Origin of the sequence: Plantactinospora sp. CA-294935 (genome assembly GCF_050936445.1) — a bacterium.
In the GTDB taxonomy this organism is placed as follows: Bacteria; Actinomycetota; Actinomycetes; order Mycobacteriales; family Micromonosporaceae; genus Plantactinospora.
Genome location: NZ_JBNJMU010000001.1, coordinates 5,215,001 through 5,330,343 on the forward strand (window position 1 = coordinate 5,215,001; position 115,343 = coordinate 5,330,343).

94 protein-coding genes, 1 tRNA gene, 2 rRNA genes and 8 pseudogenes (1 of these 105 cut by a window edge) are annotated in these 115,343 nt (G+C 69.5%); 66 read left to right on the forward strand and 39 right to left on the reverse strand.

Annotation, left to right across the window (positions count from 1 at the left end; translation table 11 throughout):
• The first annotated feature begins 141 nt into the window (after positions 1–141).
• A 23S ribosomal RNA gene (locus tag ACQEVC_RS23350) occupies positions 142–3,251 on the forward strand.
• 100 nt (positions 3,252–3,351) lie between these two features.
• Positions 3,352–3,468 (forward strand): 5S ribosomal RNA (gene rrf, locus ACQEVC_RS23355).
• An 88-nt stretch (positions 3,469–3,556) separates the two neighbouring features.
• Here rrf and ACQEVC_RS23360 read toward each other — a convergent pair.
• Positions 3,557–5,395 (reverse strand): hypothetical protein, encoded by a 1,839-nt coding sequence (locus tag ACQEVC_RS23360; RefSeq protein WP_432881079.1) that lies wholly within the window; start codon positions 5,393–5,395, stop codon positions 3,557–3,559.
• Here ACQEVC_RS23360 and ACQEVC_RS23365 point away from each other — a divergent pair.
• Together ACQEVC_RS23365 and ACQEVC_RS23370 are read left to right on the forward strand one after the other, a co-directional pair.
• Positions 5,384–6,268, forward strand: a pseudogene (locus tag ACQEVC_RS23365) (tetratricopeptide repeat protein); the annotation flags it as partial. The gene ACQEVC_RS23360 and the pseudogene ACQEVC_RS23365 sit on opposite strands and share 12 nt — an antisense overlap.
• Before the next feature lie 314 nt (positions 6,269–6,582).
• Entirely contained in the window at positions 6,583–7,611 is a 1,029-nt protein-coding gene (locus tag ACQEVC_RS23370) for an HAD-IIA family hydrolase (RefSeq protein WP_432881081.1), read from the forward strand.
• 140 nt (positions 7,612–7,751) lie between these two features.
• On the opposite strand, the gene ACQEVC_RS23375 is transcribed toward ACQEVC_RS23370, so the two are convergent.
• On the reverse strand, positions 7,752–8,090 hold the full coding sequence (locus ACQEVC_RS23375) for an alkyl sulfatase C-terminal domain-containing protein (RefSeq protein WP_318402883.1): 339 nt from the start codon (positions 8,088–8,090) through the stop codon (positions 7,752–7,754).
• 119 nt (positions 8,091–8,209) lie between these two features.
• On the opposite strand from ACQEVC_RS23375, the gene ACQEVC_RS23380 reads away from it, so the two are divergent.
• The 24 genes and pseudogenes from ACQEVC_RS23380 to ACQEVC_RS23495 all read left to right on the forward strand — a co-directional run bounded on the left by ACQEVC_RS23380 (position 8,210) and on the right by ACQEVC_RS23495 (position 35,157).
• Positions 8,210–8,893 (forward strand): phasin family protein, encoded by a 684-nt coding sequence (locus ACQEVC_RS23380; RefSeq protein ID WP_432881084.1) that lies wholly within the window; start codon positions 8,210–8,212, stop codon positions 8,891–8,893.
• A 52-nt stretch (positions 8,894–8,945) separates the two neighbouring features.
• On the forward strand, positions 8,946–9,209 hold the full coding sequence (locus ACQEVC_RS23385) for a hypothetical protein (protein ID WP_432881086.1): 264 nt from the start codon (positions 8,946–8,948) through the stop codon (positions 9,207–9,209).
• A 25-nt stretch (positions 9,210–9,234) separates the two neighbouring features.
• Complete coding sequence (locus ACQEVC_RS23390) at positions 9,235–10,071, forward strand: TlyA family RNA methyltransferase (RefSeq protein ID WP_432881089.1); 837 nt, start codon at positions 9,235–9,237, stop codon at positions 10,069–10,071.
• Entirely contained in the window at positions 10,068–10,952 is an 885-nt protein-coding gene (locus ACQEVC_RS23395; RefSeq protein WP_432881091.1) for an NAD kinase, read from the forward strand. Before ACQEVC_RS23390 ends, ACQEVC_RS23395 begins: the two co-directional genes overlap by 4 nt.
• Before the next feature lie 110 nt (positions 10,953–11,062).
• Entirely contained in the window at positions 11,063–12,820 is a 1,758-nt protein-coding gene (gene recN, locus ACQEVC_RS23400) for a DNA repair protein RecN (RefSeq protein WP_432891650.1), read from the forward strand.
• Between the two features lie 179 nt (positions 12,821–12,999).
• Entirely contained in the window at positions 13,000–14,178 is a 1,179-nt protein-coding gene (steA, locus tag ACQEVC_RS23405; protein ID WP_432881094.1) for a putative cytokinetic ring protein SteA, read from the forward strand.
• 51 nt (positions 14,179–14,229) lie between these two features.
• Entirely contained in the window at positions 14,230–15,165 is a 936-nt protein-coding gene (locus ACQEVC_RS23410) for a copper transporter (RefSeq protein WP_432881096.1), read from the forward strand.
• Positions 15,166–15,209: 44 nt separating this feature from the next.
• A complete protein-coding gene (locus tag ACQEVC_RS23415) occupies positions 15,210–16,037 on the forward strand; it encodes a hypothetical protein (protein ID WP_432891653.1) in 828 nt (275 codons plus the stop codon).
• 1 nt (position 16,038) lies between these two features.
• A complete protein-coding gene (gene murJ / locus ACQEVC_RS23420; RefSeq protein ID WP_432881099.1) occupies positions 16,039–17,778 on the forward strand; it encodes a murein biosynthesis integral membrane protein MurJ in 1,740 nt (579 codons plus the stop codon).
• Between the two features lie 44 nt (positions 17,779–17,822).
• A pseudogene (locus ACQEVC_RS23425) lies at positions 17,823–18,983 on the forward strand (glycosyltransferase family 4 protein); the annotation flags it as partial.
• A 104-nt stretch (positions 18,984–19,087) separates the two neighbouring features.
• Positions 19,088–21,607, forward strand: a complete 2,520-nt coding sequence (locus ACQEVC_RS23430; RefSeq protein WP_432881102.1) for a hypothetical protein — start codon at positions 19,088–19,090, stop codon at positions 21,605–21,607.
• Between the two features lie 146 nt (positions 21,608–21,753).
• A pseudogene (locus ACQEVC_RS23435) lies at positions 21,754–23,490 on the forward strand (CTP synthase); the annotation flags it as partial.
• 311 nt (positions 23,491–23,801) lie between these two features.
• Positions 23,802–24,410 carry an NUDIX domain-containing protein gene (locus tag ACQEVC_RS23440; RefSeq protein WP_432881104.1) on the forward strand — a complete coding sequence of 203 codons (609 nt, stop codon included), beginning with the start codon at positions 23,802–23,804 and terminating at the stop codon, positions 24,408–24,410.
• A 219-nt stretch (positions 24,411–24,629) separates the two neighbouring features.
• A complete protein-coding gene (gene ald, locus ACQEVC_RS23445) occupies positions 24,630–25,745 on the forward strand; it encodes an alanine dehydrogenase (RefSeq protein ID WP_432881107.1) in 1,116 nt (371 codons plus the stop codon).
• Between the two features lie 27 nt (positions 25,746–25,772).
• The gene (locus ACQEVC_RS23450; protein ID WP_432881109.1) at positions 25,773–25,952 is read left to right on the forward strand and encodes a hypothetical protein; all 180 of its coding nucleotides are present in this window, start codon (positions 25,773–25,775) and stop codon (positions 25,950–25,952) included.
• Positions 25,924–26,916 (forward strand): site-specific tyrosine recombinase XerD, encoded by a 993-nt coding sequence (locus ACQEVC_RS23455; protein WP_432891656.1) that lies wholly within the window; start codon positions 25,924–25,926, stop codon positions 26,914–26,916. The genes ACQEVC_RS23450 and ACQEVC_RS23455 overlap by 29 nt, the downstream gene beginning before the upstream one ends.
• 246 nt (positions 26,917–27,162) lie before the next feature.
• Positions 27,163–28,092: a ParA family protein gene (locus ACQEVC_RS23460; RefSeq protein ID WP_278062609.1), complete on the forward strand. Its 930-nt coding sequence runs from the start codon at positions 27,163–27,165 to the stop codon at positions 28,090–28,092.
• Positions 28,093–28,184: 92 nt separating this feature from the next.
• Positions 28,185–29,417: a segregation/condensation protein A gene (locus ACQEVC_RS23465; protein WP_432881113.1), complete on the forward strand. Its 1,233-nt coding sequence runs from the start codon at positions 28,185–28,187 to the stop codon at positions 29,415–29,417.
• Positions 29,418–29,665: 248 nt separating this feature from the next.
• A complete protein-coding gene (gene scpB / locus ACQEVC_RS23470) occupies positions 29,666–30,589 on the forward strand; it encodes an SMC-Scp complex subunit ScpB (RefSeq protein WP_432881116.1) in 924 nt (307 codons plus the stop codon).
• Positions 30,576–31,325 (forward strand): pseudouridine synthase, encoded by a 750-nt coding sequence (locus ACQEVC_RS23475; RefSeq protein ID WP_432881118.1) that lies wholly within the window; start codon positions 30,576–30,578, stop codon positions 31,323–31,325. Before scpB ends, ACQEVC_RS23475 begins: the two co-directional genes overlap by 14 nt.
• A gap of 250 nt (positions 31,326–31,575) precedes the next feature.
• Positions 31,576–32,259, forward strand: coding sequence for a (d)CMP kinase (gene cmk / locus ACQEVC_RS23480; protein ID WP_432881120.1), 684 nt, complete (start codon positions 31,576–31,578; stop codon positions 32,257–32,259).
• Positions 32,260–32,362: 103 nt separating this feature from the next.
• Positions 32,363–33,769 (forward strand): ribosome biogenesis GTPase Der, encoded by a 1,407-nt coding sequence (gene der / locus ACQEVC_RS23485; RefSeq protein WP_432881122.1) that lies wholly within the window; start codon positions 32,363–32,365, stop codon positions 33,767–33,769.
• Positions 33,770–34,010: 241 nt separating this feature from the next.
• Positions 34,011–34,084 (forward strand) — tRNA-Pro (locus ACQEVC_RS23490).
• Positions 34,085–34,197: 113 nt separating this feature from the next.
• Positions 34,198–35,157, forward strand: coding sequence for a tyrosine-type recombinase/integrase (locus ACQEVC_RS23495; protein ID WP_432881125.1), 960 nt, complete (start codon positions 34,198–34,200; stop codon positions 35,155–35,157).
• Positions 35,158–35,799: 642 nt separating this feature from the next.
• Here the strand turns inward: ACQEVC_RS23495 and ACQEVC_RS23500 are convergent.
• From ACQEVC_RS23500 to ACQEVC_RS23510, 3 genes are all read right to left on the reverse strand, one after another.
• Positions 35,800–36,120 carry a hypothetical protein gene (locus tag ACQEVC_RS23500; RefSeq protein WP_432881127.1) on the reverse strand — a complete coding sequence of 107 codons (321 nt, stop codon included), beginning with the start codon at positions 36,118–36,120 and terminating at the stop codon, positions 35,800–35,802.
• Positions 36,107–37,060, reverse strand: a complete 954-nt coding sequence (locus tag ACQEVC_RS23505) for a tyrosine-type recombinase/integrase (protein ID WP_432881129.1) — start codon at positions 37,058–37,060, stop codon at positions 36,107–36,109. The genes ACQEVC_RS23500 and ACQEVC_RS23505 overlap by 14 nt, the downstream gene beginning before the upstream one ends.
• 651 nt (positions 37,061–37,711) lie before the next feature.
• The gene (locus ACQEVC_RS23510; RefSeq protein ID WP_432881132.1) at positions 37,712–38,410 is read right to left on the reverse strand and encodes a hypothetical protein; all 699 of its coding nucleotides are present in this window, start codon (positions 38,408–38,410) and stop codon (positions 37,712–37,714) included.
• A 40-nt stretch (positions 38,411–38,450) separates the two neighbouring features.
• Here ACQEVC_RS23510 and ACQEVC_RS23515 point away from each other — a divergent pair, with 40 nt between their 5' ends.
• Together ACQEVC_RS23515 and ACQEVC_RS23520 are read left to right on the forward strand one after the other, a co-directional pair.
• Positions 38,451–38,639: a hypothetical protein gene (locus tag ACQEVC_RS23515; RefSeq protein ID WP_432881135.1), complete on the forward strand. Its 189-nt coding sequence runs from the start codon at positions 38,451–38,453 to the stop codon at positions 38,637–38,639.
• 49 nt (positions 38,640–38,688) lie between these two features.
• Positions 38,689–38,811, forward strand: coding sequence for a hypothetical protein (locus ACQEVC_RS23520; RefSeq protein WP_432881138.1), 123 nt, complete (start codon positions 38,689–38,691; stop codon positions 38,809–38,811).
• A gap of 411 nt (positions 38,812–39,222) precedes the next feature.
• Here the strand turns inward: ACQEVC_RS23520 and ACQEVC_RS23525 are convergent, their stop codons facing one another.
• The 3 genes and pseudogenes from ACQEVC_RS23525 to ACQEVC_RS23535 all read right to left on the reverse strand — a co-directional run.
• Positions 39,223–39,717: an NUDIX hydrolase gene (locus tag ACQEVC_RS23525; RefSeq protein ID WP_432881141.1), complete on the reverse strand. Its 495-nt coding sequence runs from the start codon at positions 39,715–39,717 to the stop codon at positions 39,223–39,225.
• A gap of 82 nt (positions 39,718–39,799) precedes the next feature.
• Positions 39,800–40,174, reverse strand: coding sequence for a cyclic-phosphate processing receiver domain-containing protein (locus tag ACQEVC_RS23530; RefSeq protein WP_432881144.1), 375 nt, complete (start codon positions 40,172–40,174; stop codon positions 39,800–39,802).
• 23 nt (positions 40,175–40,197) lie between these two features.
• Positions 40,198–41,413, reverse strand: a pseudogene (locus ACQEVC_RS23535) (ISL3 family transposase); the annotation flags it as partial.
• On the opposite strand from ACQEVC_RS23535, the gene ACQEVC_RS23540 reads away from it, so the two are divergent.
• Both ACQEVC_RS23540 and ACQEVC_RS23545 read left to right on the forward strand, forming a co-directional pair.
• On the forward strand, positions 41,296–41,706 hold the full coding sequence (locus ACQEVC_RS23540; protein WP_432881147.1) for a fascin domain-containing protein: 411 nt from the start codon (positions 41,296–41,298) through the stop codon (positions 41,704–41,706). The pseudogene ACQEVC_RS23535 and the gene ACQEVC_RS23540 overlap by 118 nt on opposite strands.
• Before the next feature lie 18 nt (positions 41,707–41,724).
• Positions 41,725–42,129, forward strand: coding sequence for a fascin domain-containing protein (locus ACQEVC_RS23545; RefSeq protein WP_432881150.1), 405 nt, complete (start codon positions 41,725–41,727; stop codon positions 42,127–42,129).
• 49 nt (positions 42,130–42,178) lie between these two features.
• On the opposite strand, the gene ACQEVC_RS23550 is transcribed toward ACQEVC_RS23545, so the two are convergent.
• The gene (locus ACQEVC_RS23550) at positions 42,179–42,415 is read right to left on the reverse strand and encodes a hypothetical protein (protein WP_432881152.1); all 237 of its coding nucleotides are present in this window, start codon (positions 42,413–42,415) and stop codon (positions 42,179–42,181) included.
• A 142-nt stretch (positions 42,416–42,557) separates the two neighbouring features.
• Between ACQEVC_RS23550 and ACQEVC_RS23555 the strand changes: the two genes are divergently transcribed.
• The 7 genes and pseudogenes from ACQEVC_RS23555 to ltrA all read left to right on the forward strand — a co-directional run bounded on the left by ACQEVC_RS23555 (position 42,558) and on the right by ltrA (position 53,012).
• Complete coding sequence (locus ACQEVC_RS23555; RefSeq protein WP_432881155.1) at positions 42,558–43,604, forward strand: LacI family DNA-binding transcriptional regulator; 1,047 nt, start codon at positions 42,558–42,560, stop codon at positions 43,602–43,604.
• Positions 43,605–44,409: 805 nt separating this feature from the next.
• Positions 44,410–45,804: a DegT/DnrJ/EryC1/StrS family aminotransferase gene (locus ACQEVC_RS23560; protein ID WP_432881158.1), complete on the forward strand. Its 1,395-nt coding sequence runs from the start codon at positions 44,410–44,412 to the stop codon at positions 45,802–45,804.
• A complete protein-coding gene (locus ACQEVC_RS23565) occupies positions 45,801–46,925 on the forward strand; it encodes a Gfo/Idh/MocA family protein (RefSeq protein ID WP_432881161.1) in 1,125 nt (374 codons plus the stop codon). Before ACQEVC_RS23560 ends, ACQEVC_RS23565 begins: the two co-directional genes overlap by 4 nt.
• Positions 46,922–48,262, forward strand: coding sequence for a DegT/DnrJ/EryC1/StrS family aminotransferase (locus tag ACQEVC_RS23570; protein ID WP_432881164.1), 1,341 nt, complete (start codon positions 46,922–46,924; stop codon positions 48,260–48,262). The genes ACQEVC_RS23565 and ACQEVC_RS23570 overlap by 4 nt, the downstream gene beginning before the upstream one ends.
• Before the next feature lie 5 nt (positions 48,263–48,267).
• Positions 48,268–49,428: an MFS transporter gene (locus ACQEVC_RS23575; protein ID WP_432881166.1), complete on the forward strand. Its 1,161-nt coding sequence runs from the start codon at positions 48,268–48,270 to the stop codon at positions 49,426–49,428.
• Between the two features lie 980 nt (positions 49,429–50,408).
• Positions 50,409–50,978, forward strand: a pseudogene (locus tag ACQEVC_RS23580) (transposase family protein); the annotation flags it as partial.
• 618 nt (positions 50,979–51,596) lie between these two features.
• Positions 51,597–53,012 carry a group II intron reverse transcriptase/maturase gene (gene ltrA, locus ACQEVC_RS23585; RefSeq protein WP_432881168.1) on the forward strand — a complete coding sequence of 472 codons (1,416 nt, stop codon included), beginning with the start codon at positions 51,597–51,599 and terminating at the stop codon, positions 53,010–53,012.
• A 503-nt stretch (positions 53,013–53,515) separates the two neighbouring features.
• On the opposite strand, the gene ACQEVC_RS23590 is transcribed toward ltrA, so the two are convergent.
• The gene (locus ACQEVC_RS23590) at positions 53,516–53,890 is read right to left on the reverse strand and encodes a hypothetical protein (RefSeq protein WP_432881171.1); all 375 of its coding nucleotides are present in this window, start codon (positions 53,888–53,890) and stop codon (positions 53,516–53,518) included.
• Positions 53,891–53,933: 43 nt separating this feature from the next.
• Between ACQEVC_RS23590 and ACQEVC_RS23595 the strand changes: the two are divergent.
• Together ACQEVC_RS23595 and ACQEVC_RS23600 are read left to right on the forward strand one after the other, a co-directional pair.
• Positions 53,934–54,185 (forward strand): annotated as a pseudogene (locus ACQEVC_RS23595) (IS110 family transposase); the annotation flags it as partial.
• A 398-nt stretch (positions 54,186–54,583) separates the two neighbouring features.
• Positions 54,584–54,844, forward strand: coding sequence for a hypothetical protein (locus ACQEVC_RS23600; RefSeq protein WP_432881173.1), 261 nt, complete (start codon positions 54,584–54,586; stop codon positions 54,842–54,844).
• A gap of 477 nt (positions 54,845–55,321) precedes the next feature.
• Here ACQEVC_RS23600 and ACQEVC_RS23605 read toward each other — a convergent pair whose 3' ends face one another.
• Positions 55,322–55,480 carry a hypothetical protein gene (locus ACQEVC_RS23605; RefSeq protein WP_432881176.1) on the reverse strand — a complete coding sequence of 53 codons (159 nt, stop codon included), beginning with the start codon at positions 55,478–55,480 and terminating at the stop codon, positions 55,322–55,324.
• A 746-nt stretch (positions 55,481–56,226) separates the two neighbouring features.
• Between ACQEVC_RS23605 and ACQEVC_RS23610 the strand changes: the two genes are divergently transcribed.
• The 3 genes and pseudogenes from ACQEVC_RS23610 to ACQEVC_RS23620 all read left to right on the forward strand — a co-directional run bounded on the left by ACQEVC_RS23610 (position 56,227) and on the right by ACQEVC_RS23620 (position 59,976).
• The gene (locus ACQEVC_RS23610; RefSeq protein WP_432881178.1) at positions 56,227–57,411 is read left to right on the forward strand and encodes a tyrosine-type recombinase/integrase; all 1,185 of its coding nucleotides are present in this window, start codon (positions 56,227–56,229) and stop codon (positions 57,409–57,411) included.
• 1,803 nt (positions 57,412–59,214) lie between these two features.
• Positions 59,215–59,394: pseudogene (locus tag ACQEVC_RS23615) on the forward strand (tyrosine-type recombinase/integrase); the annotation flags it as partial.
• 33 nt (positions 59,395–59,427) lie between these two features.
• Positions 59,428–59,976, forward strand: coding sequence for a hypothetical protein (locus ACQEVC_RS23620; RefSeq protein ID WP_432892113.1), 549 nt, complete (start codon positions 59,428–59,430; stop codon positions 59,974–59,976).
• A 210-nt stretch (positions 59,977–60,186) separates the two neighbouring features.
• On the opposite strand, the gene ACQEVC_RS23625 is transcribed toward ACQEVC_RS23620, so the two are convergent.
• Positions 60,187–61,476, reverse strand: coding sequence for an IS701 family transposase (locus ACQEVC_RS23625; RefSeq protein WP_432881180.1), 1,290 nt, complete (start codon positions 61,474–61,476; stop codon positions 60,187–60,189).
• A gap of 24 nt (positions 61,477–61,500) precedes the next feature.
• Between ACQEVC_RS23625 and ACQEVC_RS23630 the strand changes: the two genes are divergently transcribed.
• On the forward strand, positions 61,501–62,127 hold the full coding sequence (locus ACQEVC_RS23630) for a DUF6262 family protein (RefSeq protein WP_432891659.1): 627 nt from the start codon (positions 61,501–61,503) through the stop codon (positions 62,125–62,127).
• 20 nt (positions 62,128–62,147) lie between these two features.
• Here the strand turns inward: ACQEVC_RS23630 and ACQEVC_RS23635 are convergent, their stop codons facing one another.
• Entirely contained in the window at positions 62,148–62,933 is a 786-nt protein-coding gene (locus ACQEVC_RS23635; RefSeq protein ID WP_432881182.1) for a DUF6928 family protein, read from the reverse strand.
• A gap of 202 nt (positions 62,934–63,135) precedes the next feature.
• Between ACQEVC_RS23635 and ACQEVC_RS23640 the strand changes: the two genes are divergently transcribed.
• From ACQEVC_RS23640 to ACQEVC_RS23650, 3 genes are all read left to right on the forward strand, one after another.
• Positions 63,136–64,983, forward strand: coding sequence for a hypothetical protein (locus tag ACQEVC_RS23640; protein WP_432881185.1), 1,848 nt, complete (start codon positions 63,136–63,138; stop codon positions 64,981–64,983).
• A gap of 64 nt (positions 64,984–65,047) precedes the next feature.
• Positions 65,048–65,986, forward strand: a complete 939-nt coding sequence (locus tag ACQEVC_RS23645; protein WP_432881188.1) for a hypothetical protein — start codon at positions 65,048–65,050, stop codon at positions 65,984–65,986.
• A 120-nt stretch (positions 65,987–66,106) separates the two neighbouring features.
• Positions 66,107–66,583, forward strand: coding sequence for a kinase (locus ACQEVC_RS23650; RefSeq protein WP_432881191.1), 477 nt, complete (start codon positions 66,107–66,109; stop codon positions 66,581–66,583).
• A 120-nt stretch (positions 66,584–66,703) separates the two neighbouring features.
• Here the strand turns inward: ACQEVC_RS23650 and ACQEVC_RS23655 are convergent, their stop codons facing one another.
• Positions 66,704–68,467 carry a hypothetical protein gene (locus ACQEVC_RS23655; protein ID WP_432881194.1) on the reverse strand — a complete coding sequence of 588 codons (1,764 nt, stop codon included), beginning with the start codon at positions 68,465–68,467 and terminating at the stop codon, positions 66,704–66,706.
• A 491-nt stretch (positions 68,468–68,958) separates the two neighbouring features.
• On the opposite strand from ACQEVC_RS23655, the gene ACQEVC_RS23660 reads away from it, so the two are divergent.
• From ACQEVC_RS23660 to ACQEVC_RS23675, 4 genes are all read left to right on the forward strand, one after another.
• A complete protein-coding gene (locus tag ACQEVC_RS23660) occupies positions 68,959–69,618 on the forward strand; it encodes a hypothetical protein (protein WP_432881196.1) in 660 nt (219 codons plus the stop codon).
• A 138-nt stretch (positions 69,619–69,756) separates the two neighbouring features.
• Positions 69,757–70,869: a tyrosine-type recombinase/integrase gene (locus tag ACQEVC_RS23665; protein ID WP_432881199.1), complete on the forward strand. Its 1,113-nt coding sequence runs from the start codon at positions 69,757–69,759 to the stop codon at positions 70,867–70,869.
• A gap of 38 nt (positions 70,870–70,907) precedes the next feature.
• A complete protein-coding gene (locus ACQEVC_RS23670; protein ID WP_432881202.1) occupies positions 70,908–71,195 on the forward strand; it encodes a helix-turn-helix domain-containing protein in 288 nt (95 codons plus the stop codon).
• A gap of 1,132 nt (positions 71,196–72,327) precedes the next feature.
• Positions 72,328–73,506, forward strand: a complete 1,179-nt coding sequence (locus ACQEVC_RS23675; protein ID WP_432881205.1) for a hypothetical protein — start codon at positions 72,328–72,330, stop codon at positions 73,504–73,506.
• Between the two features lie 27 nt (positions 73,507–73,533).
• On the opposite strand, the gene ACQEVC_RS23680 is transcribed toward ACQEVC_RS23675, so the two are convergent.
• The 3 genes from ACQEVC_RS23680 to ACQEVC_RS23690 form a co-directional block, all read right to left on the reverse strand.
• Positions 73,534–74,577: an ATP-dependent DNA ligase gene (locus ACQEVC_RS23680; RefSeq protein WP_432881207.1), complete on the reverse strand. Its 1,044-nt coding sequence runs from the start codon at positions 74,575–74,577 to the stop codon at positions 73,534–73,536.
• Positions 74,578–75,122: 545 nt separating this feature from the next.
• Positions 75,123–75,698 (reverse strand): TetR family transcriptional regulator, encoded by a 576-nt coding sequence (locus ACQEVC_RS23685; protein WP_432881209.1) that lies wholly within the window; start codon positions 75,696–75,698, stop codon positions 75,123–75,125.
• A gap of 25 nt (positions 75,699–75,723) precedes the next feature.
• Complete coding sequence (locus tag ACQEVC_RS23690; RefSeq protein ID WP_432881211.1) at positions 75,724–77,223, reverse strand: FAD-dependent monooxygenase; 1,500 nt, start codon at positions 77,221–77,223, stop codon at positions 75,724–75,726.
• A 257-nt stretch (positions 77,224–77,480) separates the two neighbouring features.
• On the opposite strand from ACQEVC_RS23690, the gene ACQEVC_RS23695 reads away from it, so the two are divergent.
• The 5 genes from ACQEVC_RS23695 to ACQEVC_RS23715 all read left to right on the forward strand — a co-directional run bounded on the left by ACQEVC_RS23695 (position 77,481) and on the right by ACQEVC_RS23715 (position 83,955).
• Positions 77,481–78,284 carry an endonuclease/exonuclease/phosphatase family protein gene (locus ACQEVC_RS23695; protein ID WP_432881213.1) on the forward strand — a complete coding sequence of 268 codons (804 nt, stop codon included), beginning with the start codon at positions 77,481–77,483 and terminating at the stop codon, positions 78,282–78,284.
• Between the two features lie 659 nt (positions 78,285–78,943).
• The gene (locus ACQEVC_RS23700; RefSeq protein WP_432891662.1) at positions 78,944–80,212 is read left to right on the forward strand and encodes an alpha/beta hydrolase family protein; all 1,269 of its coding nucleotides are present in this window, start codon (positions 78,944–78,946) and stop codon (positions 80,210–80,212) included.
• A 162-nt stretch (positions 80,213–80,374) separates the two neighbouring features.
• Entirely contained in the window at positions 80,375–81,448 is a 1,074-nt protein-coding gene (locus tag ACQEVC_RS23705; protein WP_432876570.1) for a tyrosine-type recombinase/integrase, read from the forward strand.
• Positions 81,445–82,689 carry a tyrosine-type recombinase/integrase gene (locus tag ACQEVC_RS23710; protein WP_432876572.1) on the forward strand — a complete coding sequence of 415 codons (1,245 nt, stop codon included), beginning with the start codon at positions 81,445–81,447 and terminating at the stop codon, positions 82,687–82,689. The genes ACQEVC_RS23705 and ACQEVC_RS23710 overlap by 4 nt, the downstream gene beginning before the upstream one ends.
• Positions 82,690–83,466: 777 nt before the next feature.
• On the forward strand, positions 83,467–83,955 hold the full coding sequence (locus ACQEVC_RS23715; RefSeq protein WP_432881216.1) for a hypothetical protein: 489 nt from the start codon (positions 83,467–83,469) through the stop codon (positions 83,953–83,955).
• Here ACQEVC_RS23715 and ACQEVC_RS23720 read toward each other — a convergent pair.
• A complete protein-coding gene (locus ACQEVC_RS23720; RefSeq protein WP_432891665.1) occupies positions 83,952–84,779 on the reverse strand; it encodes an IS5 family transposase in 828 nt (275 codons plus the stop codon). The two genes, ACQEVC_RS23715 and ACQEVC_RS23720, sit on opposite strands and share 4 nt — an antisense overlap.
• Before the next feature lie 127 nt (positions 84,780–84,906).
• Between ACQEVC_RS23720 and ACQEVC_RS23725 the strand changes: the two genes are divergently transcribed.
• From ACQEVC_RS23725 to ACQEVC_RS23735, 3 genes and pseudogenes are all read left to right on the forward strand, one after another.
• On the forward strand, positions 84,907–85,383 hold the full coding sequence (locus ACQEVC_RS23725; protein ID WP_432881218.1) for a hypothetical protein: 477 nt from the start codon (positions 84,907–84,909) through the stop codon (positions 85,381–85,383).
• A 444-nt stretch (positions 85,384–85,827) separates the two neighbouring features.
• Positions 85,828–86,274, forward strand: a pseudogene (locus ACQEVC_RS23730) (helix-turn-helix domain-containing protein); the annotation flags it as partial.
• 43 nt (positions 86,275–86,317) lie between these two features.
• On the forward strand, positions 86,318–87,001 hold the full coding sequence (locus tag ACQEVC_RS23735; RefSeq protein WP_432881220.1) for a transposase: 684 nt from the start codon (positions 86,318–86,320) through the stop codon (positions 86,999–87,001).
• A 275-nt stretch (positions 87,002–87,276) separates the two neighbouring features.
• Here the strand turns inward: ACQEVC_RS23735 and ACQEVC_RS23740 are convergent, their stop codons facing one another.
• From ACQEVC_RS23740 to ACQEVC_RS23785, 10 genes are all read right to left on the reverse strand, one after another.
• Positions 87,277–88,134 (reverse strand): cytochrome c biogenesis CcdA family protein, encoded by an 858-nt coding sequence (locus ACQEVC_RS23740; protein ID WP_432881223.1) that lies wholly within the window; start codon positions 88,132–88,134, stop codon positions 87,277–87,279.
• Positions 88,135–88,145: 11 nt separating this feature from the next.
• Positions 88,146–88,721, reverse strand: a complete 576-nt coding sequence (locus ACQEVC_RS23745) for a redoxin domain-containing protein (RefSeq protein WP_432881226.1) — start codon at positions 88,719–88,721, stop codon at positions 88,146–88,148.
• A 1,016-nt stretch (positions 88,722–89,737) separates the two neighbouring features.
• Positions 89,738–90,136 (reverse strand): MerR family transcriptional regulator, encoded by a 399-nt coding sequence (locus tag ACQEVC_RS23750; RefSeq protein WP_432881229.1) that lies wholly within the window; start codon positions 90,134–90,136, stop codon positions 89,738–89,740.
• 23 nt (positions 90,137–90,159) lie between these two features.
• Complete coding sequence (locus ACQEVC_RS23755) at positions 90,160–91,656, reverse strand: SulP family inorganic anion transporter (protein WP_432881232.1); 1,497 nt, start codon at positions 91,654–91,656, stop codon at positions 90,160–90,162.
• A 404-nt stretch (positions 91,657–92,060) separates the two neighbouring features.
• A complete protein-coding gene (locus tag ACQEVC_RS23760; RefSeq protein WP_432881235.1) occupies positions 92,061–93,446 on the reverse strand; it encodes a dihydrolipoyl dehydrogenase family protein in 1,386 nt (461 codons plus the stop codon).
• Complete coding sequence (locus ACQEVC_RS23765) at positions 93,443–94,249, reverse strand: class I SAM-dependent methyltransferase (protein WP_432881237.1); 807 nt, start codon at positions 94,247–94,249, stop codon at positions 93,443–93,445. The genes ACQEVC_RS23760 and ACQEVC_RS23765 overlap by 4 nt, the downstream gene beginning before the upstream one ends.
• Complete coding sequence (locus tag ACQEVC_RS23770) at positions 94,246–95,886, reverse strand: radical SAM protein (protein WP_432881240.1); 1,641 nt, start codon at positions 95,884–95,886, stop codon at positions 94,246–94,248. Before ACQEVC_RS23770 ends, ACQEVC_RS23765 begins: the two co-directional genes overlap by 4 nt.
• Positions 95,887–96,014: 128 nt before the next feature.
• Positions 96,015–96,455: a MauE/DoxX family redox-associated membrane protein gene (locus tag ACQEVC_RS23775; RefSeq protein WP_432881242.1), complete on the reverse strand. Its 441-nt coding sequence runs from the start codon at positions 96,453–96,455 to the stop codon at positions 96,015–96,017.
• A gap of 416 nt (positions 96,456–96,871) precedes the next feature.
• Positions 96,872–97,456, reverse strand: a complete 585-nt coding sequence (locus tag ACQEVC_RS23780) for a histidine phosphatase family protein (protein WP_432881245.1) — start codon at positions 97,454–97,456, stop codon at positions 96,872–96,874.
• A 62-nt stretch (positions 97,457–97,518) separates the two neighbouring features.
• Positions 97,519–98,370, reverse strand: a complete 852-nt coding sequence (locus ACQEVC_RS23785) for a PHP domain-containing protein (RefSeq protein WP_432881248.1) — start codon at positions 98,368–98,370, stop codon at positions 97,519–97,521.
• A 237-nt stretch (positions 98,371–98,607) separates the two neighbouring features.
• On the opposite strand from ACQEVC_RS23785, the gene ACQEVC_RS23790 reads away from it, so the two are divergent.
• Positions 98,608–99,309 (forward strand): DUF4396 domain-containing protein, encoded by a 702-nt coding sequence (locus tag ACQEVC_RS23790; protein ID WP_432881250.1) that lies wholly within the window; start codon positions 98,608–98,610, stop codon positions 99,307–99,309.
• A 933-nt stretch (positions 99,310–100,242) separates the two neighbouring features.
• The gene (locus tag ACQEVC_RS23795; RefSeq protein WP_432881252.1) at positions 100,243–100,638 is read left to right on the forward strand and encodes an STAS domain-containing protein; all 396 of its coding nucleotides are present in this window, start codon (positions 100,243–100,245) and stop codon (positions 100,636–100,638) included.
• A 343-nt stretch (positions 100,639–100,981) separates the two neighbouring features.
• Here the strand turns inward: ACQEVC_RS23795 and ACQEVC_RS23800 are convergent, their stop codons facing one another.
• Both ACQEVC_RS23800 and ACQEVC_RS23805 read right to left on the reverse strand, forming a co-directional pair.
• A complete protein-coding gene (locus tag ACQEVC_RS23800) occupies positions 100,982–102,736 on the reverse strand; it encodes a glycoside hydrolase family 15 protein (protein ID WP_432881254.1) in 1,755 nt (584 codons plus the stop codon).
• Entirely contained in the window at positions 102,729–103,181 is a 453-nt protein-coding gene (locus ACQEVC_RS23805) for a hypothetical protein (protein ID WP_432881257.1), read from the reverse strand. Before ACQEVC_RS23805 ends, ACQEVC_RS23800 begins: the two co-directional genes overlap by 8 nt.
• A 238-nt stretch (positions 103,182–103,419) precedes the next feature.
• On the opposite strand from ACQEVC_RS23805, the gene ACQEVC_RS23810 reads away from it, so the two are divergent.
• Positions 103,420–103,659, forward strand: a complete 240-nt coding sequence (locus ACQEVC_RS23810; protein ID WP_432881259.1) for a hypothetical protein — start codon at positions 103,420–103,422, stop codon at positions 103,657–103,659.
• Between the two features lie 243 nt (positions 103,660–103,902).
• Here ACQEVC_RS23810 and qcrB read toward each other — a convergent pair whose 3' ends face one another.
• The 9 genes from qcrB to coxB all read right to left on the reverse strand — a co-directional run bounded on the left by qcrB (position 103,903) and on the right by coxB (position 112,807).
• On the reverse strand, positions 103,903–105,684 hold the full coding sequence (gene qcrB / locus ACQEVC_RS23815) for a cytochrome bc1 complex cytochrome b subunit (protein WP_432881261.1): 1,782 nt from the start codon (positions 105,682–105,684) through the stop codon (positions 103,903–103,905).
• Positions 105,681–106,538, reverse strand: a complete 858-nt coding sequence (locus ACQEVC_RS23820) for a ubiquinol-cytochrome c reductase iron-sulfur subunit (protein ID WP_432881264.1) — start codon at positions 106,536–106,538, stop codon at positions 105,681–105,683. The genes qcrB and ACQEVC_RS23820 overlap by 4 nt, the downstream gene beginning before the upstream one ends.
• Positions 106,539–106,569: 31 nt before the next feature.
• Entirely contained in the window at positions 106,570–107,358 is a 789-nt protein-coding gene (gene qcrC, locus ACQEVC_RS23825; RefSeq protein ID WP_432881266.1) for a cytochrome bc1 complex diheme cytochrome c subunit, read from the reverse strand.
• Positions 107,359–107,489: 131 nt separating this feature from the next.
• Positions 107,490–107,885: a c-type cytochrome gene (locus ACQEVC_RS23830; RefSeq protein ID WP_432881268.1), complete on the reverse strand. Its 396-nt coding sequence runs from the start codon at positions 107,883–107,885 to the stop codon at positions 107,490–107,492.
• Positions 107,882–108,853, reverse strand: coding sequence for a cytochrome c oxidase assembly protein (locus tag ACQEVC_RS23835; protein ID WP_432881270.1), 972 nt, complete (start codon positions 108,851–108,853; stop codon positions 107,882–107,884). The genes ACQEVC_RS23830 and ACQEVC_RS23835 overlap by 4 nt, the downstream gene beginning before the upstream one ends.
• Positions 108,841–109,239: a hypothetical protein gene (locus tag ACQEVC_RS23840; RefSeq protein WP_432881273.1), complete on the reverse strand. Its 399-nt coding sequence runs from the start codon at positions 109,237–109,239 to the stop codon at positions 108,841–108,843. The genes ACQEVC_RS23835 and ACQEVC_RS23840 overlap by 13 nt, the downstream gene beginning before the upstream one ends.
• Positions 109,239–109,859 carry a cytochrome c oxidase subunit 3 gene (locus ACQEVC_RS23845; RefSeq protein ID WP_432881276.1) on the reverse strand — a complete coding sequence of 207 codons (621 nt, stop codon included), beginning with the start codon at positions 109,857–109,859 and terminating at the stop codon, positions 109,239–109,241. The genes ACQEVC_RS23840 and ACQEVC_RS23845 overlap by 1 nt, the downstream gene beginning before the upstream one ends.
• Positions 109,856–111,781, reverse strand: a complete 1,926-nt coding sequence (gene ctaD / locus ACQEVC_RS23850; protein WP_432881278.1) for a cytochrome c oxidase subunit I — start codon at positions 111,779–111,781, stop codon at positions 109,856–109,858. Before ctaD ends, ACQEVC_RS23845 begins: the two co-directional genes overlap by 4 nt.
• A 12-nt stretch (positions 111,782–111,793) precedes the next feature.
• Entirely contained in the window at positions 111,794–112,807 is a 1,014-nt protein-coding gene (coxB, locus tag ACQEVC_RS23855) for a cytochrome c oxidase subunit II (protein ID WP_432881281.1), read from the reverse strand.
• Positions 112,808–112,929: 122 nt separating this feature from the next.
• Between coxB and ccsA the strand changes: the two genes are divergently transcribed.
• From ccsA to ACQEVC_RS23870, 3 genes are all read left to right on the forward strand, one after another.
• Complete coding sequence (gene ccsA / locus ACQEVC_RS23860) at positions 112,930–113,721, forward strand: cytochrome c biogenesis protein CcsA (protein WP_432881284.1); 792 nt, start codon at positions 112,930–112,932, stop codon at positions 113,719–113,721.
• Between the two features lie 157 nt (positions 113,722–113,878).
• A complete protein-coding gene (locus ACQEVC_RS23865; protein ID WP_432881286.1) occupies positions 113,879–114,286 on the forward strand; it encodes a cytochrome c maturation protein CcmE in 408 nt (135 codons plus the stop codon).
• Positions 114,283–115,343, forward strand: the 5' portion of a protein-coding gene (locus ACQEVC_RS23870) for a heme lyase CcmF/NrfE family subunit (protein ID WP_432881289.1). Its footprint extends 961 nt past the window's final position; only the first 1,061 of its 2,022 coding nucleotides appear in the window; it begins with the start codon at positions 114,283–114,285; its stop codon lies beyond the right edge, outside the window. Before ACQEVC_RS23865 ends, ACQEVC_RS23870 begins: the two co-directional genes overlap by 4 nt.

The window sequence follows — 115,343 nt, forward strand, 5'->3', positions numbered from 1 at the left end:
CGTTTGTTCGTCGGGGCTGCCAGGCATGGCCTGGCCTCGCATACCGGGTCCTTCCTTTTGGGGTGGGGTTGCTGGTGTGGGGTGGTGGGTTGTGGGTTGGTCGTTTGTTGAGAATTACACAGTGGACGCGAGCATCTTTGTGGTCAAGTTGTCAAGGGCGAACGGTGGATGCCTTGGCACCAGGAGCCGATGAAGGACGTGGGAGGCCGCGATAGGCCTGGGGGAGCTGTCAACCGAGCTGTGATCCCAGGGTGTCCGAATGGGGTAACCTGGCACCAGTCATGTGGTGTCACCTGCACCTGAATTCATAGGGTGTGTGGAGGGAACGCGGGGAAGTGAAACATCTCAGTACCCGTAGGAAGAGAAAACAATAGTGATTCCGTGAGTAGTGGCGAGCGAAAGCGGATTGAGGCTAAACCGGTTGCGTGTGATACCTGTCAGGGGTTGCGTGGTCGGGGTTGTGGGACCTCATGGGGAGAGCTGACACTCTTCCGGAGAGTTATAAAGCCAGTTGTTAGCTGAATGGTGTGGAAAAGCCAACCGTAGGCGGTGATAGTCCGGTAGGTGAAAGCAGCTGGTCTCTTTTGTGGGTGTTCCCGAGTAGCGGCGGACTCCTGTAATCTGCCGTGAATCTGCCAGGACCACCTGGTAAGCCTAAATACTTCCTGGTGACCGATAGCGGACGAGTACCGTGAGGGAATGGTGAAAAGTACCCCGGGAGGGGAGTGAAATAGTACCTGAAACCGTTCGCCTACAATCCGTCGGAGCCTTTAGGGGTGACGGCGTGCCTTTTGAAGAATGAGCCTGCGAGTTAGTGGCATGTGGCGAGGTTAACCCGTGTGGGGTAGCCGTAGCGAAAGCGAGTCTTAATAGGGCGTGTAGTCGCGTGTTCTAGACCCGAAGCGGGGTGATCTAGCCATGGGCAGGCTGAAGCGTGGGTAAGACCGCGTGGAGGGCCGAACCCACCAACGTTGAAAAGTTGGGGGATGACCTGTGGTTAGGGGTGAAAGGCCAATCAAACTCCGTGATAGCTGGTTCTCCCCGAAATGCATTTAGGTGCAGCGTCGCGTGTTTCTTGCCGGAGGTAGAGCACTGGATGGTCTAGGGGCCCTACAAGGTTACTGAAATCAGCCAAACTCCGAATGCCGGTAAGTGAGAGCGCGGCAGTGAGACTGCGGGGGATAAGCTTCGTAGTCGAGAGGGAAACAGCCCAGATCGCCAGCTAAGGCCCCTAAGCGTGTGCTAAGTGGAAAAGGATGTGGGGTCGCATAGACAACCAGGAGGTTGGCTTAGAAGCAGCCATCCTTTAAAGAGTGCGTAATAGCTCACTGGTCAAGTGGTTCCGCGCCGACAATGTAGCGGGGCTCAAGTACACCGCCGAAGCTGTGGCATTCACATTTTGACTTCGCATCGCTCTTCGGGGTGGTGTGCAGGTGTGTGGATGGGTAGGGGAGCGTCGTGCCGGGGGTGAAGCAGCAGGGTGACCTAGTTGTGGACGCGGCACGAGTGAGAATGCAGGCATGAGTAGCGAAAGAAGGGTGAGAAACCCTTCCGCCGGATGACCAAGGGTTCCAGGGCCAGGTTAATCCGCCCTGGGTGAGTCGGGGCCTAAGGCGAGGCCGAGAGGCGTAGTCGATGGATAACGGGTTGATATTCCCGTACCCGTGTAGGAGCGCCCGTGATGAACCTCGTTGTGCTAACCACCCGAACCTGCTGATGTCTTCGGACTGATGTGGGGGAGCGTGGGAACCTGGCGGGTAGTAGTCAAGCGATGGGGTGACGCAGGAAGGTAGCTGAGCCCGGCCGGTGGTTGTGCCGGGGTAAGCGTGTAGGCCGCACCATAGGCAAATCCGTGGTGCATGTGGCTGAGACGTGATGCCGAGCCGATTCAGGTGAAGTCAGTGATCCTATGCTGCCGAGAAAAGCCTCTAGCGAGTTCCGAGCGGCCCGTACCCTAAACCGACACAGGTGGTCAGGTAGAGAATACCGAGGCGATCGGGTGAACTGTGGTTAAGGAACTCGGCAAATTGCCCCCGTAACTTAGGGAGAAGGGGGGCCGGAGACGTGAAGGGACTTGCTCCTGGAGCGTTGTATGGCCGCAGAGAGCAGGGGGAAGCGACTGTTTACTAAAAACACAGGTCCATGCGAAGAAGTAATTCGATGTATATGGACTGACGCCTGCCCGGTGCTGGAACGTTAAGGGGACCGGTTAGTCTTTCGGGGCGAAGCTGAGAACTTAAGCGCCAGTAAACGGCGGTGGTAACTATAACCATCCTAAGGTAGCGAAATTCCTTGTCGGGTAAGTTCCGACCTGCACGAATGGCGTAACGACTTCCCCACTGTCTCAACCACAGGCCCGGCGAAATTGCAGTACGAGTAAAGATGCTCGTTACGCGCGGCAGGACGGAAAGACCCCGGGACCTTTACTATAGCTTGACATTGGTATCTGAATTAGCTTGTGTAGGATAGGTGGGAGCCGGTGAAGTCCATACGCCAGTATGGGTGGAGGCAATCTTGAAATACCACTCTGGTTGGTTTGGGTATCTAACTTCGGGCCCTTATCGGGTTCAGGGACAGTGTCTGGTGGGTAGTTTAACTGGGGCGGTTGCCTCCTAAAATGTAACGGAGGCGCCCAAAGGTTCCCTCAGCCTGGTTGGCAATCAGGTGTTGAGTGTAAGTGTATAAGGGAGCTTGACTGTGAGACTGACGGGTCGAGCAGGGACGAAAGTCGGGACTAGTGATCCGGCACTTGCGTGTGGAAGCGGTGTCGCTCAACGGATAAAAGGTACCCCGGGGATAACAGGCTGATCTTCCCCAAGAGTCCATATCGACGGGATGGTTTGGCACCTCGATGTCGGCTCGTCGCATCCTGGGGCTGTAGCAGGTCCCAAGGGTTGGGCTGTTCGCCCATTAAAGCGGTACGCGAGCTGGGTTTAGAACGTCGTGAGACAGTTCGGTCCCTATCCGCCGTGCGCGTAGGATACTTGAGAAGGGCTGTCCCTAGTACGAGAGGACCGGGACGGACGAACCTCTGGTGTGCCAGTTGTCCCGCCAGGGGCACGGCTGGTTGGCTACGTTCGGGAGGGATAACCGCTGAAAGCATCTAAGCGGGAAGCCTGCTTCAAGATGAGGTATCCCACCCCAGTGATGGGGGTAAGGCTCCCAGTGAGACGACTGGGTTGATAGGCCGGAGATGTAAGCCAGGTAACTGGTTCAGTTGACCGGTACTAATAAGCCGAGGACTTGACTACAAAGCTGCTACGCGTCCACTGTGTGATTCACAGCAAACGAACAACGAGTGGTTCCCTTGCGTGTGGGTGAGGGAGTTGTTGTTTGTGTTGTTGATAGGGTTACGGCGGTTATGGCGGAGGGGAAACGCCCGGTTACATTCCGAACCCGGAAGCTAAGCCTTCCAGCGCTGATGGTACTGCACTCGGGAGGGTGTGGGAGAGTAAGACGCCGCCGGACATCTTAGTTCGCAGGGCCACCCCGGTCGGGGTGGCCCTGCGCTGCGTGTTTCGGCGATCTCGCCATGAGGAAGGATGTACCCGTGAGTTCAGGAGCGCATGGCGGAGACCGCCCGCGCCGTCGAGACGACCGTCCGGACCGCCGAGGCGGCCAGGACGCTTCCACGCGTCGTGACGGCCGTCCGCCCTATCGCGGGGACCGCGATTCGTCCGGCACCACCGGTGACCGGGGCGGCTATCCGAGTGGGAGTCGTCGAACCGACGGCCGCGAAGGCGACCGTCGTGACCGTCCGGCTCCTCGCGAGGGCGACCGTCGCGACCGTCCGGCCCCTCGTGACGGCGCCGGCTACCGGGACGGCCGTGCTGGTGGTGGCTACCGGTCCGGTGGTGACGACCGACGCGGCGGCGGTTTCCGCGACGGCCAGCGCGGCGGCTTCCGGGACTCCCGGGGTGATCGCGACTTCCGGGGCGACCGTCCGAGCGGTGCCGGGCGGTTCGGAGACGACGCACGGCGGTCCGGCGGATACCGGCCGTCCCGCGGCGACGACTCCGGAGGCGGCGGATACCGCGACTCCGGGCGGCGGGACGGCGACGGGGGCTTCCGGCCCGGTGGCGGGTACCGGCGCGGCGGCGACGACCGGCAGGGTGGCGGCTACCGCGCTGGTGGACGCCGGGACAACGATTTCGGCCCGGGCCGCTCGGAGGGGCGCCAGGGTTACCGTCCGTCCGGCACGGGCCCGCGTGACGGAAATCGGGACGGTGGCTACCGTGAGGGCGGCCACCAGTCCGGACGACGGGACGGCTTCGACCGCGGCGACCGCGGCGACCGTACCGACTACCCGCGGGGCGGTGACTTCCGGGACGGCCGGCGGGACGACCGTGACTCGCGTGGTGGCGGTTACCGCGACGACGCCCGGCGCAGCGACGACCGACGTACCGGCGGCTACCGGGGCGACTCCGGTGGTGACGATCGGCGCGGTGGTGGCTACCAGGGCCGCGGGGGCTCCGGTGGTGACGATCGGCGCGGTGGTGGCTACCAGGGCCGCGGGAGCTCCGGTGGTGACGATCGGCGCGGTGGTGGCTACCAGGGCCGCGGGGGTTCCGGTGGTGATGACCGGCGCGGTGGCGGTTACCAGGGCCGGAGCGGGGGCTCCGGTGGTGACGATCGGCGCGGCGGTGGCTACCAGAGCCGCGGAGGCTCCGGTGGTGATGACCGGCGCGGCGGTTTCAGGGGCGAGAGCGGTGGTTTCCGGGGCGGCTCCCGGCCGGGCTTCGGTGACGACCGACGCGGTGGTCGCGACTCGCGAGGTGGCGGCTTCCGCGACGACGCGCAGCGGGGCGATGACCGGCGGGACGGCGGTTACCGGGGGCGATCGGGCGCGGGTTCCGGCGGTGATGCGGGGCGCGGCGCCGGCTACCGTGGCGGACCGTCGGGCGGCGGTGACCAGCGTGGCGCTGGGCGGGACAGCGGACGGCGCTTCGGCGACGACGCGGGTCGTCGCGGATTCGACGGCCGCAGCCGGGAAGGCTTCCGGGGCTCGGACCGGGACGGTGCGCGTGACGGCGACCGTGGCGGTTTCCGCAGGCCGGACCGGGAAGGCCGGAGCGGCGCCCGGGAGGGCGTCCGGTCGGGTGGTGACCGCGCCGATCGTGGCCGTGCCGACGAGGGCCGGCGGGACTGGAAGCCCCGACAGGGGACCGGCCAGCCGGGCCGGGACGGTACCGGCGCGGGATCGGGTGGCTACACCCGCACCGAGGGTACGGATCGACGCGACCGCGGCGACCGGTCGGGCAGGCCGAGCGACGCCGCCCGGGAACCCGTCGCCCCGGCCCTGCCGGAGGAGATCGTCGCCACGGATCTCGACAGTGCGGTCCGGGCCGAACTGCTCTCCCTGGCCAAGCCGGTGGCGGAGACGGTGGCGCGGCATCTCGTCGCGACCGGAACGCTGATCGACGACGACCCGAACCTGGCTCTGGAGCACGCGCTCGCCGCCCGGCGCCTGGCGGCGCGGATCTCGTCCGTACGGGAGGCGGTGGGGCTGGCGGCGTACCGGGCGGGAGAGTGGCAGACCGCGATCGCCGAGTTGCGCACCTATCACCGGATGAGCGGACGGCAGACCCACCTGGCGGTGCTTGCCGACTGTGAGCGGGCGCTCGGGCGTCCGGAGCGGGCGATCGATCTCTACCGGGGCGCCGACCGCGAGTCGCTGGACCAGGCCGGCGCGGTGGAGTTGTTGATCGTGGCGGCCGGAGCCCGTGCTGACATGGGCCAGGGCGACGCGGCGGTGGCGATGCTCCAGACACGCGAGCTGACCGCCGTGCCGGCCGAGCCGTGGGCGGCCCGGCTGCGTTACGCGTACGCCGACGCGCTGCTCGGGGTTGACCGGAGGGAAGAGGCACGGGAGTGGTTCGTCCGGGCCGCCGAGGTCGACGAGTTCGGTGAGACCGACGCCGCCGAGCGGCTGTTGGAACTCGACGGTGTCGTCCTGGAGGGCGACGAGGACGAGGACGACGACGCAGCCGACGGTGAGTCCGACCGGGTGGCGGACGCCGACGCCGCGGCCCCGGACGACGGCTCCGCCGAGCGGGATGGCGATCCGGAGGACGACGACGAGGACGCCCGCGCGGACAGTGACGAAGACGAGGACGAGTACGACGACGAGGACGAGGACGCTCAGCCGGTCGGCGAGGCGGGGCTGGCGGACGAGGACGCGCCGACGGTAGCCGCCGAGACGACCCCGGCAGCCGCCGACACGGCGGCGAGGCCGGACGCGGACGGGGAGGCGATGGTGGACGCCGACGCCGACGCCGACGCCGACGCTGACGCTGACGTGAACGCTGACGCTGACGCTGACGTGAACGCTGACGCTGACGCTGACGCTGACGCTGACGCCGACGCCGACGCCGATGTGAACGCTGACGCCGATGTGGACGCCGAGGCCGACGCGAAGGCCGACGTGAACGCGAAGGCTGGCGAGGACGAGGACGCGAAGGCCGGGCCGGGCGACCTGGACGGTCCTGACGGGGAGCCGGTCGCGGCGGCGGAGGGTCCTGCGGCGGAGGCTCCTGCGGCCGACGCCGACCCGGGGGCTCGTCCGGTGCGTGGCGCCGAATCGTGAGCGACGCCTCGCCGGGCGGCCGGCTGGTCGACGGGTACGACCTGGTGATCTTCGATCTGGACGGCGTGGTGTATCTCGTCGACCGGCCGATCGAGACGGCGGTCGCGGCGGTCGGCCGGCTGCACGCCGAGGGCAAGCCGCTGGCGTACGCGACCAACAACGCCTCCCGGCGTGCCGACGAGGTTGCCGCGCTGCTCACCGGGATGGGGCTCGCCGTGCGGCCGCAGGAGGTGCTCACCTCCGCGGCCGCCGCGGCGGAACTGCTGGCCCACCGGTTCCCGCCGGACTCCCCGGTACTGGTGGTGGGTGCGGAGGCGCTGCGGACCGAGGTACGTGACGTCGGGCTGCGCCCCGTCTCCCGGCTGGAGGACGCGCCGGTGGCGGTGGTGCAGGGCTACGGGCCGGAGGTCGGCTGGGCGGACCTCGCCGAGGCGGCCCTCGCGGTACGGGCCGGTGCCGACTGGTTCGTCACCAACACCGACCGGACGCTGCCGACCGCCCGAGGTCCGGTGCCCGGGAACGGCTCACTGGTCGCGGCGGTGCGTACCGCGCTGGCCCGCGACCCCGACGTGGTGGTCGGCAAGCCGGAGCCGGCTCTGTTCACCGCCGCTGCCCGGCGGTTCGGTGCGGCCCGTCCGCTCGCGGTCGGCGACCGGCTGGACACCGACATCGAGGGCGCGCTCCGGGCGGGGATGGCAAGTCTGCTGGTACTCACCGGGGTGTCGGCGCCGATCGACCTGCTGCATGCGGCGCCGTCGGCCCGGCCGGACTTCGTGGCGAGCGATCTGGGCGGGCTCTTCGACCCGGCCCGGGTCGCCCGGTTGACCGCCGATCCCGCCGATGCCGTCGGCGCCGGCTGGCAGGTGGTCGACGGCGGGCCGGCGGTGCTCGACGGGGAGGGGTCGAGCCTGGCCGCGCTGGCCGCGCTCTGCGCGGCCAGTTGGTCGGGAGTGCCGGTCGACGACGTCGAGCCGGGATCCGAGGCGGCCCGGAAGGCCCTCGGGGAACTCGGTCTGCTGCGCTGAGGCAACCGCCCGGACCACTGCCGAGCCGGGGTGCGTACCGGGGCGGTTGGCTCGGTGCAGCGCCGGCACGCTGTAGGGCCGGTACCCGGGACGGGCAGCCGGGACGCGTCGCGGGCGAGGGGGGCGACCGCCCGGCGGGGTCAGAGCATCTTGCGGAGTTTGAGCAGGTCGAACGGGTTGGCGTTGATCGACATCTGCCGGGAGGCGAGCGCCTTCGGCACGTCCAGTTCGCCCCGGACGAGACGGATCAGGTCGTCGCTGGTGGTGCTCAGCGCGATCTTCGCCTTCGGGTCGTCACCGTCGGCCAGGTCGATCAGGCGTCCGCCGGTCAGCCGGCCGTGGAACGCCGTGCCCAGGTCGGTGATCCGGCACGCCAGGGTGCGATCGAGATCAACCTGCTTGCGTACCTTGTCGGCGTTGGCGTCCATCCGGGCCGCCAAATCGTGCAGCGCCTGCCGACACTCGTCCACGGTCGCCATCGTCGTGCCCCCTCGCATCACGCCACGCCCGTCCCCCGGGCACCGTACCGCACTGGGCGGGTCAGGGCGCCCGGTAGCGTGACAACCTGAACTGTCGGCACCCGCGAAAGGACCGGGGTATGCAGGATGCGTGGCGGGCCTACCTTGAGCTGGCCCTCGGGCTGACGGAGGCGTCGAAGAAGCGCGCCCAGGCCGCCGCCAGGAAACTGGTCGGCTCCGGCGGTGCCACGGCCGCCCAACTGCAGACCATGGCCGAGGAACTGCTCTCCACCGGGATGGCCAACCGGGAGGCGCTGATCCGGATCATCCGGGTCGAGATCGACCGTACCCTCGCCGCCGTCGGGCTGGCCACGGCGGACGAGGTCACGGCGCTGACCGACCGGGTCGCCCGGTTGGAGCGGGAACTGTCCGCCGCTCGGTCGGCGGCGCCGGGTGGCGCCGTCGGTGCGGCGGCGACCGCGACGGCGGCGGGCGGCGTTCGACCGCCGGCACCGGGTGTGCCGGCCGGGACCGGCGCGCCGGCCAAGAACGCGGTGGCGAAGAAGGCCGTGGCGAAGAAGACCATCGCGAAGAAGACGATCGCGAAGAAGGTCGTGGCGAAGAAGACCATCGGCAAGAAGGCCGTGGCCAAGAAGGTTGCCGTGCAGAAGGCCGCCGCGCCCGAGGCGGTGGCCAAGCAGGCGGTGGTGAAGAAGGCGGTGGCGAAGAAGGCCGCCGCCGGCCAGGCGGTGGCCACGAAGAAGTCGACCCCGGGCAAGGCCGTGGCCAAGCGGTCGCCGGCACCGGGCGGCGGTGTGGCATGACCCGCGTCGCACACCGGGCCCGGCTGGCGACCGGACGGAGCGGAGGGTCGGCATGAGTCAGGTACCCGTACCGGGGCCGTTCCGGCCGGCTCCGCCCCCCTCAGCGGCGGCACGGCCCGTTCCCGGCCCGGCACCGGCCGCCGGATGGAGCGAACGGACCGGCCCGGACGGCGGCGGCGCCGGCCATCCCGCCGTGGACGCGGTGCTGCAGGCGATGGCGAACGCCGCGAACCTGCCGCCGGCTGACCAGATCGCCCAGTACGAGGCGGCGCACCAGACCCTGCGGGAAACCCTCGCCACCATCGACCAGGCGTGAGCCCAGTCCCCCTCGGAGAACTTCGATGGCACGTCGTACCCGGCTCGACGCCGAACTCGTCCGCCGTGGGATGGCCCGGTCCCGGGAACAGGCCGCGGCGCTGGTCGAGTCCGGGCGGGTGCAGGTCCGCGGGGTACGGGCACACAAGGTGGCCGCGATGGTGGACCCGGCGGATCCGGTCCGGGTGCTCGGCGAGGACCCGAGCACCGAGTACGTCTCCCGGGGCGGACACAAGCTGGCCGGCGCGCTGGCGGCGTTCGCCCCCGATGGGCTGGACGTCGCCGGCCGGCGCTGCCTGGACGCCGGGGCGTCGACCGGCGGTTTCACCGACGTGCTGCTCCGGGCCGGTGCCGCCGAGGTGGTGGCGGTGGACGTCGGCTACGGCCAGTTGGCCTGGGGCATCCGGTCCGACGAGCGGGTCCGGGTATTCGAGCGCACGAATGTGCGTACCCTGACGCCCGACACCATCGGCGGCACCGTGACCCTCACCGTCGCGGACCTGTCGTTCATCTCGCTCCGCCTGGTGCTGCCGGCGCTGGCCGGCTGCACCGCCCCGGACGGCGACCTGGTGTTGATGGTCAAGCCGCAGTTCGAGGTCGGAAAGGAGCGGGTGGGCAGCGGTGGGGTGGTACGCGATCCGCAGCTACGCGCCGAGGCGGTGCTCGCGGTGACCGACGCGGCCGGCGGGCTCGGCCTCGGCCTGGCCGGCGTGGTGGCGAGCCCGCTGCCGGGGCCGAGCGGCAATGTGGAGTTCTTCGTCTGGCTGCGCGCCGACGCGCCCCCGCCGGACGAGGAACTGGTGCGAGCGGTGGTGACGACCGGGCCGGCCGGCCCGGCCGTGGCGCGGGAGGGAGCCCGATGAGCCGGACGGCACTGCTGGTCACGCACACCGGACGGCGGCGGAGCACCGAGCACGCCCGTACGGTCGCCGCCGACCTGATCCAGGCCGGCTTCGAGGTGCGGGTGGTGGCCGAGGAGGCCGACGACCTGGATCTGCCCGGGGTGACCCCGGTGAGCCTGCTCGGCGCGGCCGAGGGCGCCGAGATCGTCTTCGCGCTCGGCGGTGACGGCACCTTCCTGCGCGCCGCCGACCTGGCCCGGCCGGCGAAGGCGCCGCTGCTCGGGATCAACCTCGGCAAGGTCGGCTTCCTCGCCGAGGCCGAGATCGACGACCTGGACCAGGCGGTCCGGGACGTCGTGGACCGGAACTACACAGTGGACGAGCGGCTCACCCTCGACGTCCGTGCCGAGTTCGAGGGCGGCCCGGTGATCGAGTCGTGGGCGCTCAACGAGGCGAGCGTGGAGAAGGGCGAGCGGGCCCAGATGCTCGAGCTGCTCGTCGACGTCGACGGCCGGCCACTGTCCCGGTACGGCTGCGACGGTGTGGTGTGCGCGACCCCGACCGGCTCCACCGCGTACGCCTTCTCGGCCGGTGGGCCGGTGGTCTGGCCGGAGGTGGAGGCGTTGCTGCTGGTGCCGATCAGCGCGCACGCGCTGTTCAGCCGGACGATCGTCACCGCACCGACGGCGACCTTCACCATCACGGTGGACCCGTTCACCACCCTGGCGGTGCTCTGCTGCGACGGCCGCCGGGTCTACGACCTGCCGCCCGGGGCCAAAGTCACCGTGCAGCGGGGTGCGCTCCCGGTGCGGGTCGTCCGGCTGCGTGCCCGGCACTTCACCGACCGGCTGGTGGCGAAGTTCGGCCTGCCGGTGCAGGGCTGGCGGGGCAACCGCCGCTGACGACGACGGCGGCTCCGCCGACGGCGACGGGCGGGGTGAGGGGCCGGGGCGCCAATCGGAACGCGCGCCGGGTGGTCAAGTGTCGGGGCCCGCTACTACTGTCGGTGGCTGTGCTGGAAGAGCTGCGCATCACCGGACTGGGCGTCATCGAGGACACCACACTGCCGCTGACCCGCGGCATGAACGTCATCACGGGCGAGACCGGCGCCGGAAAGACAATGGTGGTGACCGGTCTCGGCCTGCTCTTCGGCGGGCGGGCCGACGCCGGCCGGGTGCGGGCCGATCCGGGTCGGGCCGTGGTGGAGGGGCGGCTGCGGCTGACCGGCACCGCCGCGACGGCGGTGCACGCCCGGGTGGTGGACGCGGGCGGTGAGCCGGACGACGACGGGTCGGTGCTGCTCAGCCGTACGGTCACCGTGGAGGGGCGGTCGCGGGCGCACGTGGCCGGCCGCAGCATGCCGGTGTCGATGCTGGCCGAGGTGGGCGAGCAGGTGTTGGCCGTACACGGCCAGTCGGACCAGCTCCGGCTGCTCCGGCCGGCCGAGCAGCGGGCCGCGCTGGACCGGTTCGGCGGGCCGGAGCACGAGAAGCTGCTGGAGAGCCTGCGCGAGTCGTACACCCGGTGGCGGCGGGTCACCGACGACCTGGCCGACCGGCGCCGCAACGCGCGGGAGCGCAACCAGGAGGCGGATCTGCTGCGGCTGGGCCTGGACGAGATCACCCGGGTCGACCCGCAGCCGGGCGAGGACGAGGAGCTCAAGGCCGAGGCGCAGCGGCTGGAGCACGCGGAGGGGCTGCGTACGGCCGCGCAGACGGCCCAGCACTGTGTGGCGGGTGCCGCCGAGCCGGCCGACGAGGCGGCCGACGTGACCACCCTGCTCGGGCACGCCCGCCGGACGCTGGAGGCGCAGGCCGGGGTGGACCGGACCCTCGGTGACCTGTCGGTGCGGCTGGAGGAGGTCGCCACGCTGGTCGGCGACATCGCGGCCGAGCTGTCCGGCTACCTCGCCGCGCTGGACGCCGATCCGGCCCGGTTGGAGGTCATCTACGAGCGCCGGGCCGCGCTGCGCGGCCTGACCCGCAAGTACGCCGACGACGTCGACGGCGTGATCGCCTGGGCGGACCGGGCCCGGACCCGGCTGTCCGAGCTGGACACCTCCGACGAGCTTCTCGACGAGCTGGACCGGGAGCGGCAGCGGCTGGCCGGCGAGGTGGCCGAGTTGGCGGGCCGGCTCTCGGCCGCCCGCCGCGAGGCGGCCACCCGGTTCGCCGAGCAGGTGACCGTCGAGCTGGCCGGGCTGGCGATGCCGCACGCCCGGATCGAGGTGGCGGTGCTGCCTCGGCCGGCCGGCAAGGCGGAGCCGACGCTCACCGTCGACGGGGCCGAGGTCGGGGTCGGTCCGGACGGGGCGGACGAAATCGAGCTGCGGCTGATGGCCCATCCGGGCGCCCCGTCGCTGCCGCTGCAACGCGGCGCCTCCGGCGGTGAGCTGTCCCGGGTGATGCTAGCCATCGAGGTGGTCTTCGCCGGCTCCGGCGGGCCGCCCACGCTGGTCTTCGACGAGGTCGACGCCGGGGTGGGCGGGCAGGCGGCGGTGGAGATCGGCCGCCGGTTGGCCCGGTTGGCCCGTAGCCACCAGGTGCTGGTGGTGACCCACCTGCCCCAGGTGGCCGCGTTCGCCGACCGGCACCTGGTGGTGGCCAAGGACACCGGCGGTGCGGTGACGACCAGCGGGGTACGGGTGGTGGAGGACACCGACCGGGCCCGGGAGTTGGCTCGGATGCTCGCCGGTTTGCCCGACTCCGATCTGGGTATCGCCCATGCCGAGGAACTTCTGGCCGTGGCTGCCCGGGAACGACGCTCCTGAGGCCGCGGCACCGCGTGCGCGGCGGAACGTGCCCTTCGCGGTCACGATCCGTGGTACCGAATCGAACGGTGTGACGCCGACCACACCCGGCCGGGTATGAATGTGGTTCCCTTGGGGTGGCGGCCCTGCTCAGGCATGTCGCGACAGAAAGCTCTGCCTCACATGCCAGGATGGTTGGGATGCGTTTACCCACGTTGCGCCGGGCCCGGAGCGCGGAACCGGGCAAAGTCGTCGGCACCGCGCGCCTCGACCGCCGGACGAAGCGCCTGGTCAGCCGGCTGCGTCCGGGTGACATCGCGGTGATCGACCACGTCGATCTGGACCGGGTGGCAGCCGACTCGCTGGTCGCGGTCGGCGTCGCCGCGGTACTCAACGCCAAGCCGTCGGTCTCCGGCCGTTATCCGAACCTCGGCCCGGAAGTGCTGATCAAGGCGGGCATCCCCCTCCTCGACGACCTCGGCGAGAGCATCTTCCAGCAGATCCGGGAGGGCGACACCGTCCGGATCGACGGCAACACGGTGCTGATCGACGACGAGCCGGTCGGGCACGGCAGCCGGCAGGACGCCGAATCGGTGGCAAAGGCGATGTCCGACGCCCGGGAAGGGCTGTCGGTGCAGTTGGAGGCGTTCGCCGCCAACACGATGGAATACCTCAAGCAGGAGCGGGAGCTGCTGCTCGACGGGGTCGGTGTGCCGGACGTCGAGACGCCGATCCGGGGCCGGCACTGCCTGATCGTGGTCCGGGGCTACGACTACAAGGCCGACCTCGACGTGCTGCGCCCGTACATCCGGGAGTTCAAGCCGGTGCTGATCGGCGTGGACGGCGGCGCGGACGCGCTGGTGGAGGCGGGCTACACCCCCGATCTGATCATCGGCGACATGGATTCGGTCACCGACGACGTGCTGCGGTGCGGCGCCGAGGTGATCGTGCACGCCTACCCGGACGGGCGGGCGCCGGGACTGGCCCGGGTGAACGGGCTCGGCGTGACCGCGCAGACCTTCCCGGCCGCGGCCACCAGCGAGGACCTGGCGATGCTGCTCGCCGACGGCAAGGGCGCCTCGCTGATCGTCGCGGTCGGCACCCACGCCACCCTGGTCGAGTTCCTGGACAAGGGGCGCGGCGGCATGGCCTCCACCTTCCTGACCCGGCTCAAGGTCGGCGGCAAGCTGGTCGACGCCAAGGGGGTGAGCCGGCTCTACCGGCAGAGCATCTCCGGGTCGTCGCTGTTGCTGCTGGTGCTCTCGGCGCTGGCCGCGATGGCGTCCGCGGTCGCCGTCTCCACCGTCGGAAAGGCTTACCTCGGGGTCGCCTCCGAGTGGTGGGACAATGTCGTATTCCAGCTTGGACAACTCTTCTAGCCCCGTGCTGGTGTCCTCCCGGCCCCGAATGATGATCAAGAGGCTCTTGTCGTGATCAATTTCCGGTACCACGTGGTCTCGCTGACCGCGGTGTTCCTCGCCCTGGCGATCGGTCTGGTGGTGGGTACCGCGGCGCTGAACGGTCCGGTCGCCGATTCGCTCAAGGATCGGGTCAACGCGCTGGGCAAGCACAACGAGCAGCTCCGCGAGTCGGTGAACAACCTGGAGACCGAGGTCCAGCGCGAGGAGGACTTCGTCAGGGAGGCGGCGCCGCACATGCTCAAGGGCACCCTCGCCGGCCGGCGCGTCCTGGTCATCGTGCTGCCGAGCGGGCAGGACCAGGTCGACGGGGTCGTCGAGATGCTCCGGCTGGGCGGTGCCTCGGTCACCGGGCGGATCGACGTACAGGAGAAGTTCCTCGATCCGGACAGCAGCGTCCTGCTGCTGGGCGTCGCGGCCAAGGCGGCCAGACCCACCGTCCCGGACGTCGGGCTGCCCAGCAGCGAGGGGGTGGAGAAGTCCAGCGCCCTGCTGGCCAGCGCTCTGCTGGACCGTCCGGAGGGCGGCTCGCCGGTGACCGACGCCGACCGGCGCTCGGTGCTGGACGACTACAGCGAAGAGGGCTATCTCAACGTGCCTGACAAGATCAGCGGTCCCGCCGAGGCGGTCGTGGTGGTCAGCGGGCAGCCGTACGTCGACCGGGACGCGACCCGCAAGGACCGGTCGGTGGTGCAGCTCGCCGAGCAGTTCGACAAGGCCGGGGCGATCGTGGTCGCCGGCAACGGCAGCAGCGGCGGCAACCTGGTCGCCGAGGTACGCCGGGATCCCGCGCTGTCCAAGACGATCTCCACCGTCGACAACACCAACACCGTGCAGGGGCAGCTCGTCACCGCGCTGGCGCTGGTCCGGCAGATCACCCAGAAGCAGGCCGGTGCGTACGGCGTCGGCGCGGGTGCCGAGTCGCTGCTGCCGGAAATGCCCGAGTGACCGCCCGGTCCAGGGGCGCCCGGGCCCGGGCGCTCGGCGTCGGCATGCTCGTCGCCGGTGCCGCCCTGCGGGGTGTGCTCGCCGGCCCGTGGGCCGCCGGGCTGCGCCGTACCAACTTCCGGGGGCGCACCGTCACCCTCGCCGCCGGCCCGGCGCTCGCCGCCGGGGCGGCCGCCGGTGCCGCCGCAGGCGCGCCGAGCCGCCCGGCCGGCGCCGCCGCCCTGGTCGCCGGCCTCTCCTGCGGAGCCGTCGGGCTCTACGACGACGTGGTCGGCGCCCGGCCGGAGCAGAAGACCGCCAAGGGCTTCGCCGGACACCTCGCCGCGCTCCGCGAGGGTCGGGTGACCAGCGGCGTCGTCAAGATCGCCGGGGTCGGCGCGGCCGGCCTGGCCGCCGCCGCCCTGCTCGCCGCCGACCCGACCGTGCGGTCCCATCCCGGTCGCCGCCGCGCCGGACGCGCCGCCGGCATGGTCGACCTGCTGCTCGGCGCGGGCGTCATCGCCGGCACCGCGAACCTGGTCAACCTGCTCGACCTGCGGCCGGGACGGGCCCTCAAGTCCGGCGTGCTGCTCGGCGCGCCGCTGCTGCCCGGCCCGACCGGTGGGCTTGCCGCCGGCCCGGTCGGCGCCGCCGCCGCGCTGCTCCCGGCCGACCTGGACGAACGCGTCATGCTCGGCGACAGCGGGGCGAACGCCCTCGGCGCGCTGCTCGGCGTCGCGCTGGCCGCCCGTACCGGGCCGGTGGGGCGGGCCGGGGCACTCGCCGTGATCGCCGCGCTCACCGCCGCCAGCGAGAAGGTCAGCTTCACCCAGGTGATCCAGAACACCCCGGGGTTGCGCGAGCTGGACGCCCTGGGCCGGCGACACTCCTGAGGTGGGCAGGCCGGCACCCCTGGTCGGCGCCGGGCGGGTGGCCGGCGCCGCCGCGCTGATCGCCGTACTCACCGTGGCCAGTCGACTGGCCGGGTTCGGGCGTACCGGGGTCTTCACCTGGATAATGGGCGACCGCAGCGACCTCGGCGGCATGTACGTGGTGGCGAACAGCGTCCCGAACATCGTCTTCGAGATCGTCGCCGGTGGGGCACTGGCGAGTCTCGTCGTACCGCTGCTGGCCGGTGCGGTCGCGGCCGGTGACCGGGCGGCGGTGTCGGCGACCACCGGAGCGCTGCTCACCTGGACGGTGAGCCTGCTGGTGCCGCTGGCGGTGGCGGTGGCGCTGCTCGCCGAACCGATCGTCGGGCTGATCTCGGACCACCGCAGCACCGCCGAGATCGAGGCCGGCGCGCGGATGCTCCGGGTCTTCGCCCCGCAACTGCCGCTGTACGGGATCGGCATCGTGCTGACCGGGGTGCTCCAGTCGTACCGGCGGTTCGCCTGGCCGGTGATCGCGCCGCTGCTCTCCAGCGTGACCGTGATCGGGGTCTACCTGGCGTTCGCGGCGGTCGAGGGAGTCCGGCCCACCATCGCCGGAGTCGGGCGGGACGGCGAGCTGATCCTCTCCGCCGGCACCACCCTCGGCGTGGTGGTGCTCTCGCTGTCGCTGCTCGTCCCGGTGCGCCGGCTGCACCTGCGACCCCGGTTCGGGTACGGGTTCTCCGCCGACGCCCGGGCCAGGCTCGGCGGGCTCGCCCTGGCCGGGGCGGTGACGGTGATCGGCCAGCAGGTCGCCCTGCTGGTCAGCCTGCGCCAGCTCAGCGGCGGACCGACCGGTGCGGAGGTGGTGTTCAACCTCGCCCAGACGGTGTACCTGCTGCCCTGGGCGGTGCTCGCCGTCCCGCTCGCGGTCGCGGCGTACCCGAACCTGGCCGCCGCGCACGCCGCCGGGGACGAGCCGGGGTACCGCGCCACGCTGGCCCCGACCGCCCGCCGCGTGCTGCTGTTCAGCTGCCTCGGCACGGCGGCGCTGATCGGCACCGCCGAACCGGTGGCCCGGTTCTTCTGGCCGGGCAGCGGGCCGACCCAGGTGGCCGCCGTCGCCGGGTTCGCACCGGGTCTGCTCGGCTACGGGCTTTTCGCGCTGCTCACCCGGGCCCTGTACGCGCGCGGCGCCGCCCGGCCGGCGGCCACCGCCACCCTGGCCGGCTGGCTCGTCGTGCCGTTCGCCGCCGTGGGGCTCTCCGCCGCCTTCCCGGCTGACTATCGGGTGTTCGCGGTCGCGGTGGCGAACTCGGTCGGCATGCTGGTGCTGGGGGTGCTGCTGGTGGTTGCGGTCCGGCGCAGCGCCGGTCCGGCCGCGTTGACCGGATTCACCAGGTCAGCGCTGGTCGGACTGCTCGCCGGAGCGGTCGCGGCGGTGGTCGGCGCGCTCTGTGCGCACCGGTTGCCCGGCTTCGGGGGTGGTACCCCGGCGCGAGTCGACGCACTCGTGCAGGGCATGCTGTCCGGAGTCGCCGTAGGCGCGGCATTCGTCGCGGTCGCCTATCCGCTGGACCGGCACGACGTCCGGCCGCTGCTGGCGACCCTGCGCAGACGGCTGCGCGGCGTGCTGGCGCTGGCCCACCGGGGCGGACCGGCAGCCTCGCGCCGGCGGGACGGGGCGGAGACGGATCGCGGGGACCGGCCGGACGTGGCCGACCCGGGCGAGGACGACGGGAAGGAGCGGGTGTCGCGGTGAGCGAGCTTGGGCCGGCTCGACCGGGGGACCGCGCCGAACCGGACGTGCCGGGACCGACGGCCACCGTCGGGCGTACCGGCGCGGTGGCCCTGGTGCTCGCCTCCAGCACCGGCGGCGTCGGTCAACACGTCGCCTCGCTCGCCCGAGGGCTGGTCGGGGCCGGAATGGCGGTCACCGTCTGTGGTCCGGCCGCGACCCAGGAGCAGTTCGACTTCACCGCCGCCGGTGCCCGGTTCGTACCGGTGGAGATCCCGGCCAGCCCCACCCCGGCCGACGCGCGGGCGGTCACGGCGCTGCGCCGGGCGCTGGCCGGACCGGTCGACGTGGTGCACGCGCACGGTCTGCGCGCCGGACTGGTGGCGGTGCTCGCCCGCCCGGCCGCCCCGGTCGTGGTGACCTGGCACAACGCGGTACTCGCCAGCGGGCTGCGCGGGCGGCTCTCCCGGCTGGCCGAGCAGATCGTCGCCCGGCGGGCCCGGGTCAGCCTCGGCGCCTCCGCCGACCTGGTCGAGCGGGCCGCCGCGCTCGGCGCCCGGGACGCCCGGCTCGCTCCGGTCGCCGCTCCCGCCCTGCCGGCGCCCCGCCGCAGCCGCTCGGCGGTCCGGGCCGAGTTCGGCGTCGCCGCGGAGCAGCCGCTGATCCTCTCGGTCGGCCGGCTGCACCCGCAGAAGCGGTACGACGTGCTGGTCGACGCCGCCGCCCGGTGGCGTGACCTGGATCCGCCGCCGGTGGTGGTGATCGCCGGCAGCGGCCCGAGCTATCTGTCGCTGGCCGCGCGGATCTCGACCGCCCGGGCCCCGGTGACGCTGCTCGGGCACCGGACCGACGTGGCCGACCTGCTGGCCGGAGCCGACCTGGCCGTGGTCACCAGCGACTGGGAGGCGCGGCAGCTCTTCGCGCAGGAGGCGTTGCGGGCCGGCGTACCGCTGGTGGCGACCGCCGTCGGCGGCGTGCCCGAACTGGTCGGCGAGGCGGGCGTACTGATCCCGCCCGGTGACGTGGACGCGGTGGACGAGGCGGTCCGGGCGCTGCTCGGCGATCCCGCCCGCCGGGCCGCACTGGGCGACCTGACCACCGTACGGGCGGCCCAGTGGCCGACCGAGGCGGATACCGTCGCCGCCGTCGCCGCGCTCTACGCCGAACTCGGCGCGTTCCGGTCCACCCCCGCCGGGCCGGAGAGCCCGGCGGCAGACCCCGCGGATCAGGGGCCGGCCGGGCCCGGCGCGGCACCGGAGGCCCCCGGCCGGACCGGTGGCGGCCGGCCACCCTCCGCCGGGCGGGAGACCGGCTCGTCGGCGGGGCGCGGCTGATGCTGCGCCGGCTGGTGCCCGTGCTGTTGACCGCGGCCGTGGTGGCTCTCGGAGTCGCCGCGCTCGTCGTCCGGCCGGCCACCCGGACACCGGAACAGACCGTCGACTACGTGCTGCTGGCCGGGGTACCGGGGCTGCGCTGGGACGACGTCGATCCGCAGAACACCCCGACGCTGTGGCGGATGGCCGAGCACGGTGCCATCGGCTCGCTGTCGGTGCGGTCGGCCCGGCAGCCGACCTGCCCGGTGGACGGCTGGCAGACCCTCGGCGCGGGCAACTTCGCCGCCTGGGACGGGACGGTCGTCGCCGAACAGTGCCCGGAGCTGGATCCCACCGTCGAGCGGCCGGACGCGATCAGCGCCAACCTCCCCGACCAGCGGGCGACGGTCACCTACAACCAGGACAGGCTGCGCTGGGGCACCATGCCCGGGGCGCTGGCCGAATCGGTCCGCTGCACCGTCGCGGTCGGCCCGGGCGCCGCGGTCGCCGCGGCCCGGCCGTTCGGGCGGGTCGACCGGTACGCGGCGGAACTGCCGCCCGATCCGGCGGAGCTGCTCTCCCGCTGCGTACTCAGCATCGTCGACCTCGGCACCGTCAGCGGCGACGACCCCGCCGTGCGGGCCGCCGCCGCCCGCCGCGCCGATGCCATCCTGGCCCGGGTGCTGGCGGCCCGGCCCGAACGGTCCCTGGTGATGGTTGCCGGGGTCGCCGACACCGACCGGTCGTCCCGGTTGCACGTCGCGGTGGCGGACGGCCCGGGCTGGGGACGCGGCTGGCTGACCTCGCGCAGCACCGGCCGGGACGGCTACCTGCAACTGGTCGACCTGGCGCCCACGGCGCTGGCGGCGCTGGGCCGTCCCGCACCCGAGCGGCTCTTCATCGGCCAGCCTGCGGTGGTGGTCGACGGCCGTCCGGCCGACCTGCCCACGGCGATCGCGGCGCCCGCCGACGCGGACCGGGAGGCCCGGGCCCAGCAGCAGGTGGCCGAGTGGTTCTTCCTGCTGCTGGCCGGGCTCCAGTGCCTGCTGGCGGTCGCCGTACTGCCGCTGTTGCGCCGGGCGCGACGCGACGCCGGCCCGTCCGGACCCGCCCCGGTGCCCCGGCAGGTGGTCGCGACGGTCGAGGTACTGCTCATCGCCGCCGCCCTGGCGATCCCGGCCGCGCTCATCGCGGACGCCGTTCCCTGGTGGCGGGGCGAGCACGCCGGCGTCTACTTCGGGCTGGTCACCGCGGTGGTGCTCGGTTTGGCCACCGCCGCGGTGCGGCTCGCCCGGGCGTACCAGCGCACCCTCTGGCCGTTGGGCAGCGTGGCGGCGCTGGCCGCGCTGGTCGTCGGTGCGGACGTGGTCACCGGGGCGCGACTGCAGCTCAACGGGGTGACCGGATACTCGGCCCTGGAGGGCGGTCGGTACGCCGGCCTCGGCGTCGTCGGGCTCGGGGTCTTCATCGCGGGCAGCCTGCTCTCGGCGGCCTGGCTGGCCCAGCGGGTACGCCGTAGCTGGCGGCCGGCCGTGATGGTGCTGGTCGGCGTGCTCGGGGTGATCGTGGTGGGCAGCCCCTACCTCGGCGCCGACGCGGTGGGCGCGGTCGCGCTGACCGCCGGGGTGAGCATCGCCGCCGCGATCAGTACCGGCGGTTGGCTCACCCTGGGCCGACTCGCCTGGGCCGCCATCGCCGGTCTGGCCGTGACCATCGGGTTCGTCGTGATGGACCTGCGGCAGCCGCTCGACCAGCGGGGCAGCCTCGGCCGCTTCCTCACCGCCGTCGGCGACGGCACCAGCGGGCTGACCGTGCACCGCTCCGGCGCGGCGAACCTGGCCGCCCTGGCCGGAAGCCCGCTCACCGTCCTCGCGCTGGTCGGTGCGGTGCTGGTGTGGTTCGCCCTGCTCCGTCCGTGGGGCGGGCTCAAGCGGCTGTTCGGGATCTATCCCGCGATGCGGGGCGGAATGGCCGGTATTCCGGTGGCGACGCTGATCGCCGGCCTGCTCGGCGGGTCCGCCCTCAACGTCGCGGGCGCGGCGGCGGCGCTGGCGGTGCCGATGGCCGCCCTGGCCGCGTTGCGGGTGCTCGACCACGCCACCGACCGGACCATGCCGGCCACCGGCTCCTGCCCGGACGACAAGCCCGGCTCGACTCCGCCGACCGCCGGCACGGATCCGGCACCCGACCGCGAGGTCGGCGCCCCCCAGGTGTCCGTCACGGTGTGCGGCGGGGTCGACCCGGCCGGAGGGGCGGCGACCGACTCCCGGGCGAGCGGTGCCACCGCGTCGGCCTCGGACGGTGCCACCACGTCGGCCTCGGACGGTGCCACCGCGGCGGCGTCAGGCGGTCCGCGCGCGAAGGGGTCAGGCGGTCCCCGCGGGCAGGCGTCGGGCGGTGTCACCGCGACGGAGACGGGCGGCGCCGGCACGGAGGCGTCGGACGGTGCGACCGCGAGCGGGAGCAGCGCCGCCGAACGGCCGGCCGGTGCGGTGGAATCCGGGCCGGCACAGCCGTCGGCCGAGGTGCCGGCCGGCTGACCGGCACCGGGCCTGCGGCGGAACCGGGTGCCCCCGGCGGACCGGGCGAGGTTGGTGTTACCGTGGAATCCCGTGGATCGCGTGGATCACTTCGTTGATCCGACACCGGTTCGCACGACCGCGACAGACGACCACGGGAGCAGGCCTTGGCCCCTTCAGTACGGACGACCAGGCATATTTTCGTCACCGGTGGGGTTGCCTCCTCACTCGGTAAGGGCCTGACCGCCTCCAGCCTCGGAAACCTCCTCACGGCGCGGGGCCTTCGGGTCGTGATGCAGAAGCTCGACCCCTACCTGAACGTCGACCCCGGCACCATGAACCCGTTCCAGCACGGTGAGGTCTTCGTCACCGACGACGGCGCCGAGACCGACCTCGACGTCGGGCACTACGAGCGGTTCCTCGACCGGGCGCTTTCCGGCAAGGCGAACGTCACCACCGGGCAGATCTACTCCGAGGTGATCGCGAAGGAGCGCCGGGGCGAGTACCTCGGGGACACCGTGCAGGTGATTCCGCACATCACCAACGAGATCAAGGCCCGGATTCTGGCCATGGCCGATCCGGACGAGGACGGCCGTACCCCGGACGTGGTGATCACCGAGGTCGGCGGCACGGTCGGCGACATCGAGTCGCTGCCGTTCCTGGAGGCGATCCGGCAGGTCCGGCACGACCTGGGCCGGGACAACTGCTTCTACCTGCACGTGTCGCTGGTGCCGTACCTGGCGCCGTCGGGGGAGCTGAAAACCAAGCCCACCCAGCACTCGGTCGCCCAACTGCGCAACATCGGTATCCAGCCGGACGCCATCGTCTGCCGCTCGGACCGGGAGATCCCGGACAAGCTCAAGCACAAGCTGTCGCTCTACTGCGACGTCGACCGGGAGGCGGTGATCGCCGCCCCGGACGCGCCGAGCATCTACGACATCCCGAAGGTGCTGCACCGGGAGGGCCTGGACGCGTACGTGGTGCGCCGGCTCGGGCTGTCGTTCCGGGACGTCGACTGGCAGAGCTGGGACGACCTGCTGGAGCGGGTGCACCACCCGCACCACACCGTCCGGGTCGCGCTGGTCGGCAAGTACGTCGACCTGCCCGACGCGTACCTGTCGGTGAGCGAGGCGATCCGGGCCGCCGGGTTCGGCCACCGGGCCCGGGTGGAGTTGCACTGGGTGCCGAGCGACGACTGTGTCACCACCTCCGGCGCGGCGGCCGCGCTGGCCGGTGTCGACGGCATCGTCATCCCCGGCGGGTTCGGGGTACGCGGCATCGAGGGCAAGATCGGCGCCGCCCGGTACGCCCGGGAGAACGGCATCCCCATCCTCGGCCTCTGTCTCGGCCTCCAGTGCATGACCATCGAGGTGGCCCGGCACCTGGCCGGGCTGGACGGCGCCAACTCGCTGGAGTTCGACTCCAAGGCCCGGCACCCGGTGATCGCCACCATGGCCGACCAGGAGGACATCGTCGCCGGCCGGGGCGACCTGGGCGGCACCATGCGGCTGGGCGCGTACCCGGCGCGGCTGACCGAGGGCTCGCTGGTCGCGCAGGCGTACGGGGACACCGAGGTCAGCGAGCGGCACCGGCACCGGTACGAGGTGAACAACGCCTACCGGGACGCGCTGACCAAGGCGGGTCTGCACATCTCCGGTACCTCCCCGGACGGCCGGCTGGTCGAGTTCGTCGAACTGGACCGGTCGCTGCACCCGTTCTTCGTGGCGACCCAGGCGCATCCGGAGCTGAAGAGCCGGCCGACCCGGCCGCACCCGCTGTTCGCCGGGTTCGTCGGTGCGGTCGTCGCGTACTCGTCGGCGGACCAGCTCCCGGTGGAGCTGGCACCGGCGGCCGGCGCCGCGTCGACCGGCACCGGGGTTTCCGGAGCGGGGGCCGCCGCTGCCACGCTGGCCGCGGAGCGGTCCGAGCTGGCGGACCTCACCGAGCCGGAGGGGGCCGCCGGACAGAACGGGCAGGTCCGGTCGGCGAAGGCGGGTTCGTCGTCGTGACCGGCGCTCCGGCCGGCACGGCGGTGCCGGCGTGAACCCGTCGGGGTGTGGCGGTGCCGGCGTGAACCCGTCGGGAGTGGCGGTGCCGGCGTGAACCCGTCGGGATGTGGCGGTGCCGACGTGAACCCCTCGGGATGTGGCGGTGCCGGGGTGGATCCGTCGAGGTGTGGTGCTGGCGTGCGGGGTCGAGGGGTGGCGGTGCGGGCGTGAACGGTCGGGCCGACGGGCACGGCTACGAGGTGCGCGAGCGACGGGAACAGTTCCGGGGCAAGGTCTTCTCGGTGGTCACCGACCAGGTGGCGATGCCGGGCGGCCGGGTGGTGGCCCGGGACTACGTGCGGCACGTCGGGGCGGTCGGGGTGCTCGCCCTGGACGAGCGGGGGCGGGCGGTACTGATCCGGCAGTACCGCCACCCGCTGCGCCGGGTGATCTGGGAGCTGCCCGCCGGGCTGACCGACGTCGCGGGTGAGGCGCTGTCGGCGGGCGCGCTGCGGGAGCTGGCCGAGGAGGCGGATCTCGTCGCCGGCCGGCTGGACCTGCTGGTGGACGTGCACACCTCACCGGGGTACTCGGACGAGCTGATCCGGATCTTCCTGGCCCGGGAACTCTCCGAGGTGCCGCCCGAGCAACGGCACGAGCGGCGCGACGAGGAGGCCGGGCTGGAGGTGATCCGGGTCGACCTGGACGAGGCGGTCTCGATGGTCCTGGCGGGCGAGATCACCAACGTGGCCTGTGTCGCCGGGGTGCTGGCGGCGGCCCGCTCCCGGGACCGGGGCTGGGCCGGACTCCGCCACGCCGACTCGCCGCCGCCCTGACCACCGCCACCGTCACCGGCCGACGGTCCCGGCCGGGTCGCCGGATCACCGTGGCTGACATACCGTCAAGGTTGCCGGTTACCCGCTGTCACAATGCTGGCTGCCGGAACACCGCCCCGGTCCTAGACTTCCGCGGGCGGGACGGTGGACGCGGTGGCAACGGAGCCGCCGCGCGTCGCGCGGCCGGGGCCGGTAGCCCCGGAGAGAGGTGTCGGAATCGTGAAGGTCGGAATTCCGCGCGAGGTCAAGAACCGCGAGTACCGGGTGGCCATCACCCCGGCCGGGGTGCACGAGTTCGTCCGTGCCGGCCACCAGGTGTACGTGGAGAGCGGCGCTGGAGCCGGGTCGTCCATCACCGACGCCGAGTTCGCGGCCGCCGGGGCCACGATCCTGGACGACGCCGACGAGGTGTGGGGCGTCGCCGACCTGGTGCTGAAGGTCAAGGAGCCGGTCGCCGAGGAGTACCACCGGATGCGCGAGGGGCAGGTGCTCTTCACCTACCTGCACCTGGCCGCCTCGAAGGCGTGCACCGACGCGCTGCTGGACCGGAGGGTGACCGGGATCGCGTACGAGACCGTCGAGCTGCCCGACCGGTCGCTGCCGCTGCTTGCCCCGATGTCCGAGGTCGCCGGCCGGCTCGCCCCGCAGGTGGGGGCGTACCACCTGATGCGCTCCGGCGGCGGGCGCGGCGTGCTGATGGGCGGCGTCTCCGGGGTGTACGCCGCGAAGACCGTGGTGATCGGCGCCGGGGTCTCCGGCCGGAACGCCGCCGCGATCGCGCTCGGCCTGCAGGCCGAGGTGCTGCTGCTGGACCGGGCGGTCAACCAGCTTCGCCAGGCCGACGCCATCTACCGGGGCCACCTGCAGACGGTGGCGTCGAACACCTACGAGATCGAGCGGGCCGTCCTCGACGCCGACCTGGTGATCGGCGCGGTGCTGGTGCCGGGTGCCAAGGCGCCGACGCTGATCAGCAACGAGCTGGTCTCCCGGATGAAGTCCGGCAGCGTACTGGTGGACATCTCGATCGACCAGGGCGGCTGCTTCGAGGACTCCCGGCCGACCACCCACGACGACCCGGTCTACCCGGTGCACCGGTCGCTGTTCTACTGCGTGGCGAACATGCCCGGTGCCGTGCCGCACACCAGCACGTACGCGCTGACCAACGTCACCCTGCCGTACGCCCTCGAACTGGCCAACCACGGCTGGCGGGAAGCGCTGCGCCGCGACCCGGCGCTCGCGCTCGGGCTGAACACCCACGCCGGGCAGGTCACCTACGGCCCGGTCGCCGAGGCGCACGGGATGGCCACCCTGCCGCTGGCGGACGTCCTCGGATGAGCCGCCCGGGACCGGCACCGAGGCCCGGTGGTGCTGCGGCGCTGGGGTTCGGTGGTGCTGCGGCGCTGGGGCCCGGTGCCGCTGCGGCGCTGGGGCCCGGTGGTGCTGCGGCGCTGGGGTTCGGTGCCGCTGCGGCACCGGGGGTGGGTGCCGCCGCGCGGGACGGCCGGGGGCCGGCCTGACCGCGCCGCCGCAGCCGGCCGGTGACGGGCCCGAACCGTCGCCGGCACTGCGCCGTGCCGTGCGCGGCTACCTCGACCACCTCACCGTCGAGCGGGGGCTGTCGGCGAACACGCTCAGCTCGTACCGCCGGGATCTGGAACGGTATCTGGCGACGCTGGCCGCCGGCGGCGTCGAGGACCTGGCCGCGGTCGGGCCGGCCGAGATCGCCGCGCACGTGGCCCGGCTGCGGGCCGGGGCGGACGGCCACCCGCCGCTGGCGGCGGCGTCCGCGGCCCGGGCCGCCAGCGCGGTCCGCGGCCTGCACCGGTTCGCGGTCCGGGAGGGCCTGGTCGGCCAGGACGCGAGTCGGGACGTACGCCCGCCGGTCCCGCCCCGGCGGCTGCCCCGGGCACTGGACGTCACCGAGGTGGTCACGTTGCTGGAGACCGCCGGAGCGGTCGACGCGACCGGGCCCCGCGCCGCGCTGTCGCTGCGGGACCGGGCCCTGTTGGAATTCCTGTACGGCACCGGCGCGCGGATCTCCGAGGCGGTCGGCGCGGCGATCGACGACCTCGACCTGACCGACGGCTCGGTGCTGTTGCACGGCAAGGGCGGCCGGAGCCGGCTGGTACCGGTCGGCGGTTACGCCGCCGAGGCGGTGCGGGCCTATCTGGTCCGGGCCCGGCCGACGCTGGCCGCCGCCGGACGGGGCGTGCCGACGGTCTTCCTCAACGCCCGGGGTGGCCCGCTGTCGCGGCAGAGCGCCTGGACCATCCTGCGCCGCGCCGCCGCCCGGGCCGGACTGCCGGTGGACGGGCCGCGCGCGGTCTCCCCGCACACGCTGCGGCACTCGTACGCCACCCACCTGCTCGACGGCGGCGCCGACGTCCGGGTGGTGCAGGAACTGCTCGGGCACGCCTCGGTGACCACCACCCAGGTGTACACGTTGGTCACCGTGGACCGGCTCCGCGAGGTGTACGCCACCGCGCATCCCCGGGCACGCGGCTGACCCGGGCGATCCCGGCCGCCCCGCCGGCGGGGTACTGTCGGGCGGCGGGTGCGATCCCGGTCGGGTCGTGGCAGTCGGCGGCCGGTTCGACACGCCGAGACGGTGCCCACTACGGTGCTGCGACGTGGCGTAGAGTCGGGATCTGGCGCGGCCTCGTGAGGCGGCAATCGAGGTTCGCGGCGGCGCCGCACAGGACACCGTTCGGCTCCGACGCCGGGCAGTCGTCGGGAGGGGGCGTACGAGGACATGGCTGGAAACGCTGACCGTGCCGAGGCGTGGACCTCAAGCCTGCGCGAGCAGCAGTCCGCCCTGGATCTCGGTGCCGAGTTGGGTCCGGCCGACCCGGCCGCGTACACGATCCGCAAGCCGATCCCCGAGCCGATGCCGACCGACCAGCACGGGCCGGCCCGGATCATCGCGATGGCCAACCAGAAGGGCGGGGTGGGCAAGACCACCACGACCATCAACCTCGGTGCCGCACTGGCCGAATACGGCCGCCGCGTGCTGCTGGTCGACTTCGACCCGCAGGGGGCGCTCTCGGTCGGCCTGGGCGTCAACCCGCACAACCTCGACCTGTCGGTCTACAACCTGCTCATGCAGGACGACGTCACCGCCGAGGACGTGCTGATCAAGACGGACGTCGCCGGGCTGCACCTGTTGCCGGCCAACATCGACCTCTCGGCCGCCGAGATCCAGCTCGTCAACGAGGTCGCCCGGGAGATGGCACTGGCCCGGGTGCTGAAGTCGATCCGCAAGGAATACGACTACGTCCTGATCGACTGCCAGCCGTCGCTGGGCCTGCTCGCCATCAACGCCCTCACCGTGGCCGACGGCGTGCTCATCCCGCTGGAGTGCGAGTTCTTCAGCCTCCGTGGCGTGGCCCTGCTGCTGGACACCATCGACAAGGTCCGCGAACGGCTCAACTTCGACCTGGAGCTGGAGGGCATCCTCGCCACCATGTACGACAGCCGCACCACGCACTGTCGTCAGGTGCTCCAGCGGGTGGTGGAGGCGTTCGGCGACAAGGTCTACCAGACCGTGATCACCAAGACGGTCAAGTTCCCCGAGTCCACGGTCGCGGGTGCGCCGATCACCACGCTGGATCCGGCCTCCTCCGGAGCCCGCAACTACCGCCAGCTCGCCCGAGAGGTGATCGCCGCGCAGGCCGAGCGGTAGTCAGGTGGGCGGTTCCGGCCGACGTCGGCCGGCGGTCTCGCGTTTTGTCTGTCCGGGCCCGGGTCGGTGCCCGCCGTGTCGAGGATCATCGGGTGAGTGACGGTACCGGAGCGACGCTGATGGCTGACGGTCCGGAACCGGTGGACTACGGTCGTCGGGTGAGTTCCCCGCCCACCTCCCCGGCCGCGCCGGACCCGCGGCCGCCCGCGTCGGATCCACCGTTGCCCTCGCCCGACTCGCTGCCGGCCGGGACGGTCGGTGCCGACGAGCCGCCGATCGCCGCCGACCGGGACGCGCTCACGGCCACCGGTCAGGACGCGGTCCCGGTAGACCCGACCGTCGATCCGGCGCACGCCGAGGCCGAGGCCGCGGCGGCGGGAGGCTTCACCGTACGGCTGGCGAACTTCACCGGTCCCTTCGACCTGCTGCTCCAGCTCATCGGCAAGCACAAGCTCGATGTGACCGAGGTCGCGCTGCACCGGGTCACCGACGAGTTCATCGCGTACATCCGGGCGATGGGGGACGACTGGGACCTGGACGAGGCGAGCGAGTTCCTCGTCGTCGCCGCGACCCTGCTCGACCTCAAGGCCGCCCGGCTGCTGCCAGCCGCCCAGGTGGAGGACGAGGAGGACCTGGCCCTGCTGGAGGCCCGGGACCTGCTCTTCGCCCGGCTGCTGCAGTACAAGGCGTTCAAGGAGGCATCCGGGCACATCGCCGAGCTGGAGGCGGTCGGCTCCCGGCGCTACCCCCGGGCCGTCGCCCTGGAACCGCGGTACGCCGAGGCGCTGCCGGACCTGGTGCTCGGGATCGGGGCGGACCGGCTCGCCGCGCTGGCGGTCAGGGCGATGACTCCGAAGAAGGCGCCGGTGGTCTCCATCGACCACGTGCACATGGTCCGGGTGAGTGTCCGGGAACACGCCGCGCTGTTGCGCGACCGGCTCCGTCGGGCCGGCATAGCCACCTTCCGGGTACTCTGCGCGGATTGCGAATCCACCCTTGAGGTGGTCGCCCGGTTCCTGGCCCTGCTGGAGCTCTACCGGGAAGGGCTGGTCGGGTTCGCCCAGGTGGAGGCGCTCGGTGAGCTGACCGTACGGTGGACCGGTCCCGAGGACGGCGGCGCTGAACTCGACATCGACGAGTACGCGGGCGCGCCGGCACCACCGGAGCCCTCGGCCGGCGGCGCCGAACCGGCGGTACCGGCGGAGAGTGGCACCGGACCGGGCGGGACTGAGCCGGACGGGGCCGAGTCGGACCGGACTGAGTCGGACGGGACCGAGTCGGATGGGACGGCGACCGGGGACGAGACGCAGGAGGAAACACGGTGACCAGCGAAAGACGGCCCGACTCGCTGGCCGAGCAGGCGGCGGCCTGGGTGCCACCGTGGGAACGGCCGGCCGGAACCGCGTCGCCGCAGCCCCCCGCCGAGACCTCCGACTCTCCGGTTGAGGGTGAGGCTGAAAATTCCTCCAGCGAATCGCAGGATCGTTCGGTCGAGGCCACCGGCTCCCGGATCGAGGCCACCGGCTCCCCTGTCGAAGGCCCGGGCTCGCGCGGCGAGGCGCCGGCTGCGTCGGTGGCAGAGCAGGATACGCCGGTCGAGGGCTCGGACGCGGTTGCGGAGCGTCAGCAGTTCCCGCTCCGGGAGGTCGTCGACGAGCCGACCGGCGTCACGGGTCTTGCCGATGGGCTGACCGGCGTCACGGGTCTTGCCGACGAGCCGACCGGCGTCACGGGTCTTGCCGACGAGCCGACCGGTGTGGCGCACCCTGCCGACGAGGACGTGACGGTCGTGGAGCAGGCCGGGCAGAGGCCCGGCGGCGAGAAACGCGATGCCGAGCCGGACGAGGCGGTGGGCGTACCCGAGGATGCCGGTCCGGACGCGGCCGGCGAGCCGGCGGCGGCGCCGGTGCCGGGCGGGGCCGGCCGGCGGGCCACGGCGCTGGCGCTGATCGACGACGACGAGCTGCGCGGCGCCCTGGAGGCCATCCTGCTGGTGGTGGACGAGCCGGTCACGGAGATCCTGCTGGCGCAGGTGCTGGAGCAGCCGACCGAGCGGATCTCGGCCATGCTGGAGCGGCTCTCCGCCGGTTACACCACGGCCGGGCACGGCTTCGAGCTGCGCCGGGCCGCTGGTGGCTGGCGGCTCTACACCCGGCCGGAATACGCGACCTACGTCGAGCGGTTCGTGCTGGACGGGCAGTCCGTCCGGTTGACCCAGGCGGCCCTGGAGACCCTCGCCGTGGTCGCCTACAAGCAGCCGGTGACCCGGTCGCGGATCTCGGCCATCCGGGGTGTCAACTGTGACGGGGTGATCCGTACGCTGGTCACTCGCGGTCTGGTGGAGGAGTGCGGCACCGAGCCGGAGAGCGGCGCGTTCCTGTACCGGACCACGACGCTGTTCCTGGAGAAACTCGGGCTGGACACCGTCGCCCAGTTGCCCCCGCTGGCCCCGTTCCTGCCCGACGACGTGGAAGAGATAGCCGATGCCCCGCGATGACAATTCCGATGCCCCCGGCGTGGAACGCCTGCAGAAGGTGCTCGCCGCGGCCGGCGTCGGCTCCCGGCGTGCCTGCGAGGACCTGATCTTCCGGCGCCGGGTCACCGTCGACGGGCGGGTCGCGCAGCTCGGCGACAAGGTCGACCCCGCCACCGCCGTCATCTACGTCGACGGTGAGCGGCTCGTCACCGACACCCGGCTGGTCTATCTGGCTATGAACAAGCCGCGCGGAGTGGTGTCGACGATGGCGGACGAGAAGGGTCGCACCGCGCTGGCGGACTTCCTCGGCCGGGTGGAGGAGCGGGTCTACCACGTCGGTCGACTCGACGCCGACAGCGAGGGACTGCTGCTGCTGACCAACGACGGCACGCTGGCGCACCGGCTGATGCACCCGTCGTACGGGGTGCCGAAGACCTATCTGTGCGAGGTGGCGGGGCCGCTGTCCCGCGGTGCCGGCCGGCGGTTGAAGGCCGGGGTCGGGCTGTCCGACGGGGTGGCCCGGGTGGACGAGTTCCGCTTGGTGGACACGTTGGGGCGTACCGCCCAGGTGGAGCTGACCCTGCACGAAGGCCGCAAGCACATCGTCCGGCGGCTGCTCGAGGAGGTCGGGCATCCGGTGTCCCGGCTGGTGCGTACCGCCATCGGTCCGATCCGGCTCGGGGATCTGCGGCCCGGGCGTACCCGCCGACTGACCAACGCCGAGATCGCCGCGCTCTTCAAGGCGGTCGGTGACTGACCCCGGCCGGTCCTGACCCCGGCCGGACGCGGTTGGCCGGCGGCCGGCGGCGACGGGTGTTCGGGGCCGGTCGCCGCCCGGACCCGCCGGGGTGACCGTGCGCTGGGCCGCTGCCTCCGGTGTCGGGCGCGGGCCGGTCCGGCGGACGGGGCATGATGGACAGCGAACGCGGCGGCGCCGCCACGGCCGGCTGCCCGCGGAACTCGGCAGTGCCGGGCGTATCGCCCAGGGGATCGGTGGAGGAGGAACGGTGGCGGAAAAGGTACGGACCGGGCGATGTGTGGTTGCCGTGGACGGCCCGTCCGGTTCGGGGAAGTCCACCGTCTCCCGCCGGCTGGCCGGCGCGCTCGGCGCCCGCTACCTCGACACCGGGGCGATGTACCGGGCCGTCACCTGGGCGGTGTTGCGCTCCGGGGTCGACCCGCAGGACGCCGAGGCGGTGGCCAAGGTGGCGGGGGAGACCGACCTGAAGATCGGGGTGGACCCGGACGCGCCGAGCGTGACCGCCGACGGCATCGCCGTCGACCGGGAGATCCGGGGCCCGGAGGTGACGGCCGCGGTCTCCGCGGTGTCGGCTGTGCCCGCGGTACGGGAACTGCTCGTGGGGCAGCAGCGTGAAATGATCGACGCGGCCGGCCGGATCGTGGTCGAGGGCCGGGACATCGGCTCGGTGGTGGCGCCCGGCGCCGACCTCAAGGTCTACCTCACCGCCTCGGCCGAGGCGCGGGCGCTGCGGCGCAGCGCGGAGAACGCCGCCGACCCGACCGCCACCGCCGCCGACCTGGCCCGGCGGGACCGGCTCGACTCCACCCGGGCCGCGGACCCACTGCGGCAGGCCCCGGACGCGGTGGTGCTGGACACCACCGCACTGGGCATCGACGAGGTGGTCGCGCGGCTGCGTGACCTGCTCACCGAGCGGCGGCCGGGCCAGTGAGCCAGTGGATCGGCAGGATCGGTGCGGTAGTGGACGACCGGGGTAGCACCCGGTGCGGCGATGCCGTCGGGGTCTTCCCCGGTGGTGCAGTTGAGGAGGCGGCGTGAACGCGGGGGACGGTTGGGTCGAGCTGCGGGAGCCGGACGTCGTCGACGAGGCCGAGCCGACCGGTCCGGTACCGGTGGTGGCGGTGGTCGGGCGACCCAACGTCGGCAAGTCGACGCTGGTGAACCGAATTATCGGCCGCCGGCAGGCGGTGGTGGAGGACACCCCAGGGGTGACCCGGGACCGGGTCCCGTACGACGCGCAGTGGTCGGGACGGCAGTTCACGGTGGTCGACACCGGCGGCTGGGAGCCGGACGCGAGGGACCGGGCCGCCGCCATCGCCGCGCAGGCGGAGAACGCCGTCGCTACCGCCGACGTGGTGCTGTTCGTGGTCGACGCCACGGTCGGAGCCACCGACGTCGACGAGGCCGCCGTACGCATGCTCCGGCGTAGCGCCAAGCCCGTGCTGCTGGTCGCCAACAAGGCCGACAACGCGGCCGTGGAGATCGAGGCGACCTCGCTGTGGTCGCTCGGGCTGGGCGAGCCACGGCCGGTCTCCGCGCTGCACGGTCGGGGCTCCGGCGATCTGCTCGACGCGATCCTCGAGGCGCTGCCCGACGCGCCGCCGGTCACCGAGGCGGGCCCGCGCGGGCCACGCCGGGTGGCCCTGGTCGGCCGACCCAACGTCGGCAAGTCCAGCCTGCTCAACCGGCTCGCCAAGGAGGAGCGGGCGGTGGTCGACTCGGTCGCCGGCACCACCGTCGACCCGGTCGACAGCCTGGTCGAGATCGGCGGGGAGGTCTGGCAGCTGGTGGACACCGCCGGGCTGCGTAAGCGGGTCGGCAAGGCCAGCGGCACGGAGTACTACGCGAGCCTGCGTACCGCGGCGGCGATCGAGGCGGCCGAGGTGGCGGTGGTGCTGCTCGACGCCAGCGAGCCGATCAGCGAGCAGGACCAGCGGATCCTCACCACGGTCACCGAGACGGGCCGGGCCCTGGTGATCGCCTTCAACAAATGGGACCTGGTCGACGCGGACCGCCGCTACTACCTGGACAAGGAGATCGAGCGCGAGCTGCGTCGAATTCCCTGGGCGATCCGGATCAACGTCTCGGCGAAGACCGGACGGGCGGTGGACAAGCTCGCCCCGGCGTTGCGTACCGCGCTGGCCAGTTGGGAGACCCGGGTCCCGACCGGGCAGCTCAACCAGTGGCTGACCGCGCTGGTGCAGGCGACGCCGCACCCGGTACGGGGCGGCCGGGCGCCGCGGGTGCTCTTTGCCACCCAGGCCGGTACCTGCCCTCCCCGGTTCGTGCTCTTCACCACCGGTCCGCTGGACGCCGGCTACCAGCGGTTCGTCGAACGCAAGCTCCGCGAGGAGTTCGGCTTCGAGGGCAGCCCGGTGGAGGTGTCGGTACGCCCCCGCAAGAAGATCGGTGCCGGCGGGCGGGGCAAGCCGCACGGCTGAGCCTCGCCGCAGGTTCGTCGTCTCGCGAGGTCCATCCCCGTCGCGCCGCTTCCCCAGCGGACCGTCCGCGACAGCCCCGCTCTGCGGCTCCAGGTAATGACCTATCTTCCTAGGACGCGGTAGGGGTTGTGGTGGAGGCGTAACGGGACGGGCTCGGCATCGGAGGGCGGTAGGCCGTTGCGCGTACGAAACGGTGCTGCGCTACGCTGTACCGGCTGTCGCACGGTGCGCCGGGCGGGAGCGGGACGTGGCGCAGTTTGGTAGCGCACTTGACTGGGGGTCAAGGGGTCGTCGGTTCGAATCCGGCCGTCCCGACAGCGAGAGGGTTTCCGCAGGTCAGAGACTTGCGGGAGCCCTCTTTTCATAGCTCGACATGAATGCCCGGTCTAGCACGCCGCTGTTGGACTCCTTGACTCGGGCAGGTTGCCATGCCACTACTAGATCTTCAAAAGCTCACCGACGGCCTCTCCCGGACCTGGGCCGGGTTCCTGCGGGACTGGGACCGGTCGCTGCGGGCCGGGAACTATCCGGAGACCACCCGCTACAACTACCTGTTGGCCGCCGCGCAGTTGGGTCGGTATCTGAGGGAGCACTCGCCGGATCCCGACGCGGACGACGCGGCCGATGATCCGTGCGCGGTGACGCGGGCACATGTGGAGGCGTTCCAAGGCTGGATGATCGAGACCAGGTCGGCGTCGACCGCGCTGAACAAGCACAAGGGACTGCAGCAGTTCTTCAAGTGGCTGGTGGTCGACGAGGAGGCGATCGACCGGTCACCGATGGAGCGGGTACGCCAGCCCAAGACACCGACCAAGCTGATCCCGGTCATGCGGGACGAGGACACCGGCAAACTGCTGGCGGCGTGCAAGGGCAAGGGCTTCGTAAACCTGCGGGACGAGGCGTTGATCCGGTTGTACTGCAACACCGGCGCCCGACTGTCCGAGGTCGGCAACCTGCTGGTCATTGACGTGGACCTGAACACCGAGTCGGTGCACTTCCACGGCAAGGGCGCCAAGGATCGGCGAGTGCGGTTCGGCCCCAAGACCGCACGGGCGCTCAGCCGGTACCTGCGGGCGCGGAACAAGCACAAGGGTGCCGTGCTGCCGAACCTGTGGCTGGCGGGGCGCGGCGTGGCCCCGTTGACTCCGAACGGCATCAAGATCCTCCTCAAACGGCTGGGTGAAGCGGCCGGGGTTCCGGACGTGCACGCGCACCGCTGGCGGCACAGCTTCGCCCACGAGTGGAAACGCGCCGGGGGAGACACGGGGGATCTGATGCTCTTGCTGGGCTGGACATCGGAGGACATGCCCCGTCACTACGGCGCTAGCGCCGCCGCCGAACGGGCACAGGAAACCCAAGCCCGACTGGGAATCGGCGAACGCGTCTAGAGGTCAGGGCTGCCGCACCTGGCTGGCGTCGATGACGGGCCCGATGAGCGGGTGCGGTAGCCCGCATTCCGCCCTCGCTCCGGCCAATCTTTCGGCCGGAGCGGGCAGCCGGCTACGTGGGGCCCTCCCCTCGCCCCAGCCGGGGCGCGGGGGAGTACCCGGGGGCGGGTAGCAGGTTCGAATCCCCGGGTATCGGTGAGGAGATGGTGGTGGGCTGCCCGTCGGGCGGTGGCCGGGCTGAGTCTGGTCCGGGCCGGCGGCCGGCCCGGCCGGCTCGGATACGTCCAGTGCCGCTCTACCAGACGGGGGTGCCGGGCCCGCAGCGTGGTCGGGGTGACGATCCGGTGCGCACACAGTGTGCGGGGCAGCGACCGCGTCAGCGCGGACAGCACGGCGCGATCCGGCCAGGACGGCCTCGCCCACCGACCTGGCGCCGTCAACACGGTGACCTCATGCCGTAGCACCAGCAACTCCCGCCGTGTTGACGGCGTCGCTCCGCGCGAGGAGCGCGAGCCAGCCGAACATCCGAACCATGATCAGATACGGCAATGGGCCATCACGAACCGATCGTGCCGCAGCCGGGCGAAACCCCAGCTCATAGCCCATGCGTCTAATTTCGGCAGTGATACGACCTCCGCGCAATCAAGGGTCCTGCGATCGGGCTCGGTGGCGGCGTGCCGCCGCCGAGCGTTCAGCCAGTTGCAGCATGTACGCGGTGCGTGCGTGTTTGGCCATGGCGGCGCGGACTTCGTCGGGCAGCGCACCGTCGGGGTCGACCTGGCGCTCGAACCGCTCGAGGAACGCTTTGGTGCCGGAGGAGGTGCGGGCCGTACGGTCGCTGGTGTTGGCCCAGGAGGCATGTGCGGCGATGCGGGCGCGGCGGCGGCGCTGCTGCGGGGTGATGCCCGTCTCTCCTCCACACCCGCCTGTCTGCGGTTTCTTCTCGCGGTCAGACACGTTCACCGATTCCCATCCGGGCTTGTACCTGCTGGGCCCGCTCGGCGGCAGCGCTGGCGCCGTAGTGACGCGGCATGTCCTCGGACGTCCAGCCGAGGACCAGCATCAAATCGCCGGTGTCCCCTCCGGCCAGCTTCCATTCGTGTGCGTAGGTGTGCCGCCAGCGGTGGGCGTGCACGCCATCGACCCCGGCGCGCAGACCCCGCCGTTTGAGCATGAGCTTGATGCCGTTGGCAGTCAGCGGCTGCGCGCCACGTACCGCCAGCCACAGGCCGGGTAGCCCGAATCCCTTGTGGCCGCCGCGGGCGCGCAGGTAGCGGCTGACCGCCCGCGCGGTCTTGGGCCCGAGCCGAACCCGTCGGTCCTTGGCACCCTTGCCGTGGTAGCGCACTGTATCCAGCGACAGGTCGACATCGTCGATGTCCACGTTCGCCACCTCGGACAGCCGCGCTCCGGTGTTGGCCAGCAGCCGGATGATCGCCTCGTCGCGGACGTGTACGAAGTCCTTGCCTTTGCACGTGTCGAGCAGCTTCCTGGTGTCCTCGTCCCGGATGATCGGGATGAGGCGCTTCGGTGTCTTGGGTTGCCGCACCCGCAGCATGGGTGACTGGTCAATTTCCTCTTCGTCGACCGTGAGCCACTTGAAGAACTGCTGCAGGGCCTTGTGCTTGTTCAGCGCCGTGGCCGGCGACCGGGTTGTGATCATCCACGCTTGGAAGTCCTCGACGTGCCGCCGAGTCACGGCCGTCGGCGTGCCTGCTGCGTCCCCCGCCTCCCGGTGCCTGTCGTCGGCGAGGTACCGGCCCAGTTGCGCAACGGCGAGGAGGTAGTTGTAGCGCGTCGTCAATGGGTAGTTCCCCGACCGCAGCGACCGGTCCCAGTCGGTGAGGAACGTCGCCCACGCTGGCGACAGACCCGTCGCCAGCGTGGTGGGATCCCGGTTCATGGCCACGTACCCTGCGGCGTCGGCACCGGGCGCCGATGCTGGTGCGTGGAGCGGGGCGGAGCCATCGGAGCAAACCGCCCACTAGGCGAGTTGATCGGGGGATCATGACGGCCGTGGTCGTCGCCGATATCACCGGCGAGGCTCACCGACCGTCTGGCCAGTGTGATCAATGCCGCCGCGCTTTGCAGCGCGACCAGTTTGCGGTACGGCGTGGTGCGTGTGCGCCGGTCTGGCACTACCGAGTTCGTCTTCACGACCACAAAAGGCTCGCGAACCAGCGCCGCTGCCACGGTCAGAAGGAGTTGGGCACCCAACAACCACCCAACAGCCAGGCGGATTACACAGTCGGTTACCCAACAACTTCGCAGGGTCTACCTAGCCCATCCCGCAGGGCTACCCAACGCGGCCACGACTGTGACCGACACGGCCGAGGTTTGCTGCCCGAACGAACAGTCTCCGCACCTATATACCTTGTCGCCCAGCAGGCGTCACCCTGGTCACCATTGACGGCAACCTGCCCACCGGCCCGTCGGACACCACGGATGGCCTCGGGAGAACCCGACAGGGCGGTGCCGGCTAATGACTCCGGGCCCTCCCCATTCTGTGGGAGAGGCCCGGATTGCGCTGTTGGGTACTCGGGATTGCACCACGTCAGCCCGTGATCAGCGTCGGATCGCCGGAAGGTTCCTCCACCAGGCCGAGGTAGCTGGCCGGTAGCAGGCGTCGTCGCACCGGTGGCAGACCGCAGTCCTGAGGAGGTAGCGCGGACAGGCCCGCCTTTAAGCAGTAGGCAGCAGCGGTTGCGGTTAGCTGGTCCGGTCCAGCCAGGAGGAGCTGACGCAGGTTTGTGCCGGTCAGCCCGTCGGGAGGATCTCCTATTCTGCGGCGATTGTTAATCTCCCAGGGATTTCGCCACAGTGTCGGGTCATCGATCCGACGGACGAAGGTCTCGACCAACCGCGGCCACCCAGTCGACAGCCACCAGCGCCAGTTGAAGGCCGCGCCACGGCAGGCGAGAAGCAGGAGGATCTTACCCAAACCTCTGACGGCTGCGCTGTCGGCCCACGCCGAACAGCACAGCTCGACGTGCGTCCGGAGTCTGGTGAGTTCCACTGCGTCCGGGGCAAGATCGATCAACCGTCGCCCGTCCGGAAGCATTCGGTCCGGATCCGCCAGCGTCTGGAAGACCTTTCTGAACGGATCGCTGCCTGCGTACAGGTACGACTGCTGATCGCGGAGGACGCTGCGGACCAGCCGAGTGGCAGCCGCGCTGGCGCGCGTCGGGGCCGGTACGATCCGACGGATCGTGGCCCGCCGACCTGTCGGCCCGCCGCTCCGCCAGTAGGACACCAGCTGGCGAACGTTCCTACGCAATCAGGCAGCTGGCCTATTGGCCGTCGACTTCTTCCACATCGACACGATCCTGCTGCGACGCCTGTACGCGCTGGTGGTCATGGAGGTAGCCACACGACGGGTGCACCTACTCGGCATCACCGCAAACCTCACCGGTCAGTGGGTGCAGGTTCATCGCCGCGCTGTGTTGCAGGGTGTGCGGGGTGACGTGCTTGACCTGCAGTGAGGGGCAGGTGCGGGCTGCGGTAGCAGCGTGGTGAAACCAACTGGCCAGGATGCTGACTCATCGGCTGCTCCCTGGCCCGATCTGCGGCCTACTCGCCGCCACCGTCCTCGCCCGCGACACCGTCGACCACGCCGCCGCCATCACCCGCGACCTACAGCGACGCATCCACTAGGCCAGAGCTCTGACCAGGCACTACGGACAACACGGAGATCCACTACTTCAAGAAACTCAGAATGTAGTACCGGCTTTCCTCGCTGATGCCGCCGCCATCGCCCCGGGCGCTACGCGGGGAGCGCTCGCGCGAGCTGATGGTGGCCACCGACGGTCGGTGGGTTCCGAGTAGCTGCCGTGCCTCCGCTGCGATGACGTACCACACCAGGGTCAAGGTCTACGAGAGCGCCTGGTGCCGTGTATCACGATCCGATCGGCCGACCAATCCGCAAGGTCAGCTGCCATATCGGACGGACAACATGGACAGTTGCCGCAAGTATCGGAACCATGCGCAGGTTCCCGAACTGCGAGCGACCATCAAAATCGGTGATGGACCCGTGACTCGACCGCTCGGAAGATTGGACTATCGGCGTTAGGGTGATCGCCTTGAAGCGACGCAACTTTGAGAAGCAGGGGCCCTGAAATGATGATCGAGCTGCCGACGAAGGGACGGCAGGTGCGCGTCGACGGTGCCCTGGTAACAGTCCGGGACGCCGACTGGGCAGGCGACGGAGTGGTCGAACTCTTCGTTCTGGACGCTGCTGGCAGGCCAGACCGGATCCTGCTGTCCGAACAGCAGTTGATGGCCGGGCTGGTGCCGGTCAACGACCGCGGTGGTGACCCGCAGCGTGCTCTTACCGGCCTGTGGGGACGCTGGATGCAGCACGCGGTACCCCGTATCAGGTCGGCACTGCACGCCCAGTTCCTCATGCATCTCCCTGGCGAGCGCAGCCAGCTCTGTCTCGCCTGCATCGATGTGTCCGCCGGGCAGATCCCACACGTCCGGGTAGACATGGCGATTCGGACTTCGGTGGACGAGCAGGACTTGACCTTCGCGAACCAGCGCTGCGGTGACGATCTCGGGCATGGGCGGGATTTTGGCACGACCCTCCGACAAGAACGTCCGCAACTGCCGCGGAGCGGCCATCGGATCGGTGGGTTACGTCAGGTCATCCAGCGGAGCCGATTCCGTCGAGGTAACCCACCGATGGGTCACCTGCGGCGACGCGGACCGGATAGTTCCAGCGCCGGAGGGCCTGCGCCATCTTCGCGGCGCCCGCGGGATTGGCCGAGTGGATGATGACGACACCGACACCGAAGGACTGGCCCTCGAAGGCAGCCCGTTCCAGGACTTCCACGACCGGCCAGATGGTGTCGTCGTTGCCCAGATCATGGTCGAGCCAGAGTTCGTCGAGTCGGTGGCTACGGTGACGGTCGAGAAGGTCCACTCCACCGGAGCTTGTCCGGGCCACCTCTGCTGGCCGGCCGTCGACGAACGAGCGGAGATCGTCGATGAGGACGATCGCCGGCTTGCGGGCAGTCATCGCACGATGCTGGCTCTTCGAAGTTAAGCGGGGTTGAGGTGTCCGCGGTGGCGGCGAGTGGTGGCGGTGCGGGTACGTAGCCGCTGGTTCTCGGGATTCCGGAATCCATAGGCGTCGCGGGCGACGGTCTTGATGACGCGGTTGGTGCCTTCCGACCCGGCGTTGGCGATTCCGGTGGTCAGAAACGCGTCGATCTGTGGCCACCAGGTCTCGATCGTGGTGGCGAGCCGGTGCAGTTCGGGCAGGTCGGAGGCGGCGCAGCGGGTGTAGAAGCGGCGCGGGAGCCGGTGGACGTGTTCCCGGTTCGGCTGGGTGCGGGTGGTCGCGAGCAGATCGAGCAGGTCTTTCGCGTTCCACGCGGCCAGGATCGGGGCGCCGAGCTTGGTGGGCAGGGCTCGGAGGGTGTCAACGAGGCGGTCAACGTGCTTGCCGGGCATGCGGGCGGCGGAGCGAGTCAACCGGTTACGCATCTGCCACTCGGGGTCGCTGCCACGGCCGCGGCGCCCGCGTTGGGTCAGCGTCATCCGGCGGCGGACCTCGGTGACGGCCCGGTTGGCCAGTTGCACGACGTGGAAGTGATCGACGATCAGCACCGCGTGCGGTAACGCCTGCCGGATCGCGGACTTGAACACGGTGCACATGTCGATCGCCACCGCCTGAAGCTGATCATGCCAGGCCTGCGGGCGCCCGATCAGCCAGCCCGTGACCGCCGCCGTCGTACGGCCTTCGACCTGGGCGAGCAGCCCTTGTCCACCGGACAGATCACAGAATCCCACGTGCCACCGGTCCGCGGTCGTGGTCCAGGATCCGGCCTGTTCGTCCCATGTCCAGTGCGGCTTGCCACGGCGAACCTCGTCGATGCCCAGCACCGCGACCGGCCCGGGTTCGGCCGGCAGCACCGCGTTCGCGTGGACAGTGAACGCCTCGGCGACGGTCGGCCACGAGACGCCGTGATCCCGGGCCGACCGCACGATCGTGCGCCCGCCGTCGGCGACCGCCGCACCTGCCGCCTGCCGCAATCGGGTGGTCAGCCGGGCACGAGCCGGGACCTGAGCGACCTGCTGACCTGGGTGCCCCCGGATCGGTTCGACGTGGTCGACGCGGGCAACGGCTTCGTGGCGATGCGGTCGAAGGCCACCGGCCTCTACGTCTCCGCCGATGACGGTGGTTCGCGGCCGCTGGTGACCAACGGTCCGAGGATCGACCTGTGGGAGAGGTTCCAGGTCTTCCACAACACCGACGGCACGGTCAGCTTCAAGGCAGTGAACGGTAAGTTCGTGTCGGGGGGCGGCGGCCCGCTGCCGTTGATCGCCGAGGGTCCCGCGATCGGCCTCTGGGAGAAGTTCGAGTACGTCGCCCCGGCCCCGGTGGTGGTGCTCAAGGCCCAGGTCAACAACAAGTACGTGTCGGCCACCAACGGCGGTCATTCGCCCCTGGTCACCGCGGGTCCCGCGCCGAACGCGTGGGAGAAGCTCGAGCTGGTCGACGCCGGTGCCGGGACCATCGCCCTGAAGGCGCTGGTCAACAACTAGTGGGTGTCGGCTCCGAACGTGGGTGCGTCGCCCCTGGTGGCGCAGGCCAGTACGGTCGGGACCTCGGAGCGGTTCTGGGTCTACGACTACCTGTCCGACGGCACCATCTTCCTGGTCGCCGACAACAACGGGTACGCGGTGACCGCGCCCAACGGCGGTGCTTCGCCGCTGATCGCCAACGCGGACCACTGCTGGGATTTGCCTGACTACGGTCTGAGCAGCTCGGAGCGGTTCACCTTCGAGGCCGTTCAGCCGTACCCTCCGCGACAATCGGCGCCCGTCGCGTCCACCCAGGTGGATCCGGCGGGCGCCGCCCTGTCTCCGCCGTCAACCCGCTTCGTGTCTGCCCCGTTGGTCGTGTCGCGCCGGCCACCGCAGGCGGTGCGGCTACTCATGATGCGGATGGTTCGACGGCGGACGTGACGCGGAGGCCCGATCTCGGTGAGAGGGCCGGCGGGCGGCTGCACTTCGCTCAACCGACACGGCCGGAAGTCGGGACGCCGTTTTGCGACTCGCCGGCCACTGGGGCGGCAGGCGGTGCGGGCTCGACATGGTCCGCCACCCATCGCAGCAACGAAGCCGTCCCGGCGCGCAGGCTCACCAGGGATGACGTCGAGCGGGGTTTGTCCGGCACGACGGGAGCCCAGGGACGCGCGCTCAGGACGTGCAGGTTGGTCTCTTCGATGGCGCGGATGCCGAACGGGTCCATCAGTCCCCTCCTCCGGGTGCTTTCCGCGTCCTGAACTAGTTAAGACTGAACTAGTTCAGCAGGATACCATCATCGGGTGGTCGATGGAGAGCGAAAGCGAGTCGGCGGGGGACGCCCTGGTCGAGGTCTCACGCTGGCCGACGTGGCCAACGCGCTGCAGGTGTCGAAGGCGACGGTGTCGAACGCGTACAACCGGCCCGATCAGCTCAGTGCGCAGCTACGGGAGCGGATCCTGGCCGAGGCCGACCGGCTCGGCTACCCGGGCCCCGATCCGATTGCGGCCACCTTCAGTCGGCGGCGGGTCGGCGCGATCGGGCTGGTCTTCGACGACCCGCTCACGTTCGCGCTCACGGACCCGGCGGAGGTGCTCTTCGCCACCGGCATCGGCGAGGTCTGCGAACGGATCGGTGTCGGCGTGCTCCTCATCCCGCAGGGCACCGGCACCGAACTGGTGCAACGGGCCCTGGTCGACGGTTTCGTGTGTCACTGCGACCTGGACGGGGACGCCCGCGTCGACACGGTGATGGGACGCGGCCTGCCCGTCGTCGTGGTCGACGGCCCGGTGCGGCCCGGTGCCGGCCACGTCGGCATCGACGACCGGCAGGGCGCGGCGACCGCCGCCCGCCACCTGATCGACCTCGGCCACCGGCGCATCGCCGTGCTGGCGTCACCGCTGCGGCCCGACGGCCGTGCCGGTCGGGCCGACCTGACTCGTCAACAGACCACCCAGCACCACGTGATGCGTGAGCGCCTGGCGGGATACCGCGAAGGGCTGGCGGCCGGCGGTGTCGCCTGGGCCGACGTACCCGTCATCGAGTGCGCACCCTACGGCCGGGAATCCGCCTACCGGGCCGCCGCCGACCTGCTCGACAGCGCCGAGCGGCCGACGGCGCTGCTCGCGGCGAGCGACGAACTCGCGCTCGGCGCCCTGCGGTCCGCCGCCGTACGCGGCATCAGCGTGCCCGAACAACTCTCGATCGTCGGGTTCGACGACGCCCCGCCCGCAGCGTGGTCCGACCCGGGGCTCACCACCGTGCGGCAGCCGCACCTCGACAAGGGGCGTGCAGCCGTGGAACAGATGCTCGCACCAACGGCACAGACCGTGACAACCTTCCCCACCACGCTGGTCGTACGCGGATCGAGCGCACGCCCTGGAATTTCTTCACCCGATCCGACGAACGGACGCTGAGGCGGGAGCGGTCGCCGGCTGGCAGAGACACCGAGGTTGGCGGAGTCCGGCCGCACCCGCCCCAGCAGGTGTGGCTCGTGTTCAGCCCGCTGGTCGGCCGGAATGGTCGGCCCGAGTGGTCGGCCTGGGTGGTCGGCCTGGGCGGTCGGTGTCAGTAGTTACCCGTGCGCGGATAGCACGGTATTTGCATCGATGCAACAAAATGCGGCTTTATATTAGTGGATGTGGCGAGGTCAAGTGACTCAGGTCACAATCCGACCATCGAGGGCGCGGGACGAACGCCTGAGCAGGATGAACCACGACTTCAATTCGTCGAGCGCGTCATGGTTGTCGAGCGTTCATTTGTCGGTAGGTTGCCGGTCAGTGGTGCGGTTGTTACGGTGGGTATCGACCGGGGAACACATGGCGGCGCGCATGTTCATTACTTGTCGAGCGGTACCGACCAAATCGGCTTCCGCGAAGATCTATTTAGAAAACCAATTACTACAGCCTTGCCCTGTGGCGTATCCGTGATCCAGTTACCTTCCGGACCAGGGATTTGCCTGACACCGCAGTTCGCGGGTGACCTCGAACAGGTAAGTCGTACGCGGCGGCACTTTTGGGTCACGTCGGTCGGAGCGCCATCCGACGATGCTTGCTTCGGTGCGCGCTGTCGTCGATTAATTCGTTCTAGTAGATGGGTTCGGGTGCTTCGTCCTGCGGCACCGCCGCCCGTTCGTAACGAAAATCGTCATGGTCCGCATCGGAGGAGGCGATGCGGGCCACCGTACCGCGCCACGAAAGCGAACAATTCGGAGGAGGGTTGATGGAAGAATCCGATGTTCTTCCGGCCACGCTCGGGGGAACTCCCACCCGGAACACGAGGTCCGGACCGCGCACACCGGTCATCACCGACAAGGACCGTGCACGAGTCGACCTCTATCTGCGGCTGGCTGATTTTCAGCCGTCGTCCGGTGCACTCAGTGCGCCCTGTGAGGCCCCGCAGATCGACTGGCACGGAGATGCGCTCGGCACCGAGCAGGCGGCACTCTCACACGAGTTCACCCACGTTCACGGCAGGGGTGAAGGTGGGTTCTACAGCGTGCCGGTCAGTAACGGCACAAGAGCCATCTCGTTGACGTTGACCGCGATTGCCGCGCACGCGGAGCGGCTCGGGCTACGCAGACCCCGACCCGGTGACAATGTCATCGTCCCAGCGCTGACCTGGGCTGCGACCGCAACGGCGCCGCTCGACCAGGGATTCCTGCCGCGACTCGCCGACGTGGACAAACGTACTCTCTGCCTGGACCCGGCGTCGGTCCGCGATCTCGTCGACGATCGCACATTTGCCATCATCGCAGTTCACCTTTACAACCGGATGGCCGATCTGAACGCGCTGGCGTCCATCGCGGAGGAACATCAGATCGCCCTGATCGAGGACTGCGCACACGCGCACGGAGCCCTTTACGAGGGTAAACCGGCCGGCACCATCGGGCACGCCGGTACGTTCAGCCTGCAGGCCAGTAAAACCTTGACCTGCGGTGAGGGTGGAATGGTGACCACACGTCATCGGCTACTCGCCGAGCAGATCGCCTCGCTGGCGAATTGCGGCAGACCGTGCGGCGGGGCGATCGAGATTCCCTCGGGCAACGACCGGCTACCCGGCTTGTCCGCGGCTTTCGCCCGCGCTCAGCTCAGCGAGTTCGACACCCAGCAGGCGGCACGAACCGCAGAATGGGCCCGGCTGGACGAGGTGACGGCCCGTCTGCGTGGTGTCCAGCCATTCCCGACCCAGTCGAACACGGTGTCGCCCACGTATAAATGGGCAGCTCGTTACGTGCTCGAGGAATGGGGTGGCATGTCGCTGGACGAGGTCGCCGCCGCCCTTTCGGCAGAGTTGGACGTCCAGATTGTGCGAATGTACGAGCCGCTGACCGACTCGTCCCTCTACCAGCCCATGAACCACCCACTGGCCGTGAACGCCCGCTCGATCAACGAACTCGAACCGACTCGGTACGTCTGCCCGATTGCATCGGAACTGTACGACACTGTCCTCGCCATCGAGCACGCGGCAGCCCTGCGACCCGATTTCGCCGACGCCTACGCCGACGCCGTCGAAAAGGTACGCAAGCGCGGAACGAACACCACGTCAACCAAGCCCGATTCTTCTGCGCGACCGGCGGCCGTCCACCTCTTTCAGAGGGAGCATCAAGAGGCGTGAGCAATCTTAAGGCAGGAATTATCGGTTGTGGTCAAATGGGCCGCAACCACGCGGTGGCGTACCAGACCCTGACTGGTGTCGATCTCGTCGCGGCCCACGACCATGACGATCGCAGCGCCGACCGGTTCTGCGCGGACTTCGACATCAAGCCGGCCACGTTGCCCGAACTTCTGGAACTGGTCGACATCGTCAGCATCTGCACCTGGCCGTCCTCGCACTCCGTGCTCACCCTGGAAGCACTGAGCGCCGGCACGCACGTGCTCTGCGAGAAGCCGCCAGCGGCGAATGCCGAAGAGGCGACCAAGATGCTCGAAATGGCCGAAGAGCAGGGGTTGGTACTTACCTACGGGCTGCTGTACCGCCATGCCTTCCGGGGCATCCTGGACGTCGTCGCCGACGTCGGGCGGCCGTACAAGATCACCGCGAAGTGGTTACGTCGCTTCGGCTTCCCGAAGTGGAGCCCGACCGGATACCGGGAGAGTTCGGGCGGAGCCCTGACCGACCTCGGCGTACACATGATCGACCTCGCGTTGTACCTGGTGGGCTGCCCCGAGCCCGAACTCGTCCACGCGGCGGCGTGGAACCACCGGGCACAGGAGTTCTCCGGCGAGTTGGGGCTGGCGGACCGTATCGCGGACCCGTCGTACCCCGACCACGCGAACGACAGCGCTTTCGTGCTCATGCAACTGGACAACGGGTGCACCGCCATGGTGGAGGTGGCGTACTCGACCGACATGACCGAAGACGAGCACGTCTCGGTCGAGATCCAGGGCTCGCACGGCACACTCGTCCTTCCCGTGCCGACGACGCAGGCGGTTTTCTCCCCGGGCCTGCTTCCGAAATTCCACCGATCCGACGAGAGAGCGTCGAGCTCGGCTGTCATCCAATGCAGACCGAGACTGGTGCGCGAGGCGGTCCACGACCAGCTTGCCAACTTCCGTGACGTCGTACTGGGAGTCCAGTCTCCCGTCATCACCGCGAGCGAAGCCGTCACCGTGCAGCGAATCCTCGATCTCGCCGCCTGTTCGGCGCGAACCGGCGACCCGGTGACCTTGAAGGGGAACGACGAAGCGGGCGACCTTCCGTGCCCGAAAAGCCCGACGACAGGAGTCAGAGCATGAACGACATGCCCGCCGTGCTGGGAGGCGATCCCATCGTCAACCCGGACAACGAACCGGGTTGGCCGTTGTCCGGGGCGATCGAGAGTGCCGCCCTCACCGAGGTCACCGAGAGCGGACAGTGGGTGGGATTCGGACACATCCCAGCCAAGTGGCGCGCGATCCTGGAGCAGGTGGTCGCCGACACCACCGGCTACCGGTACGGCATCGGCCAGCCCAACGGCACCCTGGCCATCGCGAGCGGCATCCGATCCCAGCTCAGGGCGCGTGGCCATGACTGGGCCCAAGGCCGTGACCAGGTGCTGGTCGCCGACCTGACCCATGCCTCGGCCCACCACGGGGTCCGGCTGGGCGTCGCCTCCGAACTCGGGCGCGCACCCGAACTGGTGCCGATCGATGCGCGCAGCGACGCCACCATGGACAACGACGTGGTGGCCGACTACCTGAGCAGGCACGCCGACCGCGTGCTGGCGGTCGTGCCGGCCACGATGTACGGCAACTTCGGCCCCATCGAGCAGATCGTGGAACTCGGTGAGCGACACGATGTGCTCGTCCACCATGACAACGCGCTGGGCGGCGCGGCCCGCTACGACGGCCGACGCGCCCTGACAGCCTCGATCTCCGCGCACGGCGAGGGCAAGGCGACGCCTTCGTGCGAGGGCGGACTGGTCGTGTCGTCGGACCCGCACGTGGCCGCGCTCGTCCGCGCGGACACCGACTGCGGCAACGGGCCCGGACGGTTCGACCCGATCCCCTACGCGGACTTCGGCCCAATCCCGGCCGGCAACCAGCGAATGGGGGAGCAGCCGGCCGTACTGATGCTGGTCCAGTGGCTTCGGGCCATGCACAGCAGACTGCAGGTCCGGGAGAGCCGGCGGCTCGTCACCAACCTGGTACAGGACCCGGGGCTGTTCTCCACGCCGGTGTTGCGGGTGCCGCCCACCGACGCCGAGTACCCCCCGTTCTTCAGCCTGCACATGGAATGCACCGACGCGCTGGAGAGCGAACTCGGCCTGACGCCGGACGATCTCCGGATCGCGCTGACGGCGGAGGGGATCTGGGCTGAGGCCGGCTTCGTCCCGACCCACCGAGACCCGGCCTGGCAGGACAGCGTCGCCGGCAGCGGCCTCACCTACTCGGGTTCGACGCGGGTGTACGAGCGGGCAATTTTCATCCACAACAAGTTCATGCGCCACCCGGACTTCGCGAACTGGATGGCCGAGATCCTCCAACAGGTCAGGGACCACGCGGGCGAACTCGCCGGGATCAGCAAGCGTGTTCCCGGCGCGGGGGAGAAGCGGGTAAAGAATCCGTTCGTCAGGAGGCCCCACCAACGGTGAAAACCATGACACGGCGTCCCGCACTGTTACCGATGGTCGCTCTGTCCGGGCTCTACTTCGTTAACACGTTCCTCTCGGCCGCACTCGCCCCGCGGTACGCGGAGATCGTGTCCTCGCTCGGACTGTCCGCCGACGGCCTCGGCCTGGTCCTCCTCGGTCAGGCGATCGGTCTCACGGCCATCATCCTCACGGCGGCGCCCCGACTCGCCGACCGGTACGGTGCACGTGCGGTCGCTCGGCTCGGGGCCCTGTCGTTCTGCATTCTGACTCCCCTGATCGGTCTCGCGGGTTCGTGGACCATGCTGTTCGCCGCGTTCCTGGCGACCGGGGCGGTCAATTCGTTCCTGGACCTGGGGATGGCCCGGTCGGCGACCGACGTCGAGAAGAAGACAGGGCGCACGCTGATCACCTTCCTGGACATCCCGGCCGCGTTGGGCTCGTTGCTCGGTGCCGGCGCGGGCGCGGCGACGGCCGGACGAACCGGGATCGCCCAGTACGCCATCGCGGTCGGGGTAGCCGGGTGTTTCATCGTCCTCGCCGTGTGGCGGTTCCTGCCCGCTCCGGAGCCACGTTCCGCCGACCTGCCCGAGCGAAGCCAGAAGATCCCGGTCGTCGCCCTGTGCCTCCTGGCGGCAGCCGGTCTCGGAATGCAGCTCGCGGTGCTGGACTGGGCGAGTCTGTTGTACCGGGAACTGGGCGCGGCGCCGACGATGTACGGAATCGGCAACTTCGCGTTCGTCGCGGGAGCGACCGCCATCCTGATTGTCTGTGGTCCACTGGCCGACCGGTTCGGTCCGACCGTTGTCCTTCGTGTCACGGCCACTATGGGGATTCTCGGGATGGCCGCCGCAACCCTGTCGAGTTCGATAGTGGTCGTGACGGTGGGTCTCGCCCTCGCCGGAGCAGGACTACAGCCCGCCCACCCGCTCGCGTTGAGTGCGGCGGGGCGCGGATCCGTCAAGAACCAGGCACGCGTGATCGGCGCCAGCTACATCGGGATGGCGCTGATGCGGCCGGCTGTGGGCGGGTTGGCCGCCGTCACCAGCGTGCAGGTGGCGCTGGGACTGGTGACCATTCTCCTGGGCGTCGTGGTGCTGGTCCTGGCGCCGAAAGCGCGGAAGGAACCGGCTCCCGTCGCTGAGCCCAGCGTCATCGGGCAACGGTGAGAACGATGCTGATCCACCGTCTCGCCCGTACCGGCCACTAACCCTCGATCAGCGGGTGTGGTGGAACAGCACTTCGTTCCACCACACCCGCTGATCAGGAGACACCGGAGCCGGATCCCCGCGCGGTTCCACCTGCACTTCACGCCGACGTACTCATCCTGGCTCAACCTCGTCGTGCGACACGATGCCGCTTGAGAGCAGTGGCGCTCACTGAAGGAGGGTCGACTTCAATGTCGATGGTGTAGTGCCCGGTCCAGTGCGCAAGGACCGTCTCCACCTCGGCGTGCGTCGCGGGTAACTGCGGGTGCGGAGCCCGAGGGCGTGCCCAAGGGTCCTCGTTCCATCCGGGGGTCACAGGCTGGAGAAGACCGGACGGGTGAACGCAAGTGAATCCTCGATGACGCCTCGTCATTAGCGCTTCCGCTCGATGGGACGTTTCAGCGGGAGATAGGGGCCGGCCGTTGCAAGGCGGCGGGTGCCGCCCGGAGGGATTTGGCCGAGCGGGAGCGCACCACCGTCCCCGGGGTTCAGAGGGCACCCACCCCGGTCGTATCTGTTACATGCGGAACGTGACAACCCCGATGGGATCCAGGCGGAGAGCTGTTCCGGCTGGTAGGTCACCTGTGACGGTGGGCGATGTCCCAGCGGGCGCAGGACGACCCGAGAAGCGAACGCCGGTGGCCAAAAGGCGATGGGAAACCGGGAACAGGCAGGCTGGCTCCTCCGCCAGCGGTTGCCGGATAACCGGCCGGATAGGGGTTGATGCCCCGGCCTGAAAGGGCGCTGACGCGGGTCGGGTGAACCTGTGACGATCGTGCTGGTCACAGCACCGGAGCCGAAGGGCAAGTTAGATACGATGACGGCTCTTCGAAGTTGAGCGGGGTTTGTGACGGGTGATGGCCCGGATGTGAAGGGCTCGCAGCTCATCAGTGATCATCGGAGTGTCTAAGTCGGATGGTCACAAGTGAAGAGCTGCGAGCATGGTCAACGATACGACCCGGCTGTTGGGCCTTGACGGCCTGGCCGTCGATCGGGTCGAGGTGGATCCTGACGGTCTTCCGGTGGTCGATCTACGCACCGCCGATGAACAGGCACGATGCTGCCCGGACTGCGGTGTGCGGGCACAGCGAGTCAAGGAATGGGCGACGACCAGGCCGCGGGACCTGCCCGTGGCCGGGCGTGCCACCCGGCTGCGGTGGCGCAAACGCCGCTGGCACTGCGACCAGGACGGATGCCCACGCCGGTCGTTCACCGAGCAGGTGCCACAGGTCCCGGCCCGGGCCCGGCTGACGAGGCGGTTACGGCAGGCAGCCGGGGCGGCGGTCGGCGACGCCGGTTGCACCATCGTGCAGGCCGCCCGCGACCACGGCCTGTCGTGGCCGGTCGTCGCGGCCGCGTTCACCAGCCATGCCCGGCAGGTGTTACCGACCGAACCCGACCCGGTCACCGTGCTGGGCATCGATGAGGTCCGTCGCGGCAAGCCCCGCTGGACGGTCGACGAGATCACCGGCTCGTGGACCACGACCGCCGACCGGTGGCACGTCGGATTCGTGCGCCGTGAGGCGCTTGTGCGCCGTGAGGCGCGGATAACCGAGGGAGGTGTGAGACCTCTTCGCGTGGTCGTCGCAGCGGCCGGGTGGGAGTTGGGCGCAGCCTGATCCGGGAGACGCCGGGGAGGTCGGGAGCAGCGCTGACAAAGTTGGGACGGTCCGGGACTGCCAGACGGGTCGGGTCCGGCGAACGAGATCAGACGGCATACGAGAGGAACCAGCGGTGTAAAGCTCCGTAAGCGCGGCACCGACTCAAATCTGGTGGATATGGGTCGGGGTGCAGTGCACGGCCGTCCGGTATGGATGGTCGACTCCGAAGCCGGCTAAGCGCGTCGGTGGGGAGGCCATGGTGAATGTCTGCGGCGTAACCATGGCGATGCTGCCGGGGCAAAGTTGGGTGCCAAGCTGATCGATCGGTTGTTCGTGAACACGGGAACCGTTGCGCGCCGTCCCTGGCGTCCGGACGCCATCCGGGTGCGTGGGATAAGCCCGTCGTCGGCCGATGGAGCGCAACGGGGCGGAGGCCTCGTAGTAGTCCGAGCGTGTTAATGGCACGCACATGCCGAAGGGGGCCAGCAAGTCAGCAGTGTACGTACGGGAATGTCAGGAGATTCGCTGGTGAATACCGACGAGCTGGAGTCGACCCTGATGCGGGCCGAGTTTCGGGTACTGAAGATCCAGACGAAACTGCATCGTTGGGCTCGTGGTGATCCTCACCGACGGTTCGACGATCTGTTCAATCTTGTCGTCGATCCCGGGTTTCTGCTGGTGGCCTGGGATCGGGTGCGGCATAACAAAGGGGCGCGTACCGCCGGAGTGGACGGGGAGACAGCCCGGTACATCGAGGTGGTGCGTGGAGTAGAGGGGTTCCTCACCGAGCTACGCGAGGACCTGAAAGCTCGTGCCTTTCGACCACTGCCGGTGCGGCGGCGGGCGATACCCAAAGCGGGCGGCAAGGTCCGCTACCTGGGTATCGCAACGGTTCGTGACCGGGTTGTCCAGGCATCCCTGAAACTGGTGTTGGAGCCTGTGTTCGAAGCGGACTTCCTCCCGTGCAGCTACGGGTTCCGCCCGAACCGCCGAGCACACGACGCGGTGGCAGAGGTGCATCACTTCACGTCCCGCTCGTATGAGTGGATCGTGGAGGGAGACATCGAAGCCTGCTTCGACGAGATCGCGCATCCAGCCCTGATGGAGCGAGTGCGTAAACGAGTCGGAGACAAACGTGTCCTGGCTCTGGTAAAGGCGTTCCTGAAGGCGGGCATCCTCCTGGAGGACGGCACGTTGTCAGATACCAACGCCGGTACGCCACAAGGATCGATCCTGTCACCGTTGCTCAGCAACGTGGCCCTCTCTGTCCTGGACGAGCACATCGCCCAGGGCCCGGGAGGACCCGCAGCCACCCCATATCAACGGGCCAAGCGTCGCCGTCAAGGTCTACCCAACTACCGCCTTGTGCGGTACGCGGACGACTGGTGCCTGACCGTGTCCGGCACCAAGGAGCACGCCGAAGCGCTGCGGGAGGAGATCGCCGGGGTCTTGTCCACGATGGGCTTGCGCCTGTCACCGGAGAAGACCCTGGTCACTCACATCGACGAGGGCCTCGCTTTCCTCGGCTGGCGCATCCAGCGTCACCGTAAACGAGGCACCGGCAAGAGTTACGTCTACGTCTACCCCGCCAAGAAGTCGGTGGCCGCGGTGATGGCGAAGGTACAGACGATCTGCCGGGTGAACACGAATCTGACGCTCGATGCCCTGCTGCACCCGCTCAACCGGATGTTGCGGGGCTGGGCCGGGTACTTCAAGTACGGATGCTCGAACGCGACCTTCAGCTATCTGCGTTCGTACCTGTGGAAACAGGTCGTCAGGTGGCAGGAGCGCAAGCATCGACGCACCCCCTGGAAGGAACTGCGTCGACGCTACGGCATCTGGCCCGCCGATGGCGACGTGGTGCTGTTCGACCCGGCCAGAGTACGCGCGACGCGCTACTACTACCGGGGAACCCGCATCCCAACACCATGGCCGAGCACATGAGGTAACCCCAGGTCCACCGGGGCTTGTGGAGAGCCCGGTGCGCTTAACGGCGCACGCCGGGTTCGGGAGACGGCATGAGGAAACGGGCCAGCGGCAACGCCGGCACCGCGCCTCATGCCGACCTCACCGTTGTATCCCCCGTGCAGCGGGGAGGAACTGGAGGGAGGTTCCTGGGTCTGCCGGCTTACCTGCAGCGCGAAAGCGCGAGGGGACAAGAGCATGCCGGAAACGCGGCGGTCGTCTGGAGGCGTCCAGGGCGATGCGTCACGGGACCCGCCTGATATGGCCAAGGCTGGATTGCTTGAAGCCCAATCCCCAGCGATGAATGTGCGCATCCATCGGAACGACGCTTGAAACCGATGCCGCGTCGTGCGTCGGCATGAACCCGGAGGTCGATGCAACCTCCTCGGCGCGGGGCACCGTCCAACGAGGGCGGGTGAGGGGATGAGTGGGCGGCCTACGTCGGGCTCGACACGTATGACGAAGACGTACCACGGGATCGCCTACGGGACGCGAGTCCTACGGCGACGGAGTTTGCCGGCCAACGGGCGACGACCGCTGCGACTGGGATCCGGTCGTTGACCAGCAGCCCTAATTAGTAGTTCGTCCAGCAGCACCCCGAGATCGTCTCGGCTACCAAGCTCGTAGTGCTTGTTGACACACCTGTCATCCGCCAAACGCAGCGTTGCCAGCTCTGCCTCCCCGCTGCTCCAGATCATGATCTCGGCGAGCCACTTCGATGATTCGAACTGAGCGCTGACGACCGGCTTGCCATGGTTCGGTTGAATCGGCTGGAAATGCCAGTGCATCTCGAGCCGTTCCCAGGCCTCGGCGCGGGCGTTGACGGCTGCGGACAGCAGCTCCAGCGGAAAGCTCACGCCGGCGACTATGGCACCTGGCTGACGGCCGGCGCCAGGGCATAAGGTGGTACTGGCCCGCTACGCCCGCAACCGCCGCCTCGGCGACGCGGTCCACCAGTGGGCATTCTGCGCAATGCGCGGTAGTCCAGGCGCTCGCGCTTACTACCGGGCACTGCGCCAGCGGGGCATCGGTCACCAGGCCGCTCTACGGCAACTCGGCAACCGCCTGGTCGGCATCCTCCACGGCTGCCTCAAGACCGGCACCAGCTACAACGAGATCACCGCCTGGAGCCATCTACAACGCACAGCTTGACATCAAAGAACCTGGGATGTCTGCCGTGATCCGGGCGCCAACACGCCTCCTCGGCAATGGGTTCTGAGTTGTCACCGGCGTTCAGGCGACAATGAAGCATGGCACCTCGCTTGGAACGTCCATCGGACTGGGCGGACGCCTGCTGCGAAGTCTGTCCAGCCCAACGGCTCGGCCCGGGTGAGTTCGACGTTGCCGAACCACCCTTCCCTGGCCAGGCGTTCGTCGACGGCCTGCGGGTCATCGCCGCTCTCGGCACGCCAATCTGCATACATCCCTGGAGAGTCAACCTGCCGCCCGGGCGCTACGCCTCCCGCGGAGAGCCTCTCCCTTCGCGGCTAGAACGGCGAGCTGATAACTGTCTCATGAGACAGCCGGATTCTGGAGAACACCCGTTCCGGGTGCAACTTCCACCTGGCCGGTACGCGTCGGCCGGTGAGCCGCTGCCGGCAGCACCGGCGTCACCGCCACCACCACCCGAGGCGCTGCGGTTGCCCGACGACGAGGTCGACCTGGAGGGCTGGCTGGTCGCCACCCTACGCACCACTCCGGCCGACCGGACGGCGAGCGCAATCGCCCACGCCGAGCAGGTGGCCTCACGACGCTTTCCGTCGGCAGTCGTGGTCGCGGCGCTGCGCCGGGCGCTGACCGCCGAGAGATAGAGCCTCTGCCTGCCTGTCTAAGCTTGAGTCTCCCCGGTGAACGGCGGCCGTGCCGGAGGGCAGGACGACCTCTGCCCAGCGCACGTATCCAGCAGGTGCCTGCCAGTACACCGCTACCTACGAGGGGTGCCGAGTGAACGTGGGCGGCGGACCGATGTTTGCGGACGGGATCGGGCCGCCGCCAACGGCTGACCGTACAGCACCCCCCGGCGGCAACGGGTCGGGCCTTCGGGCTGCGTACCGAATACGCCGTCAACCATCGGCGGACACCTACTCAGATTCGCGTACCGCCGAAGGGCCTGGGCCAACTCGCGCTGGCCACTGCCCGCCGCTATCGGTGGCTGGCCGCCGAGCCGGACTGGAGCCTGCTGCCCGTCGCTGCACGCCCGCCGGGAGTGCCAGCGGGCGGGGTGGCGCAACCCGCAGGGGCTGGTTGGGCACAGCCTGTGTGGCTGGCCCAACCTCCCGCTCGGCGGGCTACTCCTGCTCTTGCTCCGGCCGTTCCTCGTTGCGGTTTGCGGCCTGCTGCGCTCGGTGCGGGAAACCGGATCGAGCCGTCGCCGAGTTCGGGTTGCGTTGGGCTGCGGCGCGGATCCGGTTGGCCGCCTCGCGGCTCATCGGCGTCTTCTTGGGCATGGTGGTGCGCCTCCTCGGGGCACGGCGCGCGCACGACAGCGAGAGCGGGCTCCGGGCGTGGGCGCAGTTCAAGGGCACGAGCGGGCGGCGTGTCTCGGCGCGGTGACGACGTCGTACGTTCACCGCAAGGCCCTTGAACTTCCCGTCTGGGGAAGTGGCCGCGCCTCGCCCTTCGGGAGGGCTGAGGCGAATCGTCTCCTTGATAGGTCCGCTTCGAGGTGGGCCGGCCGCCGTCGGATTCCACCTTGCCGCCGGGAGTTGCTGGCCAGCGCGCGGACCACCACCCGCGCTGGCTCCCGACACGGCCCGGTTCGTGGACCGCAACCTCGATGCTCACCGGGAACCTCGGGTGCCGTCAAGGCCCCGACCTGGCAAATATCCTGCGGCACCGAGTCAGCGGAGGAGTGGCTCGGGATCCGGCGAGGCGACGCCGACATCGCCCGCGCAGCAAGCGGCGCGTCAGCGGCCCAGCCCAGGTCACGGTGACAGGATGGTCGCGTGACCGACGACGCTGCGGTGGGATCGCCGGAGACAAAGCTGCTGGTCATCCGAGGCAACTCCGGGTCCGGGAAGAGTTCGGTCGCGCGGGAGGTCCGGTACCGGTACGGGCGGGGGATGGCGCTGGTCGAGCTTTCCGACCGCCCTCTTCGTGTACGTGACGTCCAGCCCGAGCCCAGGTATTGATCTCGCCGCGTTCGTAACCTTCCATGATCTCCAGGTACGGGACGTAGGGGATGTGAGAAGGTTTGGACCGCAGACGTGTGGTGGGGCAGATACGGGTCCAGGAGATCCATCTCAGCGGCGGCCGGCGAGCGTGGACCATCTTGTGGCCGGAGGGCGCGGTCCACGACGAGGCCGACCGCTACCTGCGACGCTACGAGGGCGAGCCGGGAACGCAGCGTACGTACGCGTACCTGCTGGTCGATCATCTCCGGTGGCTCGAGCGTGAAGCGCTGCAGCTGAGCACCGTTCGGTTGCGAGATCTCGAGCGGTACATGGGCATCGTTGGTGCCGAGGTCCGGATGCCGCTCGGTGAACCGTGGCGTGTCGGCAAGCGGGCGTACGGCAGAACGACACTCGGGACTGCCGCATCGGTGCTCAAGGGCTTCTACCTCGGCCTGGGCGCGGAGAGCCGCAACGCTGATCTCCAACGCGATCTGAGCCAGGTCCGGCTGCCGTCGAAGGTGGACCGCGATCGAGCGCTGCTGGGCCACGTCACGTCGACGTTGCCGGCTAACCCGCTTGCCCCGCGAAGCAGTGGCCGACGGCATCCGAAGCTGCTCCCTGACGACGGCCGCGGCCGGCTGCTCGGCAAGCTCAGTACCGCCCGAGATCGCATGATCGTCACGTGGCTGTATGACGGCGGATTCCGTATCGGGGAGCTGTGCGGACTCCATCTCGCCGACCTGCACCTGCGGGAGAACGCCGAGTGCGCCCAGGCCCGCACCGCGCACGTCCACATCTGCCACCGGGAGACGAACGCCAACGAGGCCAGGGCGAAGACGAAACACCCCTGGGACCTGGTCAACGGCGTCGTGCATGGCGGTTTGATACGGCGGGTCAGCCCCGCGATGATTCACACCTACTTCGCCTACATGACCAGCGAATATCCCCGCACGGCGGCGACCGGCCACGGGATGCTGCTGGTGCAACTCGGCGGTGACCATTACGGGCAGCCGCTGTCCGCGGCGGGCGCCCGCAGCATGTTCCGGCGCGCGGGTCTGCGCGCCGGGCTCGGTCGCGTTCATCCGCATCAGGCGAGGCACAATTTCGCCACCGCGGTCCTGGACGCATCGGGTGGCAACCTCGTGATCGCCCGCGACGCCGGCGGCTGGGCGTCCAGCGCCACCGTCGACGAGATCTACGGTCACACCGACATCCACGATCCTCAGTTTCAGGCGGCCCTGCGCAAGGTCTGGAGCCAGACGTGACGGCGACCGTTTCCCGCCTCGCGCTGGTTCAAGTCAACGACAGAGAGTTCCGGGACCGGTTGGAGGTCCTGACCGCGCTGATCGAGGGACCGGGATTCGACCCCCTGTTTCGCAGCGACGTCATCCACATCCCGAAGGACCATCCGGCCCTGCACTGGAACTGCCTGATCGACGGTTGTGACGGCTACATCAAGGCCCGGGAGCTCTGCGGCAATCATCTGAAGCAGTGGTACGAACGGGAAGCGTCCGGCATGGATCGGTTGGAGTTCCTGCGCACCGCGCCGCGGGGCGACCCCAGCAGGCGGCTTGCCCCGCCACCGGGTTGTCGTGTCCGGGAGTGCGGTCGGCCGGCCCAGCGCGGCATGTCGGCTGAGCTGTGCACCTTCCACGTGCATCGTTGGCTGGAAGTCAGCGGATCTACACAGGTTTCGGACGCTGCCGTGTTCGACGAGTGGGTAGCAGGGCTGGAACCCTGCGCGTCCTACGGCGACTGTGCTGCGGTTTCGTGCTCGGAGCTGGCTCGTTCGCCGCTATTACTTTGCGAGGACCACGAGAAGCTCTACCGGCGAGCTGGCCGGCCGGGTGGGGCCCGGCTGCCGTCCAACTGGGGTCGCTGGCTCGATCGACGCGGCGAAGTCGTCCCGGTCACCTATGGCGACGAGACGGCATTCTGGCGCTGGTGTCGTCAGGTTCAGCCGGCTCCACGGCCCGGGCAGATCAGCCTCTACGGCATGAAACCCCTGGTCAAGGCTGAGTTGAAGTGGGGCCTGCACGCCTACACCCAGCGCACTGACCACACCCGCTGGTGGATGCACGCGATCCTGCGGGTGGTGGAGGTTTGCCGGGACCTTGGATCACTGGACGAGTTCGACCGGGAGAGCCGGGGAGAGCAAGAGCGGGTGATCGTGACCGAGATGCTCCACGACTTGGAGACCGTCTACGTCACGCCAACGGAGAGCAAGGAAGCCGGCTACATCGACTTTGAGCACTTCGGGCGCCGGGTCACCAAGCTCAACAACCGGTTCGACCTCACCCAGATCCCGCAACGATGGCTTCGTGACCTGCTCTGGGAGCACCTAGCAGACCTCCTGCGCTCCGCGAACTGTCCCCGCGGCCGCGGCGCCTACTTCGCCATCCGCGTCGCGGCGCAGGAGCTGGGATCTTTCCTCGAAGCCCGGGCACCGGCAAGCGGACACGATCCGTCCCTGCTGTCGGTCGAGCATGTCGACCAGTTCGTCGCCGACCAACGCCGTCGAGCACGAGACCGGCTGCCGTCCTTGCGGCCGAGCAACAACGCCAAGACGCCCACCGTCACCGACATAACCTGCAAGAGCACCTTTGATGCTCTGCGGCGAATGATGCGGGCAGCACTGGAAGCGGGCCGCACCGATCAGATCGGCCTGGACCGCAAAGTTGTCTGGGCGTTCCCATTGGCCGGCAAGCGGCCCTTTCGCCCGCGAAGCCCCTACAACGACGACACCGCCCGCGCCCTGGTGGACCAGGCCAACTTGGAACAGCTGGAACAGGCCGACGTCATGGACCGGGGGATACGCGACATCTGGGAGACGATCGTCGCGACCGGCCGGCGAGCCGGCGAAGTGATCGGACTCCGCCTGGACTGCATCGGAATTCACAACGGCGCCCCGCTGCTCTGGCACGACCAGACAAAGGTCGGAAAAATACAACGAGGCCATCCGCATCCCCGACTACACCTTTCAACGGCTGCGGGAGCGGCAACGCAAGACCATCACCCGATTCGAAGACCGGTACGGGCGAACGCCCGCCCTGGAGGAACGCGGCACGATGGCGCTGTTTCCCCGCGGCTACCGGAACCCTCACGGCACCTACGCCGTCAGCAGTGCCTGGTTCAACGTCCGGTTCCGGCGGTGGATCGCCAGCCTCAGCCTCAATCCGGCCGTTCCCCACCAAGCCCGTCACACGCTCGCGACCCGACTACTGGCGGCGGGCGCCAGCCTGCAGCACATCAAGCGCTACCTCGGCCATGTCTCCGAACGGATGAGTGAGCACTACGCCAAGGTCGCGCTCAGCGAGATCGACGACGTCCTGCAGACCGTCTGGGTCGCCGGGCCGGCGGCACCACAACCCGGCGCCCTTGTCTCCGGTGGTGTGACACCGCTGGCCCCCGAGCAGGCCCGAGCCTTGATGATCGATCTTGGGCGGCGCAGCACTCCCACGGACGGGGGTATCTGCACCTACCAGGTCGTCGTTGACGGCGGCGCCTGCCCATGGAAGCTGAACTGCGAGGGCTGCGACAAGTTCGTGATGACCGGCGCTGACCTGCTCTATTGGCGCCGAAAACGAGAACAGTGGTACTCGCTCGCCGAGCGCGCTCCTACCGATGAGATGGCTGACTGGCTGCACCAACAGTTCGAGCCGACCGCCCAGGCCATCGACGGCTTGGAACGAGCACTGGCCGGCCTCAACCTCCTGGAAGACGCGCTCGCGCTCGACCTGCGCCGCCCGCAGGACTACTTCCACCGGCTCTGGGCCGTCGGATTCCGAACCTCTGACCTCGTCGCGGCCGGCTCGAAGGAAGATCTATGACCACGACCACCGCCGGAACTACCGGTAGTTTGTCACCTTTATGGTGGTAGATAGAGGTTGAGGGCGTGGCCGTTTCCGACGGCGTTGAGGAGTTGCTGGAGTTCGCGGGGCGGCGGTTTGCTGGTCCAGGCTGTCCAGCAGCGTTGTAGTAGCAGCCATGGGGTGAGCCAGGCACGGACGGCGCGGAGGGCTTTTGGCCAGCTGGGCTGCTCAGCGGTGGGGCTCGGTTCGGTGCCCCCTCTCTCCGGAGTCGTCGGGGACGGATTCCGGGACAGTGGCGGTGTTGTCGCTTGCGGATGGTTGGTCGAACCAGGTGTCCCAGCAGAACGAGAACGCGCAGTGCACGAGCGTTTGGTGGCGGCGGATCGCGATGGCGGAGCGGACTTGGAAGTCGGCCCAGCCGAGTTCGTCCTTGACGTGCTTGTAGCTTTGCTCGATCCAGTGCCGGATTCCGTAGAGCCGCACGATTTCGGTCAGGTCCGCCGCCTCGTGGGCGGCGTCAGTAGTGTCGTGCGGGCCGCCGGGCCGGGGCAGGTTGGTGGCCAGGTACCAGGTGGCCTTGTCCGGCAAGGTGTTCGGGTCGGTGGTGGCGACCACGAGGCGGGTGTGCCCGTCGGGTTCCCACCAGCCCAGTCGGGCGTCGGTGGCCCACCAGGTCTCGGTGTGCCCGTCACGGAAGGTGCGCGTGACCGGGTGCCAGCCGCCGGGATCGTCCGGGCCGCCCCAGGGCACGGCGCGGGCGGCGTCTTTCGGCGTGTATGCCTCGGCACCGTACTGCCAGGTGCCCCTCGACGGCTTGAGGGCCATGACGAAACCCAGCCCGCTCTGGCGGAGCGCACCACGCAGGTCGTCGTGCTCGCCGTAGAAGCTGTCCGCCACTACTGCCCGGCAGGTCACGCCGGCGGCGAGTGCTTTGGCGATCAGGTCGGCGGCGATGTGCAACTTGGTCCGGAACTCGGGGTCGGCCTGCTTGCGAGGGAAATGGGAGGCCGGGGTGTACGGCTGCGCGTGCAACGGATAGTAGACACGCTCGTCGGCCCACACCGTGGTCACGGTGACGATCCCGTTGTCGGTCTTGCCGTAACGGCCCAGCCACTGCCGCCCGACGTGTGCCGTCGCGGTGCCATCCTTACGGTCGCCGGAATCGTCGATCGCGATCACACCATGGGCGTGCGGCGCGGTGGCCGAAGCATTCACCAGCAACTCCAGCCGCCGCCGGTTGACCTCGTCCGCGTCCCATGTGGACTGCGACAGGAAGTACTGCAACCGTTGCACCGCAGCATGCTGCGCGCCGGCGACCGGCTCTGCCCCGGCAAGACCGGTCAAGGTCTTGTTCCGATCACGGGGTGCGAGCAGCCCGGTCAGATACTCACGAAACCCGCGCCGCTGGGCCAGCCGGGAGAACAATCCATCGAAACAGGCCGCGTAATCCTCCAACGGACCCGCAGCCGGCGGACACACCGCACGAACCACCCAGCACCCCAACGCTCGACAGAACACCTACCGAACGCAACGCCACACACCATAGAAAGGTTACGAAGGCGACAAACTACCGCTACCCGGACGCAGGCGGCCAACCGCGCCCGCCAGCAGAACACCCGCGGAAAGCTGGAAAGGATCGACATGACGCTGCGCACCATGCGCCGCGAGCGGATCCCCATCACCTATCCTGCGGTCGCGGCCCGAGCTGGCGTGTCGCGCACCTTCCTCTACCAGAACGCCGACGCCAAGAACCTCGTGGCCACCGCCATCGAAGCCGCTGGCGATCGGAGACGGCGAGAGCAGGCAACGCACGACGCGAACGTCGAGGCATCCTGGCAACAGCGCGCTCTCAATGCCGAGCACGCTCTCAAGGCTGTCTACGCCGAGATCGACATACAGCGCGAGCGGATCGGCCTTCTGCTGGGTCAGCTCCGCGATCTCCAAGCCGAATACACCGAGGGCACGGCCCAACGCCTGGCCGAGGAGAACACCGAGCTCAAACAGCGTGTCCGCCGGCTCGCCGAGGACAACCGCGTCGTCGAGCAGAAGCTGCAAGCCGCCCGTTCCAACAACCGCTTCCTCGACAAGCGCCTTGCCGACCTCGAAGCCGAGATCCTCGACGCCCAGATGCCCAAGCAGGCAAGGAAGTCAGATCGTCCTACACGGTGACCAACTTTGGCTCAAAGGAGTCAGAGCGCATCCGGCGCATGGGACTTCTCGATCTCGTCCCAGCTGACCTCGTGCATGGTCCCGTCCGGGCCCACCCGGAACATCCGCGGCGGCCCCATATCGCGCGTCGCCTGCTCGTAGGCTGCCTCACGTGCTGCCTGTTCCTGACCTGATGGGTCTCCGACGCGGAAAACGTGCATGTGGACGCTGTCGGCGTCGATGTCGTCCGGCCTAGGTAGCCCTTCGATGATGAAGCCGAACAAGGCGCGCAGGGCCTCCCCGCCCAACTCCAACGGATGGAACGGCAGCGGGTAAGGATCTTCGTCTTCCCACCCCGGATCCGGTTCAACCGGATGTAGGCCGTCCCAATACGGGCGCTCGAAGTCGTACGGCTCGCCGATGTTCTCCTCAATGCCGCCGTCCGGCGACAGACTCAAGGAGCGAACCAGCTTCCCGTCCTCCCAGACCGCGAAGCAGAGCCAGTCCACGACCGAGTGCATGCCGTGCATGATGATCCGCCTGCCGGCACCGGCTCGGAGCAGGTGCTCAGGCAGTTCCGAGGGACGGTCGAGGACCAGCCTGCGGTCGCACAGGAGCTCAGCTCCGGGCAGCACCGTGACATGGGTGATGTCATCGGGCGGGTAGGTCACGTCGAGGGTGCTATCGCCAACCAACGTCACGTCGTACCCGGGAAGGATCTCCCGGACAAGGGCTTCAGCCTCTGCTGAGTCGGACGGGGTCGCACCCAGCAACGCCCGCCGCAAATCGCCGTCAGTGAAAGCCAACAGCGCCGTCTTCGCGCCCATGACACCTCCCTTGCCCCGCGGCGTCCTCGCACCATACCTGGCGATGATCATGGGCGAGTGCTCGGCGGCGCGTTGACCAGGTCGAAGGATGAGGCGACCTCGGTGATGCTGTGAAAGACGTTGCGGCGTCGAGTTCTCTGCTTCATGATCGGGTCATGTCATACGGGAAGGGCGTCCTGCGCCCCATGCGGTGAGTGCCCCGATGCCGGCGAATCGGCTGGCTGAGTGGTATTGGCTGGAGACGGCACTTGTCTCGGGTGATATCGGTGTCGGCGGGCACGATGCTCGGTCACGGATTTTCGCGGCTGTCAGCGCCGATCGTGGTGGCCGGACCGCCCTGCAGCTCTTGGCATTTACGAATGATCCGCGTAGTACGGCTCGGCGGGCGGCATTCGACCTCTTAAGCGACCTGTGCGCCCCGGATGTCGTATGGGCGGAGGCGGCCGAGGCTGCCGAGCGTGCTCTGGGTGACGTGGACGAGGTAGTACGGCGGGCTGCGGCATGGTCACTGGTGGCTGCCAGTGGGAGCGATCGGGTCGTGGCCGCGTTGGATGCTGCGGTCGATCCGGCCGTTCGAGTAGCGCTGGCCGAAGCGATGGCCTTGGCAGCAAGGTCGCGCCGTGATGGCCGGGCGTGGTCGCAGGCCGTGGTGAGGTTGCGGTTCGATGAGGTGCCCGCGGTGCGGCTGCTGGCCAACCTGGAAGCACTTCGCGCGGCCGACGCGGCGGCCTGGCCTGAGCTGGATGCCGTCATCTATGCCGATCTGAAGGCTTCTGAGGGTGTGCTCGGCGCGCTGGGAAGCCGAACGTCGTTGACCGGCGGCGAACGTTGGGCCTTGGTGCTGGCGCGCCTGGACCGAGAGGAAGACTGCTATGCGTGGGCCGAGCGGTTGGCCGGGTCGGCCGAGGATGCGCCGGTCAAACTGGCCGGTGTCGCGCTCGCTCTCGAAGCGATACGGACGTGGCGTGCCGGGCCCGCTCGGCTAGCAACGATGCTGGCGGGCCTGCTGACCAAAGAGCCGTCTGCGGTGCGGTCGGCCGCGGTGCGGACGGTGGCCGCGTCGTTGACCGCCACCCGGCTGTCCGCCGATCACCTAGCAGTGATCATGACTGATCCACAGCTGGGCGCGGTGGCCGCCACGGCGTTGGGCTGCATCGGCGACCGCCGGGCGGCTCCGCAACTGGCGCGGCTGATGTACGCCGACGATCCCGAGCCGCGCCTTGCCGAGGCACTTGCTGCCGTCGCGCGGGCGGGAGCGGCTCCGGTGGTGCCAGTGGCCGCCGCCCGGCAGGTGCTGGCCACGCACCGGGATCCGTGTCGGCCGAGCCAGCGGTGGCGGTATTGCCCGGCGGACATGGCGATGCATGCCCTGGCCGCGTTCGGTCCGGCCGCCGCCGACGCGGTCCCCGAACTCATCGCTCGTATCCTGGCAGCGGTGGAACGTGATGTTCCTGTCGAGCCGGTTCTCGAAATTCACGTTCTGGAACGGATCGGCCCCGCCGCCGCGGCAGCGATACCAGTGCTGCAGCAGTATGCGAACGGCCGCGGGCGTAGCGCGGACCTTGCGACACGGGCACTCCTGATGATCACGTCCGATCGGGCAGTGGCGGACCGGTATCTCGCCGAGCGCCCTGAGCAACTGCGCCGCTGCCGGATCGCACCGATGCTGCTGACCTGGCTTGTCGACCACGGCGGTCTCACCGACCGCCAGCGCAAGCAACTGCGGCACCTGTTCGGCTATCCCGGTGCGATGCAGGTGCGTTCGGCCGGGGTGCTGTGGCGTTCCGAAGGGCCGCCCGTCGCCGACGAACTGCTCGAACAGCTGCCGCAGTATCTAGATGACGATGTCTTCGGGCCGGAGGCGCTGCGGGTACTCGCCGCGATGGGGCCATACGCTCGCCCCGTACTCGACCACCTCGATCAACTCACGTCGGCCCACCGGCGGGTAGCGGTATACCTCGGTAACCCCGACGCCGAGATGCGCGCCGACGAACAGCTCTTGGCCGCAACGGAAGATGCCCACGAGCGGATCGCCGAAAGGTCACCTTGATCACCACGACAACAAGAGGCCCGTTCCGGAACGGCAGCCCGCCTTGGCTTGGAGGACCACCGCGATGACATCAACCAGAGCCGATCGTGATCAGCAGTCCCTTCGGCGCCGCTTGCAAGTACTTCGGCTGCCCGTCGTGCCGCTGCGCCGTGTCGGCTATCTGACCCCGTCACAGACTGATCCGGAGTGGCAGCGGACACCACAGGCAGTGGGCGTTGGCCCGGATCAGGAGGTCCTGGCCGTCTGGAACCATCGCGACCAGCCACAGCGCAGACTCGTGACCACTCACGACGGCAGCCGTCAGCCGGTCGCCTCAGTAATCCTCGACGGGTGCCTGCAACCGCACTTTGTCCAGCCCTTGCCCGACGGCCGGATCCTGCTGGTCCGAGCCCGAAACGGGCAGGGGGCCAATGCCGAGATCTGGAGTTCGGACGGGCAACACCACCACGGCGACCTTGGCGACGCCATCGAGGACGTGCTCACCACCCCTACCGGCGAGATCTGGGTCAGCTACTTCGACGAGGCGATGAGCGGAAGCGGTCCGCAGACCCATGGGCTCGCCCGTTTCGCCAACGACCTGCAACCGGCGTGGCTCTACCCGCGTGAATCTGCATCGGTTTCTGACATCTTCGACTGCTACGCGCTGAACGTTGCCAACGAAACAGCCTGGACCTGTGCCTACACCCATTTCCACTTGGTATCGGCGTGCGGCGATCGCGCGATCGACCACGGTGAGGCACCGTACCGAAGCGCCCACCGCCTTCTCGTCGGTGACCGCACCGGGGCACTCATCAGCGGCCCCGGACCCGAATACGACCTGGTCAGCGGCTTTCAGATCAACCCAGAGGGTCTGGTCGCCACCGATTCACCACGGCGGCTCGTACTCCCGGACGGGATGGAACTACGTGACGCCAGATCAACCTGCCGAGGACCGGACCTGCACGTCTTCATCCGCACCGCTTGGTACCGCACTGACCTCGACCTCCTTCGAGTGACGGGTTAGAGCGGCCTGCAGCAGCCGACCAAATGCGCTCTGTCGAATCCGGATCTCTCCAGGGGGTAACGCGCCCTCGCCGTCCGTTGACAGCCAGCTCTCATCGCGCCCAACGTTACGAACATGTGCGTGACGTATTTGGCCAGTTCAGAGCCGTCAATCGCACCTCGGGCGTTCGGTAAGCTGGAGCAGGACTACCTGCGCCGCATCGTCCTTCGGGAACGCGACGTCGACGGCGGCCTCGCCCCCGAGCTGATCTCCCAGACCGTGCGGCTCGCGCTGCGGCACGGCTACCACGTGGTCCTCGAAGGGATCCTCATCTCCCACCGATACGGGCCGATGATCTCGGCGTTGCGCCGGGACCATCGCGGTGACACGTACCTGTTCTACCTGGACGTGTCCCTAGAGGAGACGCTGCGCCGGCACACGCTCCGGCCGCAGGCGGCCGAGTTCACCGCCGAGGACATGCGCGGCTGGTACCGGCCCCGCGACCTCCTCGGCCTGCCCGACGAGATGGTAATCCCCGAGTCCTCCTCCCTGGAGGAGACCGTGGTGTTCATCCAGCACACCGCTGGCCTCGCCGTCCCCAGCCCAGTCGCCGGGTGAACCGGCCCGGTGTGAGGCACACCGAGCCACGCCCGGCCCCAGCCGTTCGCGCGCCAAGATCGGTCGCCGCCGTTACCCCGCTGATCCCTCTCTCCGGCCGGGCGGGGACTCGGTATCGAGTTATCGCTGGCCGAGGATCATTCCGGCCGCGAGGACGAGGGCGGTCACGCCGAACGCGGGCGGGCGGCCGTCGGATGTGGTGAACCGGAAGTACAGCAGTGGCAGCAGATGGGCAGCCAGCCGCTCCCGGTCCACGGGCAGCCTGGCGAACCGGTTCAGCAGCCACGGTGTGCTCAACACCCGCCGTGCGACCGGGTGTTCGACGGCCGAGGTGAGGTGCAGGCAGTGGCGTCTGGTCGTCGCCTGGGCGGTGAGCAGACCGGTGTGCTTGAAGCACGAGGTGATCAGCTTCGCCAGGAGGTACTCCAGGTCGTGCAGTCCGGCGTACTCGCAGTCGAGCAGCCACCACCGCTGCCCCTCCCGGGCGACGAGGATGTTGTTGAGGTGCGGGTCGCCGCTGGCGTGGACGACCCACGCCGGCGGCTGTGCGAGCCGGCGCCGGGTGAGGTCGATGAGATCGGCGAGGGTGAAGTCGAGTGGGTCGCCGTCGAGCGTGAGCCGAAGCCGGGCCCACGGGCGGAGTCGGGTGGCCAGTTCGGCGGCCCAGGCGGTGAGGACGTCCGGGGTCTCCTCGGTGTGATCCGGTGGCCCGTCGAGGTGACTGGCGGGTAGGAGGGTGGCCTGCGCGGCGGTGGCCAGGCGGGCGGCGACGGCGTCGAGGACGCGCTCGAACCGGTCCGGGTCGGTGCCGGCCAAACGGGCGAGGGGGATGCCGTCGAGGTGCTCCATGACCAGGGCGGCCTGTCCCCGCTGGTAGTGCAGCGTCGCGGCCGGGACCGGGTAGTAGCGGGCGAGCGCCTGCAGGCCGGAGAACTCGCGCTCGACGCTCGCTCGGTCCCGGCCGAGCTTCACGACTCTCGCCGGCCGGCCGTGACCCTCGCGGACGGCGAACACCGGGCTGGTGCTGGGGCGAAGCTGCTCGACCCGGCCGTCCGGCGAGCGGTAGAGCGGCGCGGGCCGGTGGTAGTCGGGCTCGACCAGGTAATCGGCGGTGACGGCGGCACGGATGTGGGTGAGCGCGGCGCCGGCCGCGCTCGTCAGCGGCAGCGGGCTGGGCCGTGCGGCCAGCAACGCCAGGTCGACCCGGCCGGCGGTGAGGATGCTCCAGCGGCCGTGATCGTCCTGCCCCGCGTAGAGCAGGTCAGCGATGTCCGGCCCGGTGGACAGCCACACCGGGTACCAGACACGGCGGGAGTCCGGACCGTCGAGCCGGCGGTGCAGGATCGGACCGAGCTTGCGCCAGGCGACGCCGTCGCAAGAGACCGCCGCCGCGATGCCGCGCGAGTCGGCGGCGCCGTAGGCCATGACCAGGGTGCCGTCGGCGGCCTCGACAACGGCTGGGCAGTCGACGGCGTCGGCGTCCGCGCTGCCCGGTTCTCCGCGATCCACGGCCATCCCACCGTGCTGCCACGCCCGTCCGTCGACGGAGCGGGCGACGTGCACACCTCGCCCTCGCCTGTCGTGGCCGGCGTACCACATCCACCACTCGTTGCCCCGCCGCAGCACCGACGCCAAGAGCACCCGGTCGCTCCCGCCTGCCGGGGTAAGACCGGCAACCGCGGTGGGCAGGGACCACGCGGCGGCGTCGGCACTGACCGTGTGATAGATCCACCAGCGCCCGTCAGCGGTGACCGCGCTGAACCACAAGTGCAAGTCCTCGCCCTCGCTGGCGAGGCTCGGGCCGAGCACCTTATCCACACCAGGCGGCGCCGGTACCCGCACACCGCTGTCGATGACGCTGGCCGTGGCGGTCGTCAAGGTCATGATCCGTAGCTCGGTTCGGCCGTCCCCGCGACCGGGACAACTACCCTCGTACGGCGCGTCAACGGCGTCACCGGTGACCGCCAGCAGGATGCGACCACGATGGCGGGCCGCGCCTGCCGTGACCGGGCTCGGACCCGCGGCGGCAACTGCTCGCCGCTGGCGGCCCACGATGTCCAGGTGCGGCCCTACGGTTACCTGGACCGACAGCTGCCGGTCAGCTACCCCGCCTGCCGCCCCTGGCAGCGACTGCGCCCAACGCCGACCGCCGAGCCGTTCGACAACCATCCCAGACACCCTCCGACCGGACTCTTCAGTCGGGAGCCAGAAGCCCTCTCCAGTGCAGTCGCTGGACCGGTTGTCGAACAGGTCCGACAACGGATTCCGACACCGGGGTGATGCCGATCTCGACAGGATCTTCAGGTGCGACGGGCCTGAAAGGGGCGAGCCCGATCGCCGTGAATCCGCCCTGCGGCCTGGCAGAGCTGCATAAGGTGAGGGCGACCCCCCGGGCGCTACGACGCCGTTGGGGGATCATGCTGCGTCCGCCGATCGAGCCGATGCGAGCACGGCCGACACCCCACCTGCCGGACCTGAACCGGACCGGCATCGCCGTCGAGCCGAAGTGGGACGGGTGGCGCGCGGTAGCGTTCGTCGAGGCAGAGGGCGTCTTCCTGCAGTCCCGCGCCGGCCGCCCGCTCCACCGCTACTTCCCAGACGTCTGCCGGCACCTGGCCCTCACCCTGCCGCCGGGGACAGTTGTCGACGGCGAGCTGGTGGCCTGGGAGACCAGCCGAGCGCGTACCTCGTTCGGACTGTTGCAACGGCGTGTCACCGCCGGACGCCGCCTTCTCGACGAGATCCGGCAGCACCCCGCCCACCTGGTCGTCTTCGACCTGCTGCAAGACGCCGGAATGGAGGTGCTCCGTCTGCCGCTGGTGCAGCGGCGGGTCCGCTTGGCGCGTCTGCTCACCAATGCGCCGCCGGAGCTGCCGCTCTGCCCGCTGACCATCGACCGGGACCATGCGCTGGCCTGGTACGACCACGGCGAGGACGTCGGTATCGAAGGGCTCGTCGTCAAGGCCCTAGCCGGCGCCTACCGGCTGGGTCGCGCCGACTGGCTCAAGGTCAGAAACGAGATGAATTGCATGTGATGCAACATTCTGCGTTTGGCGCGACGGTCGTTTGTGCTGGTCAACCATTCGGTCGGGACTCCTCGGTCGGCTGGCTTGCCTACGCCGGCCAGCGGTCCGAGGTAGACGCATCAATGTTGCGGCTGATACAACAGGGCTGTGATCATCGAGGCACCCGCGTCGGCGAGCCTCGTGCTGGCGCCGAATGTGGTTCATCTGGATCCGGCGCCAGCGGTGTTCACCGCGATGAAGGATGGGTGGGCGCGGCAGCAGTCGGCTCGGTTTCTGCGTGAGGAGACGATCGGGTCGCGACTGCGGCTGATGGACCGGGTCGCGGGGTTCACCGGGTTGTATCCGTGGCAGTGGACGCCGGCTGAGGGCGAGGCGTTCATAGCTGCTTTGCGTAGTGGCGCCACGCCGATCCAGCTGTCCACGGCACGGACCTACGAGGTGACGATCTCGCTGTTCGTGGAGTATCTGCGCGATCCGCGGTATGGCTGGGCGCAGGTGTGCCTGGACCGGTTCGGCGAGGCGCCTCAGGTCGTGTTCCACGAGGGCAACTCGGTGATCCACACCGCGGACTACGAGGGTGATCCACGTCGGCGGCCATTGACCTACGACGAGGTGCAGGCGCTGTTCGACGCGGCTGATGCGCGGCCGAAGCGGGTCCGAGGCCAGGGGCGTAAGGGCACGTTGACGGCCCTGCACGACGCCGCGACCCTGAAGACGATCTACGCCTACGGCACCCGGCGCACCGAGTCGTCGAAGCTGGACCTGGTGGACCTGCGCCGCAACCGCAAGGCGCCGCAGTTCGGGCGGTACGGAATGATGACCGTTCGGTACGGCAAGTCGGCTGGTGGGGCGCCGCCAAGACGGCGGACGGTACTGACGATCCCGGAGATGGACTGGATCGTCGATGTGCTGGGCGAATGGGTCGGTGAGATTCGGCCGCACTTCTCGCCGGGCAGTCACCCGGCTTTGTGGGTGACCGAACGGGTCGGCCGGCTGTCGCCTCGGTCCATCAACGAGGCGTTCTTCGTGGCCCGGCAGGATGCCGGTCTGGACGAACATCTTGACCTGCACTGTTTGCGCCACAGCTACGTCACGCACCTGACTGAGTTCGGCTACCCGGCCCGGTTTGTGCAGGAGCAGGTTGGTCACTCTCATGCCGCTACGACGGCGATCTATATGGGTGTGTCGGATGAGTACCGCAACACGCTGTTGGAAGGCTCGCTGAAGCGGCGCCTGGGCGACGACTGGGACCTCGGTTGATTAAAAAGATAGGTTACGAGTGGCGGCTGCGTCAGGTCATGGCCGAGCACGACATGTTCCATACCTCGGACTTGGTTCCCCTGCTTGCGGAACGAGGCGTGGCGCTGTCGCGCGAGCAGGTCTACCGGCTAGTGACTCAGCCGCCGCAACGGATGAGCATGGACACGTTGGTCGCGTTGTGTGACATCTTCGCGTGCACACCCAACGACCTGATCAAACCGGCTGTGGTCAACACTCAGACAAAGAAGGCCGCGGGGAGCGGGACCGGTTTCGTCACGCCCCTGGCCGGGCGCCGGACCGTGATCCGCCGGCCCGGCCAGTCGTGAGGAAGCCGACTCCCGACCAGTTACGGCTGCGTGCCGAACTTGCCGAGGCGCAGAGCACGATCGTCGGGCACCTGCGCCGGGCCGTCGGCCCTAGATTGACTACTGCAAATGCGCAGTCGTTGCTGGAGCAGGTGAGCGCGTGGAAGGGCCCGAACGCCCACGCGCTTGCCCGCTACCTCGTCCGCAACCCGCAGGCGCTAGTCACGCCCGGTGCTGACTTCCCGAAGCCGCTGGTGATGCTGCTGCCGTTGCTGGTCGCGGCCGGTCACGCGGACAAGGTCACCCTGTTGAGGTGCGCCGAGTGCGGCCGGTCTGATCCGCCGCCGCTGGCCAACAGCGCAGCGGGGAGGTCATGCGGCCGGTGCGTCACACGACTTCGCCGCAAGCCGTGCGCGCGCTGCGCTCAGATCACCGTCATCAGGGCGCGCCGCCCGGAAGGCGGTATCTGCAGTCCGTGCCGAGCGAAAGAGCCTGACGTGCGCGAGCAGTGCGCGGACTGCGGCCGGTCCATGCTGCCTGGTCGGCGTCTGCCGGACGGGACGGCGCTTTGTCAGAGGTGCGCGCCGAAGAACCTGGTGGCGTGCTGCCGCTGCGGCCGGCACCGGCGGGTCAACGCCCGAACCCCGGACGGACCGGTCTGCAGCGGGTGCTACTCCAGCGCCCCGCGTCTCTGTGGGATCTGCGGGACGCTCGCGCCGATCATGGCGCGGGCGACGGACAGCCACCCGGACACGTGTCGCAGGTGCCTACGGCGCCGGGAAAAGCAGTCAGCGTCTGCGGACGACACCGTCCCGGCCGCCACATCCACGGCGGGGCCGGCCCGTTTCACTGCGACAGATGCGTTCCACAGCCGGTCCATGACTGCCGCGTATGCGGTCGCCACAGGGTTGTGAAGACCGTCTCGCCGCTCGGCCCGCTTTGCAACGCCTGCTATCGGCGCGGCCGCACGACGCCGCGAATCTGCGGTTCGTGCCGGCGCCGGCGCATCCTCGTAGGCCGGGCACCCGACGGCGGTGGCCTCTGCGTTACCTGCTGCGCTGCCGACGAGCCGTCGCGCGTCTGCGGCACGTGTGCCCAGCCCGGCGATCTCCTGCCCGGCGGCGCCTGTCCGCGCTGCAGCTTGGAGGGCCGGGTGGCCGACCTCCTGAGCGGCGACGACCACATTGTTCCCGAGCGACTCGGCCCGCTCGCGGCAGCACTGACCGGCATCGACAATCCCTACCGGATGCTCGCGTGGATGCGGCGCAGCCCTGCGGCGCGGCTACTCGCCCGGCTCGCCGGCCAGCCGGACGGCCTGACCCACGAGGCCCTCGACGCTCTGCCCCAGAACGTGACCACCGCGCACGTCCGCGGCCTGCTCGTCACCGCCGGCATCCTTCCCTCACGCGACGAGAACCTCGCCCTGCTCGTCCACTGGGTCGCCCGCACCCTCACTACGCTCCCGCCGGCGCACGTCACCCTGATCCGCGCGTTCGCCGAGTGGCACGTGGTGCGCGACGCGCGGCGCCGATCCGCGCGCGGCCGGTACACCTACGTCGCCTACAAGGGAGACGCCAACAACATCCGCGCCGCCACCCGAATTCTGGCCTGGCTCGGCGAGCAGGAACTGACACTGCGCACGCTGGACCAAGCGCACCTAGACACCTGGGCCTCAGGCACACCCACCCTGAGGGTCGGCAGTATCCCCTTCATCCGCTGGGCCACCGCACGCGGCCTCACCACCGGGTTGACGATCGCCCACCCACCCAATCGGCCGCCGAGCCACTTTCAGGTCGACGATGTCCACCAAGAGGAACTGCGGCAATGCCTTACCGACGCGTCGCTACCGCTGGAAGTACGCATCGCCGGTGCTTTGACCCGCCTCTACGCCCTTCCGCTGACCCGAATCGTCGAGCTCACCGTCGGCGACTTCCACCGCGACACCGACGACGCCTACCTGACGATCAGCCGCCGGCCGGTGATCCTGCCGCCGTCGCTGGCTCAGCTCATCGACGACCAGATCACCGCCACCACGCCAGCCGATCATCGCGCCGCCAGCACCGTATTCCTGCTGCCCGGTCGAAGCCCCGGCCGCGCCCGCAACCCTGCCGGATTGTCCAACACGATGCGTCACCACGGGCTTGCTGCCCGCGCCGCCCGCAACACCGCCATGATGCAGTCCCTGGCCGACCTCCCGCCGATCGTGATCGCCGACCTGTTCGGCATCCATCCCGGCACCGCCCACCGGTGGGCCCAATTCGCCGGAAACCGCTGGTCGGACTACCTCGCCACCCTGCACGACACCGCACCCGCCAACCGGTCGCTGACATGAGGATCCATCAGCAGTGTCCAGCCTCGGTCAGCGGGCCGCCGGCGTCGGCGAGGTTGCGCTGAGCCTCGGCGCGGCCCGTGGTGACGTCTGCCGCCTGGAGATCAAGACGAATCCGGACCAGGCGGCCTCGGTGCCGGACGCGGCCGAACGGGCCGTCCAGCGCTGTGTCGACCTCCACCTCGGCAACGACGGTCGGCTCGACGGGGATGAACGCCACCGGTTCCCGTTCGGCGAAGTTGCCCGTCCATCCGGCCGGGAGGGGACACGGCCACGGGTGGCCGGCGCTGGGCCCTCGGGGAACGATATGGCGCGTAGTGCGCGGGCCAGCTCCTGTCGGTCCTCGGCCTTCACCGGATGAGTCTGTCCGACGAAGCGGAGGGTCCCGTGGTCATCGAAACGGCCGAGCAACAACGTCATCGGCCGGTCGCGGGCGCCGGTCACCCCGCCGATGACGAATTCTGCGGTGTCATGGGCACGGACCTTCGTCCACAATCGAGCCCCTGGGCGATACAGGCTGGCCACTGGCTTGATCACGACGCCCTCGACGCCACCGACGCCCAGGTCGCGAAGCCAGCTCACCGCAACGCCCCTGTCGGTGGTCTGCGGGCAAACAGCGATCTGCGGGGGTGTGTTGCGTAGCAGCCGTTGCAGCTTTGTCCGGCGGACGATCAATGGCTGGTCGAGCAGTTCCACGCCGCGGCCATCACGGAGCAGATCGAACGCGACCAGGTGAGCCGGGTGTCTGCGGATGGTCTCCGGCAACCGACGGCCTGCGGTCAGCCGGCGCTGCAACAGTGAGAAGCTGCTCCGGCCGCGCTGGGTGTCCCGGACCAGCAGTTCACCATCAAGCACCGTTCTGACCGGCATGGTGGCCCTGAGCGAGGACACCAGATCGGGGAACAAGCGGGTGAGATCCGCGCCCTGACGCGACTGGATCCGCACGCCACCGGCAGTGCGCCAGATGATCGCCCGAAACCCGTCCCACTTCATTTCGAAGGCGGATCTGCCTGCCGATTCGGGCATCGCTCGGGCGGCGACCGCGCGAACCGGGTCCAAGGGCCAGCTCAGCACGACGGGTTCCTCTCACGGTCGAAAACCCCGACGTTAACCGGTTAACAAAGGCCCTGAGCTGCGAATACGCCGAATTAGCTACTTTGCCAGGACGGCCAGACGGCGCGGGCAGCCCATCACGTCCAGCGACGGGCACACTGGTGCCGAACTGCCAGAAACGCCTCGACAGGGTTGAAGCGGCGCCCGAAGTGCGGAAGGAGTATGCGTTCGCCGGGCCGTTGCCACGCCCGCTTGGATAGTCTGGGCCACCCCTTGACATCAAAGAACCTGGGATGTCTGCCGCGCTCCGCGCGCTACCCAAAGTCACGGCGAGTTCGGGCGGCCGATGTGCGGATCTGCCGATGTCAGAGCACTCGATCGTGGTTGGCGCCCGTGAGCCAGCACGGTCAGTTCCTGCCGGTTGAAGGAGTGGCGCGGGATTCCGGGGCCGTGACTGCGCAGTCGAGGGCGGGGATTGATCGGCTCAGCAACTCGGCCGACGGGTCTGCGGGGCGTGGACTGGTCGAGGATGCGTGGGTTCGACAAGTGACTGGGTCACGGTCCCGTCAACCGGTGGTGGGGCTTGGCCGACCCGCGCGGCTGCTTCGTCTGGCCGCGCATAGGGTGTTGTATGCGTGGTCGAGCAGCCGGGGTAGGTCGTGTTGGCCGTCGCTTTCGACCCACGCGGCAAGCGAGGTCCCGGTGATGGCGAGGTAGGCGGCGACGATCGGGCGTAGTTCGGGTTCGGGCCGAGCGCTGCGGCTGATGAGCGCGTCGACGAGATGGCGTTCGGTTTCCTGCTGCCGCTGCCACAGATGCGCTTGCGCAGATGGCGTTTCCAGGATGATCCGGTGGCATTTTCGTAGCATTTCTAGATCGGTTGGGTCGATTTCAGTGAAGGTCAGCATCGTGGCGCGATGGAGCGCAGTAAGCGGCGGCTCGGACTTCGGGCGCCGCGCGACGTGTTCTGCCAGTGCTGTGTCGTACCCGCTCATGTCGAAGACGGCGCTCTTGTTGGCGAAGTACCGGAAGAAGGTCATGTGCGAAACCCCGGCCGCTTCGGCGATCTGGTTCACTGTTGTGGCGTCGTAGCCCTGCGTGAGAAATAGCCGCAAAGCGTGGCGCATCAGCGCTCTCCGCACGTTCGCCTTCTTCTGTTCCCGCAGGCTAGGTCTCATTGCGGGTACCTGTGAGAACGCGGTCGAGCCACTGTCCGAACCGGACTGGATCGGGATGGCCGTGCCAGCCGAGATGCCCGTCAGGGCGCACGACGAGCGCGTGTTCGTCGTCTGCGGTGTACAGCTCGCTGACCAGGTTGGCGCCCAGCCGTTGCTGAGCGAGTTCCGCGAGTCCGTTACGACCGTTGAGCACCACCCAATGGCCACGCAACTCCGCATGCAGCCGCGTCTTCGTGTCGTCCATGCGTTGGCATGGCAGGTCGGGCACTCGGTCGCCGCAGCGCAGTGTTCCATAACGGCGGTTGGGGCGCGGCACCAACGGGCCACTGTGGTAACTGATGCTCAGCTGCGAAGCCCTCTGCCAGATGCGACGCTGCACAGCCGGCCGGTTGACGAGTGGCAGGACGATCCGGTCGCGTACGAACAGCAGCATCTGATTGCGGCTGCCCAGTACCTTGTCGACGCCACCGACGGCTCCGACGACCGCCTCGGCCACCGGGCGTCGCTCGGCCTCATAGCTGTCGAGTAGCTGCTCGCTGGCGCGACCAGCCGCGACCAACGCGAGTTTGAACGCGAGGTTCTCCGCGTCGCCGAGGCCGGTGTTCATGCCTTGTCCGCCGGTAGGACTGCTGATATGCGCGGCGTCGCCGGCCAGGAAGACCCGACGGTCGCGATAGGATTCGGCCAGCCGTTGATGGACCCGAAACACCGAAGTCCAGGCCACGTCTTCGATCGGTCCGGCGCCAGCGCCGAGCCGCGAAAGCCGTCGCGCCAACAGGGCCGTGATCGCCTCGGTAGGAAGGCTGCCTTCCTGGTCCGGCGGGTGAGGCGCCATCAGCCGCCAACGATCGTTGCCCGGCAAGGGAATTGCGACGATCCCTTCCCCTGCGGCGGTCCACATTCCCGCGTAATGCCGATCCGCCGCCAGCCGAACCGTCACGTCGGCCAGCAGGAACCGCTCCGGTGAGCTACGCCCGACCAGCCGTATGCCGGTGCTCTTCCGCACGATGCTGCCTGCGCCATCACAGCCGACCAGCCACCGCGCCGCGATCTCGGCGCCGCCGGCCAACCGCGCCACCACCCGTTCCCCGGACTGCTCGACACCCAGCAGCGTTTCACGCCATTCGACCTGTCCGCCAAGCTCCGCCACCCGGGATCGGAGTTGCGCCTCGATATCCGCCTGCGAAATGACCAGCGCACGGCGGCCCCGGAGGATGTCTGCGGTTGGCAGCGCCAATCGGACGCGCTCCACCCCATCGATCCGAACCACGGTGCCCGCGATCGGAACCGCGCGGTCCGGAAGATCACCAAGCGCACCGAGGCGATCGAGCACCTCCACGCCCCGCGGCTGCAAACCCAACGCCCGCGACGTTGCGGCCGGACCCGCGGCGCCGTCGATGATCTTCGTCTCCACCCCCACGGACAGCAAACCACACGCCAGGCCCAAGCCGGTGGGGCCGGCTCCGACGATCAACACGTCGATCACCATAAAGATGTTAGCTGCTAACATTTGGCATGGCAATCGAGTCACAGTTACGACGGTCCACGGTCCGCGCTGATCGGTGCGCGCACATCTGCCGCCGAGCGCGCGCACCGCCAGGTCCTCTGCGAGCTACGCACCGTGACGACCCCAGGAGGCGTGTGGGGCGCGGTCATGTCGATTTGAGTGTGCCCTGGCCGGCCGACGCAGGCGGTTGCGCGTTTGCGCTGGGGACATTGCGGGAAAATACCGACGTCATGCGGGTGATGACCTACAACCTCTGGGGCATGCATGGCGAATGGCCTGCCCGACGTACAGTTCTCGCCGCTGAACTTCGATGCCTGAGGCCGGATATCGCCGTGTTGCAGGAGACGGTGGTGCGGGACGCGTACGACCAGGTGACCGATCTTCTTGGCGAGGAATATTACGTCGTACATCAGCGAGGTCGTACGGGTGATGGGACCGGAGCCTCGATCGCCAGCCGTTGGCCGGTGACGAACGTCCGCCAGCACTTTCTCCACGTCACTCCCCGGGTCAACACGGCCGAACCATGGATAGGTAGCGTCGCGCTGGCGGAGGTGCAGGCGCCCATGCCTTACGGGCGGATACTGCTGGTGCACTTCAAGCCGTCATGGCAGTTCCACTTGTCCTACGAGCGGGAGCTTCAAGCCCATTCCGCTGCCCGCATGGTGGAGCAGGCAGTGGCCACCGACGCGCCTAACCACGTCATACTGGCCGGTGACTTCGATGCCGCTCCGGATTCCGCTATGATTCGCTTTTGGTCTGGGCGGCAGTCACTGGGTGAGCTCAGCGTCGCATATCGCGACGTGTGGGAAGACGTGCACGGGACCGAGGGTGGCCACACCTTCGTTCCCGACAACCCTCTACGCGTACACGGCGGGATCAGATTCGAAATCGGCCGGCGCATCGACTACATCTTCGTCCGCGCTGATCAATGGGGACCGACGCTGGCCGTTGCCGAGTGCTCGCGCATACTGGACCGGGCCATCGACGGCATCTGGGCCAGCGACCATTTCGGTGTGACCGCTCGGTTGGAACCGCCGACCTGAGCGTCGTCGACCGTGCTTGCTCCGGTCGTGGGTAGGAAATTTCCCCCCAGCGAAAGCGGGGTGGCAGCGGTCAGGTTCGAGAACGTGTGCCGTCGGTGGATTGATGTCCCAGCACAGCGGGCAGATGCGCGGATCTGCCGCCGACCGTGCGCGGCACCCCAGCCGGAGCCGTCACGCTTCGTGCAGCGTTCGGCGCCGGTGAGGCGCGGAACTGCCGATGTCAGTACGTCGCTTTTCTCAGGCGGTACGTCCTACCGATCACACGACTCACATCGCTGAAGTTCCACCACGCTTGCTCTTCGCCGTCGTTGACGATTTCCAAGAGCTGCTACGCGTTGCGCACGAGCATCCCGCGGCGAGCGGCGTTCGGCACAGGTGGTGGCCGATGTGTCTTGACGATGATGCTTGAGCGGCCCGCCGTCTGCGGGCTATCCGCTCGTTCGCGCAGTCCGCCATCCGCGCTTCACGTCCGTCGTCCACCAAACGACCGTAGTCACCGCCTTCGGGCGGCTTCGCCCTGGTTGATCGGGTCCGCGCGAAGACGGCAGGGCACCCGATAAACCCGAATCAGCCTCATTTGCCCACTGGGTGGCCTACAGTCCACTTGGCGGGGACAGTCGACCCGCCGAACGAAATCGATCGAGAGGTGTCGAATCGTGATGCCGCCGCTCAAGGGCGGGCCGGCTCGAAGCCTGCTCTGCCTACTGGCCGTGCTGGCCTTCCTCGTGGGGGCCGTGAACGCTGCGGGCCCCGTTGCCGCGTCCACCGGCGCGTCGGACGTGGATGACTTCTACCAGTATCCGAGCCAGGAGATGCTGGCGAGGACGTCACCGGGAGAGATCCTGGCGTCCGAGCCGATGACGGTCTCCTCCGACCTGCAGAACGCCAGCTCACAAGCGGTGCGGATCATGTACCGCTCGATCGGACTGCACGGGTCGCCCATCGCGGTTACAGGCTTCCTCCTTCTTCCCCGCGGTGACACTCCTCCGGGCGGGTGGCCAGTGACCGCGTGGGGTCACGGCACAACGGGCGTGGGGCCGGTCTGCGCCCCCTCCCGTCTAGCGAACCTCTACCCGTACTCCGACCAGTACGCCGAGACGGACGCGATCGTGCGCCTTCTGCAGGATGGCTACGCGGTCGTCGGCACGGACTACCCAGGACTGGGCTTCCCTGACACGCTGGCGAACTTCCCCCAGGCGGATCTCGAAAGCCGAGCCGTGATCGACAGCGTCTTGGCGGCACACCAGCTATCGCCACATCTGGCACGGCAGTGGTTCGCCGTGGGCCACTCGCAAGGCGCGGCGGCAGTCCTGAGGGTCGGACAGAACGCAGCCCGCTGGGCACCGGGGCTACTCTTCCTCGGCACCGTGGCACTCGCGCCACCCAGCCATTTCAACGAGATTCTGGACGACATGGCAGCTGCCCAGCCGCCGGTCAACCCGGGGCTGGCCGCACTGGGCGCATACGTGGCGGTCGGGGCCCACCTGTACTCGCCCCGCATCCGATACACGGATGTGCTGGTACCAGAACTCGCCGCCCAGATCCCAGTGGTGAAGAGGCTCTGCGAAAACGAACTCACCATCTACCTGACCAACGTGCAGCTCAATGGCATCGTCAACCCCGACTGGGCCAGCAACCCGACGCTGCGGCGGTTCGTCGACACCCTCGAACCGGCAACGGACCGCTCTACCAGGCCGGTTCTACTTCTGCAAGGCGGACAGGATCAAACGGTTCCGGCCGCGACAACGACCGCGCTCAACACCCAACTGTGCGGGTTCGGCGACGTCGTCGACTATCGCGTCTACCCCGACGCCGACCACGAAAGCGTGCTAAGTGCCGCGGACAAGGACATGGCCGCGTGGATGCGCGACAGACTGCAAGGGCACCAGGCGCCGTCGACCTGTCCTCCAGTGCAGCCTGCCACATGACGGCGTGGTGCGCACAAGGTGCATGAAGATTGGCCTAGCGGTTGATACTGCCGTAAGGCGGTAACTGGCCCGCCCCGGGGCGCACTCATCTGCTTGATATGCAGGTAATCGTCGTTGACCCATTGCCGGTGTTGGTGGTGGGTTCGATGGAGAGGTTCCTGCATGTCCGTCTGGGTCGATCTTGTGCTGAGGCGGTCGAGGACCGCGGCTGGTGATCTTGTTGTCCGGTTCGGCATGCCGTTGCTGGACGCCTATCTGGAGTTCCTGTCGGTGCGGTCGCGGCCGAACACTGTGGTCGCGGTCGCGTATGACCTGAAGGTGTTCTTCACCGTGGTCGGTAAGGCGCCGGGTCGGGTCGTCGCGGCCGACGTTCTGGCGTTCGTAACCGCGCAGTATGCCGGCGGCCCGGCACGGCGGTTGCAGGCCGCCGGTGACGGCGCTGGCGTGTCGGCCCGGACGGTCCGGCGGCGGCTGTCAAGCGTGTCCGGGTTGTTCGCGTTCCTGCAGGCCCGCGGTGATGTCGAGGCGAACCCGGTGCCCCGAGGCCTGCCGACACGCCGCGAACGGCAGCGACCCCGTCAGGGCGTGCCGCTGGTACGCACGCCACGCACCCTGCCGCGGATTCTGTCTCCGGTTCAGGTGGATGCGCTGCTGGCGGCGTTGCGCACGCATCGGGACCGGGCCATGTGTGAGGCGATGGTGCTGGGTGGACTGCGCCGCTGTGAGGTCCTCGGTCTACGGCTGGACGATCTGCAGGTCGCTGCCCGGCGGGTGTTCATCGCCGAGGGCAAGGGCGGCCATCAGCGGCAGATCCCGGTCTCCGGCCGGTTCTTCACCTCCGTGGCCGCCTACCTGCACCACGAACGCCCGCCCGGCATCGCCACCGACCGGCTGTTCGTGGTGCTGAAAGGCCCTCGCCGGGGCCGGCCACTGTCACCGGCTGGGCTGGATCAGATCCTGGACTCGGCCCGGCAGCGGGCCGGGCTGGACACGGTGACCTGCCATCAGCTGCGGCACACCTGCCTGACCCGGCTGCGGGAGGCCGGGATGGCCTTGGAGGCGGTCCAGGCCCAGGCCGGGCACGCCTCGATCGAGTCCACCCGCATCTACCTGCACCTGGCCGACGACTGGCTGGCCTCGCAATACCGGCGGGCCGCCGAGGTGATCGACGCGCAACTGTTCTCCGGAAAACCGTTGCCCCGCAACGGCGTCAGCCTGATCGAGGGGGGACGGTGAGCAGCCCTCGGCAGCTCCCCGGCTGGGACCAGCTCGCCACCGAGATCCCTGACATGGTGACACCGATGCGCCGCTACCTCGACCAACTGACCTGCATCCTGCGGCCGGGCAGCGTGAAAAGCGCCGACCTGGCCCTGCGATCCTTGGCCGCGTTCCTGGTCGAGCAGGCACCCGAGGTCCGCCACGTCGCCGACATCCACCGCCGGCACATCGAGGGCTTCCGCACCTGGCTCACCGCCAGAACCGGCTACCGCACCGACAAGCTCACCCCGGCGACCCTCGCGCACCGGCTCGGCACCCTGCGCATCTTCTTCGTCCGCATCAGCGACTGGGACTGGCCCGAAGCTCCCGCCCGGATCCCGATCATCCCCGCCGACCTGCCGCGACAGGACCACCCCCTGCCAAAGGCCCTCGACGACGCGTCCGCGGCGAAACTGCTACGAGCCGCCCAAACCCAGCCCCGCGTGCTCACCCGTGTCGTGGTCGAAGTGCTGCTGCGCACCGGGCTACGCGTCGGCGAGTTCACCGCCCTGCAAGCCGACGCGATCGTGCTCATCGGCGCCGCGCACTGGCTGCACGTCCCGGTCGGCAAACTCCACGAGGACCGCTACCTGCCCCTGCATCCGCACCTGGTCACCCTGATCGGTGACTACCGCAACGTCCACGTCCACGCCGACAACCCGCTACTGCTGCCCCGCGAGAACGGCCGCCCGCTCGACCGGCACACCGTCACCCGGCTGATCAACAAAGCCGGCACCGCAGCCGGTCTCACCCACATCCACCCGCACCAACTCCGGCACACTCTGGCCACCCAGGCCATCAACCGCGGCATGACCCTCGAAGCCATCGCCGCCCTCCTCGGACACCGCAGCCTCGACATGACCCTGCGCTACGCCAAAATCGCCAACCGCACCGTCGCCGACGAATACTTCGCCGTCACCGAAAAGGTCGAATCCCTTTACCAGCAAGGAAAACCCCTACCCGCCGACACCATCGGGCCCCGCATGGCCCAACTTCGCCGCGAACACCACCGCCTGCTCGGCAACGGCTACTGCACCCGCCCACCCGAACTCGACTGCGCCTTCGAAGCCATCTGCGAGACCTGCACCTTCTTCCAAACCAGCATCGAGTTCCGGCCCACCCTGCAACGCCAGCACGACCACGCCGCCGCCAACAACCAGACCCACCGCGCCGACCTGTTCACCCGGCTCCTCGATGGCCTCGACCAACAAGCATCATGATCAACTTGACAAGGATTACCTGCATAATGCCGCGATCCGCGCTCGTCCTTCCGTCCTTCGGTGACCCAACGTAGTTAGATCAGGCAGCCGTCCTGGTGAACGACGCGGTCCTCGATGCACTCGACCGTCGATCCGTCGGCTTGGTGTTTGTAGGTCATCGTGTACCTGGCTCTGCGCTCCAAGCCGTACCCCGACAGCAAAGGAATAGTGCACACATCGAATACCCGCGCTTCACCAGCAGATCCGCCCCACCAGTGGGTATGGATCACCGCATGGATCCCGGGCGGGCCGGGAGAACTCGACCGATACTGGGTCAGCCGGCCTGTCGACGGCAACCTCACACCAGCCGGCGAAGTCTGCCTGGGCCTCAAACCGGGCCAGGCGTCCCAGCTTCGCCACATCCTGTCCGCGGCCGACCTCGGTGCGAAGCGCAGGAACGGACCGCGCCCAGTAGCACCCGTCGTCTCAATGACCGTCGCCGGACACGGCAAACCGTCCGGATGGCTACGCGACCCCGTGATCACCGAGATGCACATCGACCCGACGGGACCACAGATCCGATAATCGCGCCTAGCCCAGGCGGCCCGCATGCCACGTACGGGAGAACCGCCATCTCGCCGGTCTGCCCCCGTTACCCCCGCTCGTCATACGGCGGCCTTGCCCACTGAGAGCGTGTTTGAAAAGCCCGACGGTTTGACTCGAAGTGACGGCCGGGCGTCGCGATACGAGAAGGTCTGCGCCTCTTGCAGCAGAGTGACCGCCGGCTAAGATCATCTGGTGCGGGTCCTGGACACCCTTACCCTGCGCTGGTCGCTGCCTGTGCGGGGCTCGGCTAGGCTGGCCTGGAATGCCGATGGTGAAGTGAGCACTTTCGGTTCGTCGTACGTCGGTGACGGACTGGGCTCAGTCTTGCAGGCGGCGTTGGATCTCCAACTCGGATCGAGTGCCACAATCGCGTACCTTCCCGGCGAACCGGGTGGCCATCTGATCTTCTTCGCAGGCGCTGCGGACGACACCGTTTACGTCCAGATCGTGCTCTTTCCCAACTTCGAGAGTTCCACGACCAGCAAGTGGGCCGGTGCGACGCCGCGGTGGGAAGGCCGACTGTCCGTGGCTGGGTTCATCACCGCTGTTCGCGCCATGGCCGAGGCTCTACTGCAGGCATACGGCGAGGAAGGTTACCGCGAGGCGTCGGGCGGGTTCCGGTTTCCTGCTGGGAAACTTGCCGCGCTCCAATGCGGTTCGGGTGATGGCGGTAGGGGTTAGCTAGAGGTCCTTGCCTGCTGACGGGTGGCGGGGCTGCCTCGGGCTAGGCGGCGGGTCATGGTGTTGATCGCGGCCCAGCGGATCATCGCCTCCGAGGTGGCTGGGTCGCGTTCGTAGTCGCGGGCGAGGCGGCGGTGAGCGGTGAGCCAGGCGAGCGTTCGCTCGACCGGCCACCGTCTGGGGACCAGGACAAAGCCTTTCTGGCCTGGAGGTTTGCGGACGACGTGCAGGGTCATGGTCAGGATCCGAGTAGCCCAGTCGACGAGGCGGCCGGCGAAGCCGGCATCAGCGAGGACGTACCGGACCGGTGTGGTGAGGTAAAGGCTGAGCAGGGTGGTCTTGGCGCCGTCGCGGTCCTGGACGCTGGCGGCGCAGACCATGACGACGAGGATGAGGCCGAGGGTGTCGGTGACAATGAATCGCTTCCGTCCGTTGATCTTCTTGCCGGCGTCGTAGCCCCGGCTGTCCCGGCCCACGGTGTCGGCGGCCCTGACGCTCTGGGAATCGATGATCCCGGCGGACGGCTGGGCGTTGCGGCCCTGCTGGAGGCGGACCTGTTCGCGGAGATGGTCGAGGATGCGTTGCGTGACTTCCTCCTGCTCCCAGCGGACGAAGTACCAGTAGACGGTCTGCCATGGCGGGAAATCGGCCGGGAGCTGCCGCCAGGAGCAGCCGGTACGGACGACGTAGAGGATGGCGTCCACGACAGTCCGGCGGGGATGCTTCTCCGGCCGGCCGCCAGGGCGGGGTGATGGAAGCAGCCCGGCGATGTGACGCCACTGGGCGGTGGTCAGATCGGAGGGGTATCGACGCTTGCGGGAAATGCGAAGGGCAACGAGGCATCCACGATCATTAGCCGCACACCTGGTGTGACCTACCCCTTCTCAAACACTGACTGAGAGGCCGGCTCGGTGATGGGTTGATGGCGCGGACGGCCGCTACGTTAGGCGCGTGGACGACGAAGCGGACGGCGACTACACCCTCAAGTCGGCGGACGCTGGCCGTATGGGGAAGGCGGCTGAGCACCTCGTCGCGGCCTTCTGCATCCTGGCGACGCGAGGGGACCTCAACGTGTCCACCTCGCTCGTCGATGACGAAGGCGTCGACCTGGTCTTCCATCGGCGCGGGTCCACGGCAACGCTCGCCGTACAGGTCAAGGCTCGGATGTCCGACAGCAAGCGCATCCAGTCCGAAGGCTTCGTTGCCTTCGTCCGGTCCCAGACTTTCGTTGCCCGAGATGACCTGGACATGCTCTTCGTCGCGATCGATGTCGTTCATGGGATCGTGATGAAGGCATGGCTCGTCCCCAGCAAGACCTATGCCAGTACCCTCGGCGAGCCGAACAGCCGGGGCCGCTGCCGCTTCACCCGCGTCGATGAAGGATGGTTCCAACGACCGATGGAGACCCTTCCGCTTGGAAGCGCATGAACTGCCTCCTGCGGTACTGCGGCGGCTGGAGCAACTGGAAGGCGTATAGATCACCCCAGACGCCGACCGAGTCCCGGCGGCACCAAGCGCATGTATCGTGGCAGGCTCGCAGCGTGGGCTCGGCGAGCGGTCCGGGGCGGTCCGGCTTCGCCGACGGACACGCCTGACCACCTCTGGTCCGAGGGCTCGCGCGAGACCGGCGAGCCAGCCCATACCGATCGTCGCGGCAGACGGTCGTGTCGTTTGAGCAGCGCGCAGTTCGGTGACCCGCTCCGATAAACCGGGCCGACTTGTTGATCGGGACTGCTCGTCGGACAAGCGTTGTACGCTCATCCGCGCGTGCGCCTTCCGGCAAAGCGGGCTTGACGACCAACTTTCGCGTTTCGACGCCCGCTGCTAGTGCCGCGTCAGGCAATGTTCGCCCTGTGACGACGCGCCGTGTGGATGCTGGTTCGGAGGGCGTGGTGTCGCCAGGCTGGCGGGGTGACAGAACGAGTACGGGTCCGCGGGATCGATGACGACGAGGGGCAGCGGCTGCGGCGGATCATCCGTAGGGGCACCGGTTCGGTGGTGACCTGGCGGCGGGCTCAGATGGTGCTGCTGTCCGCGCAGGGCATGCCCGTGGGGAAGATCGCCGAGGTGACATTCACCAGCGCGGACCGGGTCCGGGACGTGATCCACAACTTCAACGCCGACGGCTTCGACTCGCTCTACCCGAAGTACAAAGGGGGCCGACCCAGGACCTTCACCCTGCCCGAGCGGCGTGAGATCAAGAAGATCGCCAAGTCCAAGCCAGCCGAGCATGGCCTGCCGTTCTCGACCTGGAGCCTGGCCAAGCTGGCCGACTTCCTGGTCGCCGAGGGGGTGATCGACGACATCAGCCACGAGGGCCTACGGGTCCTGCTCCGCGAGGAGGGCGTCTCCTTTTCAACGGTTGAAGACCTGGAAGACCTCCCGCGACCCGGACTATGCCGCCAAGAAGGCCCGCGTCGAGCACCTCTACGCGATCGCCGACGGCGAGGTCGTACCCGAGGTCGGCGAGCCCGAGGTCGTGTTCTGCCTGGACGAGTTCGGTCCCCTGAATCTCCAGCCCCATCCTGGCCGGCAGTGGGCCGAGCGGGGTGGACGGCACAGGGACCCTGATCGGGAACCCCGGGCACGCCGGCGGGCGACCTACACCCGCCCGCACGGCGTCCGGCACCTGTTCGCCGCCTACGACCTGAGCACGGACCGGCTCTACGGCCACATCAAGCCGAAGAAACACCGGACACGGTTTCTGGAGTTCTGCCGATACCTGCGCAGCCTCCACCCACCCGAGATCCGCATCGCGATCGTGCTCGACAACGACTCTCCGCACCTGAGCACAAAGAAGGACACCCGTGTGGGTGACTGGGCCGCGGCGAACAACGTCGAGTTCGCCTACACGCCGACCAACAGTTCCTGGCTCAACCGCATCGAGGCGCAGTTCACCGCCCTGCGCTACTTCGCACTCGACGGCACCGACCACACCAGCCACACCGAGCAGGGCAGCATGATCCGCCGATACATCATCTGGCGGAACAACCACGCCGTCGACGAACGCCTACGCCAAGTAGTCAACAGGGCGAACGTTGCCTGATGCGGCACTAGCTGACCTCCTCGTGAGCGGGCAGCCTGATCGTGCAGGTGCGGGTGCGGCGCCTGGTCTGCCGGGCCGGGGTGGGTTGGGCACCGCCGTCAGCGAGGGGTGGCGCGCATGACATCTACCGGGTACAGCGGATCGGTACCCCTGGCCTCACGCCTATTACCAGTACTTCAGCGTCCGTTAGCAGAAGCGGAACGGCGGAACCATCCACACCGGCGACCAGGTCGACGCGACAGGCTGCGGGGCGACGGTCCGGAGAAGGCTGAGCCTCAGCGGCGGGTACGGCGTCCTCGGCCCAGCGCTGCGGCGGTCGCGGTGGCGGCGAGCAGGATGGCGACAGCGATGGCGATGGTGGCGGGGCCGAGGCGGTCGAGCCAGCCGGCGACGGTTGCCTGGATTGTTGCGGCGGTGTCGACGATCGGGTCGGAGCCGGTGCCGCCGCGGAAGATGCGGATTTCGTACCAGCCGTACCAGGCTACGTAGCCGCCAGCTGCGATCAGCAGCAGGCCGGCCGCGCGACTGATCGGCGGGGCGGCGCGGCGTAGGCCGCGTACCAGGGACATCTTGGCCAGGGCGACGGCGAGCGTGACCACGCCGACGACGAGGGCCATGCCGGCGGCGTACGCGGCGAATAGGCCGACCCCGGCCGGGATGGATTTGGTTCGGAAGCCCGCGACGACGACGGCTAGGAACGGCCCGATCGTGCAGCCCAGCGACGCGACGGCGTAGGAGGCCCCGAACAGTGCCATGGATCCGAACCGGCGGGTCACCGCTGGCCCGGCGGCGAGTTTCGGGGCGATGGTGGGGAGTTGTCGGCCAGCCAGCAGTATCCCGCCGAGCGCTGTCAGGGCCAGCCCGATGGCGATGCTGACCCAGGGCAGGTGCCGGGCTATTGCGTCGGCGGCCGGTGCGGCCAGCAGCCCGAACACCCCGAACACGGCGACGAAACCGACCGTCATGGCCGCAGTGAGCAGTAGTGCCCGGCCGACCGCGCGGGAGCGTCCGCCGCTGTCGGACTCGTCGAGGACGAGGAAGGACACGTAGGCAGGCAGCAACGCGAAGCCGCACGGATTGACGGCGGCGAGTAGTCCGGCGGCGAGGGCGAGGGCGTACGGGGCGTCGAGCACTGGCGTCCTGTTCAGCCGGCCAGGGCCGTGACCCGGTCGCGCAGCGCCTGCGGGCTCAGCGCTCCCTTGTGGACGATGCTGCCGACCCGGTCAAGGATTACGTACTGCTCTTGGGACGTGACCCCGAAGCGTCGCCACACCTCGCCCTTGTCGTCGGCGAGGTTGACGAATCCGCCGATGCCCTGGTCGGCAACGAACGTGGCCATCGCCTCGTTGCCGCTGCCTAGTCCGGCGACTCCGACCACCTGCACCCGGCCGGCGAAGTCGCGTTGTACGCCGGCGACGTCGTCGGCCGCCGCCCGGCAGCGTGGGCACCACGCGGCCCAGAACCACAGCACTACCGGTTTGCCGGTCAGGGTGGTGGCGTCGAACGGCTGGCCGTCCACCGTGGTGGCGGTGAACGCCAGCGCCTGCGGCGCCGCGGCCGTTGAGGTCGGCGACGCGACCGACGGTGGGGACGAGGTGTCTGAGGAGGTCACCGCAGGTGGCGGCGTGTCGGTGGGCGTTACCGAACCGGTGTCCGTGGCGCATCCCGCCACCGCCAACATGCCAGCTACAACCGCAGCCGTACGACTGACCCGCATCATCAAACCCTCCAGACCGGAGTACTGGGACCAAGCTACCCAGGGTGCAGGTCGACGTGCCCTTACCGATTCATTACGTCACCACCTTCGCGGTCAACTTCCGGCTTGCCGCTGACCGAAGCCAGGGCCGATGCGGTCCTGCGTTGCCGCTGGTTGGATATGGGCCTGCTGGGTCATTCCGATGACGCCGCATGGCCGCAGGCACATTCGACGACCTTGTCTCGATCACCAGGAACAGACCCAGGCGCATGCGGTACGGACGTCGCTCGCTGGCGGATTCCTCTGCCGCCTGCCGACGTCGAGCTGACACTTGAGCGAGGCGAAGAACGCCTCGGCCAAGGCGTTGTCATGCGACGGACCGACATGCCCCATCGAGCGGCGGATGCCGTGACGGCGGCAGTTGTCGGGAAGTCGCCGCTGCCGTACCTACTGTCGCGGTCGCTGTGGAAGATTGCACCAGCAGTACCGCGACGGCCACCGCCGCGGGTAGACGCCGAGGGTGGTGCCGAGCGTGAGCGGGATGGCGCGGAGGATGGCCGGGGCCGGGTCGCGAACCTCCTCCGCGAGGGTGGCGTTGCGCGCGTACCCGGCGAAGGCGAAGAACAGCAGACCCGCCGCTTGGAGTACCCCGCCGGCCGTCGTGTCCGTGCCGACGTCCAGTCGGGTCGCGTCGGTCGCCCGGGCCGAGGGCAGCGAACACCACCAGGGCCAGCACCGCGAGGACGGCGGGGACGATCAGCTGCGTCGGCAGGGGGTAGAGGCCGACGGCGAGTGCGACAGCGGCGCAGGAAGCGATCTTGCCGACCACGACCCCCAGCCCGCCAGGTACCCCCAGAAGTGGCCGAGCCCGATCACCACCGCGTCGAACGTTCCCAGCCGCCGGCGTAGCGCCGAGGGCGTGGCGCCAGCCGCTGACTCACCATGCCCATTCCTCCGCCGGAACCACTGAGACATTGCGGGATCCGATATCGGCTAACGCCCGGCGGGACACTGGATTGGATGTCGGAGATGCGCCCGTGTCAGTGGGGGTGGTGGTCGATCTGTTCCTGGATCTGTTGCGCGAAGCCTTCCGCGATGCGTAGCTGTTCGCGGAGTGCCTGCACCCGTGCCTGGGCTGCCTCATGGAACATCGAGAGGCGGTCGTGTAAGGCGGCGCGTTTCTCGCCCTGCACGGTGCCGGCCGCGAGCGCGTCGAGCAGTTGGAGCAGGTCGCGCATCTCCTCCAGGGTGAAGCCGAGGGGCTTCATCCGCTTCACGACGACGAGACGGGCCAGGTCCGATTCGGTGTAGAGGCGGAACCCGCCTTCGCTCCTCGCGGATGGGATGACCAGGCTGACATCCTCGTAGTGGCGGATGGTACGGATGCTCAGGCCGACGCGTTCGGCGGCCTCGCCGATCTGCATGTGCCGTCCGGTCATCGCACTAGTGTGCCCGTCGGGCATCAGTGGCCGACCTTGAGCTTGCCGGCGAGGTTGTCGTGTATGCGGGCGCTGGCCCTGTTGAGCCCGACGATGTCGACGGCCTTGCCGCGGGTGGCGTACTTGGTAGTGATCGCGTCGAGGGCGGCAACGGAGGAGACGTCCCAGATGTGCGCGGCGGTCAGGTCGATGACGACGTTGTCCGGGTCATCGGCGTAGTCGAACTGGTAGACGAGGTCGTTGCTGGAGGCGAAAAACAGTTCGCCGTGTACGGAGTAGATGCGGGTGGTGCCGTCGGGGTCGAGCACGCTTGTGATCTCGGCGAAGTGCGCGACGCGGCGGGCGAAGATCACCATCGCGGTCAGCACGCCGAGGACGACGCCGATGGCGAGGTTATGGCTGATCAGGGTGGCGGTGACGGTGGTGAACATGACGATGGTCTCGCCCCAGGGCATTCGCTTCAAGGTAGCGGGGGCGATGCTGTGCCAGTCGAATGTCGAAACCGACACGATGATCATCACGGCGACGAGGGCGGCCATCGGGATCAGTGCGACCACGTCGCCGAGCGCGACGACGAGCACGAGGAGGAACACCCCGGCCAGGAACGTCGACAGCCGGGTACGGGCGCCGGACGTCTTCACGTTGATCATAGTTTGGCCGATCATGGCGCAGCCGCCCATGCCGCCGAAGAACCCGGTGACGACGTTGGCCACGCCCTGGCCCCAGGACTCGCGGGTCTTGTTGGAGCGCGTGTCGGTCATGTCATCGACGAGCTTGGCCGTCATCAACGATTCCATCAGTCCGACCAGGGCGATGCCCAGGGCGTAGGGGGCGATCAGCCGCAGGGTGGCCAGGGTGTAGGGGACGTCGGGCAGACCGAGGACCGGCAGGCTGTCCGGCAGGGTGCCCTCGTCGCCCACCTTCGGCACGGCGACGTGCGCAACAACGGCGAACACGGTCAGCGCGATGATCGCCACCAGGGGCGCCGGTACGGCAGTGGTCAGCCGTGGCAGGAACACCATGATCAGCAGGGCGACGGCGACCATCGGATAAACCAGCCAGGGCACGCCGATCAGGTGCGGTACCTGCGCCATGAAGATCAGGATCGCGAGAGCGTTGACGAAGCCGAGCATGACGCTGCGCGGGATGAAACGCATCAGCCTGGCCACGCCGAGTACGGCCAGCAGCACCTGAATGAGTCCGCCGAGGATGACCGCGGCGACCAGATGGCCGAGCCCGTGCTCCTTCGCCAGGGGGGCGACGACCAGGGCGATCGCACCGGTCGCGGCACTGATCATTGCCGGTCGGCCGCCGCAGAACGCGATCGTGACGGCCATCGTGAAGGAGGCGAACAGCCCCACCCGCGGGTCGACGCCGGCCAGGATCGAGAACGAGATCGCCTCCGGGATCAGCGCCAGGGCGACGACCAGTCCCGCCAAGACCTCCGTGCGCAGCACGCGCGGCGACAGCCAGGACGGGCCGGATAGGCGTGGGCGGACCGCCGACAGCAGCGAAGACATGCAGCTCATTTCCATTCGGTGCACCTGGTGGCGCACACAGAAGCCCCTGCGTAAGGGCGTGGGGGATCCCGCGGTTTCCGTGCCGGTCGAGATGCACCACTCCACCGGCGTGGGCGCCATCGCCCACAACTCTTCGCGTCGTCGACGGGCCTGGTAGCCGAGCCGCGACGACGGCCCTGACTCTACCCTTCGGTGAGAGGAGAGTTGGCATGGCGGATCGTGGCGATGATCACCACATCGGCAGGTGAGAGGCCGTAACACGCCGCACCGATAATGGCCCACCCCAGCCGTCAACCTGGGTGGTCCCGCGCCCGGAACGCCTACGTGCCCGTCGGCGGTGGAGGCGTCGGACCGCTCCCACCGAGACGGGACACGAACCGTCCGGGGTGGGGCGAGCGAGACCGTCAGAACCGGGAAGGGCGGTCGTCGGCTCGGGCCGGTCTCGCTCTGCGTCCGCCGATGGTGGTGAAGAACTGGGCCGTGGCTAGTTGGATGCCGTAGGACCAGGTGGGGTAGGCGTGGGTGGCCTGGGCCAGGCGGCCGGTGAACATGCCGGTGGCCATGGCCAGGGCTGGTTCGTGGATCATCTCGCCGGCGCGGGTGGCGACGATGGTGGCGCCGAGGACGCGTCCGCCGCCGAGGTTACGGAGCAGGCGGTGTGGTCCGGCGATCAGTTGGATGAAGCCGTCGGTTGCGGCTGCGGTGATGGCGCGGTCCATCTCGGTCATCGGTAGGTACGCCACTCGGGCGCCGTGGGCGGCGGCCTCGGCTTTGGTCATGCCGACGTGGGCGACCTCGGGATCGGTGAACGTGACCCGGGGAGTGGCGCGCGGGTCGTAGCGGTGGCGGCGCCGGGACAGGGTGTTGCCGGCGGCGAGACGCCCCATCGCGAACGCGGCGTGGGTGAACGGCATGAGGCCGGTGACGTCACCGGCGGCATAGATCCCGGGGGTGGTGGTGGCGAGGTGGTGGTCGGTGACTATGCGGCCGCGCTCGTCGACCGCGATGCCGGCCCGCTCCAGGTCAAGTCCGGCGGTGGTCGGGCGGCGGCCGGTGGCGACGAGGAGTCCGTCGGCGGTGACGTCGGCGCCGTTGTCGAGGGTGAGCCGGACGCCGCCGGCCGGGTCTGTGGCGGCGTCGAGCGCACGGGTGCCGACACGTACGTCGATGCCTTCGCGGGCGAACACGTCGGCGATGACGCGGGAGGCGTGCGGTTCCTCGGCCGCGAGGAGCCGGTCGGCCGGTTCGATAAGGGTGACCCGGCTGCCGAGGCGGGAGAACGCCTGGGCGAGTTCACAGCCGACCGAGCCGCCGCCGAGCACCGCTAGAGAGCGAGGCAGGTCGGTCAGGTCGAAGACGGTTTCGGTGGTCAGGTACGGCACGTGGGAGAGGCCGGGAAGCGGGGGGATGGCGGGGGACGCGCCGGTGGCGATGACGATCCGGCGAGCCGGCAGGTTGATGCCGTCGATGTCAAGGCGGTTCGGCGCGGTGAACCTTGCCCGGCCGCGTCGGACGTCGATGCCCTCGGCGCGTAGGGCGGCCTCGTTTTCGGTAGCGGCGATGGTGGCGATCGCGTCGCGGACCCGTTGCGCGGCGGCCGGGAAGGTGAGCCGTTGGGCGGCGGCTTCGATCAGCGCCTTCGACGGGACGCAGCCGGTGAAGGTGCAGTCTCCGCCGGGCGGGCCGTCGGTGACCAGTAGTGTCCGGGCACCAGCGCCCGCGCCGGCCCGAGCGGCTCCGAGGCCGGCGGCGCCGCCGCCGATGACGACAAGGTCGTAGCCGTCGGTCACGGCTTCTCCGCCACGATCAACCCGTAGCCGATGATCCCGTCACCGACCGCCGCGCGGGCGGCGGCCAGCACGGCGGGAGCCAGGTCGAAGTCCAGGCCGGCGGCTTCGGCCTGGTTACGGGCGGTCATCCTGATCAGCGTGAGGCGGGCTTCGATCTGGTCGAGCATGGTGGTCACTGCGGTGTCGTGGCGTTCGGTGTCGGTGATCCGTAAGCCGGCGGCGGTGAGGATCTGTGCGTACTCGTCGAGGGGGCGGGCGTCGGCGACGCAGGCGATCCAGCCGCCGAGGCCGGTCAGCTCCGGGGGTAGCCGGCCGGGGTCCACGGTGACGTCGGTGATGCCGAGCCGCCCGCCGGGGCGCAGCACCCGGGCGAGTTCGGTGGCGGCGGTGGGCTTGTCGGGGAAGGTGCAGAAGGCGCACTCACACAGCACCGCGTCGAACGCGGCGTCGCCGGCCGGGAGGCGTTCGGCGTCGCCGTGGGTGAAGCGGACCCGGTCGGTCAGGCCGGCGTCCCGAGCCGCTGTGCCCGCTGCGGCCACGTTCGCCTCGGACAGGTCGATACCGGTGACGTCGGCCCCGTACTCGGCGGCCACCATCAGGGCGGTGGCGCCCCGCCCGGCGGCCACGTCGAGCACGGCCGAGCCGGGGCACAGCGCGAGCCGGTGGGCCAGCCGCCGGGTCAGCGCGAGGCCGCCTGGATGATAGGAGTTACCGAGCAGCAGGGCTACCACGTCGGAGCCGTATGTGGCGGCGCAACATGCCTTGGCTTCGGCGGTGGGGGACACCCGGATCCGGTGGTTCATCGCAGCCGCCGGCCGACGTTGGTGGTGTCCGCCGCGATCGGCCGACTACCCGACGCGCTGGCGCCGTCGGTGGTGCGGGCGACCTTCGAGCCGTACGGCGAGTCGGCGAGCACCGGCCGCAGGGGCAGTGCGTTGGGCACGACGTCGGCGACTGGTACCCCGGACATCTGTTCGCGGACCTGCTCCCGGTAGCCGACGGAGTTGTACGCGCAGAACGGGATCAGTCGTCCGTCCGGGGTGATCTCCTCCACGCAGCACTTCATCAACTGTTTGACGTTGAGCGTGTAGGGGTCCTGGAAGTCCTGGATAACAATCATGAAGGCGCGCTCGTCGAGGTCGGCAATCGCCTCGGGCAGGTTGATCCCACAGGCATCGGCGCAATCCAGCGCGGCCGCTGCGGCGGAGAGTTGCTCGCTGGTGGTGTCGGTGCCCATGAACGCCGACGCGGACCACAGCTTTTCGAGTGCCTCTCGCACGGCGCGGTCCGGCATTACTCGGTTGGCAACGTAGTCGAGGTGGTCGGCGACGTTGAGTAGCCGGGGGATCGCCACCAGGCCGAATCCGGGCATGCCCGGGATGCCTTCGGTCAGCAGATAGGTGATCGACCGGCAGGTGGGGAAGCAGCACGGCACGGGGAAGAAGTCGCTGGTACGGAACCAGTCGGGGCGCTGCGCGGCGATGCCGTGGATGATGTCGGAGTTCGTCAGCCGGGTCAACGGGTCGAACTCGACGTGCCGGCCGGAGTGGGTGACGGGCTGGAACGACACGCTGCGCACCGCCGGGTGTCCGAGGCCGTACTCGACGATCGCGCCGAGTTCGTGGTCGTTGAGGCCACGCTCGACTGCGGCGACGAGGGTGACGGTGAGCCCGACTTCGGCGCAGTTGTCCAACGCCCGCTGTTTGATCTCGCGCAGGTCGCGGCCTCGGATCTCGCGGTGGGTGCGCTCGTCGAAGCCGTCGAACTGCAGGTAGACGTTCACAGCCCGACCGGGCCGGTTGCGCTTGCCCAACTCGGCGACGAACCGGCGGTCGGAGGCCAGTCGGATGCCGTTGGTGTTGAGGTTGACCGCCTTGATCGGGCGGGCCTGCGCGGCGTCGATGAAGGTCAGGATCTGCTTGTGGATGGTCGGTTCGCCGCCCGAGAACATCACCACCTCCGCCTCGCCCTCACTGGCGACGAACGTGTCGAGCATCCGCTCGCACTGCTCCAGGTCGATGGAGTATCCGTCGGGTTGGTGGCCCGAGTCGGCGAAACAGATCGGGCAGTCCAGGTTGCAGCCGGTGTTCACCTCGATGATGCCCAGGCAGGCGTGCTGCTTGTGCTCCGGGCATAGCCCGCAGTCGGACGGGCAGCCGTCCCGGACCTCGGTCTGGAACGTCAGCGGGATCGTGCCCGGCTTGTTGAACCGAGCGGAGTCCAGGTACATCTGCGCGTCGCCGTAGACCAGCGCCTCGAACTCGCCGTGTTCACGGCAGCGCTTGCGCAGGTACACCTTGTCGTCGCGGATGTTGACCTGGCCGTCGACGACGACCTTGCAGACCGGGCAAATGGACTTGGTGTACTCGATGAAGATCTCGTCTCGGTCCCGCTTGCGCGGCCGGGCGGAGATTGCGGGAGCGGGTTCGACGGCGGTCATGGGACTCCTCGCGGTGACGGGTGTCGCCGGCACCGTCCTGCCACGGCCCCGGCCTGGTCGACGAATGTGTTGACGTGTCCGATTCTCCGGGCCGCGGCCCGCGGTTGTGCTGAATTGGGAGAGGCCGTTCAGCCACTCACCGGCACGGGCTGCGCCGCCGGTCGGGCGCGAGCGCGGCGCGCCGTGCGGACCAACAGCGCGGCGTACCCCAGCAGCAGCGCATCCTGGGCCAGCACGAACCAGCCCAGCCGCTGCGTGAGGTAGACCCCGAAGCAGCCGCAGTTGTCCACTGTCAGGCCGCGCAGGAACGCTTGAAGGCCGAGTCCCGCCCAGACCAGCGACACCACCGTGTAGACCCACACCGGCGCCAGCGCCGTCGACCGGGGCCGGCTGAGCAGCCACAGCCCGGCGACCAATTCGGCCGCGATGAGCCCACCGGCCAGCCACGGCAGCGCCCCGCGGGGCGCCACGTCGTACGCGGACAGGACGTCCGGCATCCGCGACCACGAGACCATCTGCCCCACCGCCATCGCGGTGTACACCGCGCCCAGCACCGTACGCAGCCACATGCCCTTGAACGCTACGCCGCCGGATACTTGGCGACGCTTACGGAACGAGGAAGTCTCCCGTTCCGGGTGAGCCGCCCGGACGGCAGGGACAATGCGGCCACCGGAGCACAGGGGTTTCGGCGCTGGACCGGCCTGGTGGATTCAGATGGTGTTCCCTCCCGAGGTCTGGTCAGCGGCGGCTGGCAGGTCAGATCGGTGTAGCAGCAGGTGTCGGGCATCCACCATGGCGGAGGTCGTGGGATTAGCCGGACGAACCGAGGACTGCGGGCAGAGCAGGTACGGTCGAGGCCGGGTGGCGTGAGCCGCTCATCGAATCGGGCGCCCGCCGCGGCGTTCGCCGCGGACGCCTCCGCCTCGCCGGGTGTGGCGCTGTGGGCGAGGCAACGGGTCATGACCGTGGCCGGGAGCGCACCGGACTATCGCAGCGTGGTGTGTAGCCGTGGGCCGAAGATCGCCGGGGTGCTGTGCGGGTCGGCGAAGCGGACATGGTAAAGAGCCGGAGTCGGCATGCGCTGCGCGAAGGCTCGGTCCGCCGGAGCGCCAAATCCGCGAAGCGCTCTGGTGATCAGGGTGCCGTGGCTGGCGGCTAGCACGAGTTCACCGGGGTGTGCGCTGGCCAGGGCGCGTACGGCGGCAACAGCGCGGACGGTGAGCGGGTCCAGGCTCTCCCCTCCGGGGCGAGCGAAAGACGGATCGCTCCAACTCTGCTCGTAGTGGGGATCCCAGTCGTCGGTGAACGGAAGACCGTCCTCCCACTCTCGCAGGTCCCGTTGGGCATGGACGGGAAGACCGAGCGCCCGGGCTGTGGGCTGGACGGTCTGGACCGCTCGCAGGTACGGGCTGGACCAGACCGCTGTCGGACGTAGGCCGGCGAGCGTGTCCACCAGGTCGAGGGCCTGCTGGAGGCCGACAGGGCTGAGGGGACGGGTGAACTCGTCTGGACCGTCCAGCGACGGCGGGACGGATTTCGCGTGCCGGACCAGGACCACCTCGGTCTGCATCCGCCAAGCCTGCCACGGGGTCGTGCCGTCCGGTCACTCCACCGCTCCGTGTGGCAGACCGTTCAGTCCACCCGCCCCCAGCGGTCGTACGGATTGCTGCCCGGGCGGAAGCCGTGCGCCTCGGCCATCCGCGCCGCCTCGGCGAATCCGTGGCCGACCGACGAGGGCAGATGGGCGTCACTGCCGAACGTGACCGCGTCACCGCCTTCCTGGTGCCACCAGGTCAGGATGGTCGCGTGCAGCGGCAGGCGGGTGTTGATTTCCAGCGCGCGGCCGGATTCCGCGGTCGCCCGCAACGCAGCGCGGAATTCGTCCTCGAAGACCGTGGGGTCGAACGGTCCCGCACGCTGCACCGGCCACGAGCGGATCGGATAGTCGATGTGGGCCAGCACGGCGAAGTCATCGCTCTGCGTGACCATGGTGGCCACCCCGGCGAGGTAGTCGCGTACCACGTCGTGTGCGTCCCGGTGTGGGTAGATGCCCCACGGCTCGGCGAAGCCGCCCCGGTCGGGCAGGGTGTGCAGCGAGCCGAGAACCCGGTCGAACCGGCCCGCGCCCAGGACGCTCGCGCAGGCTTCGGCATGCCGGTGCGGTTCGCCCAGCTCCAGGCCGCTCAGGACCCGGAGGCTCGGAAACTGTTCACGGCAGCGGGCGATGGCCTCGAGGTATCCGGCGGCGTCGAACGCCGGTGGCGTGAGCAGCCCGTCCGGATCGGCGATCGCCGTGAGATGGTCCATGGCGTACGGACCTTCGAGCGCGATGCGCCACACGGTGTGGTCCAGGTGTTCGGTGAACGCTATCGCCGGCAGCCCGATCTCGATGGCGTGGGCACACGATCGCTCCATCGAGCCCACCGCCCGCGCGTCCCATGACCACTCGCTGTGCACGTGGCTGTCCGACGGCAGTGACACCATTGCGGCCTCCACGGGTCAGGCGTGTCATCCGGTGACGCTAGTCGATCCGATGACCTCGCATGCGAGTCGGGGGAGTGGCGGGACTCGCGACCCCTGGATCTCCACGTCGTACATGACCTCGCGGCCGTCGTGAGGATGCCCTTCGGCGGGCCCGGCTGAAGCCGTCCGGCATGCCGGTGACCGTCCCGGGTACCCACCCGGGTCCCTCTGTGAGCGGGAAGGCCGGTAGGTGAACAGATGGAGCGCTTCCAGCCGCCGGGCTGGGTCGAGGGAATCGGCTGGCTCAGTCTTGCTGTGGGCTTCGCCAGCGCCCTGGTGATCCTGATCGACATCTTCTTCCTCGGCTACCGCCAGAAGATGTGGATCATGAATTTGGTGTATCCGATCACCGCCCTGTACTGGGGGCCGGTCAGCGTGTGGTTCTACTTCCGGCACGGTCGCCGCTCCGCCAAGCCGCTGGTCAGCCGTCAGGGGTTGCCGGATCCGGACAAGCTGCCACGGTGGAACGTGTTGTCGAAGGCGATCAGTCACTGTGGCGCCGGCTGCACGCTCGGGGACATCGGTGCTGAATGGCTGGTCTACTCCTTCGCCCTGACCATTGGCGGCAAGGCCCTGTACGCCGACTTCCCGCTCGACTTTGCCCTCGCCTGGTTGCTGGGCATCGTCTTCCAGTACTTCACCATCGTCCCGATGCGGAGCATCGGCAGGGTCAGGGGGATCTGGGCGGCGATCAAGGCGGACACGCTCTCCATCATCGCCTTCCAGTTGGGCCTCTTCCTCGGAATGTGGATCTACCAGGAGATAATCTTCGCTCCTGGACTGCCGAAGACGACGGCCACCTACTGGATGATGATGCAACTGTCGATGATCCTCGGCTTCTTCACCGCATGGCCGGTGAACGCGTGGCTCGTGCGAGCCGAATGGAAAGAGCGGATGTAACCCATGCGCGGGCTCCACCCGCCGATCGCGGCTGGTCGGAGACGGGCGGTTGCGCGTTAGTCGCGGGCCTGGGCGGGAAGCCGCGCCCGGATGGGCGATCGCACGAGCGCGAGGAAGGCGAGAGCCGTGAAGGGCCACACCCGAGAACCTGACCGTCGGCGTGGCAGCAGACGCGGCCGGGTCGGTCGCCGATCCCTGCCATGGACCGGACCTGGGCTCGTCTGGCCCCGCAGGAACCCGGAGCGGGTACGCCCGATTCGAGCCTGGGTGCCGGAGACTCTCATGAGCGGTGCGACTGGCGTACAGGCAGCCGGAGCGGCCCGAGCCGCTTGGGGTGCAGCGTGCTGATCGCACCGCAGGCCGCGCTGCGCGCCCTCGGCGGCCAGGCGGACCGCAGCGACGTCGTGATCCTCGGAATTGTGGGCGTACGGCATTTTCCGCAGGCGGTGCTCAGCGTCTGGCGCCCCGACATCACTCTCCTCCGGCTGCTGGGCCGTGAGCCGATGGTCTGCACGCCGCGAGCGCCCTCCTGCTCGCGGCGGCGGCGAGGGCGGCAGCGGCGAGCGGAGTTTGTGGCTGACGTCGGCTGCGAGCCTCCGGTTGAGCCCGATCTGCCGGACGAGCTGGTCGACCATGTCGTTGAACGACGTGCTGAGCTGGGCGAGGTCGGGCGCGGTATCGAGTCGCGCCGGGCGGTGAGGTCACCCCGGACTCCGGCGGGGGAATGGGTCGCACCGCCTGATGGCGGCGGCCTGATGGTATGGCTGGCGTCCCACGTCTCGGCGACTGCCACGGAGATGCCTGCGACTGTCACGGAACTGTCATGTGTCTGCGAAACGATCGCGAAAGCCGGTGGGCAGGCTGGTGTCGCGTCGAGTTCGCGAAAGGAGGGCCGATGGCCCAGTACGACACCGGTTCGCGAAAGGAGGGCCGATGGCCCAGTACGACACCGGGACGGACGGCGGGCACCGGGGCGCCAGGCTGGCCGTCTCGATGATCGAACTGGCGGTCACCGGCCGGCTCGACCACACGGCCGTGCCGCAGGTCGGGGTGATGTTCGACGCGGCGCTCCAGCGCGGACCGGACCGGATCGTGCTCGACGTGGCACGCTGCGACTACGTCGACCCCGCCGGCATCGTGCTCCTGCTCGACCTGCACCGGCGCAGTCGGCACGCCGGCGGCACCCTCGAACTGCGGGGTCCATCGGCTCGGCTGTGCCGGCTTTTCGAGATCGCGCGCGTCCATCACGTACTCCGGGTCGAGTCCGGACCGCCACGCGGCGGCGCGCGCGAGGCCGCCGCCATGGGTGTCGCCCGACCGCCCGGCTGAAAAGTCGGCGCACACCCCACCTTGCCCTCCTCACCCCAGGAGGCGCGTGGCGGGGCCGGCATCGGTTCGAGCCGGCCCCGCCACGCACCGCAGGTACCACCGGAGGCTGTGGTTATGACGGCGTACCTGATGTCCGCAACACCACGACGCTCCGCGCGCCAGCGGGCCACACGAGTGCCGGGCCTATGCCAGACCGCAGGTCCCCGACAGCCTGCTGTCCGGTGGGCGGGCTCTGGGAGCGCGGCGACCGGACTCTCCGTTCGGATACCGTTGCGACGCGCCGGTGCTGGGACTCCGTGGCGAACCCGACGTCCGTGTGGCGGAGCTGCTGCGGTGCGCCGGGTCAACGCCCCTCGGGGCCGTCCTCGGTGAGCGTTACCGCTGCCTCGAGCAGCAGCGCGTGGACGAACGCCTGGGGCAGGTTGCCACGTAGCTGCCGTTGCTGTACGTCGTATTCCTCGGTGTAGAGGCCCGGTGGGCCGCAGCCGGCGCGGTTGCGTTCGAACCAGGCGCGTGCGGCGACGGGCTGTCCTGCCTGTCGGGTGGCGAGGGCGGCGAGGAAACCACACAGCAGGAAGGCGCCTTCGGCGTCGCCGAGCGGTCGCTCGTCGGGCCGAAAACGGTACAGGTAGCCGTCATCGGCCAGTTCGCGGAGTACGGCGTCGCGGGTCGCGGCGCTGCGGGGGTCCCAGGGGTCCAGGGCACCGCGGATCGCGGGCAGCAGCAGCGCGGCGTCCACTCGGGGATCGTCGTAGCCCCGCTGCCAGCGTCCGCAGGGGTGCAGGCCGCGCTGCCCGGCGTCGGCGAGGATGTGGTCGGCGAGGCTGGCCCAGCGACCGGCCTGGCTGGCGGGTGCTATTCGGGATACCGCCCGTAGGCCGGCGACGCAGGTCAGCTTCGAGTGGGTCCACTGTCGGGCCGCCAGTTCCCAGATGCCGGAGTCCGGTTCCCGCCAGCGCCGCTCGATGGTGTCGGCGGCGATCTCGACGGCGCGCCAGGTCAGCGGGTCGAGACGTTGCCTGCCGGCGGCGAGCAGCAGGAGCGCTTCGCCGTAGGCGTCGAGTTGGAACTGGCCGCGTACCTGGTTGCCGATCCGCACCTCGGCACCGGGGTAGCCGGGCAGGCGGGCCAGCGTCTGCTGGTCGGGTATACCCCCGCCGCTGGTCGTGTAGGCGGGGGCCATCGTCGGACCGTCGTCGAGCAGCCGGGCCCGGACGAAGGCGACGGTGTTGTCGAGCAGTTTGTCGGCTCCGGCGGCGGCCGCCGCCAGCCCGATGTAGCACTGGTCGCGGATCCAGGCGTAGCGGTAGTCGTAGTTGCGGCCGGCGTGGGCACGCTCCGGTAGCGACGTGGTCGCCGCCGCGACCGTGCCGCCGCCGGGCTGGCTCATCCCGACCAGGACCGCGTGGGCGAACCGGGCGTCCCGCTCGGCCACACCGGCGCGCGGGTCGACGGAATGCTCACGCCACGCCTGCTCGGTGGTGCGCCACGCGGCGTCCGCATCTGGTGCCGGTTCACGGAAGGGGCTGGTGGAGATCTCCAGTACCAGGTCGTGCCGGCCTCCGGGTCGGACCGGGACGATGGCGACCAGGGTCCGGTCCCGGTCCGGCTCAAGCGGCATATCGCCGCTGCACCGCAGGTGGAGGTCGCCGCTGCGCCCCAGCCAGCTGTCGCCTTCCCGGCACAGGTCGCGCAGCCCGGCCTGGCCGAAGTCCGCAGCCGTTTCCAACCGGATCGACACCTCCGCCTCGTGATCCATCGCCCGGATCCGGCGGAGCAGCACCATACGGTGCCGGTCGCCGGGGAGCGCCAGCGCCTCACGGGACTCGATCGCGCCGGCGGCGGTGATCCACCGGCTGTTCCAGATCAGTGAGCCGGGTTCGTAGTAGCCGCCCCAGACATGGCGCGGGTCGGACGGGGCGACGGTGTACCGGCCGGCCGCGCCGATGAGGCTGCCGAAGACGCTGGGACTCTCCCAGTTGGGGAAGCATAGCCAGCAGATCTCGCCTCCGGGGTCGACCAGCGCGCCGCGGTACCCGTCAGCCAGCAGCGCGTACTCGCGGAGGACGTACGGGGCGTGGGGGCGTCGGTCAGACACAAGGTCCCCGACGGAGCCAGTCCAACTGCGCCCGCTTCGAGCCTGCGGGTCGGTCCGGATCCGGGTGCTCGGTCGCATTCAGGGCGGATGCCAGCGGTTCCCCGGTTACGGGGTTGGTCCAGTCGGCGACGGAGAACGCACCTCGGGTCTGCCGCCGGTCGTCGATCAACCGCTCGACCGGCCGGTCGAGCAGTGGATGCGGTCGCGTCCGGGCGGTGGCCTGGTGCACGAGCAGCATAGTCACCAGCGTCGCCGCTGCGGTGGCGAATGCGGTGGCGGTCCGCCCGACGATCACGCTGACACCGACCGGAGCGACGAAGTCGAACGGGGCGAGTTCCGCCACGGTGCGGTCAGCGCGAAATGCGACGAACGCGGTGACGAACAGCAGGGCCACATTGCCTCGTGTCGCGCCGAGGCGCCGCGAATCCGGTGCGAGCCAGGACATCGCCACCTCCGGCACAGCTCAGCCACCTCCGGCACAGTTCACGGACGCGCCGCATACCCGCCCGAGGCTCATCCGACACCCGCGTACTCGCCTCGTTCCGGGAGTGCTGCCGTCAACCCGCCGCCGGCCCCGGTCCGCGATCCATGCGGACTCTCGGGGCGCCGGCGTCCGTGTGTCCGGCCTTTCCGGTCTGGGGCATACCTGGAGCGGCGGAGGGTATCGGGGAAACAGCCATGCGTTGATCTGGAGGTGGAGCATGCCGGAGAGCCCGGTCAAGGACAAGAACTACAACCTGGTCACGGTGCTGCAGATGTCACTGGAAAACAGTTGGCGGATGGACAACTACATCGAAGACGCGGAGCGGGAGGGCGACGCCGAGCTGGCGGAGTGGTTCCGCAAGGTCCGGGAGAACAGCAAGACCGCAGGCGAGCAGGGCAAGCGGATGCTGACCGCGCGCTTGCAGCGCGAGAACGGTTGACGCTGCCCGGTGGACGCCCGATCCGACCGCAACCTCCTTGCAGGCCGTGCCATCATCCACGGCGGACGGCCAGGGTGGCGATCCCGCCCGATCCGCCCGATCCTCGATTTCGACAGCCCGCACCGCTGCGCCAGGGAGGTTTTTCGGCAGCTTACGCCCATTTATCAGAAGAATCTGCGACGCGAAATCTTAGCAACAGCGCCGCGACGTCCTGGAGATCGACGCGGAGGCGGTCAGTCGAGGTCAGCCACCTCGGGAGCGGCGGTTTCGCCAGTAGGAGAAGACTGCCAGGGCTAGAAATCCGCCAGTACGACCTACCGCGCGTCCTGCCCGGTCCGCTGCCCCGATTGCTGCGGTGACCAGTCGACCGGGCGCTTTCACCTGCAGCATCGGCAGGTTCCCGTAGGCTGTTTCCGCCGCCTGCTCCGCCTCGGGCCTGGACAGGTGGGTCTGGTTGCCGACGAGCGATATCTTCCCGTCGCGGAATCGCCACCGCCAGACGCCGGACTGTTCCTGCCACAGTTCGATCCGGGCGCCCCCGCCGACCGTCTCGGCCGGTCGTGTCTCGTCATCGAGACCAGCGTCTCCAGCGGACTGCGCTGTTTCCGGGGGCGACCTCAGCTTCTCGCAGGTTGCCGCCTTGTCCGTCCGACTTCCCACCCCGCCCGAGCGCCGCACCTGCGGCACGCCCGCTCGGCTCAGCTCGCCGCGCTCTCGATCACCGGCGGCCGGCAGCGCCCGGGCGACCAGATACGCCACCACACCGACGGGCACTGGCAGCGCCAGCGCGAGCACCCGCAGGATCGAGAGCACGTCCAGCACGGGAACCTTCAGGATCTTGGCGATGATGTCGTCGGCGGCCGCAGCGAGCAGCACGGTGAAGAGGGCCAGTACGCCGACGCCGACGCCGAGCCGGGCCGGGTGGTCGCGGGGCGGGTCGAGGAGTTGGTGCGACAGCCGGGCGCCACAGTGCCGGCGTTCGAGGAACGGCCAGAGGTAGAGGCCGAGGAAGGTGAGGCCGCCGAACAGCACCCCGGGAAGGAACGGCGACGGGACGAGATGCCCGAAGACCCGGAACTCGACGGCTGGAAAGAGTCGCAGCACCCCGTCGCCCCAGGCGATGTACCAGTCGGGTTGGGCGGGTGAGGTCACCTGGGCCGGCTCGAACGGTCCGTAGATCCAGACGGGGTTGATCTGGGCCAGGCCGCCGAGGGCGAAGGTCACCGCGAGGACCCAGGCGAACAACGCGAGGGTACGGAGGGTGTAGCTGGGCCAGAACCGCGAACCCACCACGTTGTTCTCGGTCCGTCCCGGACCGGGGAACTGGCTGTGCTTCTGCCGGATCAGGATGCCGAGGTGTGCGGCGATCAGCGCGGTCAGCACGGCGGGGACGAGCAGCACGTGGGCGACGAACATCCGCGGCACCATCTGCTCGGTCGGGAACTCTCCGCCGAAGGCGAGGAATACCAGCCACTCGCCCAGCAGCGGGATCGACTGAGTCACCGAGTAGAGGATCCGCAGGCCGGTGCCGGAGAGCAGGTCGTCCGGGATGGAGTATCCGGTGAAGCCGTTGAACAGGGCGAGGGCCAACATGGTGACCCCGATGACCCAGTTGATTTCGCGGGGTTTGCGGAAGGCCCCGGTGAAGAAGATCCGCAGCAGGTGAAGCACGATCGCGCCGACGAAGAGCAGCGCGGCCCAGTGGTGAGTCTGCCGCATCAGCAGGCCGGCCCGGATGTCGAAGCTGAGCCGCACCGTCGAGGCGTACGCGGCGGAGGTGCGGGAGCCGTCCAGAGGCTCGTACGAGCCGGTGTAGACCGTCTCCGCGGTGCTCGGTTCGAAGAACAGGGTCAGGAAGATCCCGGTCAGCACCAGCACGACGAACGAGTAGAGGGCGATCTCCCCGAGCATGAACGACCAGTGGTCGGGGAAGACCTTGGTGAGCGCCTTGCGCAGCACCGGCGCGGTGCGCAGCCGGTCGTCGACGGTGCGGGCCAGCCGGCGGAGCAACCAGCGGGTGATCACTTCAGGCTCCAGAATCCAGGCCCGGGCGGAGCGGTGAAGTCGCCGGTGGCGGTGAGGAAACCGGCAGCGTCCACAGTGATCGGCAGGCCGGGCAGCGGCCGGGCGGCCGGGCCGGCGATCGGTCGGGCGCCGGCAAGCAGGTTGAAGTTCGACTGGTGGCACGGGCAGAGCATCCGGGCGGTCTCCTGGATGTAGACGGCGACCGGGCAGCCGGCGTGGGTGCAGAGCAGGGAGTAGACGACGATGCCGCCGACGTCCCCGCCCGGTGGCGGCACGGTGAACCGGGCCGGGTCCAGCCGGACGGCGAAGGCCGGCACATCGCCCCGGTTCCGGTGCCCCTCAGGAAAGACCGGCAGCATCGTGCCGCCCGGCACGTCGTCGGGCCGTACCGGAGTGCCGTCGGAGCGGACCAGCCGGACACCGGCGGCCCACGGCGTGGTCCGCAACTCGTGGACCGGCCGGCCACGGTCGAACGGCAGCAACGAACGCAGCGGAAACAGCGCCGCCCCGCCCAACGCACCGAGGGCCAGCGTGAGCATGGCCAGCAGACCACCACGCCGGGCCGGGCTCTCCGGTCCGAGCAGCGCCTCGTCGGCGAGGTGCCGTTCCGCCGGGGGCGAGTCGAACGGTTCGTGCTCCTCGACGTAGCCGCCGGTGGGCAGGAGCCGACGGGACCACACGCCGAGTCCGGCGGCGAGCCCGGCGAACGCGACCGCCAGGCAGAGCCCCTCCAACTGGGTCTGCCCACCGGTGGCGTACACGATGGCGAAGCCGGCCGCCCCGAGCGTGCTGATGCCAAACGCGACGCCGATGACCCGGGACGCGGTCCGCTCGCCGGGACGTGGTCCGTCCACCCGGCTCACCACGGATGTCCCCGTTCGGTCGTCATTCGCCCGCCCTGCTACTGAGCCAGCGGGCGACCAGGACCAGCAGCACCAGTCCGATCCCCCAGGCCACCAGCCCCTCCGTGGTGGGACCCAGGCGACCCAACGGCGCCCCGCCCTCGTCCAGCTTGTCGCCCCGCAACTCCTGTACGTAGCTGGCCAGGGCGTTGAGCTGCTCCTGGCTGAGCACACTCTCCGGGAATGCGGGCATCAGCCCGGGGCCGACCCGGACCGCCTCGGCCACCTGGATCGGGCTGGACCGGTCCAGCGACGGGGCGACGAACCCGTTGGTCAGGGTCGCACCGATTCCGGTGGCGGAGTGGCAGGCGGCGCAGGTGGCGAGGTACAGCTCGCGGCCGTCACGCAGGTCGCCGGGGGCCACGGACGGTATCTCCGGGCCACCCCCGCCGAAGCTGCCGACGTGGACGACGATGGCTCGGATCTCCTCAGCGGAGAAGGCGGGCCGCCGGTGTGGCGGCTGGGCCGCCTCCTTCTCGATCGGCATCCGGCCGGTGCTGAGCTGGAAGTCCACTGACGCCGGGCCGACGCCGACCAGGGCCGGTCCGCGCTGGCTGCCCTGCCCGGCCGGGCCGTGGCAGCTCGCGCAGCTACGCAGATAGAGATCGGCGCCCCGGGCGGCCACCGGGTCCGCCGACGCAGCGCTGGTCGGGCCCGGTGACGCCGCGCCGGCGGAGGTCTGGGTGGCGCCGGGTGTCGGGGTGGGGGCCGGCGCCGCGTGTCCGGGCAGTGGCACCGGCCCGGCGGCGAGGCCCAGCACGGTCGCGATCACGAGGCGGCGTCGGCCGGGCAGCCGGCGGCCGGGTGGCGAAGCAGGGCCGGGCACCCGGGTAGGTAGGCCGCCCGCACCGCCCGCGACGGGCCCCGGTGCTGTTGTCGTTTGCCAACTCACCCGTGCTCGCCTCACTCCAGGGTGAACAGGTACGCGGTGATGTCCCGGGCATCGGTCTCGCTGACCCCGAGGTCGGGCATCGCGGTACCCGGTTCCACCGACTGTGGGTCCTGGATCCACCGCATCAGGTTTTCCGCGTTGTTCGGTAACGCGCCGGCGATGTACGACCGGGAGCCGAACCGGTCCAGCGGGGGCCCCACCAGCCCGTCCGCCCGATCCACTCCGGGCACGGCGTGGCAGCCGCCGCAGCCGTACTGCTGGATGAGGCGTGCCCCCCGGTCGGGATGTCCCTCACGCAGTTCCGGCGGCGGTGGCGGCGGCACCCGGGCGCACGCGGCCAGGACGGCTACCGCAGTGAGCACCACCAGCAACGGTGACCGGGACCATCCCGGAAGGTTCCGGTTCATCGAGTCTCCCTCCCGACCGCCGGACCCACCGGCGGCCCGTCGGTCGTTCCGCCCCGACCGGCCGGCTCCGGCCCGGCCCCATCGAACCGGTCACCGGGTGACAGTCCGGTGGTGCGTGGCGAGACCCGGTCCAGGCCGGTGAACCAGCGCAGGAACACCACCGCCGCCGCCACCAGCACAACCACATCCATCGGAATCCACATCAGCAGGCCGGCGAGCTGCTGGTCGACGAGCGGATCCCCACCTCTGGGCGCCAGGGCGCCGACCGGATAGACGGCAACCGGCGCGAGGGTGAGGGCTGCACCAAGGGCGGAAGCCACCAGCATCGTGGCGACCAGTAGCAGCACGGCGACCGGGGCTTCGACCCGGTGTCGGCCGGTGCCGAGCACCACCGACCAGAGCAGCGCCGCCGCCACGACGAACGAGGCGTGCTCCACCAGGTGGACAAACCCGTTCTCGGTCGCCAGGCGGTAGGGGGTGGGCAGGTGCCAGCCCCAGAGCGCGGCGCCGTGCAGGACGCCGGCCAGCACGGTAAGGCTGCCGGGTCGGCGCAGCCACGTGCCGACGGTCGAGGCCCGCCACCGGGCCCAGTACCGACGCAGCCGCCGGGGCGCGGCCAGCGCCAGGGGCAGCCCGACCGCCGCGGCGCCCAGCGCCGGGCCGGCCACCACCAGCAGCACCATGTGCTGCGCCATGTGTCCGGCGAAGGAGCGCTCGGCCACCTCGTGGATCGGCCCGGTCGAGGCGGTCAGCAGCGCACCGATGCCGAGGACGAAGGCCCCGACGCGCCACCGGGCGACGACCACGCCGGGGCCGCGCCGGCTCCACAACTCGTGCACCCCGCGGCCGTACCCGGCGCTGACCAGCGCGAGCACAGTGACCAGCCCCAGGTTCGTCCACGCCTGCTCCGCCGCGCCGCCGTGGGCCAGCGGCGTGTCCGGGGCGGGCCAACCGGTCACCGCTGGCATGGCGGCAGTACCAGGGCGGCCACGCCGCCGAGTATGATCATGGACAGCGCCAGCAGGTTGAGCCAGAGCCCGACGAAGGCGAGCAGGTGCGCCCGGCCCACCGACCGCTCGCCGCCGGCCGGCAGGTCGGCCCGGGTGCGCCGCCAGGCGAGGACCGAGAGGGCGAGCGCGGCCGCAGCACCGGCCGCCGGGACGAGCACGGTCAGGGCGATCGCGCCGGTCAGCGGAAACCCGGCCAGGTCGTCGTGCCCGGCCTCGCAGGTGAGTTCGTCGATGCTCCAGGCGGCCAACGAGTGCACGGTCCAGGAGAGCACGCCGCCGAGTACGGCGAACCAGAGCAGCAGCCCGCCGGACAGGGCGGTACGGGGCGACAGTCGCTCGGTCATCACAGCCTCGGCGAGAGGTAGACAGTGAAGAGAATCGCCACCCAGACCACGTCGACGAAGTGCCAGTAGTAGGCGACGATCCGGACCCGTTCGTGTCGTCGGGCACCGAAACTGCCCTGCAGCGACGCGATCAACAGCCAGCCGACCATGAGCAGGCCGATCGTGACGTGTGCACCGTGGAAGGTGGTGGTCGTGTAGAACAACGACCCGTACGCGTTGCTGGTGAAGGTGTACTCCCGCAGGATCTCGGAGTACTCCATACCCTGCAGGCCGAGGAACGTGCCACCCATGACCAGGGTGGCGAGCAGGCCGGCCCGCAGTTGCCAGCGGCGACCGCGCCGGATGCCGGCCTCGGCCCAGAGCAACGGCAGGCTGCTGGGCACCAGCACCCCGGTCATGATCAGCGGCAGGAACAGTTCCGGCTCCGCGATCCCGTCCGGCGGCCATGGTGCCCCGTGCTGAAAGCGCAGGTAGAAGTAGCTGCCGAACAGGGCGGCGAAGAGGGTGCTCTCGGTGGTGATGAAGAGCATCACCCCCCACCACGCGGTCGACCGGCCGACCGGCTCCTCGGTGGCGAGCCCGTGCGGGCCGAGGGCTAGGTGCATGTTCCGGGTGGTCATGCCGGCACCCCCGCCTCTTCCGGCGTGCGCCGGGGCGGCCAGAGCCAGGCGGCCAGCGTGCCGGCGACGAGGAGACCGCCGGCGGCGGCGACCCAGTACCAGGCGAAGAGCAGACCGACGAAGACGACCAGCAGACCGACGGCGGTCACCAGCGGTCGCAACGTCGACTCCGGCATCTCCACCGCCCGCTCGTAGTGGCCGTCGAATTCACTGGTGAACACGGCCTGGTGGCCGTCGGCCAGGATCCGGTCCTCGGTCGCGCCCGCGCCGGTCGACTCGGCGGTCCGGGGGTCCCAGGCCGGATGCAGGCTGTGGACCCGGGGTAGGACCGGGAAGTTGTACGCCGGCGGCGGCGAGCTGGTGGTCCACTCCAGGCTGTCGCCGTCCCACGGGTCGTCCGGCGCCGGTCGGCCGCGGCGCAGCGCGTGCACCACGCCGAGTGCCACCAGCAGCAGCCCGACCCCCAGCAGGTACGCCCCGATGGTGGCGGCCAGGTTCCACGGGTCCCAGCCGAGATCGCCGGGGTAGGTGTAGACCCGCCGGGGCATGCCGAGCAGCCCGGACAGGTGCATCGGGAAGAAGGTGAGGTTCATGCCGACGAAGACCAGCCAGAACGCCCACCGGCCGAGCGGTTCGCTGAACATCCGGCCGGTCATCTTGGGCAGCCAGTAGTAGATCCCGGCGAGGATGGGGAAGACCGCCCCGCCGAACAGGACGTAGTGGAAGTGCGCCACCACGAAGTAGCTGTCGGTGGTCTGTTGGTCGAAGGCGGTGAACGCGAACATCACGCCGGTGAAGCCGCCGATGACGAAGGTGACGAGGAAGCCGAGGACAAACAGGAACGGCACGCTCAGCACGATGCGACCGAGCAGCATGGTGGCCAGCCAGGCGAAGATCTGTAGTCCGGAGGGAATGGTGATGATGGTGCTGGCGGCGCTGAAGAAGCCGTACGACAGCTGTGGCAGGCCGGTGGCGAACATGTGGTGCACCCACACGCCGAACGAGATGATCGCGATGGCGACGATCGAGAACACGATCAGCGGGTAGCCGACGATGCCGCGCCGGCAGAAGACCGGCAGTACCGCTGAGACGATGCCGAGGGCGGGCATCACGATGATGTAGACGTCCGGATGGCCGAAGATCCAGAACAGGTGCTGCCAGAGTAGGACGTTCCCGCCCCGCTCCGGTTCGAAGAAGCGGGTGTCGAAGCGGCGGTCGAGGAAGAGCAGGGCGTTGTCCAGGTTCAGCACTGGCAACGCAAAGATGATCATGAAGGAGGTGGCGACGATCGCCCAGACGAAGATTGGCACCCGGTTCAGTGACATTCCGGGAGCGCGCAGTTTCAGCGCGGTGACGATGAAGTTGATCGCGCCGGCCGTGGTGGAGATGCCGAGGAAGAGCAGGCCGAGGGTGTAGACGTCCAGGTGCAGGCCGGGGGTGTTCCGCTCGTCGGTCAGCGGCACGTAGGCGAACCAGCCGCCGTTCGGCGCGGCGCCGGCCGGCACGCTCGCCCACATGAACAGCCCGGCGAACAGGAACACCCAGTAGCTGAAGGCGTTCAGCCGGGGAAAGGCCATGTCTCGGGTGCCGAGCATCAGCGGCATCAGGAAGTTGCCGAACCCGAACAGCATCGGCGTCGAGAACAGGAAGATCATCGCCGTGCCGTGCATGCTGAACAACTGGTTGTACTCGCCTGGCGACAGCAGTTGCGCCTCCGGCCCGGCCAGTTGGGTCCGCATGGCGAGCGCGCTGATCCCGGCGAACGCGAAGAACACCGCCGCGGTGACCAGATACCGACGCCCGATCTTTTTATGGTCCACGGTCGTCAACCAGGCGCGCAGCGTCGCCGGCTCCGCCCAGTGTCGGGCCAGCGACTCGCGCGCCTGGGCCGCGGCGTCGTGCTGTGCGGTGCTGGACGACATGGCATCCGGCTCCTACCGCAGTGATCGCAGGTAGGCGATGAGGTCGGGCAGGGCCGCCGCGTCGACCGGCTGCGGCGGCATGGCGTTGCCCGGCTTGATCGTCTGGGAGTTGGCGATCCAGCCGCCCAGGTGTCCGCCGTCGTTCGGCACCGCGCCCGCGCCGAGGCTCCACCGGGAGCCGATCGTGGAAAGGTCCGGTCCGACGGTGCCGTCGGCGGCGGTACCCCGGACGGTGTGGCAGGCGACGCAGGCATTCTGGAGGAAGGCCTCCTGGCCGCGGCGCTCGGCGTCGCTGTCCGGTACCGGGGCCGGCGCGGCGAGCCGGCCCAGCCAGGCGTCGAATTCGGCCCGGGGGTGGGCCACCACCAGGAACGCCATGTGTGCGTGCTGCAGGCCGCAGTACTCGGCGCACTGGCCGCGGTACTCGCCCGGCCGCTGGGCGTGCAGCCAGGTCTCCCGTACCTTGCCGGCGATGAGGTCGGTCTTGGGCATCAGTTGCGGCACCCAGAAGCTGTGCAGGACATCGACGGTGCGCAGCCGGACCAGCACCGGTTCGCCCACGGGGATGTGGATCTCGTTCGCGGTCGCCCCGTCAACCCCCGGGTAGCGCACCTCCCACCACCACTTGTGTCCGGTCACCTCGATCGTGGCCGCCGGTGGTCTGTCCGGCTTTCCCAGCGCGGCCAGGTCTCGCAGGCCGACTCCGAAGACCGCCACCAGCACCACGAAGGGCAGGCCGGCGCCGGCGACGACGACAAACCGGATCGGATCGGAGTGGTTGATCCGGCGGTCCGGCCGGCGGCGAAACACCAGTGCCCAGGCCAGCAGCGCCATGACCTCGGCGAACACTGCGACCGATATCCAGAACAGCAGCCACCAGAAGCCCTCCACCCGCCGGGCACCCGTCCCGGCCGGATCCAATGTGGAGGGCGCGCCGGCGGCGCAGCCCGACGCCAGCAACACGAGCCCGGAGCCGGCGAGCAGAACGAGGCGGCGCCGTCGGTGGCCCGCCCGGTGCCCGCTCACCACCGCGTCACCACCTCTCGCTCGTCCGGTCCGTCGAACCAGGCTAACCAGACAAAGGAGATTATTAGCTCGTTTGGGGATTCAAACCAGTAATCTCCTCTCACTCCTGCATCATCAACACCGTGGGCCTTCCTAGACCGAGATCCGAGAACGACCAGGCCGCCGCTCTTCGTACGCCGCTGACCAGCGGACGGCGTGCGGGCGGCGACCGGCGGAGCCTGGGCTGGCTGGCTGCCGGCCTGGCCGCCGCCGCCACCGCGACCGGCCTGCTGATCGCACCACCCGACGCGCTCCAGGGCGACGCCCAACGACTGATGTACCTGCACGTGCCGGCCGCCTGGACCGCCTACCTGGCGTTCGCTGCGGTCCTCGCCGCCAGTCTCGGCTACCTCGCCACCCGCGACCTGCGCTGGGATCGGTGCGCGCGGGTCGCCGCGGAACTCGGCGTCGGGCTGACCGGGCTGACCATCAGCCTCGGCGCGCTCTGGGGACGGGCGGTCTGGGGTGCCTGGTGGGCCTGGGATCCGCGGCTGGTCAGCACCGCCCTGCTGCTCGTCGTCTACGCCGGCTACCTGGCGCTGCGGCGTGCCCTCGATCTGGCCGACGGAGGCGGTGAGATCCGGATCGCGCACCGGGCCGCCCGGGTCGCCGCGCTGGTCGGAATGGCCAGCTTCGCGCTGGTGCCGCTGGTGCACTTCTCCGTCGTCTGGTGGCGGTCCCTGCACCAGCCCGCGACGATCCTCGCCCCGGAACGTCCTCCGATCGACCCGCTGATGGCGGCCGCGCTGTTGCTGAGCGTCGCCGCGTTCACCGCCACCGCGATGTGGATCTTCCTGCGCCGGCTGGACGCCGTCGAGCGCACCGTCGCCCGTCCGGCTCCGGCGGCGACACCGGAGCTTCTGGAGGCGCGGTGAACGGCTGGCTGGCGGTGTGCACCGGGCTCGTCCTGACCGCCGCCGCGACCGCCTGGGCGGTCCGGTGGAGCGGTTTCCGTCCCCGGACAACCCCGACATCCCGCGCCGGCGCCGCGCCGTATCCTGCTGCCGCCTCACCACCGGCCGCGACCCGGCGATGAGCCGACCGGGCCGCGCCCGCCTTGCCCTGGCCGTGGTGGTCCTCGCCGGCACCGCACTGCTGGTGCACGCCGGTCTCCAAGGCACGCTCAGCTACTACCGGACTCCGACTGAGTTGGCCGGCGATCCGGACGACCGGACCACCCGGACCCGGCTGGGTGGCGCTGTCGTACCCGGCTCTGTCGAGCAGGACGGCGGCCAGACCGTGTTCCGGCTCGCCGCGGACGGCCACGAGATCACCGTACGGCAGACCGGTGTGCCGCCGGACACCTTCCGCGCCGGCCAGGAGGCCGTTGTGGAAGGTGTCCTGGGATCCGACGGCGTCTTCTACGCCGAGCAGGTGCTCGTCAAGCACGGCAACGACTACCGCCCACCGTCACCGCCACCGTCCGGGACGGCGCGGTGACCAGCCAGCTCGGCAGCTGGGCACTCGGCGCCGGCCTCGCCGCCTCGGTCGCGGCGACCCTGCTCTGGCTACGCCTCGCGCTGAACCCGGACGCGCCGCTCCGACCGGCCCGGGCCGCCAGCGGTGCCGGTCTGCTGGCAGCCGCCGTCGCCTGCGGCGCCCTGGAGTGGGCGTTGCTGCGGCCCGACTTCAGCGTCCGGTTCGTCGCCGACAACGGCGGCCGGCAGGTGCCGCTGTACTACTCGGTCACCAGTCTGTGGTCGGCGCTGGACGGTTCGCTGTTGCTCTGGTTGCTGATCCTCGCCGGCTACGCCGGCCTGCTCGCCCGGACCGCGCCGGCCGGGGACCGCCGACTGCACCACTGGGCGATGGCCGTGGTCAGCCTCGTCGCGGTCTTCTTCTTCGCCCTGTCGTACTTCGCAGCCAACCCCTTCCATCCGGTCGAGCCGGTGCCGGCCGACGGGCCGGGCCCCAACCCGCTGCTGCGCGAGCATCCGGCGATGGGGCTGCATCCACCACTGCTGTATGCCGGCTACGTCGGGCTCGTGGTGCCGTTCGGCTACGCCCTCGCCGGGCTGCTGGTCGGGGATGCGGGACGGCGCTGGATCAGTGCGGCCCGGCCGTGGGCGCTGGCCGCCTGGGCGCTGCTCACCGCCGGCATCGCACTCGGCGCCTGGTGGTCGTACGCGGTCCTCGGCTGGGGCGGCTACTGGGCCTGGGACCCGGTGGAAAACGCCTCACTATTGCCCTGGTTGACCGCCACCGCCTTCCTACACACGGTGTTCACCCGTCGTGGTGCGTCCCGGGCCGGCTGGTCGGTTGCGCTGGCCTGCGCCAGCTTCCTGCTCGTCCTGGTCGGCACCTTTCTCACCCGGTCCGGGGTGGTAGCCAGCGTGCACGCCTTCACCGAGTCGCCGCTCGGCCCCCTGCTCCTCGGTTTCCTTCTTCTGGTGTCGATCGGCACGGTGGTCCTGGTCGGCTGGCGGGGCGGGCCCGGGGGCGGTGGCGGCTCCCAGGTCGCGTCACCTGCGTCGCCGCCGCTGTCCCGGGCCACCGC

Excerpts from the sequence above, each read along its gene's own strand:
- ACQEVC_RS23780 (WP_432881245.1), bottom strand. The coding sequence starts at position 97,456 with ATGCAGACCGAGGTGGTCCTGGTCCGGCACGCGAAATCCGTCCCGCCG.
- ACQEVC_RS23830 (WP_432881268.1), bottom strand. The coding sequence starts at position 107,885 with ATGAACCGGAACCTTCCGGGATGGTCCCGGTCACCGTTGCTGGTGGTG.
- ACQEVC_RS23415 (WP_432891653.1), top strand. The coding sequence starts at position 15,210 with ATGCTCGTCGCCGGTGCCGCCCTGCGGGGTGTGCTCGCCGGCCCGTGG.
- ACQEVC_RS23670 (WP_432881202.1), top strand. The coding sequence starts at position 70,908 with ATGGCCGAGCACGACATGTTCCATACCTCGGACTTGGTTCCCCTGCTT.
- ACQEVC_RS23745 (WP_432881226.1), bottom strand. The coding sequence starts at position 88,721 with ATGATGCGGGTCAGTCGTACGGCTGCGGTTGTAGCTGGCATGTTGGCG.
- ACQEVC_RS23540 (WP_432881147.1), top strand. The coding sequence starts at position 41,296 with ATGCGGTCGAAGGCCACCGGCCTCTACGTCTCCGCCGATGACGGTGGT.
- ACQEVC_RS23495 (WP_432881125.1), top strand. The coding sequence starts at position 34,198 with ATGCCACTACTAGATCTTCAAAAGCTCACCGACGGCCTCTCCCGGACC.
- ACQEVC_RS23755 (WP_432881232.1), bottom strand. The coding sequence starts at position 91,656 with ATGTCTTCGCTGCTGTCGGCGGTCCGCCCACGCCTATCCGGCCCGTCC.
- ACQEVC_RS23775 (WP_432881242.1), bottom strand. The coding sequence starts at position 96,455 with ATGTGGCTGCGTACGGTGCTGGGCGCGGTGTACACCGCGATGGCGGTG.
- ACQEVC_RS23700 (WP_432891662.1), top strand. The coding sequence starts at position 78,944 with ATGCCGCCGCTCAAGGGCGGGCCGGCTCGAAGCCTGCTCTGCCTACTG.
- ACQEVC_RS23375 (WP_318402883.1), bottom strand. The coding sequence starts at position 8,090 with ATGGCGACCGTGGACGAGTGTCGGCAGGCGCTGCACGATTTGGCGGCC.
- ACQEVC_RS23550 (WP_432881152.1), bottom strand. The coding sequence starts at position 42,415 with ATGGACCCGTTCGGCATCCGCGCCATCGAAGAGACCAACCTGCACGTC.
- ACQEVC_RS23430 (WP_432881102.1), top strand. The coding sequence starts at position 19,088 with ATGCTGCGCCGGCTGGTGCCCGTGCTGTTGACCGCGGCCGTGGTGGCT.
- ACQEVC_RS23530 (WP_432881144.1), bottom strand. The coding sequence starts at position 40,174 with ATGACTGCCCGCAAGCCGGCGATCGTCCTCATCGACGATCTCCGCTCG.
- ACQEVC_RS23765 (WP_432881237.1), bottom strand. The coding sequence starts at position 94,249 with ATGAACCACCGGATCCGGGTGTCCCCCACCGCCGAAGCCAAGGCATGT.
- ACQEVC_RS23690 (WP_432881211.1), bottom strand. The coding sequence starts at position 77,223 with ATGGTGATCGACGTGTTGATCGTCGGAGCCGGCCCCACCGGCTTGGGC.
- ACQEVC_RS23575 (WP_432881166.1), top strand. The coding sequence starts at position 48,268 with ATGACACGGCGTCCCGCACTGTTACCGATGGTCGCTCTGTCCGGGCTC.
- steA (WP_432881094.1), top strand. The coding sequence starts at position 13,000 with ATGCGTTTACCCACGTTGCGCCGGGCCCGGAGCGCGGAACCGGGCAAA.
- ACQEVC_RS23525 (WP_432881141.1), bottom strand. The coding sequence starts at position 39,717 with ATGCCCGAGATCGTCACCGCAGCGCTGGTTCGCGAAGGTCAAGTCCTG.
- ACQEVC_RS23360 (WP_432881079.1), bottom strand. The coding sequence starts at position 5,395 with ATGCCGCGCCACCGTCTCCGCCACCGGCTTGGCCAGGGAGAGCAGTTC.
- ACQEVC_RS23475 (WP_432881118.1), top strand. The coding sequence starts at position 30,576 with ATGCCCCGCGATGACAATTCCGATGCCCCCGGCGTGGAACGCCTGCAG.
- ACQEVC_RS23805 (WP_432881257.1), bottom strand. The coding sequence starts at position 103,181 with ATGTCCTGGCTCGCACCGGATTCGCGGCGCCTCGGCGCGACACGAGGC.
- ACQEVC_RS23695 (WP_432881213.1), top strand. The coding sequence starts at position 77,481 with ATGACCTACAACCTCTGGGGCATGCATGGCGAATGGCCTGCCCGACGT.
- ACQEVC_RS23560 (WP_432881158.1), top strand. The coding sequence starts at position 44,410 with ATGGAAGAATCCGATGTTCTTCCGGCCACGCTCGGGGGAACTCCCACC.
- ACQEVC_RS23570 (WP_432881164.1), top strand. The coding sequence starts at position 46,922 with ATGAACGACATGCCCGCCGTGCTGGGAGGCGATCCCATCGTCAACCCG.
- ACQEVC_RS23605 (WP_432881176.1), bottom strand. The coding sequence starts at position 55,480 with ATGCCCAAGAAGACGCCGATGAGCCGCGAGGCGGCCAACCGGATCCGC.
- ACQEVC_RS23380 (WP_432881084.1), top strand. The coding sequence starts at position 8,210 with ATGCAGGATGCGTGGCGGGCCTACCTTGAGCTGGCCCTCGGGCTGACG.
- ACQEVC_RS23620 (WP_432892113.1), top strand. The coding sequence starts at position 59,428 with ATGAGTGAGCACTACGCCAAGGTCGCGCTCAGCGAGATCGACGACGTC.
- ACQEVC_RS23785 (WP_432881248.1), bottom strand. The coding sequence starts at position 98,370 with ATGGTGTCACTGCCGTCGGACAGCCACGTGCACAGCGAGTGGTCATGG.
- ACQEVC_RS23390 (WP_432881089.1), top strand. The coding sequence starts at position 9,235 with ATGGCACGTCGTACCCGGCTCGACGCCGAACTCGTCCGCCGTGGGATG.
- ACQEVC_RS23770 (WP_432881240.1), bottom strand. The coding sequence starts at position 95,886 with ATGACCGCCGTCGAACCCGCTCCCGCAATCTCCGCCCGGCCGCGCAAG.
- ACQEVC_RS23795 (WP_432881252.1), top strand. The coding sequence starts at position 100,243 with ATGGCCCAGTACGACACCGGGACGGACGGCGGGCACCGGGGCGCCAGG.
- ACQEVC_RS23705 (WP_432876570.1), top strand. The coding sequence starts at position 80,375 with ATGTCCGTCTGGGTCGATCTTGTGCTGAGGCGGTCGAGGACCGCGGCT.
- ACQEVC_RS23460 (WP_278062609.1), top strand. The coding sequence starts at position 27,163 with ATGGCTGGAAACGCTGACCGTGCCGAGGCGTGGACCTCAAGCCTGCGC.
- ACQEVC_RS23520 (WP_432881138.1), top strand. The coding sequence starts at position 38,689 with ATGCTGACTCATCGGCTGCTCCCTGGCCCGATCTGCGGCCTACTCGCC.
- ACQEVC_RS23845 (WP_432881276.1), bottom strand. The coding sequence starts at position 109,859 with ATGACCACCCGGAACATGCACCTAGCCCTCGGCCCGCACGGGCTCGCC.
- ACQEVC_RS23505 (WP_432881129.1), bottom strand. The coding sequence starts at position 37,060 with ATGAACCGGGATCCCACCACGCTGGCGACGGGTCTGTCGCCAGCGTGG.
- ACQEVC_RS23865 (WP_432881286.1), top strand. The coding sequence starts at position 113,879 with ATGAGCCGACCGGGCCGCGCCCGCCTTGCCCTGGCCGTGGTGGTCCTC.
- ACQEVC_RS23395 (WP_432881091.1), top strand. The coding sequence starts at position 10,068 with ATGAGCCGGACGGCACTGCTGGTCACGCACACCGGACGGCGGCGGAGC.
- ACQEVC_RS23385 (WP_432881086.1), top strand. The coding sequence starts at position 8,946 with ATGAGTCAGGTACCCGTACCGGGGCCGTTCCGGCCGGCTCCGCCCCCC.
- ACQEVC_RS23750 (WP_432881229.1), bottom strand. The coding sequence starts at position 90,136 with ATGACCGGACGGCACATGCAGATCGGCGAGGCCGCCGAACGCGTCGGC.
- ACQEVC_RS23640 (WP_432881185.1), top strand. The coding sequence starts at position 63,136 with ATGCCGGCGAATCGGCTGGCTGAGTGGTATTGGCTGGAGACGGCACTT.
- ACQEVC_RS23655 (WP_432881194.1), bottom strand. The coding sequence starts at position 68,467 with ATGACCTTGACGACCGCCACGGCCAGCGTCATCGACAGCGGTGTGCGG.
- ctaD (WP_432881278.1), bottom strand. The coding sequence starts at position 111,781 with ATGTCGTCCAGCACCGCACAGCACGACGCCGCGGCCCAGGCGCGCGAG.
- ACQEVC_RS23645 (WP_432881188.1), top strand. The coding sequence starts at position 65,048 with ATGACATCAACCAGAGCCGATCGTGATCAGCAGTCCCTTCGGCGCCGC.
- ACQEVC_RS23790 (WP_432881250.1), top strand. The coding sequence starts at position 98,608 with ATGGAGCGCTTCCAGCCGCCGGGCTGGGTCGAGGGAATCGGCTGGCTC.
- ACQEVC_RS23635 (WP_432881182.1), bottom strand. The coding sequence starts at position 62,933 with ATGGGCGCGAAGACGGCGCTGTTGGCTTTCACTGACGGCGATTTGCGG.
- ACQEVC_RS23840 (WP_432881273.1), bottom strand. The coding sequence starts at position 109,239 with ATGACCGAGCGACTGTCGCCCCGTACCGCCCTGTCCGGCGGGCTGCTG.
- ACQEVC_RS23835 (WP_432881270.1), bottom strand. The coding sequence starts at position 108,853 with ATGCCAGCGGTGACCGGTTGGCCCGCCCCGGACACGCCGCTGGCCCAC.